The organism is Kribbella sp. NPDC003505 (genome assembly GCF_040610875.1).
Lineage (GTDB): Bacteria > Actinomycetota > Actinomycetes > Propionibacteriales > Kribbellaceae > Kribbella.
This window is the reverse complement of the sequence record NZ_JBEXNA010000001.1, coordinates 114,273-227,971: the sequence shown is the minus strand read 5'-3', so window position 1 is coordinate 227,971 and position 113,699 is coordinate 114,273. Positions and strand designations below refer to the sequence as shown.

Genomic DNA, 113,699 nt, shown 5'->3' with positions numbered 1-113,699 from the left:
GTGGCCGGCGTGGCTTTCGTAGCTTGGACAACTGGTGTGCCGTCGGGGGCGAGGGCCTCGACCTCTTCCACGGTCAGCAGCCCCACCGGACGGACGCCTTCGGTGATGACGACGATGCAGCCGGGGATCACCTGCTGGGCCCGATGTCCCTTGGCAGGAACGAGAATCCCCTCGGCGGGCGTCCGCCAGGCGCCGGGCGCGAACCGGCGCAGCGCGACGCCTGCCTGGCCGTCGTCCGCGGTGCGCGGCGGCAGGTACGCGGTCGCCGTGTAGTCGTAGTCGTAGTCCGGTTCCGGCGGCCCGGACACGCGTCCGCCCTGCTGGGGTGTCAACCACACCACCATGCCGCGCACGGCGAGTGACCCCGTCATCATGACCATGGACAGTCATCATGCCCGACTACTGAGCGAGTTCGCTACACGACACCGTGTATCCACCGCAATCCGGCCGCAACTCAGCCGCGACCTTGTGCACGCACCAACCGTTTCGAGCCGCCGGAAACGGTTGGTGCGTGCTCAAAGACGGGGATTGGATAGCCTGCGGGGGTGGCTGAGGGTCGGAGATCGTCGTGGGAGGGCCGGCTGGTCCGGCTGGGGTTCGAGGATCCGCGGCGGGCGGCCGGCATGCTCGAGGAGCTGGACGCGCTGGACTCGCACAGCCCGCTGGCCACCGAGCAGCTGATCACCACGCTCTCGGAGTCTGCCGATCCCGACCTCGCGCTGCAGAGTCTGTGTGCGATGGCCGAGTCGCTGCACCGGCACGGGCACGACCTCGCCGCGTTCGCCCGCACGCTCGAGATGGACGCGGACTTCCGCCGGCGGCTCGTCTACGTGCTCGGCGCGAGCGAGGCGCTGGGGCGGCACCTCGGCGTCCATCCGCGGCATTGGTACGACCTCGCGGACCCGGCGCTCGCGGGATCCCGGCCGTCGGCCGACGACGTCGCCGCCAAGCTGGCCACGGCGGTCGACGCCGACAACCCGGTCGACGCGCTCCGGATCGAGTACCGCCGGCTGCTGATCCGGCTGGCCGCGCGGGACCTCGCCGAGGGGCTGCTCGTCGACGAGGTCGCCGCCGTCCTCGCGGATCTCGCCGGGGGAGCGCTCGAGACCGCCCTGCACATCGCGCGCAACGAGTACTTCGCCGCGCATCCCGGCGCCGCCGACTGCCGGCTGGCGATCATTGCCATGGGCAAGTGCGGCGGCCGGGAGCTGAACTACGTCAGCGACGTCGACGTGCTCTTCGTCGCCGAGCCGCACGAGGGCGAAGCGGAGCTGCCCGCCCTGAAGACCGCGACCCAGCTCGCCGCGGCCGCGATGCGGATCTGCTCGGCGCACACCGGCGAGGGCACGCTCTGGCCGGTCGACGCGGCGCTCCGCCCGGAAGGCAAGTCCGGTCCGCTCGTCCGCACCCTCGACAGCCACCGCGCGTACTACCAGCGCTGGGCGAAGACCTGGGAGTTCCAGGCGCTCCTCAAGGCCCGCCCGGTCGCGGGCGATCGCGAGCTGGGCCGTCAGTACATGGAGCAGATCGGCCGGCTCACCTGGTCGGCCGCCGACCGCGAAGGCTTCGTCGCCGACGTCCAGGCGATGCGCCGGCGCGTGATCGACCACATCCCGGCGGCCGATGTCGATCGCCAGCTGAAGCTCGGCCCCGGTGGACTGCGCGACGTCGAGTTCGCTGTCCAGCTGTTGCAACTCGTCCACGGCCGCAGCGACGAGTCGGTCCGCAGCGGTACGACGCTGGTCGCGCTGGAGAGCCTGACGAGCAGCGGGTACGTCGGCCGCACGGACGGCGCCGTCCTGGCGGACGCGTACCGGTTCCTGCGGTCGATGGAGCACCGCATCCAGCTGTACCGCCTGCGCCGTACGCATCACGTGCCGGACGACGAGGCCGACCTGCGGCGGCTCGGCCGTTCGCTCGGCTTCACGAAGAATCCGGTCGCCGATCTGACCGCGGCGTGGAAGAAGCACGCCCTCGAGGTACGGCGCCTGCACGAGAAGCTGTTCTACCGCCCGCTGCTCGCCGCCGTCGCGCGGATCCCCGGCGGCGAGGTCCGGCTGACACCCGAGGCGGCCAAGCAACGCCTGACCGCGCTCGGGTACGCCGATCCCGCGTCGGCCTTGCGGCACATCGAAGCCCTGTCCGAAGGCGTCTCGCGGCGATCGTCGATCCAGAAGGCGCTGCTGCCCGCGATGCTCGGCTGGTTCGCCGAGTCACCCGATCCGGACGCCGGCCTGCTGGCCTTCCGCACCATCTCCGACGCCCTCGGCTCCACGCCCTGGTACCTGCGCCAGCTGCGTGACGAAGGCGCGTCGGCCGAGCGGCTGGCGCACCTGCTGGCCAGCGGCCGGTACGCCGTCGACCTGCTGCAACGCGCGCCGGAAGCGACCGCGATGCTCGCCGACGAACGCGAGCTGGCGCCGCGCACCCAGGAGGCGTTGCTCGCCGAGATGTCCGCGGCCGCCCGGCGGCAGGACGCCCCGGAGGCCGCGGTCGCGGCGATCCGCGCGGTCCGGCGCCGGGAACTGTTCCGGATCGCGGCCGCGGACCTGTCCGGACTGCTCGACGTGGAGGCCGTCGGCGACGCGCTGACGAACGTCTCGGTCGGCACCTTGACGACCGCGCTCGAGGTCGTCCGGAAGGCGGTCGCACAGCGCATATTGAGTGCGGGGGAGCCGGAGCCGACCCGGATGTCGATCGTCGCGATGGGCCGCTTCGGCGGGCACGAGCTCGGGTACGGCAGCGACGCCGACGTGATGTTCGTGCACGACCCGCTCCCCGGCGCGGACGAGAAGAAGGCGACGGACTTCGCGACCCAGGCCGCGACCGAGCTCCGCCGGATGCTGTCGCTGCCCGGCGCCGACCCGGCGGTCGCGATCGACGCGGACCTGCGCCCGGAGGGCCGGCAAGGGCCGCTGGTCCGGACGCTCGCGTCGTACGCCTCGTACTACGCGCGCTGGTCGGCCGTCTGGGAGGCGCAGGCGCTGCTGCGGGCCGACCCGTTGTGCGGCGACGCCGATCTGTGCCGGTCGTTCCGGGAGCTGATCGACCCGTTGCGCTACCCGGAGAACGGCATCCGCGAGCGCGACGTGCTGGAGATCCGCCGGATCAAGGCGCGGGTCGACGCCGAGCGGCTGCCGCGCGGCGCGGATCCGGCCACCCACACCAAACTCGGTCGCGGCGGTCTGGCCGACATCGAGTGGACCGTCCAGCTGCTGCAGCTCCGCGAGGCGCACCGCGTACCCGGCCTGCGGACGACGCGGACGCTCGCCGCTCTCCGGGCCGGTGTGGAGGCAGGCCTCGTCGATGCGTCCGAGGCCGACACGCTGCAGGCGGCCTGGGAGCTGGCCACTCGGATCCGCAACGCGATCATGCTGGTCCGCGCCCGCTCGGGCGACTCCCTGCCCCGCGACCCGCGGGACCTGGCCGCCGTGGCCCAGATCTGCGGCTACCCGCCGGGGGAGTCGGGCCGGTTCTCCGACGACTACCTGCGCACCACCCGCCGCGCCCACAACACCGTGGCACATCTGTTCTGGGACGACTGAGTCGTCGCGTCAACGCTAGACTCCCGCTGGTGGAGGCAGTGGATCAGGTCAGGCAAGCCGGTGTCTTCAGCACCGTCCGGCGCAGCGTGCGGATGACGGTGGGACAGAAGCGCGTCTGGGAATCCCACTGGCGGGACCTGGGCCGGACCCAGGAGGACCTTCCGCCCGGCGTCCTCGACCTGACCGAGTGGTTCGGGCGGGAAGCGCCCACCGTGCTGGAGATCGGCTCCGGGATGGGCGAGGCGACGGCGCAGCTCGCCGTCGCGATGCCGGAGGTCAACCATCTGGCCGCGGAGGTCTATCCGGCCGGTCTCGGTCAGCTGATGCTCTGGGTGGAGAAGTACGACCTGGACAACGTCCGCCTGCTGCAGGGCGACGCGCTGGACTTCTTGCGTGATCACGTCGCGCCCGGCGCGCTGGCCGGCGTGCGGATCTTCTTCCCCGACCCGTGGCCGAAGAAGCGGCACCACAAGCGCCGGCTCGTCACGGCGCCGTTCGTCGCTCTGATCGCGGACCGCCTGCAGCCGGGCGGGACGTTGCACCTGGCAACGGACTGGGCAGACTACGCGGACGGCATGCTCGCGGTGTGCGAGGCCGAGCCGACGCTGCGCAACCAGTACGGCAGTGAGTCCGACGGCTGGGCGCCGCGTCCCGAGTGGCGGCCGGTGACCAAGTTCGAGTCCCGCGCGCAGGCCGAGGGGCGCGACGTCCGCGACCTCATCTACGTCAAGCGGACCGGCTCGTGAACGCCCACTGCCCGGCGCCGACCGTGTAGACCGTGTAGCCCGCGTCGTACGTCGGCGTGCCCGCGAACGACTGCGGCACGGCGTCGACGTCCGACGCCCGCGCCGACGGCACGTGGATCTCGGCCGTGCTGCCGACCGGCACCTGGACGTCCAGCGACAGCACCCGCCCGGTCTTCTTCCACGACACCGACACCCGTCCACGGATGGTCTCGGTCCGGATGCTCGCCGAGTCGGTCGCGTCGCGCGCGTCCGGCCGGACCACGATCCGCTCGGCGCCCGCGTCGGCGACCCGCAGCCCGGCGACGTTCTCGAAGATCCATTGCACGACCGTGCCCTGGAAGTAGTGGTTCCGTGACCGCGAGTCCTCTTCCCACTTCTCCCACATGGTGTCCGCGCCGAGGTCGAACCAGTAACCCCAGCTCGGATAGCTCCGCTGCAGCGCGACCTTCGTCGCCATGTCGGCGTACCCGTGCGCGGTCAGCACCGGCAGCAGGACGCCGACGCCCAGGCAGCCCGTGTTGAGGTGGAAACCGCGCGCCTCGACGTCCGCCGCGAGACCCTCGGCGACCCGCGCGACCATGTCCTCCGGGACGATCCCGAACGCCAGCGGCACGGCGTTCGACGTCTGGCGGTAGTCGGGGTCCTCCGCCGACCGGTACCGACCGGCCGCGCGGTCCAGGAACGTCCGGTTCAGCCCGTCCGCGAGCTCGGAGGCCGCCTTCCGATAGTCGTTGGGGTACCCAATGACATCGCCGATCTCCGCCGCGACGACGAGCGCCCGGTAGAGGTACGCCGTCCCGGTCAGCCGTCGGTCCTCCGGCGCCGGGCCGCTGCCGAAGCCGGGTGGGAGCCAGTCGCCGAGCACACTGACCGACAAGCCGTCCTCGACCCGGTCCAGCTCCCATGCGAGGTAGCGCGTCAGCGACTCCCAGTGCTCACGGAGCAGCCGCTCGTCGCCGTACCAGCGGTACATCTCGCGTAGCAGGAACGGGTAGACGGTCGGCCACTCGGTCGCGGGGGAGAGGTCGGTGAAGCCCCACCCGCTCGACGGCACGATGACCGGGAGCTGCCCGGAGTCCGCCTGGCTGTCGCGGATGTCGCCGAGCCACTTGGTGAAGAACCGCGCCAGGTCGAGCGTCGCGAGCATCGTCGGCGCGCCGACCTGCGCGTCGCCGGTCCAGCCGTTCTTCTCGAAGTACGGCGTATCGGTCGGAATCCCGTGCAGGTTGCCGAGGATCGTGCGCCGCATCGCCCGCTCGAACACCTCGTACGCCGACTGCGTCGAGGCGAACCGCGTCGCCGACGCCACGTCGGAGTTCACCACCCGCATCTGCACCTCGGCCGGCGCGCCCTCGATCTGCACGTAGCGGAAGCCCTTGTACGAGAACCGCGGCTCCCACGTCTCGACCCCGGTGCCGGCGGCGACGTACTCGTCGCGCTGGATCCGGTCGCCGTCGACGTGCACGTTCCACGCGGCTACGTTGCCGTCAGCAACCGTCTCGCCGTGCGTGAGCGTGATCGTGGTACCGGCCGGCGCGGTGGCCGACAGTCGGGTCCAGCCCGCCACGGTCCGGCCGAAGTCGGCGATCCACACGCCCGGCCGGACCTCGGTCACCTCGACCGGATCGACGGTCTCGATCACGCGGATCGGCTCGTGGGCCTGCGCGGTCAGTGTGCCCCTGGGCGCCTCGACGACGGCGGCAGCAGACCAGGAGCTGTCGTCGAACCCGGCCGTGTCCCAGCCAGGCAGTGCGCGCCGGGCGTCGTACGTCTCACCGGTGTAGAGCGAGTCGGACAGCGTCGGCCCGCCGGTGATGCGCCATGTCCCGTCCGTCACGATCTGGTCCACGCGGCCGTCGTCGTACTCGACGACCAGCCGCGCGATCAGCCGCGGCTCGGCGGTCCACGGGGTGTCGTGCCAGCGCCAGACGGTCACCGAGGTCATGCCGAAGAAGCCGCGGCCCAGCTCGGCGCCGACCAGGTTGTCGCCGGACCGCAGCAGCTCGGTCACGTCGTGCGTGACATACAGAACCGTGCGGTCGTAGGCGGTGAACCCCGGATCCAGGACCGCGTCACTGACCGCCCGCCCGTTCAGCCGCAGATCCGCGTAGCCGAGGCCGCTGGCGTAGAGCCGGGCCCGCCGTACGGCGCCGTCGACCGCGAAGCTCCGCCGCAGGAGCGGTGCGCTCTGCGTCGCGCCGCCGATCCACTGCGCGGTCCCGAACCCCTCGCCGAGCAGACCGGTCTCGAACCACGACGGCTCGGCCCACTCACCGGCCTGGTCGTCGCCGTCCCACAGCCGGACGGTCCAGTGGTACCGGGTCCGCGCGGCCGACGGCCCGTCGTACTCGATCCCGAAGGTCCGTGCCGATCCGACCTTGCCCGAGTCCCACCCGTCGGCGCGCTCCGGCGTCAGCAGCTCCGGCGCGGAGGCGACCAGCACCTGGTACGCCGTCTGGGTCGCGCCGTAGCCGGGGGCGACGGCGACCCAGCTGAACCGTGGGCGCGGCACGTCGAGCCCGAGCGGCCGATCGGCGTACTCGGTCTTGAGCGATCGAGGAGTCAGCACGCTGAGGACCGTAGGCAGCGGGACGCCCGGCTTTCAACCGTGTGACCAGATCCGGCCGGATGATCACTTTTGATCGCTGGTCTCGGTAAGTGATTGACAGGTCCACATCCTGAAACCTGAGCATCTTGCTCGACTTTGTCCGCTTTCATAGAGCCATGCAGATCATCGCGAACGCGCCCGGAGACGCCCTGACGCGGCGTCGGCACGTCGATCTGCTGCGCGTGAACTCCGCGGGTTGTCGGGCGACGGCGTAACTCTTCCGTCCGTCTCCCTCCCCGTCCGCAGGAGTAGCTCCGTGCGTCGTCTCATCCTGATCGCGTTGCTCGGCTCGATCGCCCAGCTCGTCGACGGCACCCTCGGCATGGCCTACGGCGTCACCGCCAGCACCGCCCTGCTGATCACCGGGATCACCCCGGCCGTCGCCTCCGCCTCGGTGCATCTGGCCGAGGTCGGCACCACGCTCGCCTCCGGTCTGTCGCACTGGCGGTTCGGCAACGTCGACTGGCGCGTCGTCGCGCTGATCGGCGTCCCGGGCGCGGCCGGCGCCTTCGCCGGCGCGACGTTCCTGTCCAGCCTGTCGACCGAGTCCGCGTCGCTGTGGGTGGCCGGTCTGCTGCTCCTGCTCGGCGTCTACATCCTGGTCCGGTTCGGCACCGGGAAGGTCCGGGCCGTGATCGAGGGCCGTCCGGCCGGGAGGTTCCTCGGGCCGCTCGGTCTGGTTGCGGGCTTCATCGACGCCACCGGTGGCGGCGGCTGGGGGCCGGTCGCGAACTCCGCGCTGCTGTCCAGCGGCAAACTCGCGCCGCGGCGCGCCGTCGGGTCGGTGAACGCGGCCGAGTTCCTGGTCTCGGTCGCCGCCAGCATCGGGTTCCTGTTCGGCCTGGGCGGGAAGAACCTGCCGTTCGGCATCGTCGCCGCGCTGCTGATCGGCGGCGTGCTCGCGGCGCCGCTGGCCGCGTGGCTCGTCTCCCGCCTGGCCACCCGCTGGCTCGGCGTCGGCGTCGGCCTGGTGCTGATCCTGACCAACGCCCGCACCGTGCTGAACGGCCTCGACGTCGCCACCGGCCCGCGGTACGCCGGCTACGCGGCGCTCGTGCTCGGCTGGGCCGCCATCGTCGCGTACGGCGTCCGCGCCCAGGCCCGCCGTACCGTCCGCGAGGCCGAGCGTCTCCTCGACGAGACCGAGCTCGAGCCCGCTTCCTGAGCTTTCTCCTCCGCCAAGACAGAGGTTCCCCCTGTGAGCATCTTCCGTCCGTTCCGCCTGCTCGCGGGCGCTCTCGCCCTGACCGTCGCCGCCGCAGGCTGTTCGCGTGCCGACGGCAACGAGACGGCCCCGGCCGCGAACGACAAAGGCCCTGCCGCCGAACTGCGGCTCGGCTACTTCCCGAACGTCACCCACGCCGCCGCGCTGGTCGGTCTCGGCAACGGCCTGTTCAGCAAGGAACTCGGCAGCACGAAGCTGGTGCCAACCAAGTTCAACGCCGGGCCGGAGGCCGTCGGCGCGCTGCTCGGCGGCTCGCTGGACGCGTCCTTCATCGGCTCCGGGCCGGCGATCAACGCCTACGCGAAGTCGAACGGCGAGGCGGTCCGCCTGATCGCCGGCGCGACGTCCGGCGGTGCGCAGCTCGTGGTCAAGCCGTTCATCACCAAGCCGGCCGACCTGGCCGGCAAGACCGTCGTCACGCCGCAGCTCGGCAACACCCAGGACGTGTCGCTGAAGAAGTGGCTCGCCGAGCAGAAGCTGACCGGCAAGGTCAAGGTCACCAACCTGGAGAACGCGCAGACCCTGGACGCCTTCAAGAAGGGTGACGTGGACGCCGCCTGGCTGCCCGAGCCCTGGTCGTCACGGCTGGTTCTGGACGCCGGCGCGAAGGTCCTGCTCGACGAGGCGTCGCTGTGGCCGGACGGCAAGTTCCCGACGACCGTGCTGATCGTCCGGACCCAGTTCCTGCAGGAGCACCCGGAGACCGTGAAGGCCTTGCTGTCCGGGCTGGTCGCGGCCATCGACTTCAGTACGTCGAACGCCGCGCAGGCGAAGACCGTGGTGAACGAACAGCTCAAGGAGGCGACCGGCAAGGCGCTGAAGCCGGCCGTCATCGACCGGGCGTTCGAGCACATCACGATCACCGCGGACCCGATCGCCGGCACCTTCCCGCAGCTGGCCAAGGACCAGGTCACCGCGGGCATCGCGAAGGAGGCGCCGGCCGTGGCCGGCTTCGCGGACCTGGGGCCGCTCAACGAGGTGCTCGCGAAGGCAGGCAAGCCGGCGGTCGACGCCGCGGGCCTGGACGCGAAGTAGAAGGAGGACAGGCGTGACCGCAATTGTCGACGCGCCGCCGGATCAGCTCAGCCCGGTGCGGTTCCACCACGTAGGCAAGGCGTTCGGCAGCGGCCGGAAGTCGGTGGTCGCGCTGGACGGCGTCGATCTCGAGGTGCGGGCCGGGGAATTCGTCTGCCTGCTCGGCGCGTCCGGGTGCGGCAAGACGACCCTGCTCAATCTGGTCGCCGGCCTCGACCGCCCGACCGCCGGACGGATCGAACTGAACTCGTCGCGCCCGGCCGTGGTTTTCCAGGAGGCCGCGCTGATGCCGTGGCTGACCGCGGCCGGCAACGTCGAGCTCCCGCTGCGGATGGCCGGCGTACCGAAGGCGCAACGGCGGGCCAGAGCCGCCGAGCTGCTCGAGCTGGTCCGGCTCGCCGGTCTCGGCGACAAGCGGCCGCACGAGCTGTCCGGTGGCATGCGGCAACGAGTCGCGCTGGCTCGCGCGCTCGCGTCGACCACCGACAGCACCGATGCGGGTAAGCCCTCGTTGCTGTTGATGGACGAGCCGTTCTCGGCGCTGGACGCGATCACCCGCGACGTTCTCCAGGGCGAGCTGCTGCGGATCTGGCGCGCCACCGGTACGGCGATCCTGTTCGTCACGCACGACGTCCGCGAGGCCGTGCGGCTCGGGCAGCGCGTCGTGCTGCTGTCGTCGCGGCCCGGGCGCGTGGTGCAGCAGTGGACCGTCGACGAGTCGCCTGACGCGGTCGACGAGATCAACACCGCACTGCGCAAAGTGATCAGCAGCCATGCCGCAGCTTGACGTCCGCGACGACGGTTCGACGGCGGCCTCGGTCGAGGCCGGGCTCGACGCCCTGGACACGCCGGTCGTCGCGCCGGACGGCTCCCGGCTGCGCCGGATCGCGGCCCGGGTGCTGCCGCCGGTCGGCGCGGTCGTCGTCCTGGTGGCTGTCTGGCAGGCGTTGTGGGCGTCCGCGTTCTGGCCCGAGTTCAAGCTGCCCGCGCCGGTCGACGTGTGGGGCCAGATCTGGCAGCTCGTGACGAGCGGCGAGATCGCCGAGCTGTTCTGGGTGTCGGTGCACCGTGCCGTCATCGGGTTCGCGATCTCGCTGCTGATCGCCGTACCGCTGGGCCTCGCGATCGCGAACCTGCGCGTGGTCCGGCGCGGGATCGGGCCGCTGGTGTCGGGGCTGCAGAGCCTGCCGTCGGTGGCGTGGGTGCCGGCCGCGATCTTGTGGTTCGGGCTGAACGACCGGGCGATCTACTGGGTCGTGCTGCTCGGCGCGGTGCCGTCGATCGCGAACGGTCTGGTGTCCGGTCTCGACCAGGTGCCGCCGATCCTGCCGCGGGTCGGCCAGGCGCTCGGCGCCGGGAGGCTCGGCGGGATCCGGTACATCCTGCTGCCGGCCGCGCTGCCCGGGTTCCTCGGCGGGCTCAAGCAGGGCTGGGCGTTCTCGTGGCGGTCGCTGATGGCCGCGGAGCTGATCGCGACTTCGCCGGAGCTCGGCGAGGGCCTCGGGCAGTACCTGCACAACGGCATGTCGCTGTCCGACATCTCGATGGTGTTCGCCGGCATCGTGCTGATCTTCGTGGTCGGCGTCGGCATCGAGTTGCTGGTGTTCCGGCCGCTGGAGAACAGCGTGCTGCGGGCGCGGGGACTCACCGCGTCCGCCCGCTGATCGCCGCTGACACACTGCGCGCCGTACTGTTGGAGCGTGGTCCGATTTCTGCCGTTCCTGCTCAGCCTGGTGCTCACCGTGTATGCGCTGTTCTCGTGCATCCAGACACCCGACGAGGACGTGCCGCACCTGCCGAAGCTGCTGTGGATCGTCCTGATCGTGTTCGTCCCGTTCGCGGGGCCGATCGTCTGGCTGCTGATGTCGCGCGCGCACGCCAACCGCCAGGACAACGTCGTCCGGCGACAGCCGCCGCGGCCCACCGCGCGGCCGGTGGCGCCCGACGACGATCCGGACTTCCTCAAGTCACTGGACCGCTACCGGGACCCGCGCACGACGGTGAAGCCGCCGGATCCGGAGGAGACGCCGAAACCCAAGGACTCCAAGGGCTCCGACGAGTCGTCCTCCGAGACCGACGACGGAAATCCTGAACGGTAGGACCGGCGGCTCCTACGCGGACTTGCGGTGCTCGGGCAGGAGGGTGTTGTCGCGCTCGGACTCCGTGGTGCCGCCCCACACGCCGTAGGGCTCACCGACGGACAGGGCGTGCTGCCGGCATTCGGGCTGGACCGGGCAGGTTCCGCACAGCGACTTGGCCACCATCTCGCGGGCGCGTTTGCGAACGCCACGCTCCGATTCGGGCGAGAAGAAGAGCTCCGGGTTGACGTCCCGGCATGCGGCTTGCGACTGCCAGTCCCACAGATCCATGAGCGGGCGGGGCAGGCGAGGCATCCCTCTCGACATGGCAACCTCCTTGACTCACCGTGAGCGCGGACGGGCGCTCGGTGAAAACTATGCTCATCTCTTACGTAGTTCAACCCTTGTTGTCTCGAAGTTCGAGCCATTCGTTATCGCCGCAGGCGCCCGGGTGCCGCGATCGGCGGTTTTCAGGCGGGAGGCGTGTTCACGTCCGCATCCGATGTGACATGAGTCACTTCAACGGTGCAAGTTCGTCTGCACGTGCAGATGCCTCAGGCACCGATCGCGGGGTCGAATCGGTAGTGCTCGTGGGCGCCGTGGGCGGTGTCTCGCTCGCCGGTCAGGGCGCGGATCACGGTGGCGTGGGTGATCGCCAGAACCGGTCCGTCGGTGCTCGCGGCGTGCCGGGCGAGTGCGGCGTGAGCGCGCTCGCGGACCCGGGACAGCGGCTCCCAGGGGCGCTGGACGCCGTCCGGCCACTCGCCGTCGTACGCCTCGAACTCGGCGCGGGCGGCGCGGACGTCGGCGGCGCCCCGGCGGCGACCGGTGTCGTCCGGCAGCCAGTCGCGCAGGTCGTGGTCGACCTTGACGCCGAGGGCCAGCCGATGGCCGATGATCGCGGCGCTGTGCAGGGCGCGGGTGAACGGTGAGCTGACCAGGTAGGTCGCGCGGATGCCGCCGAGCAGGTCCGCGAGCTCCTCGGCCTGTTTCATCCCGAGGGCGGTGAGCGGGGCGGAGTCGGCCGTGACGCCCGGCCAGGTCTGGGAGTCGATCGGCTCGTAGTCCGGCTCACCGTGCCGGACCAGATAGATCTGTGTGACGGACATGGCCTACCTGAGGTGTCTGGCCCCTGCCCATCCACGCGGGTGGCCGGGCGGCGGCTGGAGCGGATCGGTGACTGCGGACGCGGGCCGCACCTGGTGCAGCTCCTCGAAGAGGTTGCCAGGTGCCCTGGGGGAGTCGATCCAGCGGATCTCCGTCGCGCCCTGGTGGCCGTGCACGGCCAGGATGGACTCGACGGAGGGCCAGACGGCCGTCGCCGGGTTGTCGCCGCGCCAGCGCAGGGCCACGGAGCCGTCGGTGAACTCACACCCTTCCGCCACCACGCCGGTCCCGGACACGCCACTGGGATCTCGGTACCGAACCAACTCGAAGGTTCGCGGCCTCACCACCTTGCTGCACTCCCCGATGTCTCGACCCGGTCTTGCAGCAGTCAACGAAGCCACCCCAAGAATGGTTACTGCTATTGTCGGTGGTGTGAAGCGCAGCTATTGGCGATTTTTTGAGTGGCCGGCCCCGGTGCCGGGCGACTCAGCCGATCGCTGACGCCCATCGCAGACACCAGAGCCGGCACGAAGGCAAGGACATCCGTCCTTGCCTTTTCTCGTTCCCAGCCGGCTGACTGCGACATCGCATGCGGACCGGCGGAAAGGTCCCCAGCATGAACACCCTCCCCAAACCGAGCGAACAGGCGCGCGTCGTCGACCGACGGATCGAGAAGACCGTCCCGCTGGTCACGCCGCTCGCCCTGCACGACGAGTTCCCGCTCAGCGACGAGGTGGCCCGTACGGTCGCCGACGGCCGGCAGGCGGTGGCCGACGTGCTGAACGGCGTCGACGACCGGCTGCTGGTCGTCGTCGGCCCGTGCTCGGTCCACGACGCCGACGCGGCCCTCGAGTACGCCGAGCGCCTCCGCCCGGTCGCGGAACGGCTGTCCGACGGCCTGCTCGTCGTGATGCGGGTGTACTTCGAGAAGCCGCGCTCGACCCTCGGCTGGAAGGGCCTGATCAACGACCCAGGCCTGGACGGCTCCGGTGACGTGAACCGCGGCCTGCGGATCGCCCGGCGGCTGCTCGTCCAGGTCAGCGAGCTGGGCCTCCCGGTCGGCTGCGAGTTCCTCGACCCGATCACCCCGCAGTACATCGCGGACACCGTCGGCTGGGGCGCGATCGGCGCCCGGACCGTGGAGAGCCAGGTGCACCGGCAGTTGTCGTCCGGCCTGTCGATGCCGATCGGGATGAAGAACCGCCCGGACGGCTCGATCGCCACCGCGGTCGACGCGATCAAGGCGGCCGCCGTCCCGCACGTGTTCACCGGGATCGACCACGACGGCGCGCCGGCCATCCTGCACACCCGCGGCAACCAGGACTGCCACCTGGTCCTGCGCGGCTCGGACAGCGGCCCGAACTACGACACGGAGTCCGTGGCCGGCGCCGTCGAGCTGCTCCGCAAGGCCGGCCTCCCCGAGCGGGTCGTGATCGACGCTAGCCACGGCAACAGCCGCAAGGACCATCGAAGGCAGCCGGTCGTGGCCGCGGAGATCGGCGCGCAGGTCGCGGCCGGCGAGCGGGCGATCGTCGGCGTGATGCTGGAGTCGTTCCTGCAGGAGGGCCGCCAGGACCTCGACCCGACCCGGCAGCTGACCTACGGCCAGTCGATCACCGACGCATGCATGAGTTGGACGACAACCGAAGAGGTGCTCCAGCAACTCCGCGACGCGGCGGTGGCCCGGCGGGGCTAGCTGTTCATCTGCAAGCCGCACAGCGGCTACAGCGCGCCCCTAGGGTCCGGGACCATGACTGAGATCTCCCGGCGCCTGGTGCTCGGTTCGGTGGCGGGTGGGGCAGCGGCTTCGCTGCTCCCACCGTCGCTGCACACCGCGATGGCGCAACCTGTGAGGCGTGGTGGTCTGCGCGCGATCGAACACGTGATCGTGCTGATGCAGGAGAACCGCTCGTTCGACCACTACTACGGCACGCTGCGCGGTGTCCGCGGGTACGGCGACCAGCAGCCGCTGCGGCTGCGCAACGGCAAGAGCGTCTTCCACCAGCCGAAGACGGGCGGTGGCGAGGTGCTGCCGTTCTCGCTGCGGAAGGCGGCCGCCGACGCGGGCCGCAACCCGGACGACATCCAGTACCTCGGTGCGCTGGCCCACGGCTACAGCGACGCCACGCAGGCCTGGGCGGGCGGCTGGAACGACGACTGGGTGCAGGCCAAGACGGCGGCCACGATGACCCACTACGACCGCCGCGACATCCCGTTGCAGTACGAGCTCGCCGAGACGTTCACGATCTGCGACGCGTACCACTGCTCGGTCAACGGCTCGACCAACCCGAACCGCAACTACCTGTGGTCCGGCACGACCGGTTACGAGCCCGGGACGACGCAGCGCGCGGTGACGAACGCGGCGTACTCGTACGACCACCAGGGCTACGACTGGACGGCGTACCCGGAACGGCTGGAAGCGGCCGGTGTGTCCTGGCAGATCTACCAGGAGTGGGACAACTTCACCGACAACGCGGTCGAGTACTTCAAGACCTTCAAGGACATCGGACATCGGATCCTCGCGAACGTGCCGGGCGGCTACCGGACGACCGAGGAGTTCTACGACAAGCTGTTCGCGAAGAGCGAGGCCGACCGGGTCGTCGCGCTGCAGCAGCTCGACGCTGCCGTCGGGAAGCTCCCGGCCGCGGACCAGAAGCTGTTCCGCAAGGCGATGTACCGCTCCGAGCCGGAGTCGCTGGTGCCGCGGCTGCGCGCCGACATCAAGGCCGGGACGTTGCCGAAGGTGAGCTGGCTGGTGCCGTCGGCGGTCGACTCCGAACACCCCGGATCGTCCACGCCGGTCGGCAGCGCGAACCTGATCTACGACGTGCTCGACGCGATCGCGTCGGACCCGGAGACCTGGTCGAAGACCGTGCTGCTGATCAACTTCGACGAGAACGACGGGTACTTCGACCACGTCCCGCCGCCGGTCGCGCCGCAGCCGGCGTCCGGGGCCGGCGACGACTGGTACGCCGGGAAGCCGATCGGGCTCGGGCCGCGGGTCCCGATGACCGTGGTGTCGCCGTGGACGGTCGGCGGTCACGTGAACTCGCAGGTCTTCGACCACACCTCGGTCCTGCGGTTCCTGGAACTGTGGACCGGTGTCCGGGAGCCGAACATCAGCTCCTGGCGGCGGACGGTCTGCGGTGACCTGACGTCGGCCTTCGACTTCGACCGGACGTATCGGCAGCCGTCGGTCGACCGGCCCGGTCCGGTCCCGGCGCCGATCAATCGCTGGCACCCGACGCCGCCCGTTGACCAGGCCCTCCCGGTGCAGGAACCCGGCCGCCGACCGGCTCGCGCACTGCCTTATGGGCCGTCGGTCTCGGGCTCCGTTGCCGATGGCAAATTGATGCTAGCTTTGAGCAACAACGGCTCGCAGTCGGCGCACTTCGCGATCTATCCGTATGGCGGTGAGCTCCCGGCTCCCTGCCACCTGGATGTCCGTCACGGCGAGACGCCGGCCGTGGTCACGATCCCCGTGAACGGCCCGTTCGAACTCGCCGTCCAGGGCCCGAACCGCTTCTGGGCCGAGGTCGCCGGGGCGTCCGGCGGCGCGGCGGCAGGCCTCGACGTACGGATCGAGAACCGCGCCGGCGCTCTCCAGTTCCTGCTGGTGAACGGCTCGAGGAAGCCGTTGACCGTCAAGCTGAAGGCGCGCGGCTACACCAGCAAGACCACGACGATCGAGCTCAGAGGCAAGCAGTCCCGGCCGTTGTTCTGGCCGACCGACAGCGGCTGGTACGACGTCGAGGTCACGACCCCGGACGACCCGGCCTACCGGCGCCGGTTGTCCGGGCACATCGAAACGGGCCGCCCCAGCATCACCGGCTGACACACCCCGAAGTGGCGACGGAAGTCCTCTGCAGGCAACCTGATGACCTGTGGAGGACTTTCCGTACTTTCCGTACCCCGACACCGACTACCAGGAACCCGGCCGCGGGCAGTTCCACTTCAGCACCCGCGCCGGCTGGATGAACGACGTGAACGCGCCGCTGTACTACCGCGGGGTGTACCACCTCTACTACCAGCACAATCCGTCCAGCCTGGTGTGGGACACGATGCACTGGGGGCATGCGACGAGCACCGACCTCGTGCACTGGACGCAGCAGCCGATCGCGCTCGACCCGAAGATCCACCCCGGCGACCTGTGGTCCGGCGGCGGCGTGGTCGACACCGGCAACGCCAGCGGCCTGAAGGCCGGCGACGACGACCCGATCGTCGTCTACTCCGGAACGAACGGGGTCACGGTGTTCTACAGCCTGGACGGCGGCGCCACGTTCACGGCGTACGCCGACGGCAAGAAAGTCGTGACACCGGGCGGCACCAGCCGCGACCCGAAGGTGTTCCGGGATCCGGTGTCCGGACACTGGGGCATGGTCGTGTGGTCGGACGAAGGCGGCAACGGCGCCGACTTCTACACCTCGGCGAACCTGCTCGACTGGACGTTCGGCTCCCGGTACCCGGCCGCGTGGCTGTTCGAGTGCCCGAACATGATCCGGATGCCGGTCGACGGGGGGCACCGCTGGGTCCTGCACGACGGCGGCGGCAACTACCTGGTCGGGGACTGGGACGGTACGGCGTTCCACACCGACTGGACGGCTCCGCAGAAGATCAACCAGACCGAGACCCACGCCGGCGGCGGGTACTACGCCGGGCTGACGTTCGAGAATCTGCCGGACGACCGGATCGTCTCGATGGCCTGGCAGGGCGAGAACAAGGGCTCGATCTGGACCGGCAACGCGTCGTTCCCGGTCGACCTCACGCTCCGGCGCACCGACGACGGTCTCCGTGTCTTCAGCACGCCGATCCCTGAGCTCGAGCTCCTCCGCGGCGAGGCGCAGACCTGGGAGAACCTCACTGTCGAGGACGGCACACGCCGGCTTCCGGCGACGGACACCTACGAGCTCGAGGCAACGATCGACGTCCGGGACGCACGCAGGTTGACCGTCAGGACCGGTCGGGACATCGTGTACGACGGCGAGCAGCAGACGCTCGACGGAGCGACGCTGCGGCCGGTCGACGGGAGAATCAGGCTGCACCTGCTGGTAGACCGTGACCAGCTGGACGTCTTCGGGAACAACGGAGCGGCCTATCAGAGCTACAACGCTCGCCCCGGGGGGCTGGAGCTGATCGCCGAGGGGCAGGCGGTCGTCGAGGCGCTCACCATCTGCCGGCTCGGCTCTATCTGGCGATAGCCGCCGTCCGCGCCTTGGTCACGGTGATCAGGTCGGCGGGGGACAGGCCGATGTCGAGGCCGCGCCGGCCACCCGACACGTAGACCGTCGGGTGGTCGGTGGCGGTGCTGTCGACGACCGTGGGCAGGGCGCGCTTCTGGCCGATCGGGCTGATCCCGCCGACGACGTAGCCGGTGGTGCGCTCGGCGGCGGCCGGGTCGGCCATCACCGCCTTCTTGCCGCCCGCCGCGGCCGCGATCGCCTTCAGATCGAGCTGCTTGGCGACCGGGACGACGCCGACGGTGAGCTTCCCGTCCACCTCGACGAGCAGCGTCTTGAACACCTGCTCCGGCGCCAGCCCGAGTGCCTCGGCGGCCTCCAGCCCGTACGACTTCGCGGCCGGGTCGTGCTCGTACGCGTGCGTCGTGAACTCGACCTTCGCCTTCGTCAGCGCCACCGTCGCCGGCGTTCCTTGGCTCTGCTTCTTCACCACGGGGTGAGCTTAGTTCGCGGACGCCGACCACTCATCAACCGGCCGCAGCGCGGGCGCGGCACGCTCAGCCGTCGCTCGAAACCGTGTCGTCGGCGGCGTTGGTGAGTGGCGGACGTCCGGTGATCCGGACGCAGCAGTGGCCGGCTCGCGGGGTGAGCTCCGCCTGGAGCGGGGCATCCAGAGTGGTCAGCAACCCGGCGACGAGGTGCAGGTTCATACCGCAGACGAGTTGCGGGTGGTCCTTCGCCAGCCGGCGGAACGGGCAGTTCGCCAGTGCGATCCCGTCCGCGTCGGGCCGGGGCTCGAAACCGTACGCCTCGAGCACCTGCAGTAAGCCGCCGCGGTCGCGGACGGCGCGGCCGAGCGTCTCGCCGTACTCGTGGGCGCGGCGGTTGACCGCTTCGCGGGGTGTGACGCCGGTGGACTCGGCGTCCTGGATGGCGGCGGCGAGGAGCTGGCCGGCCACGGCGTACTGGCGTTCGGGGAGGCTGATCTCGATCTCGCGGTCCGAGCGGTGGTACAGCTTCGCCGGGCGGCCGGCCCCCGGGCCGGTGCGGCCGGTGCGGCGTTCGTAGCAGGTGTCGAGCAGGCCTTCCTCGGTGAGCCGGTCGAGGTGGAACGCGGCCGTGGTCCGCGGGATGCCGAGCGCGCCGGCGGCGTCGTCCCGGCTCACCGGCTCCGGCCGGCCGACGACGTACTCGTAGAGCCGGCGGCGCGTCGGCTCCTCGAGGACGGCGACCGCCTGCACCGAGGCGTCCCACGACATGTCCACGGGATGATTCTATCGACAACTCTGGTTGGCGTAACAGTATGATGTCAGTTCGCTGATACCTCAGGGAGTGTGCAGATGGCGATCTCGGCCGACCTCGAGTCCGTCCCCCTCCATATCGTCGCGCGCCGGGAGGAGATCGACCTTCCCGCCGCGCAGCGTGCCGTCGCGGACCTGCTGACCGCGCTCGGGCGGGACCCGCACAGCGCGCACCTCGCGGACACCCCGCGCCGGGTCGCGAACGCGTATGCGGAGATGCTGACGCCGCGGGAGTTCGAGCTGACCACGTTCCCGAACGACGAGGGGTACGACGAGCTCGTCCTGGCCAAGGACATCCCGGTGCAGTCGCTGTGCGAGCACCACCTGCTGCCGTTCCAGGGCGTCGCCCACGTCGGGTACCTGCCCGGCGACCGGATCCTCGGGCTGTCCAAGCTGGCCCGGGTGGTGGAGCTGTTCGCGCGCGACTTCCAGGTGCAGGAGCGGCTCACCAAGCAGGTTGCGGACTGGCTGCAGGACCACCTGTCGCCGAAGGGCGTCGGTGTCGTGATCGAGGCCGAGCACCAGTGCATGTCGCTGCGCGGCGTCCGGGCGGCCGGCTCGCGCACTGTCACGTCGTCACTGCACGGGATCCTCCGGGAGAACCCGAGTTCGCGTCAGGAGTTCTTCGCCCTGACCGGCCTCACCCCGTAGGGCGGCCGGGCGACGCGTCAGGCCGAGGCGACCGCCGGCGGCTGGTGGGACCGGCGGCCGGTGGCGAGGATGTGCGTGAGCTCGCCGGGCAGCAGGTCCGTGCCGGGGACGGGCTCCATCTCGGAGACGTCCAGCCAGCGAACGACGGTGGCGCCGCCGTGGCCGTGGACCGCGAGGATCGAGTCCAGGTCCGGCCAGACGGCGGTCGAGGGGTTCGCTCCGTGCCAGCGCAGTGCCACCGAGCCGTCGGTGAACACACAGCCTTCGGCGACGACGCCGGTTCCGGAAACCCCGCTGATGTCGGTGTATCGGACGAGTTCGAACGTCTGGGGTTTCACCGGCGACACCCCGTGTGGCGTGACAAAGTTGCCATGATCCTTTCCCCGTCAGGCGCAGTGGATTCTCGCCACAAACCGGGGACAATTACCGACTGTCAGCGGGGAAGGACGGTCTGTAGCGACTCATCTTCTCACCACAAACTAGAACCATTCCAGCGAACATGCCAGACCCTGATCCGCGTGTCTCGAACTGCGACACGTGATCGAATACCTCCGACGAGCGGATCACCGCGGCGTACCGGCGGTACTGCTGGCCGACCGACGGGCTCGACGGCGTTCGGTTGGCGCCGTTCCAGCTGCTCGCGTCCGAACCCGTGGACCCTCGCCTCTGACTCATCGGCGACGGCGGACAAGCGCGATTGCGACGACGGCGATGAGGAGCATGACGGGTGGCAACCCGGCGAGCGGAACCTTCGGGAGGGCGCCGAGGCCGACGAACACCGTGGGGACCAGCGCGAGTGCCACTGGAATCGGCGCACGCTGGTCGCCGCGGTGGACGCCGTACAGCACCAGCGGAGCGAGCAGCCACAGACCGAGCAGGATCAGATAGCCGATTCCCACTGGGGCATCGCCCGGGTGGTTGGTAGGCGCCTCCAGCCAGCCGACGAGGCCCGCGACCGCAAGGATCACGACACCGAGCACGGCCGGCAACATGCGCAGCGCGGCGTCCCGCACGAGCCTGCCACGTGCCGTCGCCAGCGCGAGATAGCACCCGATCAGCACGAGCTCGGCGACGACCGTCGCGCTGAGGACGAACGCGCTGTAGACCTCGGGCAGGATCTGCTCCTGACACTCGGGCTGGGGCGAGCACTGCCCCACACCGGTGGCAACCTGCAGGCCGTAGGACGCGAGTGCCAGCGGTACCGACAACGCCGCGACCGCCGCAGTGACACGCAACAGGTTGTTGGAGCTGATCGACCCTCGGCTCTGAGTCACTGGCGGCGGCGCACGATCAGGACGGTGATCACGCCGGCCACGAGCATGATCGCGGGCAGGGCCATGGGGACGACGAGTGGGTCGTTCGGTACCAGGAGCGCGTTGCCGAGGGCGGTCGGGGCCAGGCCGATCACGACCGGGACCACTGCCCGCCGGTCACCGCGATGTACGACGTACAGGATCAGCGGCGTGAGCAGCCACGAGGCGAGCAGGACCAGAAAGGCGACCTCCGCGGCGTTGAAGCTGCGTCCCGCGCCGTTCTCCAGCAGCCAGCCCCAGCTGCCGACGGCGAGCGCCACGATGGCGACCGCCGCGGGTGACCATCGCAGACCGGTGCGCAGGTCGAGCGTCCCGCGTGCAGCGACCAGGGCGAGACAACCGGCGATCACGACGAGCTCGGCGGCCGCGGCCGCGAGGATGACGTCCAACGGCTCGGCCGACCGTCCGACCACGTCGACCGACGGTGGGCAGGGATGGTCCTGGCAGGGGACCTTTTCAGGCGGGACGACCAGGGAGGCGGCCCAGATCAGGGGGACGCTGAAAAAGCTCACGGCGGCGGTGACGCGAAACAGATTGCCGGCCGGCCGGGTGGGCGACCGGCGCAGGTCGAGAGCGCTCACGCCACCACGATCCCGCCCCAGGGGTCCACCGAGGGTCATTCGTTTCCGGCGTGTAAACGTCTTTCGTGGGGGGTTGGCAAGGTGTGACATTGCACTTAGGGTCTGTGCAATGTCACACGGTACAGAGGTCGACGTGCAGCTCATCGGTGGGCTGCTGCACGACTGGCAGGTACGGAACCGGCGGGCGACGATCCCGCACGCGATCGCGGAGCTGCGCAAGGCCGGGAACCTGGAGAACCTGCGCCGGCTGGCCGATCCCTCGGTCGGGCCGTACCGCGGGCGGTACCCGTTCCTGGACACGGATCTCTACAAGACCCTCGAAGGACTCGCATACGAAGTCGGCCGTGACGATGCGCCGGCGGGAGCGCGCGCGTTCTACGACGAGGTTGTCGAGCTGCTCGAGCAAGCGCAGGCCGAGGACGGCTACCTCAACTCGTACTTCCAGGACCCGGACCAGCCCAAGCAGCCGTGGTCGGACCTCGGCTGGGGGCATGAGCTGTACAACCTCGGCCACCTGATCCAGGCGGCGGTCGCGGCGCACCGCAGATTGTCGGACGGCCGATTGTTGACAATCGCCCGCCGATTCGCGGATCTCGTCGTCCGCAGGTACGGCGCCGACGGGGAGGAGGCCGTCGACGGCCATCCCGAGGTGGAGATGGCGCTGGTCGAGCTTTATCGAGAAACAGGCGACGAGGACTACCTCACCCAGGCGCGGCTGTTCGTCGACCGCCGCGGCCGAGGGAACCTCAAGCACACGATCTTCCCGGGGGAGTACTTCCAGGACCACGTGCCGTTCCGTGAGCTGCCGTCCGTCACCGGTCACGCCGTACGGATGGCGTACCTCGCAGCCGGTGCCGCCGACGTACACCTGGAGACGGGTGATCCGACGCTGCTCGCGGCGCTCGAGCGGCTGTGGGACGACATGGTCGCGACCAAGCTGTACCTCACCGGCGGGCTCGGCAGCCGGCATTCCGATGAGGCGATCGGCGACCGCTACGAGCTGCCGTCCGAGCGGGCGTACGCCGAGACGTGCGCGGCGATCGCGACGATGCAGTGGGCGTGGCGGATGTTCCGCGCGACCGGCCGGGCGAAGTACCTGGACGTGTACGAGACGGTGCTCTACAACGCCTACGCCGTAGGGCTTTCGGCCGACGGTACGGCGTTCTTCTACGACAACCCGCTGCAGCGCCGGCCGGACCACGAGCAGCGCTCCGGCGCCGAGGACGGCGGTGAACTCCTCCGCCGCGCCTGGTTCGGTTGCCCGTGCTGCCCGCCCAACATCATCCGCTGGATGTCCGAACTCCAGGACCACGTGGCTGTTGCCCGGGACAACGTCCTGTACGTCGGCATCTACGCCGACGCCCGCATCACCGCGAACGATCTCACCGTCAAGGTGACCACCAACTACCCCTGGGACGGCGAAATCACCCTCACCGTCGAGAAGGCCCCATCCGAGGAACGTGCCATCGCCTTCAGAATCCCCGCCTGGGCAAAAGACGCCACCCTTACCCCGGCAGGCGAGCGGGTGGACGGGTGGGTTGTGGTTCGGCGGACGTTCGTGGCTGGGGATGTTGGGCGGTTGTCGTTGCCGATGAAGCCCAGAGCGCATGGAGTGCATCCGTACGTGGATGCGGCGCGCGGGGCGATCGCTGTGGCGCGGGGGCCGTTGGTTTATTGCGTTGAGCAACAAGATGTGGCGGCGCCGGTGGACGACCTGTTGCTGAGCCCGGCGGCTGTGCGTGCGGCGACCGTGCGCGAGCAGGACGTCCATCGCGTGCTGGAGCTGACCGCGAAGGTCGCCCCGGCGCCGGCTCCCGAGCTGTATCCCGTGATCACCGGACACGTCACCGAGGCTGCCGTCGGCGAAGTGCCGGTGACGTTGGTGCCGTACTTCCTCTGGGGAAACCGTCAGGCCCTGGCCATGCGTGTATGGCTGCGAACCGAAAGAGAACACTGATGAAGAGAACTTCTATGCTGGTGGGGCTCGTGGCGTCGGCTGCGCTCGCGCTGACCGCGTGCGGCGGCGGTGCGTCCGGTGCCAAGGACGAAGCCGCCGGCCATGGCGCCAAGGCTGCGCAGGGCGGGACGCTCCAGGTGCTCGCGAACGCGGCGTTCTCGCACCTCGACCCGGCGCGCGGTTTCGACGGCGGCGTGAACAACTTCTACCGGCTGATCTACCGCACCCTGACCACCCAGGGCGCGGCACCAGGTGCCGAGGGCACCAAGATCGTGGCGGACCTCGCCACCGACACCGGTAAGCCGTCCGACGGCGGCAAGACCTGGACGTTCACGCTGAAGGACGGCCTGTTCTTCGAGACCGGTGCGCCGATCACCAGCGCCGACGTGAAGTGGGGCGTCGAGCGCGCGTGGGACCCGGAGATCGGCATCGGCTCGCCGTACGCGAAGCAGCTCATCGAAGCGCCCGCGGCGTACCAGGGCCCGTACAAGTCCGGTGACCTGGCGACGATCGAGACCCCGGACGCGAAGACGGTCGTGTTCCACCTGAAGAAGCCGTTCGCGGACTTCGGCAGCGTGGTCGCGCAGAACACGTTCACGCCGGTGCCGAAGGGCCAGGGCGCGGGCAACGCGCTGGACAGCAAGCCGATCGCGTCGGGGCCCTACAAGGTGTCCGAGTACAAGCCGGGCGCATCGCTCAAGGTGGTCCGCAACGACAAGTGGGACAAGAAGACCGACGACGTGCGGACGGCAAACCCGGACGCGTTCCAGTGGACGTTCGGCCTCGACCCGGCGACGATCGACGAGCGGATGATCGCCGGCCAGGGCACCGACGCCGACGCGATCGCCGGCACCGTCCAGGCCGCGTCGGTCGCCCGGATCCAGACGCCGCAGCTCAAGCAGCGGACGATGACGGGTCTCGGCGGATGTACGACGTACCTGGGCCTCAACACCACGAAGAAGCCGCTGGACAAGGTCAAAGTCCGGCAGGCGATCAACCTCGCAGTGAACAAGCAGACGGTGCGGGACGCGGACGGCGGGTCGGCGCTGGCCGAGATTGCGAACACCATCCAGCCGCCGACCATCGCCGGCCGCGTGGACTACGACCCGTACCCGAGCCCGGACCACAAGGGTGACGTCGAGGGCGCCCGCAAGCTGCTCACCGAGGCCGGATTCGGCAACGGATTCACGATGACGCTCGACACCCGGGCGCAGCCGAAGATGCAGGCGATGGCCGTCGCGATCCAGCAGGCGCTGGAGCCGCTGAAGATCACCGTGAAGATCAACACCATCGACACCGCGACGTACTACGAGGTGATCGGCACGACGTCGCAGCAGCACGACGCGGCGATCACCGGCTGGTGCCCGGACTGGCCGTCCGGCCAGACGTTCCTGCCGCCGCTGTTCGACGGCCGCAACATCACCGCGAAGGGCAACACGAACCTGGCGCAGCTGAACGACCCGGGCGTGAACGCGAAGATCGACGAGATCGCCAAGCTGACCGACGTCCAGGCCGCGAACGCGGCGTACGGCGAGCTGGACAAGCAGATCATGGAGCTCGCGCCGATCGTCCCGCTGCTCTACGAGAAGGTGCTGATGCTGGTCGGCAGCAACATCGGCGGCGCGTACCTGCACGACGGCTTCTCCGGTGGCATCGACCTGGTGTCCGTCGGCCTGAAGGACGCCGTCAAGTGACCACCACCCCGGCCCTGATCGAGGTCGAGGAGGCGGTGCCGCCCGCCCCGACGACACCGCCCGCCTCGGGCCGCCGGATCCTCACCACGATCACGCGCGACAAGGGCGCGCTGGCGTGCGTGGTGTTCCTGGCGATCGTGGTGCTGATGGCCGTGGCCGCGCCGTTGATCACCAAGATCAGCGGCTGGGGGCCGTACCAGTTCGACTCGGCCGCGATCAACTCCGATCTCGGCGGGGTGCCGCACGGTGCGCTCGGCGGGATCAGCGGCTCGCACTGGTTCGGTGTCGAGCCGCAGAACGGCCGCGACCTGTTCGCCCGGATCGTCTACGGCGCGCGGGTATCGATCACCATCTCCTTGTCCGCAACCTTGCTGACCGGGGTTCTCGGCGTGGTGCTCGGCATGCTCGCCGGGTTCTACCGCGGCTGGGTCGACCAGGTGATCTCGCGGCTGATGGACTTCCTGATGGCGTTCCCGGCGCTGATCTTCATGATCGCGATCCTGTCGTCGCTGCCGTCCGGGAACCGGCCGGTGCTGCTGGTCGTGGTGATCAGCGCGTTCGGCTGGCCGTACCTGGCGCGGGTGATCCGCGGGCAGACCATGACGCTGGCGAACCGCGAGTTCGTCGAGGCGGCGCGGGCGTCCGGGGCGAAGGACTCACAGGTGGTGTTCCGCGAGATCCTGCCGAACCTGCGCGGCTCGATCGTGGTGATGACGACGCTGGCGATCCCCGGCTTCATCGGCACCGAGGCCGGCCTGTCCTTCCTCGGCGTCGGCGTCGCACCGCCGACCGCGTCCTGGGGCCAGATGATCTCGAGCTCGGTGAGCTGGTACTCGGTGGACCCGATGTTCTTCGCGATCCCCGGCACGTTCCTGTTCCTCACCGTGCTCTCGCTGACCGTCCTCGGCGACAAGATCCGCACCCTCGTCGACCAGGGAGAGGCTGCATGACGCGCTACGTCCTCGGCCGGCTCGGCGGTGTCGTGGTGATCCTGCTGGCCGTCTGCCTGTTCACGTATCTGATCTTCTTCAAGCTCTCGCCGGATCCGGCGGTGATGATCTGCGGCAAGACCTGTACGCCGGAACGTATCGACTCGATCCGGGACGTGCTCGGACTAAACCAGCCGCTGCTGACGCAGTTCTGGGAGTTCCTGAGCGGGATCTTCGCGGGCCGCGACTACGGCTCGGTGCACTGCTCGGCGCCGTGTCTCGGGTACAGCTTCCAGACCAACGAGTCGGTGTGGAGCATGCTCACCGCACGGCTGCCGGTGAGCATCACGGTCGCGGTCGGCGCCGCGGTGCTCTGGCTGCTCGTCGGGGTGATCGGTGGTCTGGTCAGCGCGGTCAAACAGGGCACGTGGTGGGACCGGACCGGTATGGGCCTCGCGCTCGGCGGTGTCAGCGTGCCGAACTACGTGCTCGCGCTGGTGCTGCAGTACGTCCTGGTGGTGAAGCTGCAGGTGCTGCCGTTCCCGTCGGCGGTGTCGTTTGTCGACAATCCGCTCGTCTGGTTCGAGTCGTACCTGATGCCGTGGGTCGTGCTGGCCGTCGGGTACGCCTGTCTGTACGCACGACTGACCCGGAGCAACGTCGTCGACACGCTGGCCGAGAACTACTACCGGACCGCGCGCGCGAAGGGGCTGAGCGGCGCGCTGATCATGCGCCGGCACGCGCTGCGCCCGGCGCTGACGCCGATCACCACGATCTTCGGGATGGACTTCGCCGGTCTGCTCGGCGGCGCGCTGATCACCGAGACCGTGTTCGGCCTGAACGGGATCGGCAAGCTGGCCGCCGACTCGATCGCCAAGAACGACCAGCCGGTGATCATGGCCGTGACCCTGCTGGCCGCCTTCTTCGTTGTCGTCGGCAACGTTGTGGTGGACCTGCTGTACACGGCACTCGATCCGCGGGTCCGGGTGGTGTCGGCATGAGCGCTGCCTTGTTCGTTGTCGACAATCTGACGGTCACGTTGCCGACCAGCAGCGGTCCGGTCGACGTGGTGAAGAACGTCTCGTTCACGGTCGACCGGGACGAGACGGTGGGCATCGTCGGCGAGTCCGGGTCGGGCAAGTCGATGACCGCGCTCGCGGTCCTCGGGCTGCTGCCCCGCGGAGCCCGGACGTCGGGAAGCGTCAAGCTGGACGGCGCCGAGCTGCTCGGGCGATCGGACCGCGAGCTCAGATCCGTGCGCGGCAACGCGATCTCGATGGTGTTCCAGGATCCGCTGTCGTCGCTGAACCCGTACTACACGGTGGGTCTGCAGATCTCCGAGATGTACCGCACGCACCGCGGCGGGTCGCGGAGCGCGGCCCGGAAGGTCGCGATCGAGGCGCTGGAGCGCGTGCACATCCCGGACGCGGCGCGCCGGGTCGACCACTACCCGCACCAGTTCTCCGGCGGCATGCGGCAGCGCGTGATGATCGCGATGGCGTTGTGCTGCTCGCCGTCGCTGCTGATCGCGGACGAGCCGACGACCGCGCTCGACGTCACGGTGCAGGCCCAGATCCTGGAGCTGCTCGCCGAGCTGCAGTCCACCACCGGGACCGGGCTGATGTTCATCACCCACGACCTCGCGGTGATCAGCTCGATCGCCCGGCGGGTGCTGGTGATGCGGTCGGGTGCCCCGGTCGAGTACGGCACCGCGGAGCAGGTGTTCTCGGATCCGCGGCACGAGTACACCCGGATGCTGCTGGACGCCGTACCGCGGATAGATGACGAGGTTGCGTCGTGACGTTGCTCGAAGTGAAGAGTGTGACGAAGGAGTTCGTCACCCGGGGCGAGGGCGCGATGGCGCGGAAGTCGACGTTCACCGCGGTGGACGACGTGAGCTTCGAGGTGGAGCTCGGCGAGACGCTCGCGATCGTGGGGGAGTCGGGCAGCGGCAAGTCCACGACCGCGCGGATCGCGGCCCGGCTGCTCGAGCCGACCAAGGGCAGCGTCGTGTTCGACGGGCAGGACGTGACGAACGCCCGCGGCAAGGACCTCGCGGCGTTCCGGAACAACGTGCAGGTGGTGTTCCAGGATCCGTTCTCGTCGCTGAATCCGCGGTACACGGTCGAGCGGATCGTCACCGCGCCGCTGACCTATCAGGGCATCACACCCAAGGGCGGCCGGCGGGCGTTCACCCAGGAGCTGATGGAGCGGGTCGGGCTGAACCCGGACCACTGCCGGCGGTACCCGGCGCAGTTCTCCGGCGGCCAGGCGCAGCGGATCGGCATCGCCCGGGCGCTGGCGGTGAACCCGAAGCTGGTGATCTGCGACGAGGCGGTGTCGGCGCTCGACGTGTCGATCCAGGCGCAGGTGCTGGAGTTGCTGCTGCGATTGCAGCGCGAGAGCGGGTTCAGCTACGTCTTCATCGCACACGACCTGGCCGTCGTCCGGCAGATCTCGCAGCGGGTCGCGGTGATGAGCCGGGGCAGAATCGTGGAGAGCGGGTCGCGGGACCAGGTCTTCGGCGATCCTCAGGACGAGTACACGAAGACGCTGCTGGCCGCCGTACCGCGGATCAATCCGGAGTGGGATGGCAGGCGCAGGCGGAAAGAGGCGGGATGACCAGCTACACGATTCCCCGGATGCACGTCCGGGAGCACACCGTTTCGGTCCCCCTGGACCGGGAGCGACCGGGCGAGTCGATCAGCGTGTTCGCGCGGGAGCTGGTCGACCCGACGCGGAAGGACGAGGACCTGCCCTGCTTGCTGTTCCTGCAGGGCGGGCCCGGCGGGAAGGGACCGCGGCCGACCGGGGCAGACGGGTGGATCGGGCAGGCCCTGAAGAAGTACCGGGTGGTCCTGATGGACCAGCGCGGCACAGGGCGCAGTACGCCGGTCAGCGGGCGGCGGATGGCGTCGATGACGGCCGAGGAGGGCGCCGACTACCTGGCGTGCTTCCGGGCGGACTCGATCGTCGCCGACGCCGAGCACCTGCGGAAGACCGTGTTCGGCGGCAAGCCGTGGTCGACGCTCGGGCAGAGCTACGGCGGCTTCCTGACGCTCACCTATTTGTCGAAGGCGCCCGAGGGCCTCACCGCCTGCTACGTGACCGGCGGGCTGGCCTCGATCGACCCGTCCGCGGCCGAGGTGTACCGGCGGACCTATCCGCGCGTCGCGGCCAAGAACCAGGAGTTCTACCGCCGGTACCCGCACAACGTGGAGCGCGTCGGCCGGATCGCGGACCGGCTGGCGGCATCCGACGTCCGGCTGCCGGACGGCGATCGCCTGACGGTACGCCGCTTCCAGTCGCTGGGGATCGACTTCGGGATGAAGCCCGGGTACGAGCGCATCCACTGGCTGATCGACGAGGCGCTGGACGGCGATGAGCTGTCCGACACGTTCCTCGGGCAGGCGCTCGGCCTCTCGTCGTACCTCGGGAACCCGCTGTTCGCCGCGCTGCAGGAGAGCATCTACGGCTCCGGCGAGGGCGCGACGGCCTGGGCGGCCGAGGCGGAGCGGGCACGGCGCCCCGAGTTCGCCGAAGACGCACGGCCGCTGCTGTTCACCGGCGAGATGATGTACCCCTGGATGTTCGCCGAGATCCGTGGCCTACGGCCGTTCCAGGGCGCGGTCGAGCTGCTCGCGAAGCGGCCGCGATGGCCCGAGCTCTACGACCTCGACCGGCTCGCGGCCAACGACGTACCGGTGGCGGCCGCGGTGTACTTCGACGACATGTACGTCGACTCCGGGCTGCAGCTGGACACCGCACGACGGGTCGGCAACGTGCAGGCCTGGGTGACGAACGAGTACGAGCACGACGGCCTCGGCGCGGACCGGGTGTTCGAGCGGCTCACCGAGCTGGTCGCGTCGATCGGGGGTGGCGTCCCGCACCAATGACGTCCAAACGACGGCCGGTGCTTCACAATAGGCGGCGACCCAGGAGGTGAACCCATGGCTGCCGATTCGATCGGGCCGCTGCCGAGCGTACGGCGGCTGGCGCAGCGCGAGAACCTGCGCGACAGCGTCGCCAACGCGCTCCGGGCGGCGGTGATCTCGGGCGAGCTGAAGCCGGGAGAGGTGTACTCGGCGCCGACCCTCGGCGCGCGGTTCGGCGTGTCCGCGACGCCGGTCCGCGAGGCGATGCTCGACCTGGTCCGCGAGGGCCTGGTGATCTCCCTGCGGAACAAGGGCTTCCGGGTCACCGAGGTGTCCGACGAGGACCTGGACAACGTGGCCGCGGTCCGGCAGCTCATCGAGCCGCCGACGATCCGGGACGTGGTCCCGGCGATCCCGGCGAAGGACTACCCGCGGCTGCGCCGGCTGGCCGACGACATCGTGGCGGCGGCCGAGGCGGGCGACCTGATCGCGTACATCGAGGCGGATCGGGTCTTCCACGTCACGCTGCTCGCGTACTCCGGCAACCAGAAGCTCGTCGACGTGGTGTCGGACCTGCGCTCGCAGACCCGCCTGCTCGGTCTGACCCCGCTGGTCGAGAGCGGCCGCCTGGTTCCGTCGGCCACCGAGCACCACGACCTGCTCGACCTCGTCGAAGCCGGCGACGCCGAGGGCGCCGAACAACTGATGCGGCGCCACATCGGCCATGTCCGCGGCCTGTGGGCCCGCTCTCAGAGCAACTGACGCTGCAGCGAGTCCGCGACGAACGTCTCGAACTCGGCAGGTGTCCACCCGGACTCGTCGACGAGTTCCTGGTAGACACCGGGCGCCGCGAGGGCGCGGTAAACGGCCTGCGCCTGCTTCAGCGGCACCCGCAGGACGTCCTCCAGGGACGCGATCATCGCGTCCATGACCTGGTTGCGCCCGGCGAGTTTCGACCGCAGCAAGGCCTTGGTCTCGGGGCTCTCGTCGGTCGCCGCCTCGAAGATCAGGACGACGTCGAAGCCTGCCGAGTACAGGTTCGTCAGCCAGCCCGCCGCACCGCGCAGCCGGTCGATCGGGTCCGCGATGGCGAACACCTGCTCGGCGCGCTCGATCGCGCCGGCCTCCTGGAGCCACCGGTCGCAGATCAGCGACAGGATCTCGCGCTTGGTGCCGAACGCCGAGTACACGGTCCGGGTCGCGACGCCGGCCTCCTTGGCGATCGCGTCGATGCTCGTGGCGCCGTACCCCTGCGCGGCGAACAGCCGGCGCGCGGCCTCGGCGATCCGGATCCGGGTCTCCTCCGCCTGCACCTGGCGGTAGGTCTTGACAGCTTCGGGCACGTCGGCACACTATCACTGTGTTCAGTGCAGTAGCACTGCATCGAGTGCATCAACAGTGCAACGGGAGGGGATCATGGAACCGCTGGCGGTGTTGGAACGGATCCTGCACGAGGGATTCGCGACGGGGAACGCGGCGATCGTCGACGAGGTGTGTGCGCCCGACCTGATCGAGCACCAGTTCGGTCTGTCCGGGAGGGGTGAGCAGGCGCGGGACCAGGTGAAGGCCGCGATCCGGCAGGTGCACGAGCTGATGCCGGACATCGTCTACACGCTGGAGGACTCCGTCGTCGTCGGCGACCTGGTCTGGGCGCGCGGACGGGCACGCGGTACGGCGACCGGGGCGTTCTTCGGGCCGCCGAGCAACGCGCCGATCGACATGGCGTTGTTCGAGCAGGCGCGGGTGGTCGACGGCCGGATCGTCGAGCACTGGGGCTGCCCGGACCGCTTCGCGCTGCTCGCCCAGACGGGTGTCCTGACCCGCCTGGGTTAGGCCCTGAGCGCCTGCTTCGCGGTCGCGGCGGCGTCGGCGCCGTACGCGCTGGTCAGCCGGTCGAGGAACGTCGGGTGGTCGAGGCTGTACTCCTGGGTGCCGACCGTCTCCAGGACCGTGGTCGCCAGCGTGCACCCGAGGTGCGCGGCGGCCTCGTGGTCGAGACCGTTGGCGCGACCGGTGAGGTAGCCGGCCCGGAACGCGTCGCCGCCGCCGGTCGGGTCGACCAGGTCCGGCGCGGGGACGGCCGGGATCTTCGCCAGGATCCCGGTGCGGTCCTCGATCACGACGCCGTCGCCGCCGTGCGTGGTGATCCGGACGCCGACCCGCTCGAGGATCTCCTCGTGGCTCCAGCCGGTCTTCTGCACCAGCAGGCCGGCCTCGTACTCGTTGCTGAACAGGTACGCCGCGCCGTCGACGAGCGTGCGGATGTCCTCGCCGTCCATCCGCGCCAGCTGCTGCGACGGATCGGCCGCGACGGCGATCCCGTGCTGCTTGGCGAGCTCGGTGTGCTTGAGCATCGCGTCCGGGTCGTCGGCGCCGATCAGCACCAGGTCGACACCGCCCGCGGCCTGGTGGATCGCGCCGAGGTCGAGCTCGCGGGCCTCGGCCATCGCGCCGGTGTAGAACGAGGCGATCTGGTTCGCGTCCAGGTCGGTCGTGCAGGTGAACCGCGCGGTGTGCACGTCTGCGCAGACGCGGACGTGCGAGATGTCCACGCCGGCCGCCGTCAGCGCCGCGCCGTACTCGGCGAAGTCGGCGCCCACCGAGCCGACGAGCAGCGACGGGAACCCGAGCTGGGCCATGCCGTAGCAGATGTTCGCGCCGACGCCGCCGCGGTGCACCACCAGCTCGTCGACCAGGAACGACAGGGAGACCTTGTGCAGCTGCTCCTCGAGGAACTGGTCCTTGAACCGGCCCGGGAACGTCATCAGGATGTCGGTCGCGATCGATCCGGCGACGGCGATGCGCATGCTTGGGTGCTCCCTCGGGTGGGGTGGGTGTCAGAGCGACGAACAACCCATAGAGACTACAGGCGACCGATCTAATACACGGAGGGCTGGATTTCCATGGGCCATCAGGTGCCGGTGACCGAGGAACTGCACGAGTACATGCTCGCCCACGGCATGCCGCTGGACGAGATCGCGACCGAGCTGCGCGCCGAGACCGAGAAACTCGGCAGCCCCGCAGGCATGCTGACCACCGCCGACCAGGCCGGCCTGCTGACCACGCTGACCCGGCTGATCGGCGCCCGCCGGGCGGTCGAGATCGGGACCTTCACCGGGTTCTCCGCGCTGGCGATCTCGCGCGGGCTGCCGGACGACGGCGAGCTGATCTGCCTGGACGTCAGCGACGAGTGGACCTCGATCGGCCGCAAGTACTGGGAGCGGGCCGGCGTCGCGGGCAAGATCGATCTGCGGATCGGCGACGCGCACGAGTCGGCAGCCCGGCTCGACGGCGAGTTCGACCTGGCCTTCGTCGACGCCGACAAGGACTGGTACATCCGCTACTTCGAGACCGTGCTGCCGCTGATCCGGCCGAACGGGCTGCTGCTGTTCGACAACACGCTGGCCGGCGGCCGGGTGATCGACGAGGACGGGCCCGCCGACCGCAAGGAGTTCAACGCGCACGTCGCGCAGGACGACCGGGTGGACGTCGTCATGCTCGGTATCGGCGACGGACTGACGCTGGTCCGCAAGAAGTGAGCAAGAAGGCGGCGCCCCGGCTCGCGGTGGCGGATCTGCAGCACAAGTACGGCGACCGGCCGGTGATCGAGGGTCTCACGTTCACGCTGGCGGCCGGTCAGGCGATCGCACTGGTCGGGCCGAACGGCGCCGGCAAGACGACCGTGCTCAAGTGCATCGTCGGCGCGGCCGAACCCGCCGCCGGGAAGATCCTGCTGGACGGCGTCCCGATCGACGAGCGGGCCGATGCCGTTCGCCGGGACGTCGCCACGCTGCTCGACGACCTGGACTTCTTCCCGGACCTGACCGCGGCCGAGCATCTCGACCTGCTCGCCCGTGCGCACGGCAACGCGTCGCCCGAAGACCTGGTGGACACCACCCTGCACGACATCGGCCTGCTGCCGGCCGCCGACCAGTTGCCGGGCTCACTGTCGTCCGGCCAGCGCCGCCGGCTCGCGCTGGCGACCGCGCTGGTCCGCCCGCGCAAGCTGATGGTCCTCGACGAGCCCGAGGCCCGGCTCGACACCGGCGGTGTGCAGTGGCTGTCCGAGCGGTTGGTCGCGGAGAAGAAGTCCGGGACCGCGATCCTCTTCGCCAGCCACGACCCGGCGCTCGTCGAGACGGTCGCGGACTCCGTCGTCACGCTCACTCCGCTGCCATGAGCGCTGCCGACGGGCCGGTCGAGTTCGATCCGGCGGACTTCGGGGCGATCCCGTCGTCGCGGTCGCTGCGGCAGTGGATGCGGACGACGCGCCGGCAACACGCGGACCGGTCGTTCTGGGAGATCTTCGAGGACGTCTACCTGGTCCTGTTCACGATCGCGATGGCCGGCGCGACCGGCGGCAACGTCGTCCGGCACCTGAACTCGAACGCGTCCGGCTGTACGTCGCGGACGTGCGGTCAGCTCGCCGACTGGATGCCGTGGATCGCCGTACCGTTGCTGCTGGCAATCACCCTCCGGGTGCTGCTCGCGATCGGGCCGGTGTCGGCGTCGCGCGCCACCGGCTTCTGGCTGCTCGCGACTCCGGTCGACCGAGCCGCCTTGTTGCGCCCGGCGTACCGGCTGGTGACGGGATCTGTCGCGGTGCTCGGCGTCGTCGTCGGCGCGCTCGTCTGGGCCCTTGTCGGAGCGTCGCTGACCGACGTACTTCTGGCGGCCGAACTGATCGGCGCGAGTCTGGTCTGCGCCGCGGTCGCGACGGTGTGGGCGCAGCAATCGGCGCGACGCAGCCGATGGACGTTGCGCGTCGCGGATGTCCTGCTGCTGGCCGCCGTGGTGCCGGCGGTGCTGCTGGCCTTCCAGCCGCGCGAGGACCAGTTCACCAACGTGGTGCTGTCGTCGCGACTCGTCGACGAATACGGCTACCCGACGCTCGCGTTCGGCCAGATCCAGGACGATCGGTCCAGCGCCGTCCCCCTGCTGGTGTTTGCGGTGGCAGTTCTTGTGTGCGCTGTGCTGGTGTTCCTCGTGTCGCGGACGCTGGATCGGCTGGGGCGGATCAGTGTGATTGCGGGTGGAGAGTTGCTGGCCGGGCTGGCGGGTGCGGCGAGCAGTTTGGACATCAGCATGCTCGGCGACGTGATCGCCGGACGGCACTGGCGGCTCAAGGGGCGGGTCCACTCGCGCCGCGGGCGGGGTGCGCAGGGCGCCGCGATCGTGCACCGCGAGTTCCTCCGGATCCTGCGCTGGCCCCGGCGGCTCGCCGTCGCGTTCGCGCTGCTCGTGGTCCCGTACGCCGTGCACGGCGCCGGCTTCCACATCCTGGTCCCCGTCGCGGCCGCGATCGCCGGCTTCATCGCCGTACGACCGATGCTCGACGGCCTCCGCACCGCCTGCCGCTCGACCGGTCTGGTCCGCGCGCTCGGGTGGGACCTGCGCGAGCTCCGGGTGATCATGGCGGTCGTCCCCGGCCTGTTCACGATCGTCTGGTCCGCCTGCGCCTTCCCGGCGATCGGCAGCGCGTCGGCCTCCTTCGCCGTTGCCGCCGGCATCATTTCCGGCGCCGTCCGGCAGGCGTCGGCCCGGCCCCCGTCGTACGCCGGCCCGCTGGTCACGTCGCCGATGGGCGCGATCCCGCCCGGCCTGTTCTCGCAGCCGGCCCGCGGCTTCGACCTGCTCGTGCTGTGCCTGGCGCCGGTGCTGCTCAACCTCAGCCCGCTCTGGGTGGTGGTGGTCCCGGCCGTCGTACTGCTCGCGATGCTGGCCGTCCGCCCGAAAACCGCCTGAAGATCGCTGACGCGGCAGCCATTCTTGCCGCATCTTGGCGCGGACAGGTACCTTGTATCGCATGGTAGCGGAGAAGGTCTTCACGCAACTGCGCCGCGGGACGCTGGAGTTCTGCGTGCTGGCGCTGTTGCAGGGAGAGCCCCGTTACGGTTTCGAGTTGGTGAAGGCGCTGGGCGAAGTCGACGGACTGGTGACGACCGAAGGCACGATCTATCCACTGCTGGCCCGGCTGCGACGGGAAGGTCTGGTGGAGACGAGCTGGCGCGAGTCCGAGTCCGGGCCGCCGCGGCGGTACTACACATCGACGGCCGAGGGCAGCCAGGCACTGGCCGCGTTCACGGCGGACTGGCAACGGTTCTGCGCCTCGGTCGACGCGATCCTGGAGAGTGGGAGACGGGGATGAACAGGGAACTGGACAGCGATCGCCTGGTCGACGCTTACCTGAACGAGCTGGCCGCGGAGGCCGCGGAACTGCCGGCCGGACGGCGCGACGAGCTGCTCGCCGACGTGCGGGCGCACATCGCCGAGGCGCGCGCGGCGGGTGCCGCGTCCGAGGACGAGATTCGCGAGGTGCTGACGTCGCTCGGCCGGCCCAGCGAGATCGTTACCGCCGCCACCGACGGCCTGGTGCGGGTCGAGATCCCGCCGCGACTGCGTCCGTGGGACTTCGTCGCGGTCGGGCTGCTGCTGGTCGCGCCGTACCTGCTGGGAGCGAGCGTGCTGGTGGCGGTCATCGGCTGGGTGATCGGCGTGAGCATGCTCTGGACATCCGACCGCTGGACGCCGGCCTGGAAGCTGATCGGCACGTTGACCTGGCCGATCGGCTACGCCGTGGTCATGTTCCTGGATACGTTCTTCCAGGCCCCGATCGGGCTGAGCCTGGCGGCCGACGCGGTCGTGACGCTCGCGCTGACCGCCGCCCTGGTCTGGAACGCCCGCCCTCCGCGTCAGGCTTCGTAGACCAGCCACTTCCGCTCGATCTCACGCGGCAGATCCACGTCGTGCCGGCGCGCGAAGAGCAGCAGTTGGCAGAGCACGTCGGCGAACTCCTGATGGAACGTGTCCCGGATGCCGTCCGGTGTCGCGCCTTTGGACCGGGCGCGCCCGGTGTGCTGGAGGTAGGCCTGCGTGAGCTCGCCGACCTCCTCCTGGAGCTTGAGCAGGAACCAGTCCGGGTCACGGTCGAAGCCGAGGCGCTCGCCGTACCCGACCGAGATCTTCTCCAGCCGCTCTGTCAACGCAGTGAGGTCCACTGGCCTACCCAAGCAGACCCCGCGGACATTTCTGAGTCCGCGGGGTGTCGTGCCGTCTCGTGCTGGAACGTCTACTGCCGGGAACCGGCCGGCGGTTCTCCGGGTGCCGGGAGCGGCTCCGCCGACTGCCCGTCGGAGGGCTGCGCACCAGCGGCTGGGTCCGTCGGCGGCTGACCGTCCGTCGGCTGCTCCGGGTCGGCGGCCGGTGGGGCGTCGGGCACCAGGGGCTGGTCGAGGCCGGCGGTTTCGGCGATGGAGACGCGCGCGACCGACGCCTCGATCCGGTTCAGTTGCTTGCGGATCGCCGTACCGGTGCCGGTGGGGGCGGCCCAGAACCGCCTCATGTACTCCTCGATCTCGGCCTGCATCATGGCCCTGAGCTGAGCTTGTGTGTACGGCAAATCGTCCTCCACGTGGCCTGGGGTGAACTCGCCGCGGGCGAGTGCCGCCCGGGCTGCGGGGCCGGGACAGTCGGTGCCACCCGGCCGGACCGCGGAATGCGGCCGGATCGCCGTACCGCGGGGATAGATCGTGCGGAAGTCGGCGATCACCGCGCGAGTGGTCGCTTTCATCGCGGCGGTCGGCTGCTCGCCGGTGACGAGCACCAGCAGAATCGCGCCGTACCGCTCGTTCAGATCGGCATTTCCGTTGGCTCCGGACTGGGTCCGCAGGCCGCGCAGCGTCCAGGCACGGCCCGCTTGGTCCACCGCCACCTGGTACGCGATGTCCGACCAGCCACGAGTGTCCATGTGGTAGTTCTGCCAGCCGCGCAACGCCGACGCCACGGCCTCCCTGGTGTGGATGACTCTCGTCGATCCCGTGCCCGGCCAGTGGATGACCGCGCCTTCGACCCGGGAGACGGTCAAGCTCCCCGGACCGCCGTTGGGCGGGCGCGCGTTCCACGCCGACCGGGGCAGATATTGGACCATCGATGCTCCCCTCACATGCCTCACATCGCCACATACCCACCGTTGGCACCAAGTAATCAACCGAGCACACTCAGCTCGCACCCGTCAAGTGGTGAAGCACATCCTTTCAGTGCTTCAGGTCAGCTGAGCAGGGGAAGCAGCTGGTCGCCGATACGGATGGTTTCTTCGCGGTACGGGGTGTCGGAGAGGATGAAGTGGGTGATGCCGAGGTCGCGGTATCTGCGCAGGGACTTGGCGACGTCGTCGGGGGAGCCGACGAGCCAGGTGGTGCCGGCGCCGCCACCGCCGTACTTGGCCGGGGCGGTGTACAGGTTGTCGTCGAGGACCTCGCCGCGTTCGGTCAGGTCGAGGAGACGTTGCTGGCCGACCGCCGTGAACCAGCGGCGGTCCCGTGAGCCCTGCTTCTCGGCCATCTCGGCGACCGTCGCCTCGGCGTCGGCCCAGGCCTGATCGGTCGTGTCCCGAACCAGCGTCGTGATGCGCAACCCGAACTCGAGCGGCGCATGCTCGCGACCGAGTTCCTGCTCCAGTGAGCGCAGCCGGGCGATCCGCCCGGCGACGCCGTCCAGCGGCTCGCCCCAGAACAGCTGGACGTCGGCATCCGTCGCGGCGACCCGTTGCGCCGCGTCCGACGCGCCGCCGAAGTACAGCCGGGGATGCGGCCGCCCGTCCCGTACGACGGGACGTGTCGCGACCGTCGAGCCGGTGACGGAGAAGTACTCGCCGGCGAACGTCACGTCCTCCTCGGTCCACAACCGCCGGACCAGGTGGAGGAACTCCCTGGTCCGGGCGTACCGCTGCGGCTGGTCGCCCTCACGGTCGCCGTACGCCGCGAGGTTGTCCTGGCCGGAGACGATGTTGATCAGCAGCCGCCCGGCGGTGAGCTGGTCGAGCGTGCTCGCCGCGGACGCGAAGTGCGCGGGATGCCAGTACCCGGGCCGGATCGCGGCCAGCGGCTGGAACGTCGTGGTCCGTGCGGCGAGCGCGGTCGCGACCGTGAACGTGTCCGGCCGGCCCCACCCGGTGCCGATCAGCGCACCGGACCACCCGTGCTCCTCCGTGAGCCGGGCCAGCTCGGTCAGCCGCTCGATGCTGTTGTGTCCCTGGACGGCGTCGTCCCCGCGGTGCCCTGGGTCGACCTGGTTCGGGATGTACCAGAGGAAGGTCATGCGAAGCAGTTTAAGTTCAGTCGATTACTAGACTTTGAGCGTCTCGCGTGCTGGTCAGCGCTGCTGCTTCTGGCAATCAGCAGGATTGGTTGTTGGACTGCCGGCCGGGGATGTGCGCAGGATGCTGGAAACGTTCCCGTCCTGGTGGAGGTTCTCATGATTCGGCGGTCGATCGGTGCGTCGGAGATCAGCGCGCTCGGGATGGGGTGCTGGGCCATCGGCGGGCCGCACGCCCGCCAGGGGAGCCCGGTGGGCTGGGGGACGATCGACGACCAGGAGTCGAAGCGGGCCCTGCGGCGGGCGCACGAGCTGGGCGTGACGTTCTTCGACACCGCGGACGTCTACGGCTGCGGGCACAGCGAGAAGCTGATCGCGGACGCGCTCGGGGATGTCCGCGACGACATCGTGATCGCCTCGAAGGCCGGGTACACCTACGTCGAGGAGACCCGCGAGGCGCCGGGGGAGAACGGCGACCCGGAGTACATCCGGTGGGCCTGTGACGAGTCGCTGCGGCGGCTGAACACCGACCGTATCGATCTGTACCAGTTTCACCTCGGCGGCTACGACCTCGCGAAGGCGGAGGACGTGCTCGCGGTCTTCGAGGAGCTGGTTGCCGCCGGCAAGGTTCGCGCGATCGGGTGGAGCACGGACGACCCCGAGCGGGCGGCGCTGTTCGCGAAGAGCCCGCACTGCAAGGCGATCCAGCAGCATTTCAACGTGTTCGGCGGCAACGCCGACGTGCTCGAGCTGTGCGAGCGGAACGGGCTGGCGAGCATCGTGCGCGGGCCGCTCGGGATGGGGTTGCTGACCGGGAAGTTCGACCGGGACAGCACGCTGCCCGCGGACGACGTACGGCACGGGTGGGACTTCCGCAACGGTGACCAGGCCGAGTCCCTGCGCCGGCTCGACGCGATCCGCGACGTGCTCACCTCGGACGGGCGGACGCTCGCGCAGGGCGCGCTCGGGTGGCTGTGGGCGCGCAGCGAAGCCTTCGTGCCGATCCCGGGCTTCAAGACCGTCGCGCAGGTCGAGGAGAACGCCGGTGCGCTGCGATACGGCGCGCTCGCGGCGGAGCAGTTGGACGAGATCGCCGCGATTCTCGCCTGACGCTCACCATTGACATCGTTGTCTGGGGCGACGACGATACTGCCTCGAAGCTTGATGAAACGTTTCCAACCTCGGTGCGCCGAGCCGCCACGAAGCATCTCGAGGAGAGCGCGTGAATCGTCGTGTGCAGATTCTGAAGGTACTGACAGCCGGGGCGATCCTGCTCGCCGCGGCCCTCGCCCCGCAGTCCGCGGGCGCCACGGGCGCCGCCGACGGAGCGACCGCGGTCGCCCGCGCCCGGGTCGCCGCGGACCAGCTGATGAGCTCGTACGAGCCGAACAAGGCCTGGTTCCCGTCCAGCTGGTGGAACTCCGCGGTCGCGTTGCAGACCATCGGCGACTACATGCAGCGCACGGGCGACCGGCGCTACCTGGGGCAGCTGGACAACACGTTCGAGAAGGACAAGGGCGCCTTCCCGGCCGGGTACCTGTCCGGTGACCCGCTGCTCGGGAACTTCACCAGCCGCGCCATCGACGACTCCGAGTGGTGGGGGCTGACCTGGATCCAGGCGTACGACCTGACCAAGAACCGCAAGTACCTCGACATGGCGGTCACGATCGCCGAGTACGTCGAGGGCTACTGGGACCCGAGCTCGTGCGGCGGCGGCGTGTGGTGGGACGGTGAGCGCACCTACAAGAACGCCGTCACCAACGGCCTGTGGATCCGCCTCACCGCCGAGCTGCACAACCGGATGCCCGGCGACCAGCGCTGGCTCGGCCGTGCGAAGGAAGGCTGGACCTGGTTCACCGGCAGCGGCATGATCAACTCGGCCGGCCTCGTCAACGACGGCCTGCGGACCAGCTGCGAGAGCAACGGCGACACGGTCTGGAGCTACAACCAGGGCCTCGCGATCGGTGCCGGTCTGGAGCTCTACCGCGCGACCCGCGACCCGAAACTGCTGACCACGGTACGGCGACTGGCCGACGCTGCGATCGCTCCCGGCGGACTGGTGACCGACGGGGTTCTGACCGAGGCCTGCGACGCCCCCGGCCGCACGTGCGACGACAACGGCAAGCAGTTCAAGGGCATCTTCATGCGCTACTGGATGGATCTCGCCGACACCACGCGCGACCGTCGCTACACCGACTTCGTGGCACAGCAGGCCGCCACGGTCTGGAACAACGACCGCGACGCCTCCGACCGGCTGGGTGAGCGGTGGTCCGGCGCGACTCCGAACGTCTTCGACTGGCGGACCCAGGCCAGTGCGCTGAGCGCCCTGATCGCCGCCGTACCGGCCACGCCGCCGACGCGGTCCTTGTCCGCGACGACCGATCCGGCGTTGCCCGTGGTGATGCCTGCGACCGGCAGCGGGACGCATGTGAAGGTCAGGGTCGACGTCCAAGCCACCGGGCCGGTCGGCGACCAGCTCCAGGCTGTGGTCCAGGCCACGGCTCCGTCCGGCTGGACGGTGACGCCGGCTCGCTCCACGGTGACACTGCAGACCCGCGGTAACGCCGTGCCGGTACAGACGTCGGTCGAGCTCGACGTCACGATCCCCGCGGGGACGGCCGACGGTCTGCATTCGGTGACCGCGACGGTGACGTCCGGATCCCAGCTGTCGTACAGCACCCGGTCCGACATTCTGATCGCGCACACCGCCGACTTCGACACCGGCACGGCGGCCGAGACCCCGTGGCTGTGGGACGCCGACGGGTCGCAGAGCAACGGCGTCCAGAACCGGTTCGCCGACGGGCACTCCTACTTCGTCTACCGCTTCCCGTTCCCGTCCGACACCGTGTCGGCATCAGTATCGTTGACAATCGACAATCAGTTCGTCGTCCAGGTCAGCGGTGACGGGCAGAACTGGACCACGGTGGCGACCGAGACGACCCCGTACCACGACGGCGAGAACAAGGCCGTCCGGACCTTCGACCTGACGCCGCACCTCGGCGCCGACAAGGCCGGGTACGTACGCATCTCGGACTCGTTCCCGGACGACGGCTGGGGCGGGCGCGTCTACCACGTGACAGCGACGTACAACTGATTCAGTCTCGGTAGCGAGTCGCCAGCTGCGGGCTCTGGCCGCCGAACGCGACCAGGTCCGCGGCGAACACGGTCTCCAGGAGGCTCACGTCCTCGACTCCTGGAGCCGTGACCGTCTCGCCGAGCTCCAGTCCGCGCAGGCTCGCCGTGACGACGTCCTCCGCACTCATCCGCGGGATCGCGCTGAGGTCCAGCCCCTGACGGGTGTGGAACTCGGTGGCGACGACACCGGGAAGCAGCGCCTGCACCGTGACCCCGGTGCCTTCCAGCTCCGCGCTCAGCGTCTGGGAGAAGGCGAGCAGGTCCGCGAGCGCGGCGGCGTACACGGCGCGCCGCGGCATCACGGTGCTCGGCGCCGGTCCGCTGAACGCGATCATCCCGCCCACGTTGACGATCGCTCCGCTGCCGCGCTGCTGCATCCCGCCGACCACGGCCCGGGTCAGCAGAGTGGGAGCGAGCACCTTGACCATGACCAGCTCCGCTGCCTTGTCCGCGGGCAGGTCGGCGAGCGGCATGTAGTGCGCGACGCCGGCGTTGTTCACCAGCAGGTCGACGGGTTCGGCGGCGGCCCGGTCGGCGACCGCCCGGATGCCGTCGAGGGTCGAGAGGTCGGCGGCCACCGGCGAGATCTTCACGTCCGGCCGGGCCTCGACGAGTTGGTCGAGGCGTTCGGTGTTGCGGCCGACGGCGATCAGGTCGTAGCCGTCGGCCGCGAGACGTTCGGCGAACGCCCGGCCGATCCCGGAGGTGGCTCCGGTGACGAGAGCGAGCTTGCTCATGGCAACAGTCCTTTCAATGGTCCCACCACCGAGGATCCGCGATCGCCACCGGTGCAACCAGGTCCCGCTGTCCCTGGGAGTGCCAGGACCAGGGACCTTGGACCGCTAGGCCGCCGGCCGGTCGCCGAGGTTCCGGCGCCGCAGGCCCGCGTCGAGGATCGCGGGAGTGTTGTAGTCCATGTCGAGGCGGCCGACGTCGGTGCCCGGCGGGACGATCTTGTCGATCTGGTCCAGCACGTCGTCACCGAGGACGACGTCGGCTCCGGCCAGCGCATCCTCGAGGTGCTCCATCGTTCGCGGCCCGATGATCGCGGACGTGACCGCCGGGTGCGCGATCGCGAACGCCATCGCCAGGTGGGTGAGCCGGAGCCCGGCGGCGTCGGCGACCGGGACCAGCTGCTCGACGGCGTCGAGGCGGCGCTGGTCGGACATGTGCCGGAACATCGCCGTCCGCCGCAGGTCCGACGGCGCGCGTCCGGTCAGCTGCCCACCCGCGAGCGGGCTCCAGACCAGAGCGCCCATCCCGTACTTCTGCACCATCGGGAGCACCTCGCGCTCGATCCCGCGGTTCAGGATCGAGTACGGCGGCTGCTCGGTGCGGAACCGTTCGAGACCGCGGCGCTCGGCGACCCACTGCGCCTCGACGATCTCGCTCGCGGGCATGGTCGACGTACCGATCGCGCGGACCTTCCCGCTGCGGATCAGGTCGGTCAGCGCGGACAGCGTCTCCTCGACGTCGGTCTCCGGATCGGGCCGGTGCATCTGGAACAGGTCGATGTAGTCGGTCTGCAGCCGGCGCAGCGAGTCCTCGACCGCGGTCATGATCCACCGCCGCGAGTTGCCGCGCTGGTTGGGGTCGTCACCCATCGGCAGGTGCGACTTGGTGGCCAGGACGACGTGCTGACGGCGGCCCTTGAGCGCCTCGCCGACGATCTCCTCGGACTCGCCGTGGGAGTACATGTCGGCGGTGTCGACGAAGTTGATCCCGGCGTCGAGCGCCTTGTGGATGATCCGGACCGACTCGTCGCGGTCGTCGTTGCCGACGGCACCGAACATCATGGCGCCGAGGGCGTACGGGCTGACCTTGATTCCGGTCCGGCCGAGCGTGCGGTAATGCATGGTTGAGCCTCCTTGGTTGCCTCCACCTTGGCGCCGCCGCCGGGCGCGGAGAAGGCCCACTTCATCCACGGACAGGTTGTCCCTGGATAGCGCTCGGGGCATCACGCAAGATGGAACGTGTGATCGATCGTGACGCCCTGGCCGACTTCCTCCGACGCCGCCGCGAGGTGCTGCGGCCTACCGACGTCGGCCTCCCGGAGGGTGCCCGCCGCCGTACGCCGGGACTGCGCCGCGAGGAGGTCGCGCAGCTGGCCGGGATGTCCACGGACTACTACTCGCGGCTGGAGCAGTCCCGCGGCGCCAACCCGTCGGAGCCGATCGTGGCCGGCCTGGCCCGCGCGCTGCGCTGCGACCTGGACGAGCGCGACCACCTGTACCACCTGGCCGGGCTCACGCCGCCGTTGCGCCGCGCCGGCCGGCACATCAACCCCGGCCTCATCGGCCTGGTCGGGCGCCTCACCGACATCCCGGTCGCTATCGCCACCGACATCGAAGAGGTCCTGTGGCAGAACCATCTGGCCGACGTCGTGCTCGGCGGCGCCGCCGGCCGCAACCTCACCTGGGCGTGGTTCACCGATCCGGAGACGCGGCGGATCTTCCCCGAGGAGGACTGGGACGCCCATTCGGCCGCCCATGTCGCCGACCTCCGCGCCACTCACGCCCGCCGCAACGGCGACCGTGACGTCACCGAGCTGGTCGACGCGCTCCTCGAACGCAGCGACGAGTTCCGCGAGCTCTGGGAACTGCATCGCGTCGCCGTCTGCAGGCTGGCCAGCAAGCGGATCCTGCACCCGGAGGTCGGCACTCTCGACCTCACCTGCGAACTCCTCCTCACGCCCGAAGCCGATCTCCGGATCCGGGCCTTCGTCCCCATCGAAGGCACCGAAGCCCGCGAGAAACTGGAACTTCTGCGCGTCATCGGCACCCAGTCCTTCGCCTAACGCGGCCGGAGGCCGTCCACCAGAAGCCTGAGCAGTCGTTCTGCCTGCTCGCGTTGCTGGTCCGGCGCCGCGGCGAACACGGCACCGGCCATCGCGGCGACGACATCACCCGGTGGTACGCCGGAACGCAGCGTGTCGGCCTTCGACCGCATCCCGTCACCCACCGAGCACGCCGTCGTACAGAAGGTCGCCGCACGGCTCGGGGCGACGCCCGCCGCTGTGTGTCTGGCCTGGATCCTCGCGCACGACGAGCACACCGCGCTGATTCCCGGCACCCGTACCGTCGACCACCTCGAGGACAACCTGCGCGCCGCGGACGTCCAGCTCGACGCCGCCGCACTCACCGAGCTCGACACCTTGTCCTGAACGCGAAGCGGCCCCGGACGTCACTCGGCAAGGAACGGTTCGTGGTGGTAGCCCGACTGGTCGAGGATCGCGACGGTCGACTCGGGGACCTCGGCGAACGCACCGGGGAGATCGTTGAGCGGCTCCGACACCACGACGTGGGCGTGCCGGCCGAAGGAGCGCAGGCGCTCCTCGGCGGGGTACATCTGCTGGAGTGTCTCGATGTCGACCGAGTGGAAGAGCGTGCGGCTGCGATGCTGCGAGGAGTAGCGAAACGCCCAGATGGTCTTGCCGTCCGACACGGCGAAAGTGCCCTGAACAGGAAAGGTCACTCCATGCTCGTGTCCGACTGACTCCACCATCTGCACCGCCTTCGACATGGCGCTCACCGGCTCCTGCTGCAGCCCGAGGGTCAAGGCCAGATAGAAGAGCACCTCGGAGTCGGTCGTGCCTTTGATGTCGGGATACAGCGACGGATCCACGGCGAAGGTGAGGTCGCGCTTGACCGCACCGAAGTCGGCCAGCACGCCGTTGTGCATGAAGAGCCAGTTCGCGTACCGGAACGGATGGCAGTTCGTCTGCTGGATCGGCGGGCCGGCCGCGGCGCGCACGTGACTGAAGAACAGCGACGACTCGACCGCCCGGGTCAACTCCCTCAGGTTCTGGTCGTTCCACGCGGGCTCGATGCTGTGGAAGATCCCTGGCTCGCCACCCGGCTCCGGATCGCTCGGGTACCAACCGAACCCGAACCCGTCACCGTTCACCGTCTCCGCGCCCAACGGCGAGTCGAGCGACTGTGCGACCAGCGAATGTTGCGAGTCCAGGACCAGCCTGGACGGTCTGAGGGGTTCTCCCAAGTAGGCAAGCCATCGACACATGTCCCGAACCCCCTCATCAGTCGTCCGCCGGGACCCTCCACGGTACGAAGCCGGATCCCTGTCGCCCCAGAGTCCAAGGACCCACTCGCCGACGCAGAACGACCCCTGAAACACGAAGAAGCCCACCCGGACGGACCGGGTGGGCTTCTCGGGAGCTACAACTCAGACGTCGTAGTACAGCTCGAACTCGTGCGGGTGCGGGCGGAGCTGGATCGGGGCGATCTCGTTCTCGCGCTTGAGGTCGATCCAGGTCTCGATCAGGTCCTCGGTGAAGACGTCGCCCTCGAGCAGGAAGGCGTGGTCGGCCTCGAGGGCGTCGATCACGGCCGGCAGCGACGTCGGCACCTGGGCGATGCCCGCGTGCTCCTCCGGCGGCAGCTCGTACAGGTCCTTGTCGACCGGGTCGGCCGGCTCGATCTTGTTGCGGATGCCGTCCAGGCCGGCCAGCAGCTGGGCCGCGAAGGCCAGGTACGGGTTCGCCGACGGGTCGGGGCAGCGGAACTCGATCCGCTTCGCCTTCGGGTTCGACCCGGTGATCGGGATCCGGATGCAGGCCGAGCGGTTCCGCGACGAGTAGACCAGGTTGACCGGCGCCTCGAAGCCCGGCACCAGGCGGTGGTAGGAGTTCACCGTCGGGTTGGTGAAGGCCAGCAGCGACGGGGCGTGCTTGAGCAGACCGCCGATGTACCAGCGGGCGGTGTCGGACAGGCCGCCGTACCCGGACTCGTCGTAGAACAGCGGGTCGCCGTTGCTCCACAGCGACTGGTGGCAGTGCATGCCGGAGCCGTTGTCACCGAAGATCGGCTTCGGCATGAAGGTCGCGGTCTTGCCGGCCTTCCACGCGGTGTTCTTGACGATGTACTTGAACTTCATCACGTCGTCGGCGGCCTTGAGCAGCTCGTCGAAGCGGAAGTTGATCTCCGCCTGACCGGCCGTGCCGACCTCGTGGTGAGCGCGCTCGACCGTCAGGCCGGACCGCTCGAGCGCCAGCGTGATGTCGTCGCGCAGCTCGCCGAAGTGGTCGGTCGGCGCGACCGGGAAGTAGCCACCCTTGTAGCGGACCTTGTAACCGCGGTTGCCGCCGTCCTCGACCCGGCCGGTGTTCCAGGCGCCGGCGATCGAGTCGATCGAGTAGTGCGCGGAGTTCGACTTGGTCTCGAACCGGACGTCGTCGAAGACGTAGAACTCGGCCTCCGGCGCGAAGAACGCGGTGTCCGCGATCCCGGTCGACTTCAGGTACTCCTGCGCCTTGCGGGCGATGTTGCGCGGGTCACGGCTGTACGCCTCGCCGGTCAGCGGGTCGTGCACGAAGAAGTTGATCACCAGCGTCTTCGCGGTGCGGAACTCGTCGATGTACGCGCTGGTCGGGTCCGGCAGCAGCTTCATGTCGGACTCGTGGATCTGCTGGAAACCGCGGACCGACGAACCGTCGAACGCCAGGCCGTCCTCGAAGACCTCGGGCCCGAAGGACGACACCGGGACGGTGAAGTGCTGCATGATGCCCGGCAGGTCGCAGAACCGGACGTCGACGATCTCGACGCCCTCGTTCTTGACGTAGGCGAGCAGCTCCTCAGCGCTGGAAAACATACGTACTCCTAGGGTGGCTCAGAGATTGCATCTGAACGTAGGGCCCGCCGGTTTCTCCGTCATGACCCTGATGTTTCGCGGATGTTACGCCCAGCGTGTCCGCGCTGACCCACTGGTGTACGGCGGTTACGCCGTGAGATATCGCGGCCCGCGTGGGACCTCTCACGAGGTGTCCGTAGGCTAGACATCATGGCATCATCCCCGGCGGCCGCAACTGGGCCCTCCGAAGAATTCCCCAAAGAAGAATATCGCCGCCCGGGCAATCGGCTGGGTCTGCCCGAGGACGGCCCGGCCTCGGCGGCGACCTGGGGCCGCCGGGTGCTCGCGCTGCTCATCGACTGGCTGATCGCGGCCCTGATCACGTCCGTGATCACCGCCCGCCCGATCTGGGACGGCGGCCCGAACTACGGCTCGATCAACACGGCGGTCTTCTTCGGGACGACCGCGATCCTGACCGGTCTGCTCGGCTGCACGATCGGCCACCGGATCTGCGGGCTGCAGGTGCGCCCGGTCCGCGCCGGGAAGACCTTCGTCGCTCCGCCCGGACTACTGGCCGGGATCATCCGCTCGCTGCTGATCTGCCTGGTCATCCCCGCGGTGGTCTTCGACCGCGACCGGCGCGGTCTGCACGACCTCGCCGCGAAGACGATCGTCGTACGTCGCTAGCGCCGCGTCAGCAGCAGCTGGACGTCGTCCAGGTAGCCGGTCCGGAACCCGGCCTCGGAGTAGGCGAGGTAGAACTCCCACATCCGCCGGAACGTGTCGTCGAAGCCGAGCGCCGCGATCGCCGGCCAGTGCTCGATGAACCGGTTCCGCCAGATCCGCAGCGTGCGCGCGTAGTCGGCGCCGAGATGCCGGATCACCTCGGCGCGCAGGCCGGTGTGCTGGGCGGTGACGTCCTCGATCACCTTGATCGACGGGATCAGCCCGCCGGGGAAGATGTACTTCTGCACCCAGGTGAAGGTGTTCCGGGTGGCGAGCATCCGCTCGTGCGGCATCACGATCGCCTGGACGACACCGACGCCGCCGGGCGCGAGCCGCCGCTCGATCGCGTCGAAGTACACCGGCCAGTACTTCTCGCCGACCGCCTCGATCATCTCCACGCTCAGCACGGCGTCGAACTCGCCGATCTGGTCGCGGTAGTCGCGCAGCGCGACCTGTACCCGGTCTCCGACGCCCGCGTCGGCGACCCGGCGCTGTGCGAGCAGCGCCTGCTGCGACGCGATCGTGATCGCCGTCACCCACGCCCCGCGCTGGGCCGCGCGGATCGCCAGGCTCGCCCAGCCGCAGCCGATGTCGAGCACCCGCGACCCGGACCGCACCCCGGCGGCGTCGAGGATCGCGTCGAGTTTGCGCAGTTGCGCGCCGGTGAGTTCGTCGTACGACGCGGTGGCCAGGTCGGCTGTCGCGTCGGGGAAGTACGCCGCCGAGTAGGTCAGCGTAGGATCCAGGAACTCCGAGAACATCGCGTTGCTGAGGTCGTAGTGCCGGCTGATGTTCTCGCGGGCGCCGGCGCGGTCGTTGTCCTGCTCGCCCGGCTGGGACTTCGTGACCAGCCAACGCAGGGACTGCGCCCACTTCGGCAACAGGTGCCGGGTCTCCTCGTTGCTGAACCGCTCGGCGAACGGGACGAGCAGATCGGCCAGATCGGTGCCCGGCTCCGGGTCCCAGTCGCCGGCCAGGTACGCCTCGCCGAACCCGGAGCCGGCGTCCTGCCCGAGCCGGTCCAGGAACGCCGCAGTCCGGTGTACGCGCATCGACGGGCCGCCCAGACCGTACGAACGATTGCTGTCCAGGTGGATCGTGGCCGGCAGGTCCCTGGCGATCATCCGGATCGCGGTCGCCGCGCCGTACCGACGGACCGGATTCGAGCGCGGCCGGGCCAGCGTCGGCCAGGTCTCGGCCACCGGCTCGTGCACGGCACGCTGCGCACGCGGCATCAGATCCGTCATTTCAGCTGTTCCCCTGTAATCCGTCCTGGTCGCACCCTAAGGGCAACCAGCCTCCCCACGGCGCATCTCTGAACAGATCAACTGCCGAGCATGCAGCTTGGTTACCTTGTGGTCACCGTCCGCGCATCGCCTGGCGGGCGCCCTTCAGGCTGGTCGGCACCGGGCCCTTGGGCATCGGCACCTGCGGCCGGACCGCGTCCAGCGCCTTCAGCCGCTGCAGCAGGTCGGTGATCTCGGAAGGCTGCAGGACCGCCGGCAGCTTCATGACGTACTTGGTCAGCTTGCGGATGTCGATCTCGCCCTCGCCCTGACCGGCGACGATCTGCGTCACCGGGGCGCCGCCGGCGACCCGGTTGTGCTTCTTGGCCTCGGCCGCGAGCAGGTTCTTCACCCGGCTCGGCTGGCCCTCGCCGACCAGGATGATGCCCGGCCGGCCGACGACCCGGTGGACGATGTCGGAGTTCTTGGTGACCGCGACGGCCGGGGCCACGTTCCAGCCGCGGCGCAGCGTCTGCAGCGCGGACGCGGCCGCACCGGCCTGGCCCTCGATCTGGCTGTACGCCGCCTTCTCGACCTTGCGACCGAAGACGATGGTCGCGGCCAGGAAGCCCAGCGCGACGCCGAGCGGGATCCACACCAGCAGCGGCCCGACCAGGAACCCGCCGAGCACGGCGAGCCCGACGATGCCGAGGAAGATCCCGGCCAGCACCAGGCCGACCAGCGGCTCGGACTTCTTGGTCAGCTGGTACGCCGACCGGATCTGCTTCAGCCGGCTGGTCTTCTCTTCGGGCGCGTCGTTCTTGGCCATCTCTACCTGCTCTACCTGTCCTGGTTGTTCATACGTGACTCAACGGCCTGGCGGTACAGCCGCCCGGCGCGGTACGAGGACCGTACCAGCGGACCGGACATGACCCCGGCGAAACCGATCTCCTGCGCCTCGGCGTCCAGCTCCACGAACTCCTCGGGCCGCACCCAGCGCTCGACCGGGTGGTGCCGCACCGACGGTCGTAGGTACTGCGTGATCGTGATGATCTCGCAGCCGGCCGCGTGCAGGTCCTTCAGCGCCTGGCTGACCTCGTCGCGGGTCTCGCCCATGCCGAGGATCAGGTTCGACTTGGTGACCAGCCCGTAGTCGCGGGCCTGGGTGATGACGTCCAGCGAGCGCTCGTAGCGGAACCCGGGGCGGATCCGGCGGAAGATCCGCGGCACCGTCTCGACGTTGTGCGCGAACACCTCCGGCCGGGACGAGAACACCTCGGCGAGCTGCTCGGGGACGGCGTTGAAGTCCGGCGCGAGCATCTCCACGCCGGTGCCCGGGTTCAGCTCGTGGATCTGGCGGATCGTCTCGGCGTACAGCCAGGCGCCGCCGTCGTCCAGGTCGTCGCGGGCGACGCCGGTGACGGTCGCGTACCGCAGGCCCATGGTGCGCACCGACTCGGCCACGCGGCGCGGCTCGTCGCGGTCCAGCGCCTCCGGCTTGCCGGTGTCGATCTGGCAGAAGTCACAGCGCCGGGTGCACTGGTCGCCGCCGATCAGGAAGGTCGCCTCGCGGTCCTCCCAGCACTCGAAGATGTTCGGGCAGCCGGCTTCCTGGCACACCGTGTGCAGCTGCTCGGACTTCACGAGCTTCTGCAGTGCCTGGTACTCCGGGCCCATCTTGGCGCGGGTCTTGATCCACTCGGGTTTGCGCTCGATCGGGGTCTCCGCGTTGCGCACCTCGAGCCTGAGCAGTTTCCGTCCTTCTGGGGCGATGGTCACGCCCTCCAGGGTACGCGTCCCGGATCCGGCGCGTTCCACCCGTAGGCTGATGAGAATGTGGACACGTCCGGTGCCGACCGCGCGCGAGCAGCGGTACGACGTACTCCTGGGGCTCGGGATGGCGCTGGCGGGTCTGCTCGGCACCGAACTCGCCCGCGGCGCGGCGCCGCAGCACGTGGACCTCGGCATCGGCGGGGTGGAGCCGTACGTGCTGAGCGTGGCCGCCGCGTTGCCGCTGTGCTTCCGCCGCCGCTGGCCGATCCCGGTGCTGCTGCTGGTCGCGGTGCTGTTCGTGGTGAACGGCGAGCGCGCCGTGTTCGCGTTCGCGGGCAACCTGGTCACCCAGGCGACGATGTTCATGGCGATCTACGCCGCCGTCGCGTGGGCGCGGGACCGGCGGCTGATGAAGGCCGCGATCACGGTCGTGTTCGTCGGCATGTTCGGCTGGCTGGCGGTGAACTTCGTCTCGGCGCTGCGGAACAACGCGATCGACGGGCCGAACCACGCCTTGTTCTCGCCGTACGTCTCCAGCGTGATCCTGACGGTCGCGCTGAACGTCCTCTACTTCTTCGGGGCGTACTTCTGGGGCCGGACCGCGTGGGCGACCGCCCGGCAGCGGTTCGAGCTCGAGCGGCAGGCGACCGAGCTGGCCGCGCAGCAGGAGGCGAACTCGCGGCGCGCGGTGATCGACGAGCGGCTGCGGATCTCGCGTGAGCTGCACGACGTGGTCGCGCACCACATCAGCAGTATCGGCATCCAGGCCGGCGGCGCCCGGCGGGTGATGGACACCGACCCGGACGCCGCGAAGAACGCCCTGAACGTGATCGAGGAGTCCAGCCGGACCGCGGTGAACGAGATGCGTCAGTTGCTCGGCATGCTCCGCTCGGCGGACCCGGACGTCGACGTCGGTACGCCGGACCCCAAGGAGCCGCAGGGCGGCGCGGACCGGCTGCCGGCGCTGATCGCGGAGGCGAACAGCCTCGGCCTGGAGGTGGGGTTCCACCAGATCGGCGCGCCGGCCGAACTGCCGAAGACCGTGTCGGTGTCGGTCTACCGGATCGCCCAGGAAGCGCTCTCGAACGTCCGCAAGCACTCGACGGCGCGCAGCGCCCATCTCACACTGCGTTACCTCGGCGACGCGGTCGAGCTCGAGGTGATCGACGACGGCCGCCCCAAGCACGCACCCGTCGGCAGCCGGCTCGGCCACGTCGGGATCCGGGAGCGGGTCGGGCTGCTCGGCGGCGAAAGTGAGATCGGCCCTCGTCCCGTGGGAGGATTCCGCGTCCGGGTCCGGATCCCGTTGATTGGAGTCGCGGTTGAGTGAGCCGATGCGGGTACTCCTGGTCGACGACCAGGACCTGGTCCGCGCCGGTTTCCGGATGATCCTGTCGGTCGAGCCGGAGATCGAGGTCGTCGGCGAGGCCGCGGACGGGCAGAAGGCGATCGAGCTGGCGCTGGCGCTGCGGCCCGACGTCGTCCTGATGGACGTCCAGATGCCCGGGACGGACGGGATCACCGCGACCCAGCGGATCGTCGCCGAGGACGCCGGGAAGGTCGTGATCCTCACCACGTTCGACCGCGACGACTACCTGTTCGAGTCGCTCGGCGCCGGGGCGAGCGGCTTCCTGCTGAAGACCACCGCGCCGGAGGACCTGGTCGAGGCCATCCAGGTCGTGCACTCCGGCCACGCGCTGCTGGCGCCGGAGGTGACCCGGCGGGTGATCAAGCGGTTCACCGGCGGGGGAGAGCGGGTCTACCGGCCGGACCTGCTGGCGGAGCTGACCGAGCGAGAGCGCGAGGTGCTCGGGCTGATCGCCCGCGGCCTGACCAACACCGAGATCGCCGCCCAGCTGTACGTCGGCGAGGCGACGGTCAAGACCCACGTCTCCCGCGTGCTGCTGAAACTCGGCCTGCGCGACCGCGTCCAGGCCGTCGTGTTCGCCTATGAGTGCGGCCTGGTCACCCCTGGCGACGATCCGGCCGGATGATTCGTCCGTCGTACGGATGACTCGATTCATCACCCTCACGGGCGACGTGCCGACGTACCTCGGCTGACTAGCTTGAGAGCGTCGGGCGAGCGCCCGGCGAAACCTCAACGGGAACGGTGACACATGCTCAGGGTGGAAGGGCTCACCCGGCGGTTCGGTGATCATCTGGCGCTGGACGACGTGACCTTCGACGTCGTACCGGGACGGATGACCGGGTTCGTCGGGGCCAACGGGGCCGGGAAGACGACCACGATGCGGATCATCCTCGGCGTCCTGGCCGCGACGGCCGGCCAAGTGCGGTGGCAGGGCGAACCGCTGACCCAGGAGGTGCGCCGGGACTTCGGGTACATGCCCGAGGAACGTGGTCTGTACCCGAAGATGAAGATCCGCGACCAGCTGGTGTTCTTCGGCCGGCTGCACGGGCTCGACGCGGACCGCGCCGCCGAACGCACCGACAAGATCCTCGGGCGGCTCGGGCTGGCCGAGCGCGCGACCGATGTACTGGAGACGCTGTCGCTGGGCAACCAGCAGCGCGTGCAGATCGCGGCCGCGCTGGTGCACGAGCCGATCGCGCTGGTGCTCGACGAGCCGTTCAGCGGCCTGGACCCGCTCGCCGTCGACGCGATGGTGGACCTGCTCCGCGAGGAGGTCACGCCGGAGGTGCCGGTGCTGTTCTCCAGCCACCAGCTGGACCTGGTCGAGCGGCTGTGTGACGACCTCGTCGTGCTGTCCAGGGGAAAGGTTGTGGCCGCCGGCGCTGTTGCCGACTTGGCGGCCGGGCCCACGTCGACGTACCGCCTGGTCGTCGACGGGGACGCGGGGTGGCTGCGTGACCTGGAGGGGATCAAGGTGCGTGACGTGGCCGGCGGTACGGCGCTGTTCGACGTACTCGACGGTGCTGTGGAGCAGCGGGTCCTGCAGGAGGCGCTCCGCCGTGGACCGGTTCGTGAGTTCGGGCCGGAGCGGGTGGCGCTCAGCGACGTCTTCCGGGAGGCGACCCGATGAACTCGTTGGACAGGCCCTGGGTGCTGATCGCCGAGCGCGAGATCACCACGAAACTGCGGGACAAGACGTTCATCGGCTCGACCCTGGTGATGCTGCTGATCGTGATCGCGGCAGTGCTGATTCCCGCGGTGCTCGCGGGCAAGGGCGGCCCGGACAAAATCGCGGTCATCGACGATTCGGGCGTCACGGTGGTTCAGCAGGCCTCGACCACCGCGGGTGGCGACGGCTTCGAGGCGATCCGCGTCACCGACCGCCCGGCCGCCGAGAAGGCCGTCATCGACGGCGACGTGAAGGCCGCGCTGCTGCCGGGCACCGACGGGTACGTCGTCCTCGGCAAGGACCGCGTCGACTCAACCCTGGAAGGTGCCCTCCGAGAGGCCGCCGCGGCAGTCGGAACCGAAGCGAACGCCGCGAAGGCGGGTCTGAGCCCAGCCGAGCTGCACGCCGGCACGAAGGTCTCCCTGGAGCTACTGACCCCCGGACCGCTGCCTGACGTGGTGTCGGACTTCGTGAACATCGGGCTGGCGCTGGTGTTCTACATGACCGCGCTCGGCTTCGGCATGATGATCGCGCAGAGCGTCGTCCAGGAGAAGGAGAGCCGCGTCGTCGAGATCCTCGCCGCCGCGGTGCCGATCCGGTCGCTGCTGTGGGGCAAGGTGCTCGGCAACACAGTGCTCGCGCTGTCCCAGATCGTGCTGATCGCGGGCGTCTCGCTGATCGGCCTGCTGGCCACCGACCAGGCCGACATCCTCGAGGTGGTCGCACCGGTCGCCGGGTGGTTCGTGGTGTTCTTCGTGCTCGGGTTCGTGGCGCTGGCCGGGCTCTGGGCGGTCGCCGGTTCGCTGGCGACGCGGCAGGAGGACCTCGGGTCGACCACGCTGCCGGGCCAGATGATCCTGATGATCCCGTTCTTCTTCTCGGTGTTCGCGGGATCGTCGGCCAAGACGGTGGCGTCGTTCGTGCCGATCGCGTCGTCGATGTCGATGCCCGGCCGGATGCTCACCGAGGACGTCCCGCTCTGGCAGCCGCTGGTCGCGATCGCGCTGCTACTGGCCACCACCGTGCTGATCGTCCGGATGGGCGCACGGCTGTACGAGCGCACCCTGCTGCAGACCGGGCGCCGCCTCGGCTACCGCGAGGCGCTGACGCTGAAAACTTCGTAGCTAATCGTCGCGGCCCGGTCCGGCGTTACAGGTCCGGGCCGGGCTGTGACGAAACCGCAATGTTGGGCAGCTGTGTGCTGTGCGTAGACCTCGACTACGGTCTCAACGCATGAACGTCGAGCTGCGCCATCTGCGGGTGGTTGTCCTGGTGGCCGAAGCGGGGTCCGTCGGACGGGCCGCCCGCTGGCTCAAGGTCAGCCAGCCGAGCCTGACCGCGCAGCTGAAGCGGATCGAGGCGGCGTTCGGCGGTGAGCTGTTCGAACGCTCCCGCACCGGCGTCACACCCACCCCGCTCGGCCGGTACGCCGTGGATCGGGCCCGCGCCATCCTGGTCGACGTCGACCACCTGTCGGCGACGGTGTCCGCGATGACCGCAGTCGAGTCGTCGGCCGTCCGGCTCGGCGGATTCCCGACCGCGCCGATGTCCGGCATCGCGTCCCGGCTCCGCTCGCACGGCGAGATCGAGCAGGTCAGCATCGAGGTCGAGTGGTCGACCAGCGTGCTGCTGCAGCAGCTGGAGAGCGGCCGGCTGGACTTCGCGTTGCTGCGCGAGTTCCCCGGCTTCGAGCTGCGGCTGCCGGCCGGCGTCGAGGCCACCACGGTCGTCGAGTCGGAGTCGGCGTACGTCGCGATCGCGGCCGACCACCCGGTCGCGTGCCGGACGCGCGGCGAGATCGAGCTGGCGGCGCTCAGCGACGAGGAGTGGATCGGGGAGCCGCCGGACGACAGCGGGTTCCACGTCCTGTTCCGCGCGGCGTGCGAGGCGGCCGGGTTCCAGCCGCGCGTGGAGCATCACTCCGTCGACACATCGGTGCTGATGGGCTTCGTGACGAGTGGACAAGGCGTCGCGCTGATCTCGCCCACCTCGTACCGCATGCTGTCGCCCGAAGTCACCACCCGCACCCTCGCCGGCGACCCGATCCACCGCAAGCTGATCCTCGCCTGGAGCACCGACTCCCCGCGAGCCCAGATGGCCGGCGACGTACTCCAGATGGCAACCGCCGCCTACGACGAAGCCATCACCGAACACGCCCGCCGAGACCAGCACCAGCAACGCATGCACGTCGCTTGAGCTCGCTCGGGTGCCTGATCAGGCGGGCCTGACTACAGGGTTTTCGAACGCGAGGTGGAACTCCCCGGTGTCTTCCGGGTCTTCCATCCGCTCCCGGTACTGAGCCCCCATCTGCTCCTTGGGAGCCACAGCCCGCTCCGCCTTCTCCTCCACAGCCCGGCCTCCGTCCACCTCAGCCTGATCGGCCGCCGGCACCTCGGACGTGCTCTGCGCTACCGGCTTGGGTTCTGCAGGCTTGGCTTCCGCCGGCTTGGCTTCTGCAGGCTTGGCTTCCGGAGGCTGGGCGTCGGCCGGCGGTGTCGGCTGGGCCGGGGCGGCTGCGTGGGGAGTGCTGCTCACCGGCTGGGTTTCGTCGAGCGGAGGAGTTGCGGGCTCGTCCGCCTCGGCGGCCGGGGCCTGGGCGACTACCGTCTCGTCGGCGGAGTAGTTGCTGTCGGCATCTGCGTCCGGGAACTGCCGGGTGTGCTCGGCCTCCTCGGCCGGCCCGACCGGGAACTGGCGCGTCTGCTCGTCGGCCTGGTTGCGCGGCTGGACCGGCTCGGGCTCGTCGAACAGGTCGTCGTACCGCGTGTGGCTCTCGTACGCCGCCGGCGCCTGATAGGTGCCCCCAGCAACCGGATACACAGCGGCGACGTCCGCTTCCTGCTGCTCCTGGGCGGCTTCCTGCTCGCGCTGCAGCCGCTCGGCGTCGGCCCGCTCGCGGCGCCGCCGCCGGACAGCCTGGACGATCAGCTGGATCGCGTACACGAGCGAGATCACCCCGAGGATCGGCACCACGCCGTTCAGCGTGTACTGCTTCGACCCCTCGATCATCCCGTTCGTGACGCCGGGGACGTCGTTCAGGAAGTTCGTGGTCCGGTTCGGGATCCACAGCCAGCAGTAGACCAAGGTGCCGAAGGCGACGAACGCCCCCAGCGCGCCGGCGCCGGAGAAGTACGACACCACGGCCCAGAAGATCAGCGCGCCGATGCCGTAGGCGAGCGCCATCTCCTTCGCGTTCAGCTCGATACCGCCCGGCGCCGCGAGCACCCCGAACACCGCCGGACCGGCCAGAGCGACAGCTACCCCGAGCAGAAACCCAAGAAATTTGGCCACGAACCCAAGGTAGCCACGTTCGGCCGCCACGCCGCGCAGACACTTCGGCGCCGCCCGGATCGTCACACCGGACACATCTGCCCCACACGCCCCGGCAATCGCTTGCCTAGGCTGGGCGCGTGGACCGTCACCGGACCGGTTGCTCGGTTTCGACCGCCGCCTCACCGACGACCTGGACTTCTGGCTCGACCACAGCGGCCGCCCACCCCGTCGCGACGGACGCCGCGGTGGCGTTCCTGTGTGATCCGAGCGAGGATCCGTTCCTGCGGTACGTCGGCTACCTGCACCCGCACTTCCCGTTGGTCGCACCACCGGAGTTTCGCGCGCTGTACGACCCGGCCGACGTCGAGCTGCCAGCAACAGCAGACGACGAGCACCCGGTGATTCGACCCACAGGTGTTCAACGTCGACGACGACCCGCTGGAGCTCCACGACCTGTCCGGTGAGACGGCTCTGGTGCAGCGACTGGATGCTGAGCTGAGATTGCTGCTGGATCCAGATGCGACCGATGCCCGTGCGAAGGCTGACCAGGCCGCGCGTCTCTCGAGAGGATGAGCTGTTGCCCGCTCCGAACATTCTGCTGATCGTTTCCGACGACCACGGGTACGCCGATCGCAGCGGCCTCGGCGTGCACCCGGACGTCCGTACGCCGGCGCTGGACAGATTGGCCGCGGAGGGAGTGACCTGCACCGACGCGTACGTGACGGCGCCGATCTGCAGCCCGTCGCGGGCGTCGATCATCTCCGGTCGGTACCAGCAGCGCTGGGGCGGCCAATGGTTCGACTCGGCTGAGTTCCCGCCGGCCGACGTACCGACGCTGGCCGAGATCCTGCGTGACCAGGGGTACCGGACCGGCTACTTCGGCAAGGTGCACTACGGGAAGGAAGACGTGGGGGACAGGGCGTGTCCGCCGCACCACGGCTTCGAGGAGACGCTGTACGGGCTGGCAGGGCAGTCGTTCGGACGGCTCAACTACCTGCATCACTCCGAGAACGCGGTCGCGTCGTACGGTCAGCCCGCCGCGCACCACATGGCCGTGCAGCCGCTGCTGTGCGGTGACGAGCCGGTCGAGCACGAGGGCTTCCTGACGGCCGAGTTCGGTCGGCGTGCGTCGGAGTTCATGAGCGCGGAGGACGAGCGGCCGTACTTCTGCATGGTCGCGTTCAACGCCGTACACAACTTCTGCTGGCAGCTCCCGGACTCCGAGCTGGAGGCGCGCGGCCTGCCGCCCTTCCGCGACTGGTCGCCGGAGACCGACCGGCCGTTCATGGAGTGGTACGACGATGTGATCGTGCCGAACTTGCCGCACGGGCGCGAGTACTACCTGGCCCAGCTGGAGCTGATGGACGCAGAGATCGGCCGGCTACTCGACACGGCGGGCGACGACACGATCGTCGTGTACGTGACCGACAACGGCGGATCGACCTGCAACTTCGGCGACAACGCTCCGCTGCGTGGTACGAAGTACACGCTCTGGGACGGCGGTATCCGCATCCCCATGCTGTGGCGCTGGCCCGGCCACCTGCCGGCCGGACGCCGTACCGACGCACTCGTCAGCACGATGGACCTGGTCCCGACACTGGCCGCAGCGGCCGGTGCGACGGTTGAGGGCACGGACGGCCTCGACATCCTGCCCGTACTGGCAGGATCCGCGCCCGTGGCGCACGAGAACCTTCACTGGGACTGTGGCTTCCAGTGGGCAGTCCGGTCGGGGGACTGGAAGCTCAGCTGGGTCGCGGACGACGCCAACACCAGGCACCTGCGTGAGTACGAACATGCGCCCATGGGGGAGGGCTGGTTCCTGGCAAACCTGGCCGACGACATCGGCGAGCAGACCAACCAACTGTCAGCTCAGCCGGAGGTAGTGGAACAGCTGCGCTCTCTGCACGCCGACTGGCGCGCGGAGGTCGGTCTGGAGCCTCAGACGGTCAACCCGTAGGTGATCGCGGTCGGCGGCTCCTCGTGATGGTCGATGTCCGGGCTGCGCTCGTACTCGTTCCAGGCGAGGAGCTCGTCGAGGTGCCGGCGGACCGGCTCGAGGACCTCGGCGATCGTGACCTCGCGCCCGAGCTCTTTGGACAGGGTGGTCACGTCGGCGTCCGAGATGCCGCACGGGACGATCCGGTCGAACCATGCCAGGTCGTTGTTGCAGTTGAGCGCGAAGCCGTGCATCGTGACGCCCTGCGCGACCCGGATGCCGATCGCGGCGATCTTCCGCTCGCGGCCGCGGTCGTCGGCCGCGACCCAGACGCCGCTGCGGCCCTTGACCCGGCCGGTCTTCACGCCGAGCTCGGCGCAGACGGCGATCAGAGCCTCCTCGAGCCGTCGGACGTAGTCGACGACGTACACGTGTGAGGCGAGCTTCACGATCGGGTACCCGACCAGTTGCCCCGGTCCGTGCCAGGTGATCTTGCCGCCACGGTCGACATCCACCACCGGCGTACCGTCCATCGGCCGCTCGTGCGGCTCGGTGCGCTTGCCGGCGGTGTAGACGGGCGGGTGCTCGAGCAGGATCACCGTGTCCGAGCCGGTGCCCTCGGCAACCTCCCCGTGCAGTCGTCGCTGCTCGGCCCACGCGGACTCGTAGTCCACCGCGTCGGCACCGAAACCGGCTTCCACGTACCTGATAGCCCTCACGCCTTCGAGTGTAGGCGCCGCCTGATCAGCGCCTGCGCCCTGGGCTGTGGATAACTTCGACGGGCGGGGTCGCGATCGGTGCATCCTCTTGGGCATGGACCTCGCAGACCTCACCGGTTACAGCCTGCGCCGGCAGCTCGGGTCCGGACCGTCGGGCACCGTCTGGCAGGTCCGGGACCGCGCCACCGGCCGCAACGCCGTGCTCAAACACATCCCGCTGAGCGCGTGCCCCGACCGGCGGCGGCTCCGTGAGGACCTCAGCATGCTCGCCCGGATCCGGCATCCGCACATCGCCCGCCTGCTCGAGCACCGCGAGACCGACACCGGCTGGATCCTGATCACCCAGCACCTCGCCGCGGGGACCCTGGCCGCGCTCCTCACCCGCCGCGGGCCCCTCACGTACGGCGAGCTCGTCACCCTCCTCGCCCCGCTCACCGACGCTCTGGCCCAGTTCCACACCTCTGGCCTCACCCACGGCGCCATCCACCCTCACAACGTCCTGTTCGACGCTGACGGCCGTCCGGTCTTCACCGACGCCACCCTGCACCAAGGCCCCAGCACCGCCGACCTACAAGCACTCGCCGTCCTCGCCCAGCACGCCGCCGCCGACCCGACACCTTTCCCAGCCGCCTTCTTCACCAACCCACCCATCCAAACCCTGTCCCACGACGTCCTCGCCCTGACCCAAGCCCTCCCCATAGACCTGGCCCCACCCAACCCCCTCACACCACCGTCAAACCTCCCTGCCGGCTGGTCTCCCGCCCCAGCAACGACCAGCCCCAGCGCGACCGAGCTCTCTGGAGATCAGCCGACCCATGACTCCAGGCATGTCGGCTATCAGCCGGCGACGTCAGACGGATCCGCAGACGACGACGATCCACCCTCCGCCTCCCGCGCACCGCTCGCTCCACCGCCGCCCAACTCACCCCCGGCACCACCACCCCAACCAAGCCGCCCCCAACCCAACGCACCATCCGCCAAAGCCCCCACGAAACGCACCCGCCGCGGACCCACCCTCCGCCGACCACACGCATCAGGCCGCCTGCCCCCAACACTCAGCCGCCTCGAACCGCCCGCGCCCACCCCACGTGAACCTCCGGCGCCGAGCCGGGTCCAAACCCCTGCGCCAGGCGAGCCCGAGGCGTCTGCGACAAGCCAGCGCCAACCCCCTTCCCCGACCCAATCCGAACCGCCCACGTCCAGCCGATCCGAATCACCCACCAGCCAACGCGGACCCTCTGGGCTGAGCGGACCCGAGCCGTCTGGGCTGAGCGGACCCGAGCCGTCTGGGCTGAGCGGACCCGAGCCGTCTGGGCTGAGCGGACCCGAACCGTCTGCGCCGAGCTGCCTCGACCGCTCTGCACCGGGCGGAGCCGAGCCTTCTGCGCTCAGCCGACTTGAATCGCCCGCGCCCAACCCACTTGACCCTCCTGCGCCGAGGCGGGTCCAAGCCCTTGCACCACGCGAGCCCGGGGCGTCTGCGACAAGCCAGTGCCAACCGCCCGGCCCGAGCCGATTCGCACAGCTTGCCCCGAGCCGATTCGAACCGCCTGCGTCCAGCCGGTTCGAGTCGTCCGCCAGCGAGCTCGAATCCCCTGCGCCGAGCCGCCTCGAACCCTCTCCGCTGAGCGGCCTCGGATCACCTGAGCCGAGGCGATCCGGATCACCCGTGCCGAGCCGATCCGGATCGCCTGCGCCGAGCCGACTGGCGCGTCCGACGCTGAGTCCGCTGTCGCCTCCCGCGCTCCGCCGACCACCGGGCCCTCTGCCCGGCGGACGCTCACGCCCCTGGTTCCACACCCTTCCGCGCACCGAGTCGGGCCGTCGTTCTCGTGCCGGGGCCCGCCGCCATTTACGCCCTCTGTTTAGTCGACGTTCAAGCCCCGCGATCCGAGCTCTCTCGCGCCTTGGGCTCCGCAGCCCTGCGCGCGTTGGTCTCCGTAGTCGCTTACGCCCCGAGGCACGCAGCCCCTCGCGCGCCACGTCGGTTGGTCTATCGGGAGCCGGGGCCCGCCGACCCGAGCGACCCTCACTGCGTCGATTCCCGCAAGTTTCGCTCCGTACGCGATTGCACCCGGCGTACGGCGTCCTCGCCGCGGTCGCCCTCGGCGCGGTCGTCGTACTCGCCATCGGAATCGCCACACTCCGCACGATCGACGCACCACCAGCTGCTCAGCCACCCCGCACGCAATCGCAGCCCACGTCGCCCCAAACGGCCGGGTCCCCGACGGCATCGCCCACCCACCGATCCGAACCAACCGCGACCTCGACCACCTCCATACGACCGACCGCGAAGTCTCCGCCGACTGCGCATCCGCCGACCGCACCAGCAACCGAACCGCCGGTGCGGTCGACAGTTGGCGTGCCGGCGGCTTCTGCGCGTCCTGAGGCATCGCCGGGTCCGACACGGACCACGGCTGCTTCACCATCAGAATCCGCGACATCGCCAGCAGAGGTAGCTGCCTGGAAACGAACGCTGGAAGCACTCGACGCCGAACGTGCCAAGGCGTTCTGGACTCTCGATCTCGATGCCCTCGATCGGATCTACGTTCCAGGTAGTCCGCCCTGGGTCAGGGATCGCGCACTTCTCGCCGAGTACCGCGAACAGAACATCCGCGTCGAAGGCCTTCGGATCACGATCGACAGCACTGCGGTCACCCGGCGCACTGCAACGAGCGTCACCCTCAAAGTCACCGACCGCTTGACGGCAGGCCAGGCGATCGATGCCAGCGGCACCGTGACCACACTGCCAAGCGGTATCCCGACGACGACGCTGATCACGATGACGAGCACACCAGGCAGGTCAGCAACACCCAGCCGGGCACACTCACGCAGCTCCGAGCGCGAACCGAAGGCCGGTTGGCGTATCAGCACGATCATCCAGCCCTGACCGACGAAGGTTCATCGGATGCCGGTGGTGGGTCACTGGCACGCCGCCGCACGCTCAGCCTCGCACGGGGCGGGTCGCGTTCGGACCCCTGCGCGGGCCGAGGACGGGTCAGGCTCGAGGTGCGGCCGGGCTTCGGCCGGGAGCCGGGGCCGGGGCCGGGCCGCACGCACCGAGTCGCGCTTGCGCTCAGACTCCGTCCGGGGCGGGCTCAGTACCGGGGCTCAGTACCGGGGCTCAGCACCGGGCTCAGCACCAGACTAGGTGTCGGGCTCGGGCTCGATGTCGGGCCCAAAGTTCAGCTTGGGGTCGAGCTTGGGGCCGAGCTCAGCCTTGGCTTCGGAGTCCAGCTTGGGGTCGAGGTGCAGTGTTGCTGGGTTGGGCAGGTGTGGTGGGTCAGAACGGCGGGGGGCCGAGGGGGCTGGATGACGGGTGGCGTGTGGGTGAGGAGGTCTGGGAGTGGTCGGTTGGGGGCGGGTCTTGTGGTGGTGCGATGGGGCCTCGGGCGGGTGGGACTGTGGTGTAGCGGTGGCCTGTGGGGGTTGTGAGTGTGACCGAGCCGTCGGGGTGAGGTGTTGTGGTCCAGCCCCAGGCGGGGGTGTCTTTGATGACGTGGTGGTACGCGCAGTACGGGATCAGGCCGGTGAGGTGGGTCTGTTTGGATTGCGCGAAAGGCGTTGCGTGGTCGCGGTGGCATTCGCGGGAGGTGCGGTTGCAGCCTGGCCAGGCGCAGACGGGGTGCCGGGCGAGGAGCGTTTCGGTGACGAGTACGCCGGGGTCGTGGCGGGTGGTGGCGGCTTCTAGGACTGTGCCGTTGGTGGGGTCGGTGAGGAGTCTGCGCCAGGTGCCGTCGGCGGCGATGCGGCGGGCCATGTCGGCGGGGATGGGCCCGTAGCCGGTGAGCTCGCAGACGTCGTCGTCCATGCCGAGGAGCGTGGTGACGGGGACGAGGACCTCGATATGCGGCCGTCTGCGGTGCTGATCGGGCAGGCGGCGGCCGAGCCAGTCCAGGCCGTTGTGCAGCATGTGCTCGAACAGATCCGCCACGGCATCCGCGCGCCGTTGTTCTGCTGTCCGCTGTGGCCCCGCGGCCGGCTCGTGCGGGGTGGACGCTTGTGTGCCTGGTTTCTGTGCGTCAGGAACTGCCTGTTCCGACGCGCCGGATTGATGGGCGGAGTCGGTGGGTGGGGTGGATTCAGGAGTCGGCGTCGTGCGTTTGGCGAGGGTGGCCATGGCTTGGATGACTACCCACATTTGCTGGATCTTGTCGGCGGTGTGGACGACCCAGAGGCCGGCCATGCCGTCGGAGAGGGGCACGATCTTGCAGGTGCGCTCGGTTGCGGCGGCTTGGTGGGGATCGGTGCCGCCAGGCGCGGCCTTGCGGGTGATGTGCTTGGCGACCTGGCGGCGCAGCGAGGCGTTCAGGTTGGCGTGGGTCTGGCCGGAGGCGCGGCGCAGTACGTGGGATTCGACCGCGTGCGCCGCAGCCGGGGGCAAGGGACGGGTGGCCTCGGAGATCGCGAGTGCCTTGGACCAGGTGAGGGCACCGCATCGGAGTGCTGTGTGGGTCGCGGTCAGCGCGCCGGTCAGGTGGAGGGCGGTGTCGATGTGCCGGCCGACTGTCTGGGGCGACAGTTTGAGGGCGGCGGCGATCTCCGCCGACCAGGACCGCTCGGGGTCGATCGGGCGTCCGGCTGAGTCCAGTTGTGCCGGGCGGGGTGTGTCGACGGATTGCGCCTTGCGTTGCCGGTAGAACGACGCCATCGCGGCGGCCTTGATGGACGCGGCCCAGGCTTCCATCCGAGACGCGGCCTTCATCGCCTCGATCAGCGCGACCGGCGACTCGAGCTGCGGCCGCAGCTCTTCCAGCGCCGCCGCGAGCTCGGCTCCCGGCGGGAGGGACACCCACGCGGGCGCCTTCAGGCGCAGCATCTCCCGCTCGGCGGCGTCCTGATCGACGCCGGCCCACAACTCCCATTCGAGTTCGTCGACGCGCGACATCGGAGGCAGGTCGTCGTACAGATCCTCTTCGCTCAGGAAGCGCGGAGGCTGTGGGTCGTCAGGGTCGTACAGATCGTCGGGCGGAGGCCTGTACTGGTCCGCCTCGGTGGTCGTGAACCACGGCTCGGTCGGCGCTGGTGCGCCGAGAGGTGGGTTGATCGTGACCGCCGTCATGCGAGTACATTAGAACATCTGTTCGATTGAACCAAATCGCAGGTTAGGCGAGGGCGGCCGAGACGGCGGTGGTGATGGTGGGGTGGTGGAAGGTGAAGCCGGTGGATTGGAGGCGAGTGGGTAGCGCCCGTTTGCTGCCGAGGAGTTCCCAGGCGAATTCGCCGAGGGCGAGCTTCATCAGGATCGCGGGCACCGGGACGAACGCGGGGCGGTGCAGGGCGGTGGCGAGGGCTGCGGTGAGTTCGGAGTTCGTTGCGGGTGCCGGGAGAGCGACGTTGACGGGGCCGCTCACGGTGTCGTTCTCCGCGACGTGCCGGACGGCGCGGATCCAGTCGGTCAGCGAGACCACCGGGAAGTACTGCGTCCCGGAGCCGAACCGCCCGCCCAGTCCGACGCGGAAGGGAAGGGAGAGGAGTTGAAACGCCGGAGCCTTGCGGTCGAGGACGACGCCCGTACGCAAAGCGGCCACCCGGCTACCTGCCGCGCGGGCCGGCTCGAGGGCGCCCTCCCACAACCGGACGACGTCGGACAGGAAGCCTTCACCGAGTTCGGAGTCCTCGGTGAGGATGCGGTCGCCGAGGTCGGTGCCGTAGCCGCCGATCCCGCTCTGGGTGATCAGCACCGGACGCCGGTCGAGCTGTACGGCGGCCGCGGCCAGCGTCGCGGTCGTCGCGATGCGGCTCTCGCGGATCGTGCGGCGGTACGTCGGTGTCCACGGGCGGCCGATGTTCGCGCCGGCCAGGTTGACCAGGACGTCGGGATCGTCAAGCGTGCCGACGTCGAGATCACCCGCCGCCGGGTCCCAGCGGACTTCGTCCGGGGCCGACGGCGGCCGCCGGACCAGCCGGACAATCTGGTGGCCGTTGGCAACCAAGTCGCGGGCGAGGGCCCTGCCGAGGAAACCGGAGGCGCCGGCCAGTACGTACTTCATCCCGTTCAGCTCCTTGTCCGCTCACACCTGGCGCGTCAACATAACAGCGCCGGTGCCCATCTCCGGGGAGACAGGCACCGGCGCCGGTGTCCGATCGGATCAGACGTCGAACTGGGCCTCTTCGAGGCGCTGCTTGACCGCCGTCAGGTAGCGGGCCGCGTCGGCGCCGTCGACCAGGCGGTGGTCGTAGGTCAGGGCCAGGTACACCATCTGCCGGATCGCGATCGTCTCGCCGAGCTCCGGGTGGGTGATGACGACCGGGCGCTTCACCACGGCGCCGGTGCCGAGCATGCCGACCTGCGGCTGGTTCAGGATCGGGGTGTCGAACAGCGCGCCCCGGCTCCCGGTGTTGGTGATGGTGAACGTGCCGCCCGCCATCTCGTCCGGCAGCACCTTGTTGTTGCGGGTGCGGTCGGCGAGGTCGGCGATCTTCTTCGCCAGGCCCGCGATGTTCAGGTCGCCGGCGTTGTGGACGACCGGGACCATCAGGCCGCGCTCCACGTCCACCGCGATGCCGAGGTGCTCGGCCGCGTGGTACGTGATCTCGCCCTTCTCCTCGTCGATCGACGCGTTCAGCTTCGGGTACTGCTTGAGCGCGTCGACCGCGGCCAGCGCGAAGAACGGCAGGAACGACAGCTTGACGCCCTCGCGGGCCTCGAACTCGGCCTTCTTCGCGTTCCGCAGCCTGGCGATCTCGGTGACGTCGACCTCGACCACGGTGGTCAGCTGGGCCGACACCTTCAGGCTGTTGACCATGTGGGCCGCGATCGCCTTGCGGATCCGGCTCATCTTCTCGGTGGTGCCGCGCAGCGGGCTGATCGGCGCGGCCTTCGCGGCAGCCGGGGCCGGAGCCTGGGCGGCCGGAGCCGGCGCGGCCGCGGCGGCCTTCTTCGCCTCGGCGGCGGCGATCACGTCCTGCTTGCGGATGCGGCCGCCGACGCCGGTGCCCTGTACGGCGTTCAGGTCGACCTCGTGCTCGGCCGCGAGCTTGCGGACCAGCGGGGTGACGTAGTTCGGGCCGTCCGCGGCGGCGCCGTTCGGCGAGACAGCCGGAGCGGCGGGGGCCGGAGCAGCCTGCGGAGCGGGAGCCTGGGCCGGAGCCGGCGCCTGAGCAGCCGGAGCCTGCGCCGGAGCAGCAGCCGGTGCGGGAGCAGCAGCCGGAGCCGGAGCAGCAGCCGGGGCCTGAGCAGCCGGAGCCGGCGCAGCGGCGGGAGCAGGAGCCTCGGCAGGAGCAGGAGCCTCGGCAGGAGCAGGAGCCTCGGCGGGAGCAGGAGCCTCGGCGGGTGCAGCGGCGGCGGGGGCGGCCGATCCCGAGCCGACGATGGCCAGTTCGGCGCCGACCTCGACGGTTTCGTCCTCGGCGACCTTGATCTCCAGGAGCTTGCCGGCGATCGGGCTGGGGATCTCGGTGTCGACCTTGTCGGTGGAGACCTCGAGGAGCGGCTCGTCGACGGCCACGTCGTCGCCGACCTGCTTCAGCCAGCGGGTGACCGTACCCTCGGTCACGCTCTCACCGAGCGCGGGCAGCGTCACCGACGTACCCGAAGCGGATCCGCCGGCAGCCTCAGCGGCAGGAGCCTCAGCGGCAGGAGCCTCGGCGGCAGGCGCCGGGGCAGCGGCCTCGCCGGCCGGAGCGCTCTCCGCCGGGGCAGCCGCAGCAGCCGGAGCGGCCTCAGCGGCAGGCTCAGGCGCAGCCTCGGCAGCGGGCTCGGCCGGAGCCGCAGGAGTGGAGCCGGCCTCGCCGGCGTCGCCGATGACGGCCAGTTCCGCGCCGACCTCGACGGTCTCGTCCTCGGCGGCCTTGATCTCGAGCAGGGTGCCGGCGACGGGACTCGGGATTTCGGTGTCGACCTTGTCGGTCGAGACCTCCAGCAGGGGTTCGTCCACGGCAACCGTGTCACCGACCTGCTTGAGCCAGCGGGTGACGGTTCCTTCGGTGACGCTCTCCCCGAGGGCCGGCAGGGATACAGAGGTCGGCATGACGGTCAATGCTCCTTCGTCTGATCGGTCGAGTGTCAGCCTACGGTGCCGCCTGAGCGCGCGGGATCCGGGTCACACGGACCCGCACGCTGCACACGGCTCTAACCTACTCGGGCAATCCAGCAGGCTGCCGGGTAGCTCAGTCATGGAAGTGCAAAGGTTTCCCGGCGAGCGCGAGGTGGGCCTCGCCGAGGGCCTCGGTCTGGGTCGGGTGCGCGTGCACGAGCGGCGCCACGTCCGCCGGGTAGGCCTCCCAGTTGTAGATCAGCTGGGCCTCGCCGACGAGCTCGCCGACGCGCGAACCGACCATGTGCAGCCCGACGACCGCGCCGTCGCGGGCGCGGACGAGCTTCACGAAGCCGGCGGTCTTCAGGATCTGCGACTTGCCGTTGCCGCCGAGGTTGTAGTTGAGGATCTCGACGTCGCCGTACTTCTCCCGGGCCTGCTCCTCGGTCAGCCCGACCGACGCGACCTCGGGCTCGGAGTACGTGACCCGCGGGATGCCGGCCTCGTCGATCGGCGTCGGCGCCAGGCCCGCGAGGTGCTCGGCGACGAAGATGCCCTGCTGGAACCCGCGGTGCGCGAGCTGCAGCCCCGGCACGATGTCGCCGACGGCGTACACACCCGGCACGCTCGTCTGCAGCGTCGCGTCGACGGTCACGAACCCACGGTCGAGAGCGACACCTACCTCTTCGTAGCCGAGGCCCGTCGTGTTCGGACCGCGGCCGACCGCGACCAGCAGTACCTCGGCCTCGATCACCTCGCCGCCCGCGACGCGGACCTGCACCCCGGAATCGGTCAACGAGACCGACTCGAACGGCGTACCGGTCTTGAACGCGATCTTCCGCTTCCGGAACGCGCGCTCCAGCGTCTTCGAGCAGTCCGGGTCCTCGGCCGGGACCAGCCGCGGCAGCGCCTCGACGATCGTCACGCGCGTGCCGAACGAGGTCCACGCGGACGCGAACTCGACGCCGATCACGCCGCCGCCGAGGATCACCGCGGACTCCGGCACCCGGTCCATGGTCAGCGCGTGCTCGCTGGCGATCACCCGGTGCCCGTCGAGCTCGAGACCGGGGAGCGAGCGGGAGTAGGAGCCGGAGGCAAGGATGATGTTGCGGCCGGTGTACGTCGTGTCGCCGACCTGGACTGTGGTGGCCGACGTCAGCCGGCCCTCGCCCTCGATCACCGTGATGCCGCGGGCCTTCAGCTGACCCTGCAGACCCTTGAACAGCCGGTCGACGACGCCGTCCTTGTACTTGTTCACACCGCCCATGTCGACGCCCTCGAGCGTCGTCCGGACGCCGAACTGCTCACCCTCGCGGGCCGAGTCCGCGACCTCGGCGGCGTGCAGCAGCGCCTTGGTCGGGATGCAGCCGCGGTGCAGACAGGTTCCGCCGACCTTGTCCTTCTCCACCATCGCCACCGACAGACCGAGCGTCGCGGCGCGCAGCGCGGCGGCGTAGCCACCGCTGCCACCGCCGAGGATCACAAGGTCGTACGTCGTACCAGTACCAGTCACAGGTTCCTCCGGATCGCGGGTTCCAACCTCGCGTCATCTTGTCACCGATCGCGGCCGGAACCATCCCCGGGCCGCCCGCGGCGCACCGGCCGGATCCGGCCGCAACCGTTATCCAGGATTTCGGCCGGGACTTGCACAGATAGTGGACACTTACTCCCATGAAGTGGTTCGGTCGCCGGCAGAAGGCCGGAACGATGCGCCGGTCGGACAGCCCCGACCAGGCGCACCTGCGGGAGTTCGCGCAGACCCGCCAGGGAGTGGAGGGCTTCGTCGAGCCGCGGACCGCGGTGACCGACTACACCCTGCTGCTGGTCGCGGTCGACGGCGAGTGGACCCGGCGCCGGGTCCCGTCGGTCAAGTGGGCGCACGACTTCGCGAACCGCCTCGGCATCCCGTCGTACGACGCGGCCGTCGTTGGCTACCCGCCCCGGATGCGTGAGTACAACGCCCGGATGAAGCGGAACGGCGGGGCCTGACCACCGGCCAGACCCCGCACAGGGCTCAGCTCGCCGAGGCGGCGAGTTCCACCAGGGTGCGGACGGCGTAGCCGGTGCCGCCGTTGGGGGTGTAACCGGAGGCGCCGCCGTCGTTGAAGGCGGGGCCGGCCACGTCGAGGTGTACCCAGTCGATGCCGTCGGCAACGAAGTCGCCGAGGAAGGCGGCCGCTGCCAGGGCGCCGCCCCACGCCTCGCCGGTGATGTTGGCGAGGTCCGCGACCTTGGAGTGCGACTTCAGCTTGTCGAGCATCTCCGCCGGGATCGGCAGCGGCCACATCGACTCGCCGGCCGCCACCGCCGCGTCCACCACTCGGTCCCGGGCGGCGTCGGTGTTGCCGAACGCGCCGGCCACCTTGGTGCCCAGAGCAACGACGCACGCACCGGTCAGGGTGGCGACGTCGACGATCAGGTCGGGCTGGTCCTCGCCGGCCCGGACCAGCGCGTCGCCGAGCACCAGCCGGCCCTCGGCGTCGGTGTTCAGCACCTCGACGGTCTTGCCGCCGTACATGGTCAGCACGTCGGACGGGCGGGCCGCCGAACCGGACGGCATGTTCTCGGCCATCGCGGCGTACGTCGTCACCTGGACCGGCAGCTCGAGCCGCGCGATGGCGATGGTGGCGCCGATCACCGCGGCGGCGCCGGCCATGTCGGACTTCATGCTGACCATGCCGGACGACGTCTTCAGTGACAGGCCGCCGGAGTCGAACGTGATGCCCTTGCCGACGAACGCGAGATGCGTGACCGGCTTGCGCGGCGTGTAGGTCAGCCGGACGAGCCGCGGCGGGTTGGCCGAGCCCTGGCCGACGCCGAGGATGCCGCCGTACCCGCCCTTCGCGAGCGCCTTCTCGTCGAGCACCTCGACCTTGACGCCGTACTCCTTGCCGAGCTTGACCGCGTCGGCGGCGAACTCGGCCGGGTGCAGGTCGGACGGCGGGGTGTTGACCCAGTCCCGCACCTGCGCGACGGCCTCGGCGGTCACCTGGGCCCGCTCGAGCGCGGCCTTGGCCTCCTTGTTCCGCGCCAGGTCGGTCAGCACCGTCAGGTTGCCGGGGGCTTCGGCCGGGCCGTCGGACGACTTGTACGCCGTGAACGAGTAGCGGCCCATCAGCGCGCCCTCGGCGACCGCCCGCACGCACTCGGCGTCCGGCGTCGGCAGCGCGAAGGCGACCGACTGCGAGGTCTTGGCGGCGCGGACGCCGGTGCCGGCCGCGGCGCGCAGGTCCTCGGTCTTCAGTTCGCCGTCGGGCGCGGCGCCCAGGCCGACCGCGATCAGCGTTGCCGACTTGCCCGGCTTGTTCAGGTGGGGCCCGGGCACCTTCGTCACCTCGCCGGTCTTGCCGGTGGCGCCGAGACCGGACAGCACCTCCACCAGCTTCCCGCCGTACGCGGCGTTCAGCGACTCGGTGCCGGCCGGCAGGGTGACGCCGCCGCCGAGTTTGACCACGCCGATGACCACGGCGTCGCTCTTGACGCCGGCGGCATCTGACTTGCTCAGGGTGATGGTGGTCACGAAATCCTCAGTCCTCCTTGGCCGGCGACTCAGATGCGCCGGTCGTGACGGTACGTGCAAGCTGCCTCCGCATGCTACGCGTCAGGTAGTTTGCGCTCCATGACCACGTCACCGACACCGTCGACCGAGTTGAAGAAGTCCCCGCTGCACGAGCGCCACGTCGCGCTCGGCGCCAAGTTCGCCGAGTTCGGCGGCTGGCAGATGCCCCTGGAGTACTCCGGTGTGGTGGCCGAGCACACCGCGGTGCGGACCTCGGTCGGGGTCTTCGATGTCAGCCATCTCGGCAAGGCCACGGTCAAGGGACCGGGCGCCGCGGCGTACGTGAACGCTTGCCTGACCAACGACCTCGGCAAGATCGCGCCCGGGCAGGCGCAGTACACGCTGTGCTGCAACGAGCGCGGGGGAGTGGTCGACGACCTGATCGCCTACCTGCACGCCGACGACGACGTGTTCCTGATCCCGAACGCCGCGAACACCGCCGAGGTCGTCCGCCTGCTCCAGGCCGGCGCCCCGGACGGCGTCGAGGTGACGAACGTGCACGACGACTACGCGATCCTCGCGGTACAGGGCGCGCACAGCGACGAGGTGGTGTCCGCGATCGGCCTGCCGACCGGCCACGACTACATGTCGTTCGCCACGGCCGACGTCGACGGTACGCCGGTGGTGGTGTGCCGCACCGGGTACACGGGCGAGCGCGGTTTCGAGCTCGTCGTGCCGAACGCCGCCGCGGTGGCCGTGTTCGACGCGCTACTCGCGGCCGGCGAGCAGTACGGCATCGTCCCGGCCGGACTCGGGGCGCGGGACACGCTGCGCACCGAGATGGGCTACCCGCTGCACGGTCAGGACATCTCGCCGGACATCACGCCCGTCCAGGCGCGGTCCGGCTGGGCCGTCGGCTGGAAGAAGGAGCACTTCTGGGGCGACGAGGCCCTGCGGGCCGAGAAGGAGCGCGGACCGGCCCGGATCCTGCGCGGCCTGCTGGCCACCGGCCGGGGTATTCCGCGGCCGCACATGTCCGTTCTGGCGCATTCCGGAACGGCGCTCGGTGAAGTGACGTCGGGTACGTTCTCGCCGACGCTGAAGAAAGGTATTGCGTTGGCGCTGCTCGACGCGTCGGTGAAAGAAGGCGAACAAGTGACCGTCGACATCCGGGGCCGCAAGGAAACCTTCGAGGTCGTGAAACCGCCCTTCGTGACGGTCCACGTGCGCTGACCGCGATCTGCACCGTTTGTGTCTTTTCGTTACATTGCGTGAGATCTTGGCACAAAATGGCCACTGTCGGTGCTGTGCCGACGCGTTTTGCGCAGGCTCGACTGCGGGTAGTGACGAAATGGGGCAAATGTTCCATCGGGGTACGCGGTCCGGTAACGATTTGTGCACTGCTGCCGGACACCGCTGGTTTGGTGTCACGGTGTCGGGCAGGCTAGCGCGCGGCTGTGCGGACAACGCCTGTCAAGAGAATTTGACGGACCGAAATCCGGTCGACTGAAGCTACGGAGTGCGAATGACAATTGGGTCACCCGACTCGACCGTGGGGATCGAAGAACACCCGGCGTCGGCGGAACCAACTCGGGGTTCTGCTGTACCGCACGGCAAGTCCCCCACCCGGGTGGCAGTGGACCGGCTCCGCAAGGACCGAGTGGCCGTGGTCTGCGCCGGAGTGGTGCTCTTCTTCATCCTGGTCGCGGTCCTGGCACCGTTGCTGACCAAGATCGAGGGCAGCGACATCGGCACGTTCCACCCGGAGCTCGTCGACGAGTACGGCTTCCCGACGTTCGCCGCCAACGCGCAGCACTGGTTCGGCGTCGAGCCGAAGACCGGGCGGGACAACTTCGCCCGCTGGGTGTACGGCGCCCGTCCGTCGCTGGTCGTCGCGTTCGTCGCGACGCTGTTCGGCACCATCGTCGGCGTGCTGATGGGCCTGCTCGCGGGCTTCCTCGGCGGCTGGGTGGACCGGGTCATCTCCTGGCTGGTCGACTTCGTGCTGAGCCTGCCGTACCTGCTGTTCGCGATCGCGCTGGTGCCGATCGTCGAGAGCATGCGCGGCGGATCGTTCAACCTCTCGCCCGAGGAGCAGGCCTCGACCCGCTTCATCGTGCTGATCTTCGTGCTGTCGTTCTTCGGCTGGGCCGGTCTGGCCCGCATCATCCGAGGCGAAGTGCTGTCCCTGCGCGAGCGTGAGTTCGTGCTCGCGGCGAAGGCCATCGGCGTCCCGACCTCGCAGGTCCTGTTCAAGGAGCTGCTGCCGAACCTGGTCGCGCCGATCGTGATCTCGGCGTCGCTGGCCCTGCCGGCGTACGTGACCGCGGAGGCGGGACTGTCCTTCCTCGGCGTCGGTCTGATCGAGCCGGTCCCCTCCTGGGGCCAGACGATCGCGACCGCGACCAACTGGTTCAAGGCGGACCCGCTGTACCTGTGGCTGCCCGTGCTGGGTATCACCGCGCTGGTTCTGGCGCTGGCCCTGCTCGGTGACGCAGTCCGCGACGCCTTCGACCCCAAGACTCGCCGGTAGCCCGGCGTTGCCCCAGCGGCAGAAAAGGAGAAACACAACAATGCAGTGGAAACGGATCACCGCTGTCACGGCGACGGTCATGCTGGCCGCCGTGGCCTGTGGCAGCCCGTCGTCCAACAGCGGCAAGGACGGGGCCAACGCGGGTGACGCGGGTACGGCCCAGGAGAAGGCCACCGACGCGACCGCGAAGGGCCCGGCTCCGGAGCTCGAGGGTGCCAAGAAGGGCGGCACCGTGAGCGTCCTGTCGGACGTCTCGCCGGACACGATGGACCCGACGAACATCTACTTCACCGACACGAACCAGATCGGCAAGTTGATGTACCGGGCGCTGACCCAGTACCGCCTGGACGGTGACAGCCACAAGCCGGTGCTCGTTCCGGACCTCGCCGAGGACCTGGGCACGAAGTCCGCCGACGGCCTGACTTGGACCTTCAAGCTGAAGAAGGGCATCAAGTACATGGACGGCACGCCGGTGAAGGCGGCCGACTACGCGTACGCGATCAAGCGGTCCTTCGCGCACGACCTGTACGACGCCGGACCGGTGTACCAGGACCAGTACTTCAAGGACGGCAAGACCTACAAGGGCCCGTACGGCCCGAACGGCGCCAACTACTCCGGTGTCGAGACGCCGGACGACAACACCCTGGTCATCCACCTGGCGGAGAAGTTCGACGACCTGCCGTACTACGCGGCGTTCCCGATGTTCACGCCGATCCCGCAGGCCAAGGACACCAAGAAGTCCTACGACCTGAAGCCGATGACCACCGGCCCGTACCAGGTCGACTCCTACACGCCGGGTTCGGAGCTGAAGCTCAAGAAGAACCCGAACTGGGACCCCAACACCGACCCGGTGCGGTACCAGTACCCGGACGCCTTCGACTTCAAGTTCGGTCAGGACACGCTGAAGGTTCAGCGTCAGGTGCTGGCCAGCAACGGTCCGGACGCGAACGCGCTGAACTACTCCGACCTCGACTCCAGCCTCGTGCCTGAGGTCAAGGACCAGAGCCAGCTCGTCACCGGTCCGCAGCCGTGCACCACGGTCTGGGGCCTGGACACCCGGAAGATCCCGATGGAGGTGCGCCAGCTGATCGCCAAGGCGTACCCGTTCGACACCTACCGCAAGGTCGCGGGCCTGACCCCGAAGAGCGCCATCCCGGCCTCGACGATCATGCCGCCGGCCGTTCCGGGCTACGAGAAGTACGAGCTCCCGGGCCTGGTCGGTACCGGCAAGGGTGCCGAGGACCCGGCCGTCGCGAGCGAGGTCAAGGCGAAGCTGAAGGAGCTCGGCAAGGAGAACTTCGAGCTCAGCTGGTACTACGCCAACGACGACAAGATCGCCACGCAGGTCACCCAGCTGCGGACCCAGGTCTACACCTCGGCCGGCTTCAAGGTGAAGGCCATCGGTGTCGCGAAGGCCAAGCTGCGGACCTTCCGCAACGACCCGGCTGCTCCGGTCAACATCGGCCAGGGTCCGTCGGGTTGGTGCTCCGACTGGCCGTCGGGTGCCAGCTGGTTCCCGGTCCTGTTCCGGTCCGACGCCGTCGAGCTGAGCAACAGCATCGGCATGCTGCAGGACAAGGCGCTGGACGCCGAGCTCAACCGCGTCAACGCCCTGTCGGCTGACGAGCAGCTCAAGGAATGGCCGAAGGTCGACAAGATGATCATGGAGAAGTACCTGCCGCTGATCCCGCTGTACTACAGCGCGAGCAACTACCCGGTGGGTAAGAACCTCGGCCACGTCATCAACGACCCGACGCAGGGTCTGCCGGAGTTCACCTCCATCTTCCTGAAGCAGCCCTGATCGGCCTTCGGGTAACAGCAGTCTGATCGTCTGACGACGGATGGTGGCCGGACCCCGGTCCGGCCACCATCCCTCAGCGAGGAGAATCCTTCGTGCTCTACTTCGTGGCGCGCCGGCTGGTGAGCGCGCTGAGCGTCGTGCTGGTCACGCTGATCGTGACTTTCGCGCTGTTCTTCGTTGCGCCGACCGACCCGGCCGGCGCGATCTGCGGTGATCGCAACTGCACCCAGGAGCGATACAACGAGATCAAGGAAAACCTGCACCTGGACCGGCCGCTGGTGCAGCAGTTCACCGAGTACACGGTGGGCATCTTCGCCGGACGTACCTTCGAGACGGCCGGCGTCAAGCAGCACTGCTCGGTGCCTTGCCTGGGCTTCTCCTTCAAGAACGACCGGCCTGTCACCCAGATGCTGAAAGAGCGACTACCGGTCACGGTGTCGCTGGTCGCCGGCTACGCGGTGATCGTCCTCACGATCGGTGTCTTCGTGGGCTCGATGGCCGCGAAGAGACGGGGGACGCTGGGCGACCGCGCGCTGATGAGCAGCACGCTGATCCTCAGCTCGGTGCCGTACTACATCGTGGCGCTGATGATCTCCCTCTACCTGACGATCCTCTACCAGATCCTGCCGCGCGGCGGATATACGCCGTTGACGGAGAATCCGGTGTCCTGGTTCACCGGGCTGCTGACCCCGTGGTTGGTGCTCGGTCTCTACAGCTGTACGCAGTACGCGCGGTACTCGCGCGGCTCGATGGTGGAGGCGCTCAGCGAGGACTACATCCGGACCGCGCGGGCCAAGGGCCTGTCGGACCGGGTCGTCACCTACAAGCACGGCCTGCGCTCCGGCATGATCCCGGTCATCACGATCTTCGGCCTGGACATCGCCGGCAGCCTCTCGGGCGCGATCTTCACCGAGCGGATCTTCGACCTGCCGGGCCTGGGCAACCTGGTGCTGGAAAGCCTGAGCAACTACGACCTGCCGCTGATCATGGGCACGGTGCTGGTCTCTGCGGCCATCCTGGTCGCGATGAACTTCCTCGTCGACATCGCCTACTCGCTGATCGACCCGCGGGTGAGGCTCGCATGACGACACCAGCCAACGACGACGGTAAGGACGTTCAGGACAACATGCCGGAAACGTCGGAAACGCCGGCCGCGGACGCCGCCGCGGCCGCGGCCAAGCGCGGCCCGGCGGTCGCCACTCGTGAGCGCCGCCAGGGCGCGACCAACCCGAGCGGCGAGACGCCGTACCTGGTGGTCGAGGACCTGGTCGTCAAGTTCCCCACCGCCGACGGCGTGGTGAGCGCGGTGAACGGGCTGAGCTACTCGGTCCCGCTCGGCCGCACGCTCGCGATCGTCGGCGAGTCCGGTTCCGGCAAGTCGGTGTCCAGCATGGCCGTGATGGGCCTGCACGACCGCAAGCGGACCCGGATCACCGGGTCGATCCGGCTCGGCGGCGAGGAGCTCATCGGCCTGTCCGAGAACGACCTGATGAAGGTCCGCGGCGACGCGGTGTCGATGGTCTTCCAGGACCCGCAGTCCTCGCTGCACCCGCTGTACACGATCGGCAACCAGTTGGTCGAGGCGTACCGCGTGCACCACAAGGTCTCCAAGGAGGTCGCGAAGAAGCGGGCCCTGGAGATGCTCGACCTGGTCGGCATCCCGAACCCGCAGCGCCGGTTCGTGCAGTATCCGCACGAGTTCTCCGGCGGTATGCGGCAGCGCGCGATGATCGCGATGAGCCTGATCAACGACCCGAAGCTGGTGATCGCCGACGAGCCGACCACGGCCCTCGACGTCACCGTGCAGGCGCAGATCCTGGACCTGCTGAACAACCTGCAGAAGGAGTTCGGCTCCGCGATCGTGCTGATCACCCACGACCTCGGGGTGGTCGCCGAGATGGCCGACGACGTCCTGGTGATGTACGCCGGGCGCTGCGTCGAGTACGGCACCGCCGAGGACGTTCTGGCGAACCCGCGGATGCCCTACACCTGGGGCCTGCTCGAGTCGATCCCGACGGTCTCCGCGGCGAACGAGAAGCTGCGTCCGATCAAGGGCCTGCCGCCGTCGCTGCTGAACCTTCCGGACGGCTGCTCGTTCAACCCGCGCTGCCCGTACACGGACCGCGTCAAGGGCGAGCTCTGCACGACGCAACTGCCGGAACTGCTGCCGGTCGACGGCGCCGGTGCGCACACGTCCCGTTGTCACCTGCACGACAAGGTCTCGATCTACGAGACCGAGGTCGCGCCGAGACTGGGCTGACGAGGGGGACTGAGGAGCCATGAGCGAAACCCTGAGCAACACCGAGCGCGAGACGCTGCTGCAGGTCCGGGACCTGAAGATGCACTTCCCGATCAAGGAGGCCGCCGGCCTCGGCCGGACCAAGAAGGTCGTGCAGGCGGTCGACGGCGTCGACTTCGACCTGAAGGCGGGCGCCAGCCTGGGCCTGGTCGGCGAGTCCGGCTGCGGCAAGTCGACCACCGGCCGGATGATCACCCGGCTGCTGACGCCGACGTCCGGCCAGATCCTGTTCAAGGGCACGGACATCGCGCAGCTGAAGGAGAAGGACCTCCGTCCGTTCCGCCGCCAGCTGCAGATCGTCTTCCAGGACCCGTACAGCTCGCTGAACCCGCGGCAGACGGTCAGCAACATCATCAGTACGCCGCTGCGCGTCCACAACCTGGTGCCGAGGGGCCAGGAGCTCGCGCGGGTCCAGGAGCTGCTCGAGCGCGTCGGCCTGAACCCGGAGCACCACAACCGCTACCCGAACGAGTTCTCCGGGGGTCAGCGGCAGCGGATCGGGATCGCCCGGGCGCTCGCGGTGGAGCCCGAGGTGATCATCGCCGACGAGCCGGTGTCCGCGCTCGACGTGTCGATCCAGGCGCAGGTGATGAACCTGCTCGAGGAACTGCGCAAGGACCTCGGGATCGCGTTCGTGTTCATCGCGCACGACCTCGGCGTCGTCCGGCACTTCTGTGACGAGGTCGCGGTGATGTACCTCGGCAAGATCGTCGAGCGGGGCAGCCGGGACCAGATCTACAACGCGCCGCAGCACCCGTACACGCAGGCGCTGCTGTCCGCGGCGCCGGACCTCGGCACGATCCGCGGCGTCCCGCCGAAGGAGCGGATCCGGCTGGTCGGCGACGTCCCCTCGCCGATCGACCCGCCGAGCGGCTGCCGGTTCCGGACCCGCTGCTGGAAGGCAGAGGACATCTGCGCCACGCAGGAGCCGCTGCTGGAGATCAAGCCGCAGTCGAGCACTGGCCACACCGCCGCCTGCCACTTCGCGGAGCCGAAGGTCGATCTGATCGCGGAAACCGCCTGAGCGCAAGTAAGCCCTCCGTCAAAGGCGACGGAGGGCTTACTTGTGTCTGGATCAGTTATGCACGACCATGCGCCTGCCTGCTGCGGCGGCTGAGCGAGTCGATGGTGACGGCGATCAGTAGCACGCCTGCGGTGACGATGTAGCGGACGTTGGAGTCCAGGCTGAGCAGGGCGAGACCGTTGGAGATCGACATGATCACCAGCGCGCCGAGCAGGGCGGAGTACGCCGAACCGCGGCCGCCGAACAGGCTGGTCCCGCCGATGACCGCCGCCGCGATGGCGTTCAGGTTGGTGTCCGTACCGCCGCTGGCCTGCCCGACCGCGACCAGCCGGGCCGCGGCGAGGATGCCGCCGACGGCCGCGAACGTCGAGCACGCCGCGAACACCGTCAGATAGATCGTCCGGACGTTGATACCGGCCCGCCGGGCGGCCTCGACGTTGCCGCCGACGGCGAACACCGAGCGGCCCCAGCGCGTCCGGCGGACGGCGAGGTCCGTGACCACCACCAGCGCCAGGAACAGCAGGAACATCGACGAGACGCCGCGGTCGCCGTTCAGGATCGCGACCGGGATCAGCAGCACGACCGCGAGGCCGGCAGCCTTGATCGCGATGACCGAGGTCGGCGCCGCGGACAGTCCGGCGGCCGCCCGCGCCGTCCGGCCCTGCAACCGGGTGAGTGCGTAGGCGACGACGACCAGCGCGACCAGCGCGTAGGCCATCGCGGGCGGCAGGAAGCTCCGCGTCGCGAACCCGACCAGCGCGGAGTCGTACGGCAGGTTGATCGTGCCGTCCTTGCCGAGCACCAGCAGCTGGAGCCCGAGGAACCCGAGCAGGCCGGCGAGCGTGATGACGAAGCTCGGTACGCCGAACCGCGTGTACAGCAGGCCGTAGAACAGGCCGACGGCCACGCCGAGCGCGACGCCGGCGACCAGCGACAGGACGAGCGGCCAGCCCTGGTTGACGAAGGTGACGCCGACGAGTGCGGCCGCGACACCGCTGACCGAACCGACCGAGAGGTCGATCTCGCCCAGCAGCAGGACCAGGACGATGCCGAGGGCAATCACTCCGACGGAGGTGGTCTGCAGCGTGAGGTTGACCAGGTTGCGGCTGGACAGGAACGAGCTGTTCGCGATCTGGAAGACCACCCAGATGATGACCAGCCCGACGACCACCGGGACCGATCCGAGGTCGCCGGAGCGCAGCCGCGCGGTGAACGCCGACACGGCGCCGCTGATCCCGCTGCTCGCGATCAGCCGTTCGTCCTGGAGGTCGGCCGGAAGCTGGGCCGAGTCTTGCGCGGTCATGAGTCCTCCCGGCTTCGGCGCGCGGCGCGCTCGGAGACGGCGTTGTCGGTGGCGCCGGTGATCGCGGCGATGATGTCTTGCGTCTTGGTCTCGCTGACCACGAAGACGCCGTTGTTGCGGCCGAGCCGCAGCACGGCGACCCGGTCCGCGACCGCCATCACGTCGGCCATGTTGTGGCTGATCAGGATGACGGCCAGGCCGCGTTCGCGCAGCCGCTCGACCAGGTTGAGGACCTCGGCGGTCTGAGCCACGCCGAGGGCCGCGGTCGGCTCGTCCAGCATCACGACCTTGGGCCGGCCGAGCAGGCTGCGGGCGATCGCGACGGTCTGCCGCTGGCCGCCGGACAGGCTGGCGACCGGGATCCGGACCGACGGGATCTTGGCGGAGAGCTGGCGGAGCAGTTCCCAGGACTGCCGCTCCATCTCGACCTCGTCGAGCACCCGCCCCTTGCGCAGCTCGCGGCCGAGGTACAGGTTCGCGACGACGTCCAGGTTGTCGCACAGCGCGAGGTCCTGGAACACGGTTGCGATGCCGAGCTGCTGCGCCTCGGCCGGGCTGCCGACCCGGACCGGCCTGCCGTCGAACACCATCGACCCGTCGTCGGCGGTGTAGACGCCCGCGATGGTCTTGACCAGCGTGGACTTGCCGGCGCCGTTGTCGCCGACCAGCGCCAGCACCTCGCCGGCCCGGACGTCGAGCTCGATGTTCTTCAGGGCCTGGACGGCGCCGAACCGTTTGGAGATCCCCTGCAGCGTCAGCACCGTGCCGGCGCCGACGTCCAGGGGAGCGGGAGTAGCAGGTGGAGTCACAGTCACTCGATCAGCCTCCTGGGCATATCCTGCTGGTCAGTTTGTGGTAAGGCCAGCATTCAGGCATGCGGCCGCGAAGGACGCGGTGCAGATGTCGGTGATCTTGTAGATGTTGTCCTTGACCACGGTGTCCTTGATGTTGTCCTTGGTCACCGCGACCGGGTCGAGGATCGTCGACGGCACACCGTTCTTCTCGGTGGTGGACTCCGGCTTGCCGCCTCCGGCCAGCGCCACCGCGCCCTTGGCGGCGGCCTCGGCCTGCGGCTTGACCGCCTTGTAGATGGTCATCGCCTGGTCGCCGGCGACGATCCGCTGGATCGCGGCCAGTTCGGAGTCCTGCCCGGTGACCGGCGGCAGCGGCGTCACGCCGCCGCCCTTGAGCGCTGCGATCGCGCCGCCCGCGGTGCCGTCGTTGGCGGCGTACACACCGACCAGGCCGTTCTTGATCGCGCTGAGCTGGCCTTCCATCCAGGCCTGCGCCTTGTCCGGGCTCCAGTCCGGGGTGTCGAACTCGGCGGCGACCTTGTAGCCGCTGGAGTCGAGCACGCTGTGCGCGCCCTTCTTGAAGTCGGCGGCGTTCGGGTCGGTCGGCGAGCCGTTGATCATGGCCAGGTTGCCGGAGGTCTTGCCGGCCGCCTTGAGGGTGTCGACCAGGGTCTGGGCCTGCAGCTTGCCGACCGCCTCGTTCTCGAACGACACGTAGTAGTTGGCGTTCTCGATGAACCGGTCGTACGCGACCACCGGGACGTTCTGGCCCTTGGCGGAGTTGACCACCGCGGCGGCGGCCTTGCCGTCGACCGGGTCGAGGACGAGCACGTTCGCGCCCTGGGTGAGCGCGGCCTCGGCCTGCTGTTGCTGCTTCGCGGCGTCCTGGTCGGCGTTGCTGTAGAGCAGCTCGCAGTTCCCGCAGGCCGCCTTCAGCGCCTCGGTGAACAGCGGGCGGTCGAGCGCTTCGTACCGGGTGGTCTTCGACTCTGGCAGCAACAGCGCGATCTTCTTCGCGCTGCCTGAGCCGCTGCCGTTGTCGTCGCCTCCGTCGTCCTGGCCACAGGCCACCAGGGAGACGGCGAGGGCCGAGACGGCGATGCCGAGCCCGACGAGACGTGTTGCGGAGAGAGACATATGGCGACTCCTTGACGGAACAGGCCCTGATTGGCCTGCCCGAAGTCAAGCTCTCCGGCGTCTTGGCGTCAAGACTTGAATTCAAGAAATGGAGATATTGGGAAGACTCAGCATCGACGCGCGGTGGATCGCGCCGACGATGTCGGCCTCGTCGCCGAGCTCGGCGGGCCGCAGGTCGACGGTCGCCGCGGCACTCGGGATCGCGCACCGGTCCAGGGCCTCGCGGAGCGGGCCGAGGATCAGGTCGCCGGCCTCGGCCATCAGGCCGCCGACCACGATCGTCTCCGGGTTCAGCAGGTTCACGACGCCCGCGACGGCGACGCCGACGCGCCGGCCGGCGTCCTCGATCACCCGGCGGCAGCCCAGGTCGCCGCCGAGCGCCCGGGTCACGATGTCCTTCAGCCGCAGCGGTCCATGCGACGCGGCCAGGCTGGTGATCAGCGCCCGGGAGCCGACGAACGTGTCCAGGCAGCCGCGGTTGCCGCAGCGGCAGATCGGCCCGTTCTCGTCGATCGTGACGTGCCCGATCTCGCCCGCCGTACCGGCCGAGCCGCGGAACACGTCGCCGTTGATCACGATGCCCGCGCCGACGCCGTACGAGAACTTCAGGTAGCAGCCGTTGCGGACCCCGCGCAGCGCGCCGGCGTGGAGTTCGCCGAGTGCGGCGAGGTTCGCGGTGTTGTCGAGTGCGACCGGCGCGCGCAGGTAGCCGGACATCGCCTCGGTCACGTTGACGCCGCGCCAGCCGGGAAGTACTGCGTCCGAGCCCGCCTCGCCGCTGATCGCGTCGACGGGCATCGGTAGCCCGAATCCGATCGCGGAGATGTCCTCGACGCCGGAGCTGACGGTTTCGGCCAGGTCCGCGAGGAGGCGGGCGGCGCGTTCCATCCCTTCGTCGGCGACGTGGTCGGCCTGCAGCGGCATCAGTTGCTGGGCGAGGATCTCGCGGGAGCCGTTCGCGACCGCGACGCGGACGTCACGCTCGCCGAACGCGACCCCGGCCAGCAGTCCGCCGCCGGACGCCAGTGAGACCAGGACCGCGCGGCGGCCGTTGCGGATGCTGCGGGACAGGCCGACCATGCCGGCCTGGTCCAGCTCGCGGACCATGTTCGAGACGGTGGCGGCGGAGAGTCCGGAGACGGCCGCGATCTCGACCTGGGTGAGCGGGCCGTGCTGGCGGACCACGCCGAGAACGCGCGCACGGTTGGCTTCGCGCAGCGAAGCCTGCGAGCCCGGGGCCGGGCGGGTTGCGTTCATTACATAAAGATAACGGATCGCGGTGCACTCACGAGCGCGACAGTAGACCACCGTGGCGGCCGTGCGAGGGAGGGGAGCGCTCACACGGTCAGGGCGAGTGTCACCAGGGCCACCGGGAGGGCCAGCTCGACGGTCGCGCCGAGGACGTCGCCGGTGGTTCCGCCGAGGGCCCGGCGGGCTCGACGGCTCGTGAGCAGGCTGGTCGCGACGGCGAGCAGGACCGCGGCCGCGGCGCCGATCGAGCGCTCTGCACCGGAGGTCGTGAGCCAGCTGAGGGCGAGGCCTGCGGCCAGTACGACGGCTGTGGCCAACGCGGCTGTGATCGGGCGGACCGTGGCGGCGACCATGCTTCCCAGTCCGTCCCGGCGGGCCGCGGGGATGGATGTCAGGCAGGCCCAAGGGAGCGTGAGGCGGCTCGCGGTGGTCGCGATCAGGATCGCCTGCCAGCCGAAGCCGGCCTGCGCACAGGCGGTCAGCGCGGCGACGTCGAGCAGCAGGACGGCGACGACGGCGACCACACCGAACGGGCCGATGTCGCTCTGCTTCATGATCCGCAGCATCGTCTCGCGATCCCGTCGGCTGCCGAGCGCGTCGGCGAAGTCGGCGAGCCCGTCGAGATGCAGGCCACCCGACAGTCCTGCGACGACGAGGACCCCGAGCACGGCCGCGAGCAGGTCCGCGTCCGGATTGACCAGTTGCGTCAGCACCACGACCGCGGCTGCGATCCCACCGACCAGCGCCCCGACCATCGGGGCGAGCGCCATCGCCCGCCCGCCCACCGTCCGATCCACCCGCGAGGGCAGACCGGCGGGCAGCACGCTGAGCGTGCCGAGCGACAGCCGCGCCGCGTCGGCCCAGCTCATGTCAGCGGGAGGGTTCGGCCGGCGATGGTCCAGAGGACCTGGTCCGAGGCCAGCGAAACCGTGGTGTTGAGGCGGCCCATGAGGTCGCGGAACAGGCGCGTGCCGGCGTCCGCGGGGACGATGCCGGAGCCCACGTCATTGCTGACGGCAACTACGTGGCGCGGGGTGGCGGACCAGGCCTCGGCGAGCACGGCGATGTGGGTTTCGACGTCGCCCGCACGCGACAGGTCGGACCACACGTCAAGCCTGTCCATCGTGCGCGACAGCCACAGCGTCAGGCAGTCGATCAGCAGCGGCGGCCCGGCCGACTCGAGCAGCGGGACCAGATCGATCGTCTCGGCCAGGCCCCACGTCGCGGGCCGGCGGGCCCGGTGCCTGGCGACCCGCTCGGCCCACTCGGAACTCCCCGAGTCGTCTCCGCCGGTGGCGACGTACACGACGTCCGGTACGTCGGCCAGCAGCCGCTCCGCGGCGATCGACTTGCCCGAGCGGGCGCCGCCGAGAACGAGGATCCGGTCAGCCATGCGTCCTCCCGGACTCGAAAACCACCGGCGCCTCGAAGGCCGCCTTGCGGGCGGTACGCCGGAACGCGTTCAGCATCGGCCGCCCGAGTGTCAGGACCAGCGCCGCGGACAGGATGCCGCGCGGGATGTCCCATCCGAGCGACGTCGCCACCACGAACAGGAAGTACCGGTGCAGGTTCGCCGCGAGCTGATCGCCGGGGACGAACGAGAAGTCGCTGCCGAACGTCGCGTACGGCCAGAACCACAGGTTCATGATGACGCCGTACAGCACGCCCGAGACCAGCGAGTACGCCGCCAGCAGCAGCACCTCGAGCCGCCCGCCGACCCGCGGCAGCAGCCCGGCCAGGCAGCCGACCCAGGCGCACGCGAACATCTGGAACGGCATCCACGGCCCGACCCCGCCGCTGATCATCGCCCCGCCGAGCAGCGACACCGCCCCGAGCACGAACCCGAACCCGGCCCCGAAGGCCCGGCCCGCCAGCACCAGCAGGAAGAACCCGGGCTCCAGCCCCGCGGTCCCCGGTCCCAGCGCCCGCAGCGCCGCGCCGATCGCGGCGAGCATGCCGAGCAGTGAGATCACCTTCGCGTCGATGCCCGCCTCGGACAGCTCGGCGAGCACGACGGCGACCAGCAACGGCAGCAGCAACACGAACAGCCAGGGTGCGTCTGTTGTGTGGCCGATCGCCGACTCGCCCGCCTGTGAGGTCCGGAAGAACAACGGCCACGCGAACGCCAGCACGCCGACCGCCGACGCGATCAGCAACATGACCGTGCTCCGCGGCCTGAGCAGGATCAGCTTCACGATGCGCGGTCCAGCGCGTCGGCGACCTCGCCGACCGTCAGGAACGGCAGCGGCGCCAGGATCTTCGCGACCTGCGGAGCGAACGCCGGTGACCCGGCGATCACCTCGGCGGTGCGGCCGTCGCTGACCAGTTCGCCGTCGGCGAGCACCATGACCCGCGTCGCGACCTCGGCCACCATTTCCACGTCGTGCGTCGACAGCACCACCGCGTGTCCAGCAGCTGACAGCTCCCGCAAGATCGCGACCAGTCGGCGTTTGGCGCCGTAGTCGAGCCCGCGCGTCGGCTCGTCCAGCAGCAGCAAGGGCGGCGCCCCGCACAGTACGACGGCCAGCGCCAGACACAGCCGCTGTCCCTCGGACAAGTCGCGTGGGTGGGCTTCCAGCGGCACGTCCGGCGCCAGTCGTTCCAGGAGCGCGCGACAACTACCTGCGGGCACACTGAAGTCGGAGTCCGCGGTGGCGCACTCGTCCGCGACAGTAGCGGCGTACAGCAGATCTGCCGGCTCCTGCGGGACCAGTCCGACCGCCTTGACCAGGTCGCTCGGCTTGGTACGTCGCGGGTCTGCTCCGGATGCTGTCGCCGTACCTGACCGAGCCGGCAGGATGCCGACCAGTGCGTTGAGCAGGGTCGACTTGCCTGCGCCGTTGCGGCCCATCAGCGCGACGATCTCACCGGCCTTGATGCTCAGCGACACGCCACGCAGCGCGGTCACGGCGCCGTACCCGACGACAAGGTTGGTGCAGCGCGCCAGCTCCGCACCGAGTGCGGCTGCGGGACGCGCCGGTGCGGTGGAGCCCAGTTCGCTTCGCAGTACGACGGCGGCGCGCCGCGCGTCCCGTACCGACAGGGGGAGTGGTGACCATCCGGCCAGCCGTCCCAGCTCGACAACCGGCGGTGCGACGGGTGCGGTCACCATGCGCTCGGCCGGGAGCCCTGTCGACACAGCCGCCGCGCCACCAGGTACCTCGATCACGCGGTCGGCGTACTGGATCACGCGCTCCAACCGGTGCTCGGCCATCACCACCGTGACGCCCAGGTCGTGCACCAGCCGCTGCAGTGCGGCCAGCACCTCCTCGGCTGCCTGCGGGTCCAGCGCGGACGTGGGCTCGTCCAGCACCAGTACGGCGGGGTGTGAGGTCAGCGCTGCTCCGATAGCGGTCCGCTGTCGCTGGCCACCCGAGAGAGACGTCAGCGCCCGGTCCCGTACGTCGGCCAGCCCGAGTAGATCGAGCGTCTCCTCGACGCGCCGCCGCATCACGTCCGGCGCCACGCCGAGCGACTCCATGCTGTACGCGAGCTCGTCCTCGACCGTGTCGGTGACGAAGCCCGCCATCGGGTCCTGCCCGACCATCCCGACCACGTCCGCGAGATCGCGCGGCCGGTACTCGCGGGTGTCCCGCCCGTCGACGAGCACCCGCCCGGCCAGCGTTCCGCCGGTGAAGTGCGGCACCAGGCCGTTGATCGCCCGGAGCAGCGTGGACTTGCCGGAGCCGGTCCGCCCGATGACCAGCGCGAGCTCGCCCTCGGGCACGGTGAAGCTGACGTCGCGCAGGGCCGGTTCCCGCGCACCGTCGTACGTCATGGTCACGTGGTCGAACTCGATCATGCAGCCGCCTTCTTCAGGGGTGGTGCAGCCAGGGCGGGGACCAGTCCGACCAGTACGCCGACGACCGGCAGTACCGGTACCGGTGGGACGACCAACGGGCCGGCCAGCAACAGACCGTTCACGCCGCGGACCGCTGCGAGCACCATGGCTCCTGCCGCTGCCGCACCGGCCGTGACGACGAGCCACTCGGGCAGGGCCCAGGGATCAGGGCGGTACCGCGTTCGGGAGACCCGCTGCCGCCCGATCGCCATGGCGGCGACCGCCAGGAGCACACCGACCGCCAGTGCGCCCGCCGCGAACGGGAACGCCATGGAGTCGGTCAGCAACGCATACACACCGAGCAGGATCCCGAGCAGCCCCAGCAAGACGCACAGCGCTGTCAGTCGACGGTGGACCTTCGAAGCTTGCGCCGTACGACCGTAGCCGCGTGAGTCCATTGCGGCTGCCAGCTCGACCGATCGGTCCAACGCACCCTCCAGGACCGGCATGGCCGTCGTACGGAAGGAGGCGCGCGTGCGGCCGCGCAGCCGGCGTGCTGCGCGGACACGGCGGCCGTCGGTCACAAGTTGCGGCGCGAAGGTGAGTGCTACGACACAGGCGACGCCCATCTCGTAGAGGGCCCCCGGCAACGACTTCAGCAGCCGCCGCGGACTGGCCAGAGCGTTCGCGGCGCCGACGCAGCACAGCATGACGGCCAGTTGCGCACCGTCGTACAGAGCTGTCACCAGTGCCTCCGCCGTGACCTCACCGCCGAGCTTGACGCCCGCGGCCCAGTCGGGCAACGGGATCAGCGGCAGGGTGAACAGCACCGTGTTGCCCTGCGAGCGAGTCGACAGCAGCGCCTGCAGCACCACGCGAACGCCGATGACCAGCAGCCCCAGCTTCAGGAACGCGGTGAAGCTGTGCGCCCACGGTGCGTCGCTCCGGCGGGCCGCCACCACGAATCCGGTCACGGCGAGAATCAGGGCCAGCAGAACCGGGTTGCGGGTCCTGCTGGCCGCAACAGCCATGCACAGCGCCCACAACCACCAGGCCCCCGGGTGCAGTGCCCGGGGGAGTGTCAGGTGATGGACGGCGCGCACTCTACTTGGCCGCGGAACGACGGCGGTTGAGAACGAGCCCGCCACCGGCCAGCAGCGCGACCACGACGATCGCGATGACGATGCCGGTCCACGGCGTGCCGCTGTCTTCTTCGGACGAGGCGGCCGAAGACGGCTTGGCCGAGGACCCCACGCTTGCACCGATCTGCAGCGTGACCGGGGCGTCGGTGGCCGGGACGTTGATGTTCTTCACCTGGTCGCCGCAGCCCTTGGCCGGGTAGCCGGCGACGCCGCAGGTCAAACCCTTCTCGATCCGGACAGGGCCGACCGCCGCGAGGATCTTCGCGCCGTTCGACGCCGGGTCGGTCACCACGCAGGTGCCGGTGGCCTGCCCGGGCGTCTCCCCGGCGGCTGCGTCCTCCGGCGTCCCGGGGTCGACGACCACCGCGACGCGCTTCTTGCCGGTCTCGGCCGGGGTCTTCCCGCAGATCGCCTCGAAGTCGCCGGCGGCGCGCGGCACCCGGGGCTTGGCGCCGCCGAGCGCGAACCGCCAGCCTTCGACGGCCCCGTCGGCGGGGACGTAGGCGTCGGCGCCCTTCTGGGAGAAGGCCCACTGGCCGTTCGTCCACTGGTAGTAGCCCCAGAACCGGTAGCCGTCCTCGGCCTGGGCGGTGGTAGCCGTGACGGTCGCGACGGTCCCCGCCAGCAGGAAACCCGCCAGCAGGCTGAGGACCAGTCGTACGGTCCGATGTGCAGTCATTGTCGTTCCTCGGTCGGGCCGCAGCCCGGTGGAGGAGGTCCCGCCTGCACCGGCAGGGTAGGGGCTCCACCCGCGGACCACGGCGGGTAGTCGAGCCTGACCGCCTGCGTCACAGTGTTCCGGCTCGCCGCCCCATCGCCGATGCGATGCGGTGGCCTACGGTTGCGGGTCAGCGCCGGACTCGGACCGGCTTCCCTGTGACGCAGGCGTGTGGTTCGACCGAATCCTACTCTGCGGTCATTCGGCCGAGGACAGGCTCATCGGCCCGTAGACCTCACGGCCGTCCTCCAGCAGGTACACCTGGCCGACGCCGCGGTCCGCCAGGTCGCGCCAGACCTCACCCAGCCAGCTCTCGGCGTCGCCCTGGGCGGAGAACTCCGCGCCGCCGACCTCGCCCGGGTCGACCAGCGCGCCGCTCGCGGTCTCGAACCGCCAGCTCCAGCTCACGAGTTCGGCCGCTTCTGCGGGGCGTTCTGCGCGGTCTTCGCCGGGTCCTTCTCGACGATGTGGCCGAGCACCTCGTCGATACCCTTCAGCAGGCCCTCGTCCAGCGTGACGCCGGCGGCCTTGACGTTCTCGGTGACCTGCTCCGGCCGGGACGCGCCGATGATGGCCGAGGAGACGTTGCTGTTCTGCAGCACCCACGCGATCGCGAGCTGGGACAGCGACAGCCCCGCCTGCTCGGCGAGCGGCTTCAGCTCCTGGACCCGGGTCAGGACGTCGTCGGTGAGGAACCGCTTGATGAAGTTCGAGCCGTTGGCGTCGGTCGCCCGGGACCCCTCCGGCGGCTGCTGGCCGGGCAGGTACTTGCCGGTGAGCACGCCCTGCGCGATCGGCGAGAAGACCACCTGGCCGATGCCGAGCTCCTCCGACGCCGGCACCACCTCGGCCTCGATCACCCGCCAGAGCATGCTGTACTGCGGCTGGTTCGAGACGAACGGGATCCGCAGCTCGCGGGCCAGCCGGTGGCCCTCCTGGAGCTGCTCCGCGGTCCACTCCGACACGCCGATGTAGAGCGCCTTGCCCTGCCGAACGACGTCGGCGAACGCCTCCATCGTCTCCTCGAGCGGCGTCTCGGTGTCGAACCGGTGCGCCTGGTAGAGGTCGACGTAGTCGGTGCCGAGCCGCCGCAGCGAGCCGTTGATCGACTCGTGGATGTGCTTGCGGGACAGGCCGGTGTCGTTCGGTCCGCCGGGACCGGTCGGCCAGTACACCTTGGTGAAGATCTCCAGCGACTCGCGGCGCTCGCCGGCCAGCGCCTCGCCGAGCACCGACTCGGCCTTGGTGTTGGCGTAGGTGTCGGCGGTGTCGAACGTCGTGATGCCGGCGTCCAGGGCGGCCCGCACGCAGGCCTTCGCCTGCTCGTTCTCCACCTGTGAGCCGTGCGTCAGCCAGTTGCCGTACGAGATCTCGCTGACCTTGAGACCACTGTTGCCCAGATAGCGGAAGTCCATACCAGGAACCCTACTGTGCAGGATCTCAGGACGGGGCAAGATCCAAGGACGGGCCAGGGCTCAGGACGGCTTCTCGCCGCGCTTCACCATCGGCTTGGGCAGCCGCCAGCGGCGCATCTGCATGGTTCGCCGGACGGCGTAGAACCCGAGGCCCTTGGTGGACTCCTTCGGGAACTTGATCCCCACCTGCTTCTTCAGGCCCGACGTGAGCAGGAACCAGTCCGCCGCGATCAGCAGGATCATGAACAGGAACAGCAGGTTCACCATCCCGGCCAGCCACGGGAACTGCGGCGAGAACACCACGCCGATCAGCGACACCACCAGCAGCACCGGCAGCGCGAACTCCATCACCGAGTAGCGGGCGTCGACGTAGTCCCGGGCGAACCGCCGGACCGGGCCCTTGTCGGCGGCCGGCAGGTACCGGTCGTCGCCGGTCTGCATCGCCGCCTGCATCTTGGCGCGCTCGGTCCGCACCTTGTCCCGCCGGATCGCCGAGGCCTCCTTGCGGTTGCGCGGCTTCTTGAAGGCTGCCTTGCGGGCCGCCTCCGCCTCCTTGCGGCTCGGCGTCGGACGGCCCTTGCCGCCCGGCTTGCCCTGGGGCTCGGCGGGTACGGTGGTAGCTGTCTCAGACTTGGTACGACGGAACACGGGGTCAGAACCTCATTCGCAGGGCAAGGTCGCGACTCGGGGTGGTCCCCGGACCTTCCCACTACTTTATCCGGGCCCGTCCTGATGGTGTCGTGACCCGGTGGGACATAGGGTGGAAGGCACGCACGCCGGGTCGTCAGTCCGGCACAGAAGGGGTACGGATATCGATGAGCATCTTCAAGCGGATGTCGACGATCTTCAAGGCCAAGGCGAACTCCGCCCTGGACAAGGCCGAGGATCCTCGCGAAACCCTTGACTACTCGTATCAGAAGCAGCTCGAGCTGCTGCAGAAGGTGCGGCGTGGCGTGGCCGACGTGGCCACCAGCCGCAAGCGGGTGGAGCTGCAGGCGTCACAGCTGCAGTCCCAGTCGGCCAAGCTGCAGGAGCAGGCGCAGAAGGCGCTCTCGATGGGCCGCGAGGACCTGGCCCGCGAGGCCCTGACCCGCAAGTCCGGGCTGCAGGGGCAGATCGACGACCTGCAGACGCAGCACGCGCAGCTGCAGGGCGAGGAGGAGAAGCTGACGCTCGCCTCCCAGCGGCTGCAGGCCAAGGTCGAGTCCTTCCGGACCCGCAAGGAGACCATCAAGGCCACCTACACCGCGGCCGAGGCGCAGACCCGGATCAACGAGGCCTTCTCCGGCATCTCCGAGGAGATGAGCGACGTCGGCCTCGCGGTACAGCGCGCCGAGGACCGGACGCAGCAGATGCAGGCCCGGGCCGGTGCGATCGACGAGCTGCTCGCCTCCGGCGCGCTCGACGACGCCACCGGGACCAACAAGGACAACATCACGCTCGAGCTCGAGCGGATGTCGTCCGGCTCCGACGTCGAGAACGAGCTGGCCGCCATGAAGGCCCAGCTGTCCGGCGGCAGCAGCACGCCCAAGGAGCTCTCCGGTGAGGCGCAGCAGTCCGCCCCCCAGACCGCCCAGCAGCCGGCAGCCGAGCCGGCGCGACCTCAGGACGGAGATGTTCGGTGATCGTTCGGATCATGGGTGAAGGCCAGTGGCGACTGGCCGACGAGAAGCTCGATGCGCTCAACGCGGTCGACGGCGACCTGGAGAAGGCCGTGTCGTCCGGCGACGAGACGACGTACCAGGCCGCGTTCGCGGCGCTGCTGGACTTCGTCCGCTCCGGTGAGAAGGTGCCGGACGACGAGCTGCACGACTCCGACGCCATCCTGCCCCCGTCGGACAGCTCGCTGGCCGAGATGCGTGAGCTGATCAGCGGCGACGGTCTGATCGCCGGCTGACGTAGCACCCCCTGATCAGTGCCCCGACCCGGCGATTGATCACATCAAGTAGTCATTTGAGACCCCTGGGAACCCGGAAATTGGGAACCCGGGGGTCTCTGCTGTTGGTGCTTTTTATGTTCGCTTCCACGTAGTACTCTCTGGTGCACGCCGTTGTGGGGGCGGCGTCTGGACGAGGTCCGTGACGGGGTGTGGGTTGGTCACGGGTTTCGGTTTCACCTGTGGGGGGTGACTGTGCGTGACTGACTTTGTCATGTCCGAGGGGTTGGCCGAACCGGCTGACCTTCGGCCGGCGCCGTCGGGGGAACGTCGCCGGCCGGTCTGGGTGGTACCGGACGAGGTTCCGGCGGTCGTGCCGCGCGCGGCACGGTTCACCGAGGCGCGCTGGGTCGCGAAGTACCGGTGGGCGGCGCTCACCGGCGACCTGGGGGCCGCGCTGTTCGGTGTCTCGCTGGCCCTGGTGGTCCGGTTCGGGGCCCAGATCAACCTCGGCTATGTGCTGCTCGGCGCCGCGCTGCCGATCGCCTGGCTGGTCTGTGTGGCCCTGGAGCGGGGTTATGAGACCCGCTACTTCGGCACCGGGCCGGAGGAGTTCCGTTCGGTCATCCGGGCCGCCGTCGCGCTCACCGCGGTGGTCGCGGTCACGTCGTACGCGACGAAGAGTCAGGTCGCGCGCGGCTTCGTCGTGCTGGCGGTGCCGATGACCTGTTTCGCGGCGATGTTCGCCCGCTGGGTACTGCACCGGCAGATCTCCAAGCGGCGGTTCGCCGGCCGGTGCATGCGCAAGGTGCTCGTTGTCGGACGCAACGACCAGGTGACGACGCTGCGCCGGCACCTGGAGGAGCGCAAGACCGACGGGTACGTCGTGGTGGCGAGTTGCCTGCCCCGCGGCGACGCCTTCGAGGAGCCCGAGCCGGAGCGCCTCGGCCGCGGCGAGATGGACATCCTCAAGGCGGTCGACGAGTGGGACGTCGAGGTGGTCGCCGTGGCGGCCGACCCGGAGCTGTCCGGGCACTCGCTGCGCAAGCTGTCCTGGGCGCTCGAACAGCGCGGCGTGGAGCTGATCGTCTCGCCGGGCATCGTCGAGGTGGCCGGTCCGCGGATCTCGATCCGGCCGGTCGCGGGGTTGTCGCTGCTGCACCTGGAGCGGCCGTCGGTGAGCGGCGGGCCGCATGTCCTGAAGAACGTCTTCGACCGGGTGGTCGGCTGCTTCCTGCTGCTCGCGGTCGCTCCGATCCTGCTGGTGACCGCGGTGCTGGTGAAGCTCACCAGCCGCGGTCCGGTGCTGTTCCGGCAGACCCGGGTGGGCCGCGGCGGCGAGCAGTTCCAGATGCTGAAGTTCCGCACGATGGTGATCGACGCCGAGGAACGCAAGGCCGAACTGCACGCGCTGAACCAAGGCAACGGGGTCCTGTTCAAGCTCCGCGACGACCCGCGGGTGACCAGGATCGGCCGGTACCTGCGACGGTTCTCGATCGACGAACTGCCGCAGCTGGTGAACGTGCTCCGGGGGGACATGTCACTGGTCGGGCCGCGCCCGCCGCTGCCCGCCGAGGTCGCGCAGTACGCGATCGACGACGCGCGGCGGATGCTCGTCAAGCCGGGCCTGACCGGCCTGTGGCAGGTGAGCGGACGCAGTGACCTGACGTGGGAGGAGTCGATGCGGCTCGACCTGCGGTACGCCGACAACTGGTCGATCGCACTCGACCTGCTGATCCTGTGGAAAACCGCTCGCGCCGTGCTGGGGAGCGACGGCGCCTACTGAGCACCGACCGGTGCCGAGCGGTGTTTTGTTCCCGAGGGGGGAATCCGTGACTGTAGTACTGGAAAGGTCGGCCGTCGCCCGGTCCGACGCCGCGACCCTGGTGATCAGGGCCGCCGAGGGGGACCAGGGCGCGTGGAGTCAACTGGTCGATCACTATGCGCGGCTCGTCTGGGCCGTGACCCGCAGCTTCCGGTTGAGCGACAGCGACGCCGCTGACGTCTCGCAGATGGTGTGGCTGCGGTTGCTCGAACACATCAACCGGGTCGACCCCGAGCGGGTCGGCGCCTGGCTGGTCGTCACCACGCGCCGCGAATGCCTGCGGGTGCTGGCGTTCCGCAAGCGGGTGCTGCTGACCTACGAGGCGACCGCGTTCGACGACGTGGCCGGCGACCAGCCCGAACCGGACGCCGAGCTGCTCGCCGGCGAGCGCGCCGACGACGTCCGCCGAGCGCTCGAGAGCCTGCCGGACCGCTGGCAGCAGCTGCTCGGCATGCTGATGGCCGACCCGCCGGCGCCCTACGCCGAGATCTCCGCGACGATCGGCATCCCGATCGGCAGCATCGGCCCGATCCGGGGCCGGTGCCTGGAGAAGCTCAGACTGCTGCTTGCCTCCTGAAGCAGCACCGGACCGGTCCGGACCGACCGGGATCATGCCGTCTCACAGCATGATCCACGCGGTCCGGACCGGTCTTTGGTTGCCGCCCGGCCAGCGCAGCAGGAAGCTCACCAGCCGGGCGTCCCCCGGGCCGTCGCCGCCGCGGGCCTCGACCACGACCGGACCGGCCGGCAAGACCCGCAGCTCCACGGTCTCGGCGGCCCGTTCGACGTCCAGCGTCACGCCGTGCCCGGCGAAACGCAGCCGCCGGACGCCGACCTCGCCGGGCGTGTCCACGAGACTGTCGAAGACCAGGTCGAGCACGTCGAGATCCCGCTCGTGCCGTCCGAACGCGGCGTACCCGACCGACCGGAGCAGCGCGATCTGCTCGCCGGCGACTCGCTCCGGAGGCCCGATCATCGCCCTCAGCGCTCCCCGGTCACCTTGATCACGCTGTCCCGGTCCTGTCCGTACGGCGCGCCCTGCCAGGCCGCCCAGTTCACCGAGTTGCCCTGCTCGTGGACCATGAACTTCCACGGCCCGCTGTAGGTGTTGGAGAAGAACCGGTTGCCCTGGTGGAAGGTGATCGCGTCCTCGACGACCCGGGCCTTGTACGGCGACCAGTCCGGGAACGTGCCCCAGTTAGCGAAGATGCCGTTGTAACCGCAGCCGCTGCGGGACGCGCAGCTGTCGCCGAGCTTGTCCGGGTTCAGGGTGAACACGTTGTCGTGGACGCGGACGTTCTGGGTCTTCCAGCGGCAGTCGCCGAGGTACGGCTGGTTCTTGATGTTCGCGGCGTTGCAGGTTTCGTTGGTGACCACGGTGGGGTTCACCAACGTGCCGGAGCCGGTGCTGGTGTTGGCGGCGGACCCGGCGAACCGGTCGGCGTTCTCCCACAGGATCACGCCGGCCCAGTTGTCGGTGAACACGTTGCCGCTCACCTCGAAGGTCTGGTTGAACATCCCCGGCACCCGCTTGTCGGCGCCGGACTCGGACAGGTACAGCGCCGGCGCCGGGAAGCCGTCGTTGTCCGGTCCCTTGCCGAGACCGTTGCGCAGGAACGTGTTGCCCCGGATCGCGGCGTTGTAGCTGGTCTCGAAGATCATGCCCTCGGCGACGTTGTCGGCGATGTAGTTGCCCTCGACCGCGAACGCGGAGTTGTTGGTGTCGGCCCACATCCCGGGCCCGTTGTTGTCGTGCAGCCAGTTGCCGCGCACGATCGCGCCCGCCACCGACCAGAACTTGCCGCCGCCGGTGCAGCCGCAGCCGGGCCGCAGGGTCTCCCAGTTGTCGGTGTTGTTGGCGGTGATCTCGTTGCGCTCGATGACGATGCCGGCCACCCGCTGCGGGTGGTAGGCGTTGAAGCCGTACTGGCCGTTGTTCCGCAGGCAGTTGCCGCGGACGACGTTCTTGCTGCCGATCATCAGGCCGGCGCCGGCGTTCTTCTGGATCGTGTTCGCCTGGATCACCCAGCCGGAACCGGAGTCGTGGTTGACGACACCCTCGTCGTTGTTGCCGCGCGCGGACCCGAAGTTCTGGATGGTCAGGTTGCTGATCACGACCCGCTCGGCGGAGCCGGTGAACGCGTACTTGTTGCGGTTCGCCCCGTCCAGGATCGCGCCGGGCGCGCCGATGTAGCGGTTGCCGTCCTTCGGGATCACCTGGACGAAGGCGCCGTTGCTCAATCGGTGCCGCCCCGGCGCGAGCCAGAACGTCGTACCGGCCGGGTGCGCGGCGGTGAGGGTCTGCAGGTTCTGTTTGGTGCTCACCACGACGGCGCCGGCGGGCGGGGCGGCCGGGCCGGCCAGGGCCTTGGCGTTGCCGCAGATCCTGGCCGGAGGCGCGGTGGGCGCGGTGGCGGGTGCGACGGCGGGGGTGGAGGCGGAGCGGGGTTCGTCAGGGTTCCGCGAGGGGGAGCCGTCGGCGACGAGTGCGGCCACGGACAGCACACCGATGAACAGTGCGGCACCGCCGGCGAGGAGGTTGCGGCGCTTGGCCATGAGCGATCCTTCTACTTACCGTGCTGGTCGGCGTGCACGGGGTTCGCCACGGCGAACCGGTACACGTCGAGGAGTTGCGCGAGGTTGCGGTGCGGGTCGTGCTCGGTCTCGTACGTCGTGCGCGCCGCCCGGCCGAGCTCGACGTACCTGTCGGGGGCGGTGTCGACGTCGAGGAGCAGCTTCGCGAGCTCGTCCGGACGCCCCGGGTCGAACAACGCGCCGTCGGTCCCGTCGGTGACCAGCTCCGGGAACGAGCCATGAGAGGCGGCGAGCAGCGGTACGCCGACCGCCATCGCCTCCACGACCACGAGCCCGAACGTCTCTTCCCACTCCGACGGCAGCACGACCGCGCGGGATTCGCGGATCAGCGCGAAGACCTCGGGCTTGGTCATCAGTCCGCGCAGTTCGACCGAGGGCCGCTCGGCCGCCCACGCGGTGACCTCGTCGAGCATCGGGCCGCCGCCGGCGATCACCAGCCGCAGCGCGTCGTCACCGGCGATCTCGCGGTACGCGTCCCAGCCCTTCATGAGCAGTGGCGCGCCCTTGGCCCCGTCCAGCCGCCCGACGTACGTGACCTGGCGCCGGGGTGTCGCCGCGAGCGGACCGTTGTACGGGACGTAGTTGTAGCGGACGAAGCTGCGGTCCGGGTCGAAGTCCATACCGGCCAGCAGTCTGCGCTGCGACTCCGACACGAACAGGTACGCCGATACGAGGTTGCGCCACGTGCGTCGATGCGACCTGGTGTTGAGGACCGTGGTCGCGGTGGCGAGCTTGGAGCCGCGGTAGCAGCTGTGCTTTACGGCCGGGATCGGACTGCCGCCGGCACAGTCGTGGCAGACCGCGCCGTCGCGGTAGAAGTCGCCGCTCGCACACAGCAGCTTGTAGTTGTGCAGTGTGATGACCACGGGCACCTTGGCGTCGCGGCAGGCGTACAGCACCGACGGGCTGAGCACCGGAAACGTGTTGTGGACGTGTACGACGTCCGGCCGGAACTCACGCAGCGTCTCGGCCAAGTCGCGTTTGCTGGCCGGGTTCCACACCACCCGGGCCGGCAGGGTGGCCTTCTTCCAGGCCGGCCAGTCCTCGATCTCGTCGCTGTGCCGCTCGAAGACACGTACGTCGTGACCGAGCTCCGCGAGGGCTTCCTGCTCCTGGTCGACGACGCGGTTCTCGCCGCTCGGAGCGGTTGACCGGTACCTGTTGTGCACCAGCAGGATCTTCATCGCACACCCTCCTGCTCCGGCGGTCGTGAGTACACCAAGGTCGCTGCCAGCGTGAGCTCGAGCAGGTACGGCGACGCCTCGCTCAGACCGGTCTCGGTGAACGACGCGACCACGCAGTAAGCGACCAGGAAGAGTGCGAGCGCCCGTCGTGGGCCCTGCGGCGTGAACCACGCGCTGATGAAGACGAACAGCACCATCGCGATACAGAACGCCATACCGAGCAGGCCGACGTCGTAGTAGGTGCCGAGCCAGTTGCTGTCGATAGGCAGGCCGTTGAACGACTTGTTGGACAGGCCGAAGCCGAACAGCGTCTGCCACGTCGACCGCGGCTGCGCGATGATGGAGTCCCACACCGCGCGCCGTCCGGTCAGCGCGGCGACCTGGTCCGCGTCCTGGCCACGGGCCAGCCACGTGGTGACCACCGAACCCAGCGACAGCGCACCGACGGAGAAGACACCGATCGCGATCGCGAACGACTTACGGACCCGGGAGCGGTACGTGAACAGGCTCAGCCCCGCGACCACCGCGCCCGCGAGCAACGCGACCAAGGCTGTCCGCGTGTGGGTCAGCAGCAGGATCGGCACGCAGACGAGCACACTGGCCAGGGCGACATAGCGTTTGAGCAGTCCGGCCATCCACAGGACCGCGGTCAGTCCGATCGCCATGGCCGAGTAGTGACCCGCTTGCGTCGGCGGGATCGGCCACAGGATGCCGGCCAGCCGCTCGTCGGCCATAGCAGTCCCGGGTGCCACCAGCAGACCGACCGCGACGGAGCCGACGATGCACCACAGAACCATCAGATGCGTCCGCACCAGCAGCAGGTCCTTGCGGGTCCACCACGGCGACAGGAGCCACAGCACCGCGACGAACAGGAACAGCCGCGCGGACCGGTACATCGCACCGAGCAGGAACTCGGCGCGGAGGCTGGAGATGACCGCCTCGCTGACCAGGAGCGTGGCGAGGAAGATGTAGACGCTGGGCCGGACCCGGGCCGGCCGGTTGACGGTGAGGATCAGCAGCGCGCCGAGGAGCAGCGAGCCCTGGGCGATCAGCTTCCCGATCGGGCCGGGGATCGGCAGGATCAGCCGCGAGTCCGGGAAGAACGTCAGCACGTTCAGCACGAGCATTGCCCAGACCAGCTGGACCCGGCGCCGCCGGCGGCGTTCCGGCGCTACCGTCCGGAAGCCCGGTTTGGGCCCCAGCCGGCTCCGGACGGTGGCGACGGCGGTCATCGCGCGAACATCTCGAGGTCGACGGTCGTGGTGGACGCCTCCGCGTCCGTGACGCCGACGCCCTCGTCGGTGCGGTCGGCGTGCAGCACGACCGCGGTGTCGATCTCCAGCCCGGCCAGCCGCACCATCTCGCCGGTCGCGCGGACCTTGGCCGCACTGGACCGCCCGGCGGTCACCACGACCGCGGCCCGGGAGGCCCAGCCGGCGAGGTGATCGGCGCCGATCGCCGGAGACAGAACGGCCAGGGTCAGGACCAGGTCGGCGACGTCCCAGGCCGCGTCGAGCTGGACGTCACCCGAACCGCTCGGCCGGTTGTTCTCGCCGAGCCGCAGGTAGCAGCCGTCGGCCGGCAGACCGTCCGGGTCCGGCAGGTAGACGTCGATCCGCCGGCCGGCGTCGCTGAACCGCGACTCCCGGGTCCCGACCTCGTTCACCCCGAGCTTGCGGGCGAGCGCACCGGTGCCGGTCAGGTCGGCGACCAGCACGTGCTTGCCCTCGTCGGCGAGCGCGACCGCCAGCGACGCGACGGCCAGCGCACAGGCGGGTACGTCGTCGACACTGACCACTGCGAGCGCGGGGGTCGGCCGCTTCGACCAGATGATGCGCTGGCCGAGGTGCTGCGACAGCAGCCGGATCTCCGGATGCCGCGACTGCGACGACCGCAGCAGGCGGCGGAACGGCAGCCACGAGCGCGGCGGACGGCCCGTGCTGAGCCGCACGCGGGCGCCGAGCGCGTTCGAGATGTCCTGCCGCTTCCACAACCGGTCCGAGATCAGCGCCCGGATGATGACGAAGCCGAGCCCGACGAACAGGCCCGCGATCAGGCCGGTCCCGGCCTTGAGCGCCAGGGCCCGCTTCGCCGACACGATCACCGGCGAGGGCTCGTCGAGCATCCGGCTGGCGTTCATCTTCGACGCCCGGACGCTCTGGTCCAGCAGTTGCTGCTGGACGAAGCGGTACTTGTCCGCGGCGGCGTTCAGCTTGGCCATCTCCGGGCTGTTCGGGTTGTCCGGATCGTTCGGGTTGTCGCCCGCGGCAACCACTGCCTGCCGGGCCAGCGCCACCTCGTTCGACGCCGCGGTCAGGTCCTTCTTCAGCGGGGCCTCGTCCAGACCGAGCTGCTCGCGGCGGAAGATCAGGTAGGTCTGGCCGACCGTCGTGGCCAGCTTGGTCGCCTGCTCGTCGGTCGTCGCCGACGCCTTGATCTCCAGCACCCGGTCGGTGAGCTTGGTCGCGGAGTACTCGGCGAGCAGGTCGTCCGGCTTCTGGGGCAGCTGCAGCAGCGCGATCACCCGCTCGGCCACGGTGCGGCTGGTGGCCAGGCTGATCTCGGTCGCCATCGCCTTGACCGGGTCGTCGCCCTCGCGGGTGGTGATCAGCATCCGGGCCGCCGCCTGGTGCGGGGCCGGGAAGGCGAAGTACGTCGCCAGGCCGCCGGCGAAGCCGAGGATCGCCAGCGCCAGCCAGATCCGGGCATGCCGGACCACGGCGTCGCGCAGGAACCGCAACGTCACCAGGCTGTCCGGCGGGTACGCCGCCGAGCGGTCGTCGGCGAACAGCCCGTCGTTGTCGTCCATCCAGCCGGTGCTGATGCCGTTCTGCGACGCGGAGAACTGCTGGTTCGTCATCGGGTCCGCCTTGCCGTGCCGGTGAGAAGCGTGGGTAGCCGCGAACCGGTGCGGCGTTGCGCCTGCGCGACCCGGCCGATGGTGCGGTCGAACGGATCGGGATCGGTGACCACGAGGCCGTCGATGGCGCGGTCGTCGGCGACCGTGGCGACGGCCAGCCGGGCCAGTTCCTCGGCGGTCACGGTGCCCGCCGAGAGCGCGATGATCGTGCGGGTGGTCCGCTCGGTGCCGTCCAGGTGCGGCGCTTCGCGGTCGACCAGGACCAGGTGGATCTCCAGCGCGACCTCGCCGGACGGCTTGTCGTGGTGCTGGTCGATCACCAGCGAGCTGGAGATCCCGACGGTGCCGGCGAACGCGGCCAGCTGCGGACCGAGCGGGCGGGCCTTGTCGTCGTCCGCGAACGAGATCACGGTCAGCGAGACCTGCTGCCCGCCCTTCACGTCGAGTGCGAGGTTGTGCAGCACCTTGCGCAGTGCCCACGCGTCGACCGCGGTCGGCGTGTAGTGCTCGAGCAGGTTCGCCCAGTCGGACGGATCGGTCGCCCGGTACGACGACACGGAGGCGAGCACCGGAAGCCCGACGGCGTCGGAGATCTCGTCGCGCAGCCGGAGCCGGCGGTCGCCACGCTCCCGGGCCAGCACGATCACGGCTCCGGCGATCGCACCGAGCAGTGCGCCCAGACCGCCGTAGATACCGGTGTGGACGATCATGCTGCCGCCGTGCGCGTTGACGGCCTCTTCCAGGATCCGCGCACCGGTGCGCTTACCGAGGTCGCCGGGCAGCTTCTGGTCGGTCGTGATGAACACCAGGTAGACCTGTGCGACCGCGTTGGCCAGCCCGGTCGCCTGCTTGGCCGACGGGCCCTTCGCGTCGATCCGGATGACGTCCTCGGTGACGGCGGTCGCCTTGACGCGGGCCCGGGTGGCCTCGGTCGACAGCGTCGGCGTGACGTTCTGGCCGGCGCTCAGCAGTACTGGTCCGCTCTCGGCGATGTAGACCTGCGTCTCGATGCTCTGCGAGCCCGTGGTCGAGCCGGCGGCGGACGCCGGCGGCGGCGGCAGCACGATCAGTGCCGAGGCGTTGTACATCGGCGGCTGCAGGAAGGCGTAACCGATCCCGCCCAGCAGGCCGACCGCGGCCGCGGCAGCCACCAGCAGGCGATTGCGCCTGATGGCCCGCCACGATTTCTTAACGTCCAGCTGCTGTGCGCTCACAGGCCCCCTCCAAGCGAACGTCTAAGCCAACCTCTATCGGTACGGAGTAATAGAGGGGCGGACCGAGGCGCTGATACACCTCAGGTGCGGAAGCGGAAGATGGTGGTTGCGGGCGAGTCGGGGTTCGAGGTGCCGGTGCCGACCAGGGTGGTGCTTGGGACCTTGTGTCCGAAGCGCGGTGAGTACCAGCCCAGCAACGGACTGTCGTCGCCGCGGTGCGCTGTCCACGTCAGCCCGGCCGGTAGCTCGACGACAGCTGAGCCCGTGGACCATGTCAGCTGTCCGGTCTGCTCGTCGAACTCGATTTCAGGCCCCAGGTGCCATGCGATCCGTACGTCGGCGGGCGCGTCGAGGTGATCCTCCACGTGCAGCACGCCCTGCTCCAGTACGGCGGTACGCCGGTGCGTCACGGGCGCGTAGCCGTCGTGCTCGGCCTCCCAGGCATTCCCGGCGTACCGACGGAGTACGCCGGTCGCGCCGCGCAGCCAGAGGAACGGGCCGCCCCAGGTGGACTGCTCGGTGCCGGCTACCTCGACAGTGTTGTGGGCGATGGTCGAGCGGAAGTAGTCCCGCCACTCCGGCTCGCCGTGGTAGCAGTACGTGCCGGGGTCGGCGAGAACGTCGACGCCGTCGACGCGCAGCTCGAGGGAGAGGGCGTCGGAGTGGGCGTGCGCGGCGATGGTGAGAAAGCCGTGCGGACCGGTATCCGCGCGGCACCAGATCTCCGGGCCACTGTCCCGGCTGCGCAGAATGACCAGGCCGGCGTCGCGGAAGCAGTCCGGTCGTTCGGCCGGGCGGTCCGGCTGCTTCTTGCTGATCAACGAGCCGACGATGACGGATGTCGCCGTGGGCTCGCTGTCGGGCCACCAGGGTGCGCTGCCGACGACCGCAGCGCTCAGTGAGAGGTACGCCGACCAGTTGCCGGCATCTGGTGGGTCGAGGACCAGGACCATGCCCTCGTCGTCGTCACCTTGGCGTGGTGGGCGCAGGGTCGTATCGACGATCGCTGCAGCCACATCGACCGTGCGGGTCAGCAGCGCCCACGTCTGCGCGCTGAGCGGGTGCCCGGCGGCCTCTGCTTCTACCGCGGCGTACAGACCGAGCTCCGACACGAAACGGTGGTAGTCGGTGGCCAGCTCGCGGTTCACACCGGAGGGGAACGTGTTGGCGTCGAGTTCCTTCTCCAACAGGGCTGCCGCGTCCGCGCGCCAGCGGTCGCTCTTGCTGAACCAGGGGAACGCGCAGGCTCCGACGAGCTGTCCGGCCGCCTCGGCGATCACATGGTTGTTCGCCGACGAGCCGTGGCTTCGGAACGCGGCGAGGTAGCGCTGGTGCCAGTAGGTCTGCTGCAGTGCCTGCTCGTTGTGCTCGAACAGGTCGGTGACCTCGGGCCAGTCGTTCAGCAGCCGGCGGATCCACGTCCAGCTGATCAGCCGCAGGCCGATCTCGATACCGCTGGCCCAGTGAACGCCGGACAGGAACGGGTTGGAGCGCCACCAGTCGTTCAGGTGGTCGGCGACGCGTTCGGCGTACCGGTCGTCATGGGTCAGGTACCAGGCGGCGGCCAGCTGGGTCAGGTGATGGTGGCGGGACAGCTCCCACACCTGCTTGATGTTGCCGACCGCCTGCTCGTTGCGGTGGTTCAGCTTGAAGACGTACTTCGCCGGGTCGGACCGGCGGCCCGTGGTCGGGTCGCGGAACCAGTCCGGTGCGCGGAGGTCCGTGCGGTCGACACCGAGAACCTCGAGGTTCCCGGCCAGGATCGCGTCGGCCTGGGCGATCACCGCCTTGCGGGCCGCGTCGGGCACTCCGCGGGCCGTCTGCGGCGACAGCGTCGTCGGGAAGACCCGCTCGGTGCGGAGCGGGAGGTTCGGGTTTCCGTCCTGCCCGGGCCTGACCTGCTGGTAGGCCCAGGCAGAACGGCGTCCGGCATCGCGGGTGCGCCAGATGAGTTCGGTGGGGGACATCCGGCGGAGGCGGCGGACGTACCAGCCCAAGGGCTGGCGGCTCACAGTTTTTCCGGCCGGCCGCTGGCCAGGCTTCGGTCGACGGCGATCGTCGCGCGGGTGGTGGCGACCAGGGCGTCGAACGGGATGGGCATCGGGCCGCCGGACTTCACCGCGGCGACGAAGCGCTCGAGCTCGATCCGCTGGCCCTTGTCGGTGCTACGGGACTTGCGGACCGACGGTTTGCGCCCGGTCCACACCGACGCGCTCTGGAAGTTGTCGAACCGGGCGTTGCGGCCGCCGCCGGTGATGTCGATCGTCTCCTTCGGGAAACGCGCGGTGCCGCCGCCGACGTAGCTGATCGTGGCGACCGAGCCGTTCGCGAACCGGAGCGTGACGACGACGTCGCCGGTGTCCGGGCCGGGGACGGCGTACACCTCGGTCGGGAGGCTGTTCAGCCACCAGGTCAGGGTGTCGACGAAGTGGCCGCCCTCGCCCGCGAAGCGGCTGCCTTCCTTGCCGGCGTCGAGGTACCAGCTGGTGGAGTCGAGCTTGCCGGCGTTCACCAGGTAACGGAGCGAGAACGCGCCGCCGGGGTCGCCGAAACGGTCCTTCAGCTCCGTGAGCAGCGGGGCGAACCGGCGGTTGAAGCCGACCATCAGGCGGTCGTTGCCGGTGGCCTCCACCGTGGCGACGATCCGGTCGAGCTCCTCGTCGGTGAGCGCGAGCGGCTTCTCGACGAAGACCGCTTTGCCGGTTTCCAGGGCGCGGCAGGCTAGGTCGGCGTGGGAGCTGTGGCGGGTCACCACGAACACGGCGTCGAGGCTCTCGTCCGACAGTACTTCGTCGGCGTCGGTGGAGAGCGCTTCAAAGCCGAATCTGCGTTGGGCGTTGGCGGCTGACAGGGACTTGTTGGTGGCTACTCGGGCCAGCACCGCGTCTTGGTTCTTCTGCAGGTGCGGCAGCAGCATGCTCGATGCGTAGTTTCCGGCTCCGATGAAGCCGATCCGTACGGCGCCGGCAGAGGGCGCGACACTCCTGGAACTGGTCGTCGCGGCGGTTCCCGGGCCGGCGGTCGGCAGATCTTCCTTTGGGTATTCGAAGAGGAAACCCACGCCTGGGTACTCGCCTGTGCTCAACTTGGAGTAGACGTCGGTGGCGTCCGCGATCGGGAAGGTGTTGGCGATCAGGGACGCCACGTCGATCTGTTCGCGGGCGATCAGGTCGACGAAGCATTCGAGGTTGCGGCGTTCGGTCCAGCGGACGTAGCCGGCCGGGTAGTCGATGCCCTGCAGCTCGTAGCGGTCGTCGTACCTGCCCGGGCCGTACGAGCGGGAGAACCGGACGTCCAGCTCCTTGTCGTAGTAGGCGTTCCACGGCAGGTCCAGCTTGGTCTTGCCGATGTCGACGACGCGGGCGCGATCGCGGGCCAGGCGGGCCGCGGTCTCCACCGGGCCGTTCGAGTGACCGCCGGCGGCCAGCAGGATGTGGTCGGCGCCCAGGCCGTTCGAGGCCTCCAGCAGCGCGCGTTCGAGCGACGCCACTCCCGCCTCGTCGGGCGACGAGCAGTGCAACGCCCCGGCCTTCTCCGCCATCCGGCAGCGGTCCGCGACCGTGTCGATGCCGAACACCCGTACCCCGGCCGCGACCAGCAGCCGTACGACGAGCTGCCCGACGAGCCCGAGCCCGATCACCACCGCCGTGTCACCGAGCTGTACCTCGGCCTGCCGCACGCCCTGCATCGCGATCGCGCCGACGGTCGAGAACGCGGCCTGCTCGGCCGGCACCCCGTCCGGCACCGGAACGCAGAGGTTCACCGGCACCCAGTTGTACTCCGCGTGCAGCGCGTACTCGTTGCCGGCCGCGGCGACCAACTGGCCGACGCTGAACTCCTCGGCGCCGGCGCCCACCTCGACCACGACACCGCACAGCGAGTACCCGAGCGGCGTGTACGAGTCGAGCTTGTTCATGACCTTCTTGTAGGTGCTCATCACACCTTGCTGCGCAACGGTGTCCAGCACCTTGCGGACCTGGTCCGGCCGGGCCTTCGCCTTGCCGACCAGCGACAGCTTCGCCTCGCCGACCTTCATCAGCTCGGTGCCGGTGGAGATCAGCGAGTACAGCGAACGGACCAGCACCCCGCCCGGCGCACAGCCCGGCGGCGGTACGTCGAGAACCGCCAGCTCACCGGACTTGTAGTTCTGCGCAACCTGCTTCATATCCGTCCTTCGCGAAAGTCAGAGGGAGGTGATCGTGACGCCGAGGGACCGCATGTTCCGGGTCCAGGTCTCCAGCGTCAGCAACTGCCAGATCTGCTTGGAGTAGTCCTCGCGCCCGGCCCGCTCGTCGTCGACCAGCTTCTGTACGCCGGCCTGCCGCAAGAACCCGCTCCCGACCAGCTCCCCGCGCAGCAGCACGTCGTCCACCAGCTCGCGCAGGTCGTTCCGCACCCACGCCCGCAGGGGCGCGCTGAACGACGCCTTCGGCCGGTAGATGATCTCCTTCGGCAACCACGCCTCGGCCGCCTTCTTCAGCGCCAGCTTGCCGACCCGGCGGTGGATCTTCTCGGCGCCCGGGATCGAGAACGCCGCACGGGCGACGACCGGGTCGACGAACGGCGTCCGCACCTCGGTCGACGCCGCCATGCTGGACCGGTCCGTGTACGCGAGGTTCAGCCCCGGCAGGAACAGCCGCGAGTCCGCGAGGCACATCCGGTTCACGTGGTCGTCGAGCGTGGTGTCGTGGTAGATGTCGCTGTGCTCGGCGAGCAGCTTCCCGACGTACGGCTCGAGGTCCGGGCTGAGCAGGCCGGCGAGCTGGTCGCCGTCGTACATGGTGTAGCTGCGCCGGAACGCGGTCTCCTCGGGCAGGTTCGCGAACGTCTCGAACCGTTTCGCCCAGCGCGCGTAGCGCAGTCCGCGCCCGTTCACGGTCACCGGGAGGCGGCGTACCGCCGGCCCGACCAGACCGTTGCGCAGAGCGCGGGGAAGTCGTTGGTACTGCGCTCCCATCACGCACGCGAGGTGCTTGCGGTAGCCACCGAACAACTCGTCGGCGCCCATCCCGGACAGCAGCACCTTCACACCTGCGTCCCGTGCGGTGTCGCACATCAGCAGCGTGTTGATCGCGGCCGGGTCGCCGATCGGCTCGTCGAGGATGTCGACGATCCGCGGCAGCAGGTCGACGACGTCGGGCGCGATCTCGATCTCGTGCAGGTCGATCCCGAACTGCTGCGCCAGCTTGCGCGCGTAGACCGCGTCGTCCGGCATCGCCTCGAGCTTGTGGTCCTGCGCGCGGAACGTGATCGTGTACGAGTCGACGCCGGGGTCCATCCGCTTCGCTAGCACCGTGACCAGGCTGGAGTCCAGGCCGCCGCTCAGGAACGTCGACACCGGCACGTCGGCCACCAGGTGCGCGGCCACGGACTCCTCGATGACCTCGCGCAGGTCGGCCCGCGGACCGGCCGCGGCCTCGGTCGCGACCTCGGTCACCCGCCAGTACGTCGCCTCCCGGCTGCTGCCGTCCGGCCGGAACTCCGCCCACGAACCGGGCGGCAGCTTCTCCACACCGTCGATCGCGCAGCGCTGCTCGGGCAGCCAGTAATAGAGCATCGACGCGATCAGCGCGCCCGGCTCGGTGCGCAGCTCGGAACCGACGGCAGTGACCAGAGCTTTCAGCTCGGACGCGAAGATCACGCCGCCCTGACGACGCAGGAAGTACAGCGGCTTGATGCCGAGCGGGTCGCGGGCCAGGAACAGACTGCCGCTGTCCTCGTCCAGCATCGCGAACGCGAACATGCCCCGGAAACGCCTGAGCGCGTCCGGGCCCCAGCGGCGCCACGCCTCCAGCACGACCTCGGTGTCGCCGTGGGTGCGGAAGTGCACACCGGACCTGGACAGCTCGGCGCGCAGCTCCTTGTAGTTGTAGAGCTCGCCGTTGTAGCAGATCGTCAGGCCGCGCTTGCTGAACGGCTGGTCCGCGGCCGACGACAGGTCGATGATCGACAATCTTCGGTGCGCCAGTTGGGCGCTCACATCGGGTTGTTCGAAGCGATAGATCAGGTGTGCGTCCGGTCCGCGATGCGCGATCCGGTCGCTCATCGCTTCCGCGAGCGCGAAGCCGTCGCGCTGCTGGTAGCAGCCGGCGATGCCGCACACCTCAGGACCCCGCGGCGTTCTTGATGCCGGTGACGTCGGCGAGCCGGCTGACGTGCCCGGTGAGCTGGTCGTACACCCCGAGGTACGCCTTCTGCTGGTGCCGCCACGCCAGCACCCGCTCGATCCGTTCGCGGCCGAGTTTCGCCATCCGGCGGCGGCGGACCTGGTCGTCGAGCAGCTCGACGATCGCGTCGCCGTACTGCGCCACGTCGTTCGGCTCGACGTACACCGCGGCGTCGGCGGCGGAGACCTTGGTCTCGACCAGGTCGAAGGCGACGACCGGGAGCTCGAACGCCATGTACTCCATGGTCTTGTTCATCGTCGACACGTCGTTGAGTGGGTTCTTCGGGTCCGGCGACAGACCGAGGTCCGCGGTCGACATCACCGCGCGCACGGTCTCGTCCGGCACCCGGCCGGTGAACTCGACGTGCTCCTGCAGCCCGAGCTCGTCGCGCAGCGCCACGACCTCGTCGAAGGAGTCGCCGCCACCCATCAGCGTGAACGCGACGTCGGTGCGGCCGAGCGTGTTGACGATGTGGTCCGCGGCCCGGACGACGATGTCGACGCCGTCCTGCGGGCCCATCACGCCGATGTAGGCGACCAGATAGCGGTGACCGCGGCGCAGCGACTCGTCCGCCCCTTTGTCATGGTCGCGGAGCAGTTTGTCCGGGTCCGGCCCGGTGCGGACCACGGTCACGTCGTGGTTGGCCTTGCCGCTGCGGGTGATCGCGATCCGCCGGTACGAGTCGTTGGTCGAGATCACGTGGTCGGCCTGGCGGTGCGTCGTCCGCTCCAGGAGCCGCAACCCCTTGTACGGCAGGCTCGCCGTGCCGCCGAAGCGGGACTGGAACAGCTCCGGGCACAGGTCGTGGTGGTCGAACACGAACTTGGTCCCGTCGAGCCGGCGCAGCAGCATCGCGATCGGCCAGAAGATGTCCGGCGGGTTGCACGCCTGCAGCACGTCGAACCTTCCGGCCTTGCGGGCCCGGAAGACCAGGCGCAACGTCATCAGGAACGAATACGCGTACTCCCAGACGAAGCTGATCTTGCTGCCGCCCGGCGCGTACGCCTTGTACTTGTGGGCGGTCACACCGTCGATGACGTCGTACGACGGATCGCCCGGGCCTTTCGGGCAGACGACCGTGACGTCGTACCCGGCCGCCACCAGCGCCTGGCACTCCAGCCAGACGCGGCGGTCGAACGGCACCCAGAGGTTCTGGATGATGATCAGCACGCGCGGACGGCTCACCAGCCCACTCCTTCGTATCCGTGCAGTGCCTCGACGTCGGCGCCGAGCCGGCCGCTCAGGTCGATGATGCGGGGCGGTGGTGCGGCGAGGAGCGCGTTGATCGCGGCCTTGTCGGTGGCGGACACGATGGCCAGGTCGGCGCCCCGCAGGGCGGCGTTCGGATCGTCGGTGAGGACGCGCTGCAGATGCGGCAGTTTCGACTGCACGTGGCGCAGGTTCGCGCCGACCAGGCGGGTCGGATTCACGATTGCGTCATAGATCCGCAGGTTGTAGCCCTTGCCGATCAGCCGTTCGGCGAGCTCGACGTTCGGGCTCTCGCGCAGGTCGTCGGTGGCGTGCTTGAAGCTCAGGCCGAGCAGCGCGATCTCGCGGCCGGGACCGGCGATCACCCGGTCGACCACGTCGCGGACGCTGCGTTCGTTGGTGGCGAGCGCGCCGGCCAGCAGCGGCAGCTCGGTGTCGTGGGTGCGCGCGAGGTGCAGCACCGAGCGCAGGTCCTTCGGCAGGCACGAGCCGCCGAACGCGAAACCGGGCTTGAGGTAGTACGGCGAGATGTTCAGGCTGGTGTCCTGCACGAAGATCTTCATCACCTCGCGCGAGTCGACGCCGAAGTGCCGGAAGATCCGGCCCATCTCGTTGGCGAACGAGACCTTGGTGGCGTGGAACGCGTTGCAGGCGTACTTGAGCGCCTCCGCGGTCCGCACGTCGACGACCTGCACCTCGACGCCCAGGAACGCGAACAGGTCGGTCAGAGCGGTACCGGCCTTCGGGCTGCGGGTGCCGACCACGACGAACGGCGGCTCGTAGAAGTCCGCCAGGCCGGATCCTTCGCGCAGGAACTCCGGGCACATCGCCGTACCGAAGGTGAGCCCCTCCGGCGGCGGCACCTCGGCGAGCACCTTCGCGACCACCTCGTCGACGGTGCCCGGCGGCACCGTGCTGCGGACGACGATGGTGTGGAAACCGGACTCCGGCCGGACCACGACCTGCGCGGCCTCGGCGATGTCGCGGACGGCGCGCTTGATGTAGGTGAGATCGGTGCTGCCCGCCTGCGTGGACGGGGTGCCGACGCAGATCAGTGAGACGTCGGCGCCGTCGAGCGCCAGTCGCGGATCGGTGGTGGCGTGCAGCCGTCCCGAGGTGGCGCCGGCCGCGACCAGCTCGTCGAGGCCCGGTTCGACGACCGGGCTGTGTCCCTGGGTGATCGGCTCGACCTTCGCCGTGTCGACGTCCACCCCCCACACGTCGTGCCCGGCGGCGGCCAGGCAGGCCGCGGTCACCGACCCCACGTACCCCAAGCCGAACACGGCCACCTTCATAACGCCCCCCACAGGCTCATGACGCGGCTTCGCCCACGTCCCCACAGCGCCCATGAGAGCGACCGCGACGCCGTCCTGATACATGCGGGCCGAAGAAAATCGCCGGAAGAAATTTGCCTGTATCAACGGGCGGTCCCGGTGATCTGTATTGGTCGACAGACCAGTGCTGGGTGAGGGGACGACGGATGAGGGTTCTGGTCAGCGGGGACCGGGGTTACATCGGAGCGGTGATGGTGCCGTTCCTGCGGGCCGCCGGGCATCAGGTGGACGGGCTGGACACCGGCCTCTACGAGGGCTGCGACCTCTTGGGCGGGCCGGAGCCGATCGGCGGCCGCGCACCACGGGACATGCGGGACGTGACGGCGGGGGAGCTGGCGGGGTACGACGCGGTGGTCTGTCTGGCCGCGCTGTCGAACGACCCGCTCGGGCACCTGAACCGCGACGCCACGTACTCGGTCAACCTCGAAGGGACACTGAACCTCGCCCGCGCGGCGAAGGACGCCGGTGTCGGGCGGTTCCTGTTCGCGTCCTCGTGCAGCCTGTACGGCGCCGCGGGCTCGGAGGCGGTCGCCGAGGACGCCGAGATGTTCCCGGTCACGCCGTACGGCGAGACGAAGGCGCTGGCGGAGCAGGAGCTGTCCAAGCTCGCCGACGACTCGTTCAGCCCGACGTACCTGCGGAACGCGACCGCGTACGGCGCGTCGACGCGGCTGCGGCTCGACATCGTCGTCAACAACCTGACCGCCATCGCGCTGACGTCGGGCCAGGTCCGCCTGGAGAGCGACGGCACCCCGTGGCGGCCGCTGGTGCACATCGAGGACATCAGCCGGGCGTTCGCGACCGTGCTCGAGGCGCCGCGGGAGACGATCCACGACGAGGCCTTCAACGTCGGCCGGTCCGAGGACGTGGTGCAGGTCCGCGACATCGCCGAGATGGTCCGCGAGGCCGTGCCGAACTCGACGTTGTCGATCGCCGACGGAGCCGGGCCGGACCTGCGCAACTACAAGGTCGACTTCAGCAAGCTCACCGAGACGTTCCCGGACCTGAAGCTCGCCTGGACGGTCCGCAAGGGCGTCGACGAGCTGTACGACGCCTACCAGCGGCACGGTCTGACGCTCGACGACTTCAACTCGGCCCAGTTCGTCCGGCTGCGCCGCATCCAGCAGTTGCTCGGTGCGGGCCTGGTCGACGACCAGTTGCGCCGGCAGACCGACGAACCGTTCCCGGGACCGAAGGAGATGGACTGATGGCAGTGGCCTGCCGCCTGTGTGGCGCCGATTTGAATCAGACGTTCGTCGACCTGGGCATGTCACCGCCGTGCGAGAGCTACCTGCGCGCCGACCAGCTGGACAGCGGTGAGACGTTCTACCCGCTGCACGTGCGGATCTGCGACAACTGCCTGCTGGTGCAGCTCCCCGCGTACGTCGCGGCCGACGACGTCTTCAGCGACTACCTCTACTTCTCGTCGTACTCGACCAGCTGGGTCGAGCACGCGCGCCGCTTCGTCGTCGACATGCAGGAGCGGCTCGGGCTGGACGGGAACAGCCTGATCGTCGAGGCCGCCAGCAACGACGGTTACCTGCTGCAGCACGCCGTCGCGCTCGGTATCCCGGTGCTCGGCATCGAGCCGGCCGCGAACATCGCGAAGGTCGCCAACGAGAAGGGCATCCGCACCGAGAGCTACTTCCTCGGCGAGACCACCGGCCAGGACGCCGCCGCGCGGCACGGCCGGGCGGACCTGGTCGTCGGCAACAACGTGTTCGCGCACGTCCCGGACATCGTCGACTTCGCGAAGGGCCTGCGGGCGCTGGTCAAGGACGACGGTCTGGTCTCGCTGGAGTTCCCGCACCTGCTCCGGCTGATCGAGAACCGCCAGTACGACACGATCTACCACGAGCACTACCAGTACCTGACCCTCAAGACCGCCTCCGCGGCGCTCGCCGCGGCCGGTCTGAAGGTGGTCGACGTCCAGGAGCTGGCCAGCCACGGCGGCTCGCTGCGGGTGTTCAGCACCCCGGTCGAGACCGCGGGCGAACCGTCCGACCTCGTCGTCAAGGTGCTCATGGACGAGGAAGAGGCCGGCCTGCACACCGTCGAGGGGCACCTCGGCTTCGCCGCCGAGGTCTTCACGATCAAGTCCGACCTGCTCGAGTTCCTGATCCAGGCGCAGCGCGACGGCAAGTTCGTCGCCGGTTACGGCGCGCCCGGCAAGGGCAACACGCTGCTCAACCACTGCGGCATCCGCGAGGACCTGCTGCCGTACACGGTCGACCGCAGCCCGCACAAGCACGGGATGTACCTGCCCGGCACGCACATCCCGATCTTCGCCCCGGAGCGCCTGGCCGAGACGCGCCCCGACTACATCGTGATCCTGCCGTGGAACCTGCGCACGGAGATCGTCCACCAGCTCGGCTACGCACGGGAGTGGGGCGCGAAGTTCGTCGTCCCGATCCCGCGCCTCGAGGTCATCT

106 protein-coding genes, 1 pseudogene and 1 riboswitch (2 of these 108 cut by a window edge) are annotated in these 113,699 nt (G+C 69.6%); of the genes and pseudogenes, 53 read left to right on the top strand and 54 right to left on the bottom strand.

Features of this window, described 5'->3' with window-relative positions:
- Positions 1 to 380: the 5' portion of a hypothetical protein gene (locus ABZX12_RS01030; RefSeq protein WP_355688651.1), read on the bottom strand. The gene continues 139 nt to the left of window position 1, outside the view; the window shows 380 of its 519 coding nt (coding positions 1–380); its start codon is at positions 378 to 380; the stop codon falls past the left edge of the window.
- A gap of 165 nt (positions 381 to 545) precedes the next feature.
- Here ABZX12_RS01030 and ABZX12_RS01025 point away from each other — a divergent pair, with 165 nt between their 5' ends.
- Together ABZX12_RS01025 and trmB are read left to right on the top strand one after the other, a co-directional pair.
- Entirely contained in the window at positions 546 to 3,545 is a 3,000-nt protein-coding gene (locus ABZX12_RS01025) for a bifunctional [glutamine synthetase] adenylyltransferase/[glutamine synthetase]-adenylyl-L-tyrosine phosphorylase (protein WP_355688650.1), read from the top strand.
- 29 nt (positions 3,546 to 3,574) lie between these two features.
- Complete coding sequence (gene trmB / locus ABZX12_RS01020) at positions 3,575 to 4,291, top strand: tRNA (guanosine(46)-N7)-methyltransferase TrmB (protein WP_355688649.1); 717 nt, start codon at positions 3,575 to 3,577, stop codon at positions 4,289 to 4,291.
- Here trmB and ABZX12_RS01015 read toward each other — a convergent pair.
- Entirely contained in the window at positions 4,272 to 6,860 is a 2,589-nt protein-coding gene (locus ABZX12_RS01015) for a family 78 glycoside hydrolase catalytic domain (RefSeq protein WP_355688647.1), read from the bottom strand. The two genes, trmB and ABZX12_RS01015, sit on opposite strands and share 20 nt — an antisense overlap.
- A 155-nt stretch (positions 6,861 to 7,015) precedes the next feature.
- On the opposite strand from ABZX12_RS01015, the gene ABZX12_RS01010 reads away from it, so the two are divergent.
- From ABZX12_RS01010 to ABZX12_RS00985, 6 genes are read left to right on the top strand one after another with little or no spacing between them, the layout of a single operon-like run.
- The gene (locus ABZX12_RS01010; protein ID WP_355688645.1) at positions 7,016 to 7,114 is read left to right on the top strand and encodes a putative leader peptide; all 99 of its coding nucleotides are present in this window, start codon (positions 7,016 to 7,018) and stop codon (positions 7,112 to 7,114) included.
- A gap of 41 nt (positions 7,115 to 7,155) precedes the next feature.
- Positions 7,156 to 8,064 carry a sulfite exporter TauE/SafE family protein gene (locus ABZX12_RS01005; protein ID WP_355688643.1) on the top strand — a complete coding sequence of 303 codons (909 nt, stop codon included), beginning with the start codon at positions 7,156 to 7,158 and terminating at the stop codon, positions 8,062 to 8,064.
- A 33-nt stretch (positions 8,065 to 8,097) separates the two neighbouring features.
- Positions 8,098 to 9,159, top strand: a complete 1,062-nt coding sequence (locus tag ABZX12_RS01000) for an ABC transporter substrate-binding protein (RefSeq protein ID WP_355688642.1) — start codon at positions 8,098 to 8,100, stop codon at positions 9,157 to 9,159.
- 13 nt (positions 9,160 to 9,172) lie between these two features.
- Positions 9,173 to 9,946, top strand: coding sequence for an ABC transporter ATP-binding protein (locus tag ABZX12_RS00995; protein ID WP_355688641.1), 774 nt, complete (start codon positions 9,173 to 9,175; stop codon positions 9,944 to 9,946).
- Positions 9,933 to 10,823, top strand: a complete 891-nt coding sequence (locus ABZX12_RS00990) for an ABC transporter permease (protein ID WP_355688639.1) — start codon at positions 9,933 to 9,935, stop codon at positions 10,821 to 10,823. The genes ABZX12_RS00995 and ABZX12_RS00990 overlap by 14 nt, the downstream gene beginning before the upstream one ends.
- 36 nt (positions 10,824 to 10,859) lie before the next feature.
- Positions 10,860 to 11,258, top strand: a complete 399-nt coding sequence (locus ABZX12_RS00985) for a PLD nuclease N-terminal domain-containing protein (RefSeq protein ID WP_355688638.1) — start codon at positions 10,860 to 10,862, stop codon at positions 11,256 to 11,258.
- Between the two features lie 12 nt (positions 11,259 to 11,270).
- On the opposite strand, the gene ABZX12_RS00980 is transcribed toward ABZX12_RS00985, so the two are convergent.
- From ABZX12_RS00980 to ABZX12_RS00970, 3 genes are all read right to left on the bottom strand, one after another.
- On the bottom strand, positions 11,271 to 11,564 hold the full coding sequence (locus tag ABZX12_RS00980) for a WhiB family transcriptional regulator (protein WP_131350551.1): 294 nt from the start codon (positions 11,562 to 11,564) through the stop codon (positions 11,271 to 11,273).
- A gap of 227 nt (positions 11,565 to 11,791) precedes the next feature.
- Positions 11,792 to 12,346 carry a histidine phosphatase family protein gene (locus ABZX12_RS00975; protein WP_355688636.1) on the bottom strand — a complete coding sequence of 185 codons (555 nt, stop codon included), beginning with the start codon at positions 12,344 to 12,346 and terminating at the stop codon, positions 11,792 to 11,794.
- Positions 12,347 to 12,349: 3 nt separating this feature from the next.
- Entirely contained in the window at positions 12,350 to 12,640 is a 291-nt protein-coding gene (locus tag ABZX12_RS00970) for a hypothetical protein (RefSeq protein WP_355688634.1), read from the bottom strand.
- Positions 12,641 to 12,960: 320 nt separating this feature from the next.
- Between ABZX12_RS00970 and ABZX12_RS00965 the strand changes: the two genes are divergently transcribed.
- The 3 genes from ABZX12_RS00965 to ABZX12_RS00955 are packed head-to-tail and all read left to right on the top strand — an operon-like array spanning position 12,961 to position 17,542.
- The gene (locus ABZX12_RS00965; protein ID WP_355688633.1) at positions 12,961 to 14,040 is read left to right on the top strand and encodes a 3-deoxy-7-phosphoheptulonate synthase; all 1,080 of its coding nucleotides are present in this window, start codon (positions 12,961 to 12,963) and stop codon (positions 14,038 to 14,040) included.
- Between the two features lie 54 nt (positions 14,041 to 14,094).
- Entirely contained in the window at positions 14,095 to 16,179 is a 2,085-nt protein-coding gene (locus ABZX12_RS00960; protein WP_355688631.1) for a phosphocholine-specific phospholipase C, read from the top strand.
- 49 nt (positions 16,180 to 16,228) lie between these two features.
- Positions 16,229 to 17,542 (top strand): glycoside hydrolase family 32 protein, encoded by a 1,314-nt coding sequence (locus ABZX12_RS00955; RefSeq protein ID WP_355688629.1) that lies wholly within the window; start codon positions 16,229 to 16,231, stop codon positions 17,540 to 17,542.
- On the opposite strand, the gene ybaK is transcribed toward ABZX12_RS00955, so the two are convergent.
- Entirely contained in the window at positions 17,529 to 18,014 is a 486-nt protein-coding gene (ybaK, locus tag ABZX12_RS00950) for a Cys-tRNA(Pro) deacylase (protein ID WP_355688627.1), read from the bottom strand. The genes ABZX12_RS00955 and ybaK overlap by 14 nt on opposite strands.
- A 64-nt stretch (positions 18,015 to 18,078) precedes the next feature.
- Positions 18,079 to 18,780 carry a helix-turn-helix domain-containing protein gene (locus tag ABZX12_RS00945; RefSeq protein ID WP_355689711.1) on the bottom strand — a complete coding sequence of 234 codons (702 nt, stop codon included), beginning with the start codon at positions 18,778 to 18,780 and terminating at the stop codon, positions 18,079 to 18,081.
- Between the two features lie 81 nt (positions 18,781 to 18,861).
- On the opposite strand from ABZX12_RS00945, the gene folE reads away from it, so the two are divergent.
- Entirely contained in the window at positions 18,862 to 19,473 is a 612-nt protein-coding gene (gene folE, locus ABZX12_RS00940) for a GTP cyclohydrolase I FolE (RefSeq protein WP_355688625.1), read from the top strand.
- A 17-nt stretch (positions 19,474 to 19,490) separates the two neighbouring features.
- Here the strand turns inward: folE and ABZX12_RS00935 are convergent, their stop codons facing one another.
- Positions 19,491 to 19,811 carry a hypothetical protein gene (locus ABZX12_RS00935; RefSeq protein ID WP_355688624.1) on the bottom strand — a complete coding sequence of 107 codons (321 nt, stop codon included), beginning with the start codon at positions 19,809 to 19,811 and terminating at the stop codon, positions 19,491 to 19,493.
- 224 nt (positions 19,812 to 20,035) lie between these two features.
- Between ABZX12_RS00935 and ABZX12_RS00930 the strand changes: the two genes are divergently transcribed.
- A complete protein-coding gene (locus tag ABZX12_RS00930) occupies positions 20,036 to 20,143 on the top strand; it encodes a hypothetical protein (protein WP_355689709.1) in 108 nt (35 codons plus the stop codon).
- Position 20,144: 1 nt separating this feature from the next.
- Here the strand turns inward: ABZX12_RS00930 and ABZX12_RS00925 are convergent, their stop codons facing one another.
- Both ABZX12_RS00925 and ABZX12_RS00920 read right to left on the bottom strand, forming a co-directional pair.
- Positions 20,145 to 20,747: a hypothetical protein gene (locus ABZX12_RS00925; RefSeq protein WP_355688623.1), complete on the bottom strand. Its 603-nt coding sequence runs from the start codon at positions 20,745 to 20,747 to the stop codon at positions 20,145 to 20,147.
- Positions 20,744 to 21,367 (bottom strand): hypothetical protein, encoded by a 624-nt coding sequence (locus ABZX12_RS00920; RefSeq protein WP_355688621.1) that lies wholly within the window; start codon positions 21,365 to 21,367, stop codon positions 20,744 to 20,746. The genes ABZX12_RS00925 and ABZX12_RS00920 overlap by 4 nt, the downstream gene beginning before the upstream one ends.
- 109 nt (positions 21,368 to 21,476) lie before the next feature.
- Between ABZX12_RS00920 and ABZX12_RS00915 the strand changes: the two genes are divergently transcribed.
- Genes ABZX12_RS00915 through ABZX12_RS00880 form a run of 8 tightly spaced genes read left to right on the top strand, consistent with a single transcriptional unit; the run spans position 21,477 to position 30,584 of the window.
- Positions 21,477 to 23,324 (top strand): beta-L-arabinofuranosidase domain-containing protein, encoded by a 1,848-nt coding sequence (locus tag ABZX12_RS00915; RefSeq protein ID WP_355688619.1) that lies wholly within the window; start codon positions 21,477 to 21,479, stop codon positions 23,322 to 23,324.
- Positions 23,324 to 25,018, top strand: a complete 1,695-nt coding sequence (locus tag ABZX12_RS00910; RefSeq protein WP_355688617.1) for an ABC transporter substrate-binding protein — start codon at positions 23,324 to 23,326, stop codon at positions 25,016 to 25,018. The genes ABZX12_RS00915 and ABZX12_RS00910 overlap by 1 nt, the downstream gene beginning before the upstream one ends.
- Positions 25,015 to 25,968: an ABC transporter permease gene (locus ABZX12_RS00905; protein ID WP_355688615.1), complete on the top strand. Its 954-nt coding sequence runs from the start codon at positions 25,015 to 25,017 to the stop codon at positions 25,966 to 25,968. Before ABZX12_RS00910 ends, ABZX12_RS00905 begins: the two co-directional genes overlap by 4 nt.
- Positions 25,965 to 26,948 carry an ABC transporter permease gene (locus ABZX12_RS00900; RefSeq protein ID WP_355688613.1) on the top strand — a complete coding sequence of 328 codons (984 nt, stop codon included), beginning with the start codon at positions 25,965 to 25,967 and terminating at the stop codon, positions 26,946 to 26,948. The genes ABZX12_RS00905 and ABZX12_RS00900 overlap by 4 nt, the downstream gene beginning before the upstream one ends.
- The gene (locus tag ABZX12_RS00895; protein ID WP_355688611.1) at positions 26,945 to 27,748 is read left to right on the top strand and encodes an ABC transporter ATP-binding protein; all 804 of its coding nucleotides are present in this window, start codon (positions 26,945 to 26,947) and stop codon (positions 27,746 to 27,748) included. Before ABZX12_RS00900 ends, ABZX12_RS00895 begins: the two co-directional genes overlap by 4 nt.
- Positions 27,745 to 28,569: an ATP-binding cassette domain-containing protein gene (locus ABZX12_RS00890; RefSeq protein WP_355688609.1), complete on the top strand. Its 825-nt coding sequence runs from the start codon at positions 27,745 to 27,747 to the stop codon at positions 28,567 to 28,569. Before ABZX12_RS00895 ends, ABZX12_RS00890 begins: the two co-directional genes overlap by 4 nt.
- Complete coding sequence (locus ABZX12_RS00885) at positions 28,566 to 29,843, top strand: alpha/beta fold hydrolase (protein ID WP_355688608.1); 1,278 nt, start codon at positions 28,566 to 28,568, stop codon at positions 29,841 to 29,843. The genes ABZX12_RS00890 and ABZX12_RS00885 overlap by 4 nt, the downstream gene beginning before the upstream one ends.
- Before the next feature lie 54 nt (positions 29,844 to 29,897).
- Positions 29,898 to 30,584, top strand: coding sequence for a GntR family transcriptional regulator (locus ABZX12_RS00880; RefSeq protein ID WP_355688606.1), 687 nt, complete (start codon positions 29,898 to 29,900; stop codon positions 30,582 to 30,584).
- Here the strand turns inward: ABZX12_RS00880 and ABZX12_RS00875 are convergent.
- On the bottom strand, positions 30,572 to 31,165 hold the full coding sequence (locus tag ABZX12_RS00875; RefSeq protein ID WP_355688604.1) for a helix-turn-helix domain-containing protein: 594 nt from the start codon (positions 31,163 to 31,165) through the stop codon (positions 30,572 to 30,574). The genes ABZX12_RS00880 and ABZX12_RS00875 overlap by 13 nt on opposite strands.
- Positions 31,166 to 31,238: 73 nt before the next feature.
- On the opposite strand from ABZX12_RS00875, the gene ABZX12_RS00870 reads away from it, so the two are divergent.
- Complete coding sequence (locus tag ABZX12_RS00870; RefSeq protein ID WP_355688603.1) at positions 31,239 to 31,655, top strand: ester cyclase; 417 nt, start codon at positions 31,239 to 31,241, stop codon at positions 31,653 to 31,655.
- On the opposite strand, the gene ABZX12_RS00865 is transcribed toward ABZX12_RS00870, so the two are convergent.
- Positions 31,652 to 32,629 carry a carbohydrate kinase family protein gene (locus tag ABZX12_RS00865; protein WP_355688601.1) on the bottom strand — a complete coding sequence of 326 codons (978 nt, stop codon included), beginning with the start codon at positions 32,627 to 32,629 and terminating at the stop codon, positions 31,652 to 31,654. The two genes, ABZX12_RS00870 and ABZX12_RS00865, sit on opposite strands and share 4 nt — an antisense overlap.
- 114 nt (positions 32,630 to 32,743) lie before the next feature.
- Between ABZX12_RS00865 and ABZX12_RS00860 the strand changes: the two genes are divergently transcribed.
- From ABZX12_RS00860 to ABZX12_RS00840, 5 genes are all read left to right on the top strand, one after another.
- On the top strand, positions 32,744 to 33,361 hold the full coding sequence (locus ABZX12_RS00860; protein ID WP_355688599.1) for a class I SAM-dependent methyltransferase: 618 nt from the start codon (positions 32,744 to 32,746) through the stop codon (positions 33,359 to 33,361).
- A complete protein-coding gene (locus ABZX12_RS00855) occupies positions 33,358 to 34,002 on the top strand; it encodes an ABC transporter ATP-binding protein (protein WP_355688597.1) in 645 nt (214 codons plus the stop codon). The genes ABZX12_RS00860 and ABZX12_RS00855 overlap by 4 nt, the downstream gene beginning before the upstream one ends.
- Positions 33,999 to 35,567, top strand: a complete 1,569-nt coding sequence (locus ABZX12_RS00850) for a DUF6297 family protein (protein WP_355688596.1) — start codon at positions 33,999 to 34,001, stop codon at positions 35,565 to 35,567. Before ABZX12_RS00855 ends, ABZX12_RS00850 begins: the two co-directional genes overlap by 4 nt.
- 61 nt (positions 35,568 to 35,628) lie before the next feature.
- Positions 35,629 to 35,970, top strand: a complete 342-nt coding sequence (locus ABZX12_RS00845; protein WP_133781728.1) for a PadR family transcriptional regulator — start codon at positions 35,629 to 35,631, stop codon at positions 35,968 to 35,970.
- A complete protein-coding gene (locus ABZX12_RS00840; protein ID WP_355688594.1) occupies positions 35,967 to 36,527 on the top strand; it encodes a hypothetical protein in 561 nt (186 codons plus the stop codon). Before ABZX12_RS00845 ends, ABZX12_RS00840 begins: the two co-directional genes overlap by 4 nt.
- Here the strand turns inward: ABZX12_RS00840 and ABZX12_RS00835 are convergent.
- From ABZX12_RS00835 to ABZX12_RS00825, 3 genes are all read right to left on the bottom strand, one after another.
- On the bottom strand, positions 36,515 to 36,820 hold the full coding sequence (locus ABZX12_RS00835; RefSeq protein ID WP_355688593.1) for a pyrophosphatase: 306 nt from the start codon (positions 36,818 to 36,820) through the stop codon (positions 36,515 to 36,517). The genes ABZX12_RS00840 and ABZX12_RS00835 overlap by 13 nt on opposite strands.
- A gap of 71 nt (positions 36,821 to 36,891) precedes the next feature.
- Positions 36,892 to 37,749: a hypothetical protein gene (locus ABZX12_RS00830; RefSeq protein WP_355688591.1), complete on the bottom strand. Its 858-nt coding sequence runs from the start codon at positions 37,747 to 37,749 to the stop codon at positions 36,892 to 36,894.
- Positions 37,750 to 37,868: 119 nt separating this feature from the next.
- Entirely contained in the window at positions 37,869 to 38,918 is a 1,050-nt protein-coding gene (locus tag ABZX12_RS00825) for an LLM class flavin-dependent oxidoreductase (RefSeq protein WP_355688590.1), read from the bottom strand.
- Positions 38,919 to 39,074: 156 nt separating this feature from the next.
- Between ABZX12_RS00825 and ABZX12_RS00820 the strand changes: the two genes are divergently transcribed.
- On the top strand, positions 39,075 to 40,025 hold the full coding sequence (locus ABZX12_RS00820; protein ID WP_355688588.1) for an aldo/keto reductase: 951 nt from the start codon (positions 39,075 to 39,077) through the stop codon (positions 40,023 to 40,025).
- Between the two features lie 112 nt (positions 40,026 to 40,137).
- Positions 40,138 to 42,009, top strand: coding sequence for a glycoside hydrolase family 76 protein (locus tag ABZX12_RS00815; RefSeq protein WP_355688586.1), 1,872 nt, complete (start codon positions 40,138 to 40,140; stop codon positions 42,007 to 42,009).
- Between the two features lies 1 nt (position 42,010).
- Here the strand turns inward: ABZX12_RS00815 and ABZX12_RS00810 are convergent, their stop codons facing one another.
- Both ABZX12_RS00810 and ABZX12_RS00805 read right to left on the bottom strand, forming a co-directional pair.
- Complete coding sequence (locus ABZX12_RS00810) at positions 42,011 to 42,787, bottom strand: SDR family NAD(P)-dependent oxidoreductase (protein ID WP_355688584.1); 777 nt, start codon at positions 42,785 to 42,787, stop codon at positions 42,011 to 42,013.
- A gap of 105 nt (positions 42,788 to 42,892) precedes the next feature.
- A complete protein-coding gene (locus ABZX12_RS00805) occupies positions 42,893 to 43,906 on the bottom strand; it encodes an aldo/keto reductase (RefSeq protein ID WP_355688582.1) in 1,014 nt (337 codons plus the stop codon).
- A gap of 119 nt (positions 43,907 to 44,025) precedes the next feature.
- On the opposite strand from ABZX12_RS00805, the gene ABZX12_RS00800 reads away from it, so the two are divergent.
- Positions 44,026 to 44,847 (top strand): helix-turn-helix transcriptional regulator, encoded by an 822-nt coding sequence (locus ABZX12_RS00800; RefSeq protein ID WP_355688580.1) that lies wholly within the window; start codon positions 44,026 to 44,028, stop codon positions 44,845 to 44,847.
- On the opposite strand, the gene ABZX12_RS00795 is transcribed toward ABZX12_RS00800, so the two are convergent.
- Positions 44,844 to 44,999, bottom strand: coding sequence for a hypothetical protein (locus ABZX12_RS00795; RefSeq protein WP_355688578.1), 156 nt, complete (start codon positions 44,997 to 44,999; stop codon positions 44,844 to 44,846). The two genes, ABZX12_RS00800 and ABZX12_RS00795, sit on opposite strands and share 4 nt — an antisense overlap.
- On the opposite strand from ABZX12_RS00795, the gene ABZX12_RS00790 reads away from it, so the two are divergent.
- The gene (locus tag ABZX12_RS00790; RefSeq protein ID WP_355688576.1) at positions 44,980 to 45,213 is read left to right on the top strand and encodes an aldo/keto reductase; all 234 of its coding nucleotides are present in this window, start codon (positions 44,980 to 44,982) and stop codon (positions 45,211 to 45,213) included. The two genes, ABZX12_RS00795 and ABZX12_RS00790, sit on opposite strands and share 20 nt — an antisense overlap.
- A 20-nt stretch (positions 45,214 to 45,233) precedes the next feature.
- Here the strand turns inward: ABZX12_RS00790 and ABZX12_RS00785 are convergent, their stop codons facing one another.
- Together ABZX12_RS00785 and glnA are read right to left on the bottom strand one after the other, a co-directional pair.
- Positions 45,234 to 46,049: a class II glutamine amidotransferase gene (locus tag ABZX12_RS00785; RefSeq protein ID WP_355688574.1), complete on the bottom strand. Its 816-nt coding sequence runs from the start codon at positions 46,047 to 46,049 to the stop codon at positions 45,234 to 45,236.
- 183 nt (positions 46,050 to 46,232) lie between these two features.
- A complete protein-coding gene (gene glnA / locus ABZX12_RS00780; RefSeq protein WP_355688572.1) occupies positions 46,233 to 47,657 on the bottom strand; it encodes a type I glutamate--ammonia ligase in 1,425 nt (474 codons plus the stop codon).
- Between the two features lie 189 nt (positions 47,658 to 47,846).
- On the opposite strand from glnA, the gene ABZX12_RS00775 reads away from it, so the two are divergent.
- Positions 47,847 to 48,323 carry an RDD family protein gene (locus tag ABZX12_RS00775; protein ID WP_355688570.1) on the top strand — a complete coding sequence of 159 codons (477 nt, stop codon included), beginning with the start codon at positions 47,847 to 47,849 and terminating at the stop codon, positions 48,321 to 48,323.
- On the opposite strand, the gene ABZX12_RS00770 is transcribed toward ABZX12_RS00775, so the two are convergent.
- The 3 genes from ABZX12_RS00770 to lipA form a co-directional block, all read right to left on the bottom strand.
- Positions 48,320 to 49,609, bottom strand: coding sequence for a cyclopropane-fatty-acyl-phospholipid synthase family protein (locus ABZX12_RS00770; RefSeq protein ID WP_355688568.1), 1,290 nt, complete (start codon positions 49,607 to 49,609; stop codon positions 48,320 to 48,322). The two genes, ABZX12_RS00775 and ABZX12_RS00770, sit on opposite strands and share 4 nt — an antisense overlap.
- A 112-nt stretch (positions 49,610 to 49,721) precedes the next feature.
- Positions 49,722 to 50,417, bottom strand: coding sequence for a DUF4191 domain-containing protein (locus ABZX12_RS00765; protein WP_355688567.1), 696 nt, complete (start codon positions 50,415 to 50,417; stop codon positions 49,722 to 49,724).
- Positions 50,418 to 50,428: 11 nt separating this feature from the next.
- A complete protein-coding gene (gene lipA / locus ABZX12_RS00760) occupies positions 50,429 to 51,367 on the bottom strand; it encodes a lipoyl synthase (protein WP_355688566.1) in 939 nt (312 codons plus the stop codon).
- 55 nt (positions 51,368 to 51,422) lie between these two features.
- Here lipA and ABZX12_RS00755 point away from each other — a divergent pair, with 55 nt between their 5' ends.
- The 5 genes from ABZX12_RS00755 (at position 51,423) to ABZX12_RS00735 (ending at position 56,595) form a co-directional block, all read left to right on the top strand.
- Positions 51,423 to 52,691, top strand: a complete 1,269-nt coding sequence (locus tag ABZX12_RS00755; RefSeq protein ID WP_355688564.1) for a sensor histidine kinase — start codon at positions 51,423 to 51,425, stop codon at positions 52,689 to 52,691.
- A 4-nt stretch (positions 52,692 to 52,695) separates the two neighbouring features.
- Complete coding sequence (locus ABZX12_RS00750; RefSeq protein ID WP_355688562.1) at positions 52,696 to 53,355, top strand: response regulator transcription factor; 660 nt, start codon at positions 52,696 to 52,698, stop codon at positions 53,353 to 53,355.
- 123 nt (positions 53,356 to 53,478) lie between these two features.
- Positions 53,479 to 54,360 carry an ATP-binding cassette domain-containing protein gene (locus ABZX12_RS00745; RefSeq protein WP_355688560.1) on the top strand — a complete coding sequence of 294 codons (882 nt, stop codon included), beginning with the start codon at positions 53,479 to 53,481 and terminating at the stop codon, positions 54,358 to 54,360.
- Positions 54,357 to 55,523, top strand: coding sequence for an ABC transporter permease (locus tag ABZX12_RS00740; protein ID WP_355688559.1), 1,167 nt, complete (start codon positions 54,357 to 54,359; stop codon positions 55,521 to 55,523). The genes ABZX12_RS00745 and ABZX12_RS00740 overlap by 4 nt, the downstream gene beginning before the upstream one ends.
- A 109-nt stretch (positions 55,524 to 55,632) precedes the next feature.
- Positions 55,633 to 56,595 carry a LysR family transcriptional regulator gene (locus ABZX12_RS00735; protein WP_355688557.1) on the top strand — a complete coding sequence of 321 codons (963 nt, stop codon included), beginning with the start codon at positions 55,633 to 55,635 and terminating at the stop codon, positions 56,593 to 56,595.
- A gap of 18 nt (positions 56,596 to 56,613) precedes the next feature.
- Here ABZX12_RS00735 and ABZX12_RS00730 read toward each other — a convergent pair whose 3' ends face one another.
- On the bottom strand, positions 56,614 to 57,690 hold the full coding sequence (locus tag ABZX12_RS00730) for a hypothetical protein (RefSeq protein WP_355688556.1): 1,077 nt from the start codon (positions 57,688 to 57,690) through the stop codon (positions 56,614 to 56,616).
- Positions 57,691 to 58,249: 559 nt separating this feature from the next.
- Here ABZX12_RS00730 and ABZX12_RS00725 point away from each other — a divergent pair.
- The gene (locus tag ABZX12_RS00725) at positions 58,250 to 59,629 is read left to right on the top strand and encodes a sulfatase-like hydrolase/transferase (RefSeq protein ID WP_355688555.1); all 1,380 of its coding nucleotides are present in this window, start codon (positions 58,250 to 58,252) and stop codon (positions 59,627 to 59,629) included.
- Here ABZX12_RS00725 and lipB read toward each other — a convergent pair.
- Positions 59,611 to 60,327 carry a lipoyl(octanoyl) transferase LipB gene (gene lipB / locus ABZX12_RS00720; RefSeq protein WP_355688553.1) on the bottom strand — a complete coding sequence of 239 codons (717 nt, stop codon included), beginning with the start codon at positions 60,325 to 60,327 and terminating at the stop codon, positions 59,611 to 59,613. The genes ABZX12_RS00725 and lipB overlap by 19 nt on opposite strands.
- Positions 60,328 to 60,421: 94 nt before the next feature.
- Here lipB and ABZX12_RS00715 point away from each other — a divergent pair.
- Both ABZX12_RS00715 and ABZX12_RS00710 read left to right on the top strand, forming a co-directional pair.
- A pseudogene (locus ABZX12_RS00715) lies at positions 60,422 to 60,811 on the top strand (protein kinase); the annotation flags it as partial.
- Positions 60,812 to 62,671: 1,860 nt separating this feature from the next.
- On the top strand, positions 62,672 to 63,217 hold the full coding sequence (locus ABZX12_RS00710) for a hypothetical protein (RefSeq protein ID WP_355689751.1): 546 nt from the start codon (positions 62,672 to 62,674) through the stop codon (positions 63,215 to 63,217).
- A gap of 393 nt (positions 63,218 to 63,610) precedes the next feature.
- On the opposite strand, the gene ABZX12_RS00705 is transcribed toward ABZX12_RS00710, so the two are convergent.
- From ABZX12_RS00705 to lpdA, 4 genes are all read right to left on the bottom strand, one after another.
- Complete coding sequence (locus tag ABZX12_RS00705; protein ID WP_355688552.1) at positions 63,611 to 65,389, bottom strand: DUF222 domain-containing protein; 1,779 nt, start codon at positions 65,387 to 65,389, stop codon at positions 63,611 to 63,613.
- A gap of 43 nt (positions 65,390 to 65,432) precedes the next feature.
- On the bottom strand, positions 65,433 to 66,320 hold the full coding sequence (locus tag ABZX12_RS00700) for a TIGR01777 family oxidoreductase (protein ID WP_355688550.1): 888 nt from the start codon (positions 66,318 to 66,320) through the stop codon (positions 65,433 to 65,435).
- A gap of 99 nt (positions 66,321 to 66,419) precedes the next feature.
- Positions 66,420 to 68,300 carry a 2-oxoglutarate dehydrogenase, E2 component, dihydrolipoamide succinyltransferase gene (gene sucB / locus ABZX12_RS00695; protein WP_355688548.1) on the bottom strand — a complete coding sequence of 627 codons (1,881 nt, stop codon included), beginning with the start codon at positions 68,298 to 68,300 and terminating at the stop codon, positions 66,420 to 66,422.
- Positions 68,301 to 68,439: 139 nt separating this feature from the next.
- Positions 68,440 to 69,819 (bottom strand): dihydrolipoyl dehydrogenase, encoded by a 1,380-nt coding sequence (gene lpdA, locus ABZX12_RS00690; RefSeq protein WP_355688547.1) that lies wholly within the window; start codon positions 69,817 to 69,819, stop codon positions 68,440 to 68,442.
- Positions 69,820 to 69,977: 158 nt separating this feature from the next.
- On the opposite strand from lpdA, the gene ABZX12_RS00685 reads away from it, so the two are divergent.
- The gene (locus ABZX12_RS00685; RefSeq protein ID WP_355688545.1) at positions 69,978 to 70,295 is read left to right on the top strand and encodes a hypothetical protein; all 318 of its coding nucleotides are present in this window, start codon (positions 69,978 to 69,980) and stop codon (positions 70,293 to 70,295) included.
- Between the two features lie 25 nt (positions 70,296 to 70,320).
- On the opposite strand, the gene ABZX12_RS00680 is transcribed toward ABZX12_RS00685, so the two are convergent.
- Positions 70,321 to 71,826: a leucyl aminopeptidase gene (locus ABZX12_RS00680; protein ID WP_355688543.1), complete on the bottom strand. Its 1,506-nt coding sequence runs from the start codon at positions 71,824 to 71,826 to the stop codon at positions 70,321 to 70,323.
- Positions 71,827 to 71,925: 99 nt separating this feature from the next.
- Here ABZX12_RS00680 and gcvT point away from each other — a divergent pair, with 99 nt between their 5' ends.
- From gcvT to ABZX12_RS00650, 6 genes are all read left to right on the top strand, one after another.
- Positions 71,926 to 73,038, top strand: coding sequence for a glycine cleavage system aminomethyltransferase GcvT (gene gcvT, locus ABZX12_RS00675; RefSeq protein WP_355688542.1), 1,113 nt, complete (start codon positions 71,926 to 71,928; stop codon positions 73,036 to 73,038).
- A gap of 292 nt (positions 73,039 to 73,330) precedes the next feature.
- Complete coding sequence (locus tag ABZX12_RS00670) at positions 73,331 to 74,338, top strand: ABC transporter permease (RefSeq protein WP_355688540.1); 1,008 nt, start codon at positions 73,331 to 73,333, stop codon at positions 74,336 to 74,338.
- A 40-nt stretch (positions 74,339 to 74,378) separates the two neighbouring features.
- On the top strand, positions 74,379 to 76,139 hold the full coding sequence (locus tag ABZX12_RS00665) for an ABC transporter substrate-binding protein (RefSeq protein WP_355688538.1): 1,761 nt from the start codon (positions 74,379 to 74,381) through the stop codon (positions 76,137 to 76,139).
- 92 nt (positions 76,140 to 76,231) lie between these two features.
- Entirely contained in the window at positions 76,232 to 77,224 is a 993-nt protein-coding gene (locus tag ABZX12_RS00660; protein WP_355688537.1) for an ABC transporter permease, read from the top strand.
- Complete coding sequence (locus ABZX12_RS00655; RefSeq protein ID WP_355688535.1) at positions 77,221 to 78,399, top strand: ABC transporter ATP-binding protein; 1,179 nt, start codon at positions 77,221 to 77,223, stop codon at positions 78,397 to 78,399. The genes ABZX12_RS00660 and ABZX12_RS00655 overlap by 4 nt, the downstream gene beginning before the upstream one ends.
- A gap of 19 nt (positions 78,400 to 78,418) precedes the next feature.
- Entirely contained in the window at positions 78,419 to 79,462 is a 1,044-nt protein-coding gene (locus tag ABZX12_RS00650) for a dipeptide ABC transporter ATP-binding protein (protein ID WP_355688533.1), read from the top strand.
- Between the two features lie 55 nt (positions 79,463 to 79,517).
- On the opposite strand, the gene ABZX12_RS00645 is transcribed toward ABZX12_RS00650, so the two are convergent.
- From ABZX12_RS00645 to ABZX12_RS00585, 13 genes are all read right to left on the bottom strand, one after another.
- Positions 79,518 to 80,765: a sugar ABC transporter permease gene (locus ABZX12_RS00645; RefSeq protein WP_355688532.1), complete on the bottom strand. Its 1,248-nt coding sequence runs from the start codon at positions 80,763 to 80,765 to the stop codon at positions 79,518 to 79,520.
- The gene (locus ABZX12_RS00640; RefSeq protein WP_355688531.1) at positions 80,762 to 81,580 is read right to left on the bottom strand and encodes an ATP-binding cassette domain-containing protein; all 819 of its coding nucleotides are present in this window, start codon (positions 81,578 to 81,580) and stop codon (positions 80,762 to 80,764) included. The genes ABZX12_RS00645 and ABZX12_RS00640 overlap by 4 nt, the downstream gene beginning before the upstream one ends.
- A gap of 30 nt (positions 81,581 to 81,610) precedes the next feature.
- Positions 81,611 to 82,696 (bottom strand): substrate-binding domain-containing protein, encoded by a 1,086-nt coding sequence (locus ABZX12_RS00635; RefSeq protein ID WP_355688529.1) that lies wholly within the window; start codon positions 82,694 to 82,696, stop codon positions 81,611 to 81,613.
- 81 nt (positions 82,697 to 82,777) lie between these two features.
- Entirely contained in the window at positions 82,778 to 83,953 is a 1,176-nt protein-coding gene (locus tag ABZX12_RS00630) for an ROK family transcriptional regulator (protein ID WP_355688527.1), read from the bottom strand.
- Between the two features lie 80 nt (positions 83,954 to 84,033).
- Entirely contained in the window at positions 84,034 to 84,816 is a 783-nt protein-coding gene (cobS, locus tag ABZX12_RS00625; protein WP_355688526.1) for an adenosylcobinamide-GDP ribazoletransferase, read from the bottom strand.
- A complete protein-coding gene (locus ABZX12_RS00620; RefSeq protein WP_355688524.1) occupies positions 84,813 to 85,340 on the bottom strand; it encodes a bifunctional adenosylcobinamide kinase/adenosylcobinamide-phosphate guanylyltransferase in 528 nt (175 codons plus the stop codon). The genes cobS and ABZX12_RS00620 overlap by 4 nt, the downstream gene beginning before the upstream one ends.
- The gene (locus ABZX12_RS00615; protein ID WP_355688522.1) at positions 85,333 to 86,142 is read right to left on the bottom strand and encodes an ECF transporter S component; all 810 of its coding nucleotides are present in this window, start codon (positions 86,140 to 86,142) and stop codon (positions 85,333 to 85,335) included. Before ABZX12_RS00615 ends, ABZX12_RS00620 begins: the two co-directional genes overlap by 8 nt.
- Positions 86,139 to 87,749, bottom strand: coding sequence for an ATP-binding cassette domain-containing protein (locus ABZX12_RS00610; RefSeq protein WP_355688520.1), 1,611 nt, complete (start codon positions 87,747 to 87,749; stop codon positions 86,139 to 86,141). The genes ABZX12_RS00615 and ABZX12_RS00610 overlap by 4 nt, the downstream gene beginning before the upstream one ends.
- Positions 87,746 to 88,831 (bottom strand): energy-coupling factor transporter transmembrane component T, encoded by a 1,086-nt coding sequence (locus ABZX12_RS00605; RefSeq protein ID WP_355688519.1) that lies wholly within the window; start codon positions 88,829 to 88,831, stop codon positions 87,746 to 87,748. The genes ABZX12_RS00610 and ABZX12_RS00605 overlap by 4 nt, the downstream gene beginning before the upstream one ends.
- A 1-nt stretch (position 88,832) precedes the next feature.
- The gene (locus tag ABZX12_RS00600; RefSeq protein WP_355688517.1) at positions 88,833 to 89,549 is read right to left on the bottom strand and encodes an SCO2322 family protein; all 717 of its coding nucleotides are present in this window, start codon (positions 89,547 to 89,549) and stop codon (positions 88,833 to 88,835) included.
- A gap of 114 nt (positions 89,550 to 89,663) precedes the next feature.
- A riboswitch (cobalamin riboswitch) is annotated at positions 89,664 to 89,744 on the bottom strand.
- A gap of 42 nt (positions 89,745 to 89,786) precedes the next feature.
- A complete protein-coding gene (locus ABZX12_RS00595) occupies positions 89,787 to 89,996 on the bottom strand; it encodes a hypothetical protein (protein WP_167214214.1) in 210 nt (69 codons plus the stop codon).
- Entirely contained in the window at positions 89,993 to 91,003 is a 1,011-nt protein-coding gene (locus ABZX12_RS00590; RefSeq protein ID WP_355688516.1) for an aldo/keto reductase family protein, read from the bottom strand. Before ABZX12_RS00590 ends, ABZX12_RS00595 begins: the two co-directional genes overlap by 4 nt.
- Positions 91,004 to 91,063: 60 nt before the next feature.
- The gene (locus tag ABZX12_RS00585) at positions 91,064 to 91,651 is read right to left on the bottom strand and encodes a DUF3043 domain-containing protein (RefSeq protein WP_355688514.1); all 588 of its coding nucleotides are present in this window, start codon (positions 91,649 to 91,651) and stop codon (positions 91,064 to 91,066) included.
- 167 nt (positions 91,652 to 91,818) lie between these two features.
- On the opposite strand from ABZX12_RS00585, the gene ABZX12_RS00580 reads away from it, so the two are divergent.
- From ABZX12_RS00580 to ABZX12_RS00565, 4 genes are all read left to right on the top strand, one after another.
- Positions 91,819 to 92,628: a PspA/IM30 family protein gene (locus ABZX12_RS00580; RefSeq protein ID WP_355688512.1), complete on the top strand. Its 810-nt coding sequence runs from the start codon at positions 91,819 to 91,821 to the stop codon at positions 92,626 to 92,628.
- The gene (locus tag ABZX12_RS00575; RefSeq protein WP_355484288.1) at positions 92,625 to 92,900 is read left to right on the top strand and encodes a hypothetical protein; all 276 of its coding nucleotides are present in this window, start codon (positions 92,625 to 92,627) and stop codon (positions 92,898 to 92,900) included. The genes ABZX12_RS00580 and ABZX12_RS00575 overlap by 4 nt, the downstream gene beginning before the upstream one ends.
- Positions 92,901 to 93,138: 238 nt before the next feature.
- Positions 93,139 to 94,665, top strand: a complete 1,527-nt coding sequence (locus ABZX12_RS00570) for a sugar transferase (protein WP_355688510.1) — start codon at positions 93,139 to 93,141, stop codon at positions 94,663 to 94,665.
- A gap of 46 nt (positions 94,666 to 94,711) precedes the next feature.
- Positions 94,712 to 95,281, top strand: coding sequence for a sigma-70 family RNA polymerase sigma factor (locus ABZX12_RS00565; RefSeq protein WP_355688509.1), 570 nt, complete (start codon positions 94,712 to 94,714; stop codon positions 95,279 to 95,281).
- A gap of 42 nt (positions 95,282 to 95,323) precedes the next feature.
- Here the strand turns inward: ABZX12_RS00565 and ABZX12_RS00560 are convergent, their stop codons facing one another.
- The 11 genes from ABZX12_RS00560 to ABZX12_RS00510 form a co-directional block, all read right to left on the bottom strand.
- Positions 95,324 to 95,680: a hypothetical protein gene (locus ABZX12_RS00560; RefSeq protein ID WP_355688507.1), complete on the bottom strand. Its 357-nt coding sequence runs from the start codon at positions 95,678 to 95,680 to the stop codon at positions 95,324 to 95,326.
- 5 nt (positions 95,681 to 95,685) lie between these two features.
- The gene (locus ABZX12_RS00555) at positions 95,686 to 97,260 is read right to left on the bottom strand and encodes a right-handed parallel beta-helix repeat-containing protein (protein ID WP_355688506.1); all 1,575 of its coding nucleotides are present in this window, start codon (positions 97,258 to 97,260) and stop codon (positions 95,686 to 95,688) included.
- A gap of 11 nt (positions 97,261 to 97,271) precedes the next feature.
- Complete coding sequence (locus ABZX12_RS00550; protein WP_355688505.1) at positions 97,272 to 98,483, bottom strand: glycosyltransferase; 1,212 nt, start codon at positions 98,481 to 98,483, stop codon at positions 97,272 to 97,274.
- Positions 98,480 to 99,715 (bottom strand): hypothetical protein, encoded by a 1,236-nt coding sequence (locus ABZX12_RS00545; protein ID WP_355688503.1) that lies wholly within the window; start codon positions 99,713 to 99,715, stop codon positions 98,480 to 98,482. The genes ABZX12_RS00550 and ABZX12_RS00545 overlap by 4 nt, the downstream gene beginning before the upstream one ends.
- Positions 99,712 to 101,343, bottom strand: a complete 1,632-nt coding sequence (locus tag ABZX12_RS00540; protein ID WP_355688501.1) for a hypothetical protein — start codon at positions 101,341 to 101,343, stop codon at positions 99,712 to 99,714. Before ABZX12_RS00540 ends, ABZX12_RS00545 begins: the two co-directional genes overlap by 4 nt.
- On the bottom strand, positions 101,340 to 102,557 hold the full coding sequence (locus tag ABZX12_RS00535) for a Wzz/FepE/Etk N-terminal domain-containing protein (RefSeq protein ID WP_355688500.1): 1,218 nt from the start codon (positions 102,555 to 102,557) through the stop codon (positions 101,340 to 101,342). The genes ABZX12_RS00540 and ABZX12_RS00535 overlap by 4 nt, the downstream gene beginning before the upstream one ends.
- An 80-nt stretch (positions 102,558 to 102,637) precedes the next feature.
- Entirely contained in the window at positions 102,638 to 104,569 is a 1,932-nt protein-coding gene (locus ABZX12_RS00530; protein WP_355688499.1) for an alginate lyase family protein, read from the bottom strand.
- Positions 104,566 to 106,722: a bi-domain-containing oxidoreductase gene (locus ABZX12_RS00525; RefSeq protein ID WP_355688497.1), complete on the bottom strand. Its 2,157-nt coding sequence runs from the start codon at positions 106,720 to 106,722 to the stop codon at positions 104,566 to 104,568. The genes ABZX12_RS00530 and ABZX12_RS00525 overlap by 4 nt, the downstream gene beginning before the upstream one ends.
- An 18-nt stretch (positions 106,723 to 106,740) precedes the next feature.
- A complete protein-coding gene (asnB, locus tag ABZX12_RS00520; RefSeq protein ID WP_355688495.1) occupies positions 106,741 to 108,660 on the bottom strand; it encodes an asparagine synthase (glutamine-hydrolyzing) in 1,920 nt (639 codons plus the stop codon).
- Position 108,661: 1 nt separating this feature from the next.
- Positions 108,662 to 109,909, bottom strand: coding sequence for a glycosyltransferase family 4 protein (locus ABZX12_RS00515; protein ID WP_355688493.1), 1,248 nt, complete (start codon positions 109,907 to 109,909; stop codon positions 108,662 to 108,664).
- Positions 109,906 to 111,228, bottom strand: coding sequence for a UDP-glucose/GDP-mannose dehydrogenase family protein (locus ABZX12_RS00510; RefSeq protein ID WP_355688491.1), 1,323 nt, complete (start codon positions 111,226 to 111,228; stop codon positions 109,906 to 109,908). Before ABZX12_RS00510 ends, ABZX12_RS00515 begins: the two co-directional genes overlap by 4 nt.
- Positions 111,229 to 111,413: 185 nt before the next feature.
- On the opposite strand from ABZX12_RS00510, the gene ABZX12_RS00505 reads away from it, so the two are divergent.
- Together ABZX12_RS00505 and ABZX12_RS00500 are read left to right on the top strand one after the other, a co-directional pair.
- On the top strand, positions 111,414 to 112,475 hold the full coding sequence (locus ABZX12_RS00505) for an SDR family oxidoreductase (protein ID WP_355688489.1): 1,062 nt from the start codon (positions 111,414 to 111,416) through the stop codon (positions 112,473 to 112,475).
- Positions 112,475 to 113,699, top strand: partial view of a class I SAM-dependent methyltransferase gene (locus ABZX12_RS00500; RefSeq protein WP_355688488.1) — the 5' portion only. It continues 2 nt past the right edge of the window; only the first 1,225 of its 1,227 coding nucleotides appear in the window; the start codon lies at positions 112,475 to 112,477; the stop codon is cut by the window's right edge — 1 of its three bases falls inside, at position 113,699. The genes ABZX12_RS00505 and ABZX12_RS00500 overlap by 1 nt, the downstream gene beginning before the upstream one ends.

Excerpts from the sequence above, each read along its gene's own strand:
- ABZX12_RS01010 (WP_355688645.1), top strand. The coding sequence starts at position 7,016 with ATGCAGATCATCGCGAACGCGCCCGGAGACGCCCTGACGCGGCGTCGG.
- ABZX12_RS00990 (WP_355688639.1), top strand. The coding sequence starts at position 9,933 with ATGCCGCAGCTTGACGTCCGCGACGACGGTTCGACGGCGGCCTCGGTC.
- ABZX12_RS00980 (WP_131350551.1), bottom strand. The coding sequence starts at position 11,564 with ATGTCGAGAGGGATGCCTCGCCTGCCCCGCCCGCTCATGGATCTGTGG.
- ABZX12_RS00975 (WP_355688636.1), bottom strand. The coding sequence starts at position 12,346 with ATGTCCGTCACACAGATCTATCTGGTCCGGCACGGTGAGCCGGACTAC.
- ABZX12_RS00965 (WP_355688633.1), top strand. The coding sequence starts at position 12,961 with ATGAACACCCTCCCCAAACCGAGCGAACAGGCGCGCGTCGTCGACCGA.
- ABZX12_RS00960 (WP_355688631.1), top strand. The coding sequence starts at position 14,095 with ATGACTGAGATCTCCCGGCGCCTGGTGCTCGGTTCGGTGGCGGGTGGG.
- ABZX12_RS00945 (WP_355689711.1), bottom strand. The coding sequence starts at position 18,780 with ATGTCGTGGGACGCCTCGGTGCAGGCGGTCGCCGTCCTCGAGGAGCCG.
- folE (WP_355688625.1), top strand. The coding sequence starts at position 18,862 with ATGGCGATCTCGGCCGACCTCGAGTCCGTCCCCCTCCATATCGTCGCG.
- ABZX12_RS00915 (WP_355688619.1), top strand. The coding sequence starts at position 21,477 with ATGTCACACGGTACAGAGGTCGACGTGCAGCTCATCGGTGGGCTGCTG.
- ABZX12_RS00910 (WP_355688617.1), top strand. The coding sequence starts at position 23,324 with ATGAAGAGAACTTCTATGCTGGTGGGGCTCGTGGCGTCGGCTGCGCTC.
- ABZX12_RS00900 (WP_355688613.1), top strand. The coding sequence starts at position 25,965 with ATGACGCGCTACGTCCTCGGCCGGCTCGGCGGTGTCGTGGTGATCCTG.
- ABZX12_RS00895 (WP_355688611.1), top strand. The coding sequence starts at position 26,945 with ATGAGCGCTGCCTTGTTCGTTGTCGACAATCTGACGGTCACGTTGCCG.
- ABZX12_RS00885 (WP_355688608.1), top strand. The coding sequence starts at position 28,566 with ATGACCAGCTACACGATTCCCCGGATGCACGTCCGGGAGCACACCGTT.
- ABZX12_RS00880 (WP_355688606.1), top strand. The coding sequence starts at position 29,898 with ATGGCTGCCGATTCGATCGGGCCGCTGCCGAGCGTACGGCGGCTGGCG.
- ABZX12_RS00870 (WP_355688603.1), top strand. The coding sequence starts at position 31,239 with ATGGAACCGCTGGCGGTGTTGGAACGGATCCTGCACGAGGGATTCGCG.
- ABZX12_RS00865 (WP_355688601.1), bottom strand. The coding sequence starts at position 32,629 with ATGCGCATCGCCGTCGCCGGATCGATCGCGACCGACATCCTGATGACG.
- ABZX12_RS00850 (WP_355688596.1), top strand. The coding sequence starts at position 33,999 with ATGAGCGCTGCCGACGGGCCGGTCGAGTTCGATCCGGCGGACTTCGGG.
- ABZX12_RS00845 (WP_133781728.1), top strand. The coding sequence starts at position 35,629 with ATGGTAGCGGAGAAGGTCTTCACGCAACTGCGCCGCGGGACGCTGGAG.
- ABZX12_RS00840 (WP_355688594.1), top strand. The coding sequence starts at position 35,967 with ATGAACAGGGAACTGGACAGCGATCGCCTGGTCGACGCTTACCTGAAC.
- ABZX12_RS00830 (WP_355688591.1), bottom strand. The coding sequence starts at position 37,749 with ATGGTCCAATATCTGCCCCGGTCGGCGTGGAACGCGCGCCCGCCCAAC.
- ABZX12_RS00825 (WP_355688590.1), bottom strand. The coding sequence starts at position 38,918 with ATGACCTTCCTCTGGTACATCCCGAACCAGGTCGACCCAGGGCACCGC.
- ABZX12_RS00820 (WP_355688588.1), top strand. The coding sequence starts at position 39,075 with ATGATTCGGCGGTCGATCGGTGCGTCGGAGATCAGCGCGCTCGGGATG.
- ABZX12_RS00810 (WP_355688584.1), bottom strand. The coding sequence starts at position 42,787 with ATGAGCAAGCTCGCTCTCGTCACCGGAGCCACCTCCGGGATCGGCCGG.
- ABZX12_RS00805 (WP_355688582.1), bottom strand. The coding sequence starts at position 43,906 with ATGCATTACCGCACGCTCGGCCGGACCGGAATCAAGGTCAGCCCGTAC.
- ABZX12_RS00795 (WP_355688578.1), bottom strand. The coding sequence starts at position 44,999 with ATGCGGTCGAAGGCCGACACGCTGCGTTCCGGCGTACCACCGGGTGAT.
- glnA (WP_355688572.1), bottom strand. The coding sequence starts at position 47,657 with ATGTTTTCCAGCGCTGAGGAGCTGCTCGCCTACGTCAAGAACGAGGGC.
- ABZX12_RS00775 (WP_355688570.1), top strand. The coding sequence starts at position 47,847 with ATGGCATCATCCCCGGCGGCCGCAACTGGGCCCTCCGAAGAATTCCCC.
- ABZX12_RS00770 (WP_355688568.1), bottom strand. The coding sequence starts at position 49,609 with ATGACGGATCTGATGCCGCGTGCGCAGCGTGCCGTGCACGAGCCGGTG.
- ABZX12_RS00765 (WP_355688567.1), bottom strand. The coding sequence starts at position 50,417 with ATGGCCAAGAACGACGCGCCCGAAGAGAAGACCAGCCGGCTGAAGCAG.
- ABZX12_RS00755 (WP_355688564.1), top strand. The coding sequence starts at position 51,423 with ATGTGGACACGTCCGGTGCCGACCGCGCGCGAGCAGCGGTACGACGTA.
- ABZX12_RS00750 (WP_355688562.1), top strand. The coding sequence starts at position 52,696 with ATGCGGGTACTCCTGGTCGACGACCAGGACCTGGTCCGCGCCGGTTTC.
- ABZX12_RS00745 (WP_355688560.1), top strand. The coding sequence starts at position 53,479 with ATGCTCAGGGTGGAAGGGCTCACCCGGCGGTTCGGTGATCATCTGGCG.
- ABZX12_RS00740 (WP_355688559.1), top strand. The coding sequence starts at position 54,357 with ATGAACTCGTTGGACAGGCCCTGGGTGCTGATCGCCGAGCGCGAGATC.
- ABZX12_RS00735 (WP_355688557.1), top strand. The coding sequence starts at position 55,633 with ATGAACGTCGAGCTGCGCCATCTGCGGGTGGTTGTCCTGGTGGCCGAA.
- ABZX12_RS00705 (WP_355688552.1), bottom strand. The coding sequence starts at position 65,389 with ATGACGGCGGTCACGATCAACCCACCTCTCGGCGCACCAGCGCCGACC.
- ABZX12_RS00700 (WP_355688550.1), bottom strand. The coding sequence starts at position 66,320 with ATGAAGTACGTACTGGCCGGCGCCTCCGGTTTCCTCGGCAGGGCCCTC.
- sucB (WP_355688548.1), bottom strand. The coding sequence starts at position 68,300 with ATGCCGACCTCTGTATCCCTGCCGGCCCTCGGGGAGAGCGTCACCGAA.
- ABZX12_RS00685 (WP_355688545.1), top strand. The coding sequence starts at position 69,978 with ATGAAGTGGTTCGGTCGCCGGCAGAAGGCCGGAACGATGCGCCGGTCG.
- gcvT (WP_355688542.1), top strand. The coding sequence starts at position 71,926 with ATGACCACGTCACCGACACCGTCGACCGAGTTGAAGAAGTCCCCGCTG.
- ABZX12_RS00670 (WP_355688540.1), top strand. The coding sequence starts at position 73,331 with ATGACAATTGGGTCACCCGACTCGACCGTGGGGATCGAAGAACACCCG.
- ABZX12_RS00665 (WP_355688538.1), top strand. The coding sequence starts at position 74,379 with ATGCAGTGGAAACGGATCACCGCTGTCACGGCGACGGTCATGCTGGCC.
- ABZX12_RS00655 (WP_355688535.1), top strand. The coding sequence starts at position 77,221 with ATGACGACACCAGCCAACGACGACGGTAAGGACGTTCAGGACAACATG.
- ABZX12_RS00650 (WP_355688533.1), top strand. The coding sequence starts at position 78,419 with ATGAGCGAAACCCTGAGCAACACCGAGCGCGAGACGCTGCTGCAGGTC.
- ABZX12_RS00645 (WP_355688532.1), bottom strand. The coding sequence starts at position 80,765 with ATGACCGCGCAAGACTCGGCCCAGCTTCCGGCCGACCTCCAGGACGAA.
- ABZX12_RS00635 (WP_355688529.1), bottom strand. The coding sequence starts at position 82,696 with ATGTCTCTCTCCGCAACACGTCTCGTCGGGCTCGGCATCGCCGTCTCG.
- ABZX12_RS00630 (WP_355688527.1), bottom strand. The coding sequence starts at position 83,953 with ATGAACGCAACCCGCCCGGCCCCGGGCTCGCAGGCTTCGCTGCGCGAA.
- cobS (WP_355688526.1), bottom strand. The coding sequence starts at position 84,816 with ATGAGCTGGGCCGACGCGGCGCGGCTGTCGCTCGGCACGCTCAGCGTG.
- ABZX12_RS00620 (WP_355688524.1), bottom strand. The coding sequence starts at position 85,340 with ATGGCTGACCGGATCCTCGTTCTCGGCGGCGCCCGCTCGGGCAAGTCG.
- ABZX12_RS00610 (WP_355688520.1), bottom strand. The coding sequence starts at position 87,749 with ATGATCGAGTTCGACCACGTGACCATGACGTACGACGGTGCGCGGGAA.
- ABZX12_RS00600 (WP_355688517.1), bottom strand. The coding sequence starts at position 89,549 with ATGACTGCACATCGGACCGTACGACTGGTCCTCAGCCTGCTGGCGGGT.
- ABZX12_RS00590 (WP_355688516.1), bottom strand. The coding sequence starts at position 91,003 with ATGGACTTCCGCTATCTGGGCAACAGTGGTCTCAAGGTCAGCGAGATC.
- ABZX12_RS00580 (WP_355688512.1), top strand. The coding sequence starts at position 91,819 with ATGAGCATCTTCAAGCGGATGTCGACGATCTTCAAGGCCAAGGCGAAC.
- ABZX12_RS00560 (WP_355688507.1), bottom strand. The coding sequence starts at position 95,680 with ATGATCGGGCCTCCGGAGCGAGTCGCCGGCGAGCAGATCGCGCTGCTC.
- ABZX12_RS00555 (WP_355688506.1), bottom strand. The coding sequence starts at position 97,260 with ATGGCCAAGCGCCGCAACCTCCTCGCCGGCGGTGCCGCACTGTTCATC.
- ABZX12_RS00550 (WP_355688505.1), bottom strand. The coding sequence starts at position 98,483 with ATGAAGATCCTGCTGGTGCACAACAGGTACCGGTCAACCGCTCCGAGC.
- ABZX12_RS00545 (WP_355688503.1), bottom strand. The coding sequence starts at position 99,715 with ATGACCGCCGTCGCCACCGTCCGGAGCCGGCTGGGGCCCAAACCGGGC.
- ABZX12_RS00540 (WP_355688501.1), bottom strand. The coding sequence starts at position 101,343 with ATGACGAACCAGCAGTTCTCCGCGTCGCAGAACGGCATCAGCACCGGC.
- ABZX12_RS00525 (WP_355688497.1), bottom strand. The coding sequence starts at position 106,722 with ATGAAGCAGGTTGCGCAGAACTACAAGTCCGGTGAGCTGGCGGTTCTC.
- ABZX12_RS00510 (WP_355688491.1), bottom strand. The coding sequence starts at position 111,228 with ATGAAGGTGGCCGTGTTCGGCTTGGGGTACGTGGGGTCGGTGACCGCG.
- ABZX12_RS00505 (WP_355688489.1), top strand. The coding sequence starts at position 111,414 with ATGAGGGTTCTGGTCAGCGGGGACCGGGGTTACATCGGAGCGGTGATG.